This is a genomic window from Shimazuella sp. NTD247 (genome assembly GCF_059510415.1).
The window spans coordinates 519,045-633,489 of record NZ_JCAJZU010000001.1; the positions used below are offsets into that span (position 1 = coordinate 519,045).

Consider the following 114,445-nt stretch of genomic DNA (forward strand, 5'->3'; position numbering starts at 1 on the left):
ACCAGTCACAAAAACCACTTTGTTTTTCATCTCTATCGTTCCCTTTACTATTATAAGTTTTGAAGTTTTCGCTAAATTCGTCATAAATGGAGGCATTTCCGTAAATTGCTATGTTTTATGACAAATAAGCCGTGTCTGTTGGCGTTTTTTTATATTGCTTCTATTTTCAAACTGACGCAATGATTTGTTTTCAAATACATCCTAGAGCAATTTCTTTTTATTAAATAAAATCCATAACTTATTTCAAAATGTACAAATCGTCGACGTACATACCCTTATGCCTCTTCAGTCACAATCGTATATGCCAATTTTCGGAAATGAAATTTTTCTGCATTTCTTCTAAGTATTGAATGAGAACCGAAGAGTTTATAGAATAGTACACCCTCTTTCCTTTTCTATGTTCCTTAATTAAATTCACTTCGCGCAATTGTTTGAGATGGTAAGACAATTTTGATGGTGAAATATCCTTTAACTTTTTATGAATATCTAAGTAGGGGCAAATTGCTTGTGGATATTCTGGATGTGGTGGAGACTCACAAGTATCATCATGCCCTTTAGCAATTAAGTTTAGAACTTCCAAACGAATTGGATCACCTAGTGCCGCTGATTTTTTTGCAAATGCTAAAAAGTTATTTTCCATAAGAGAAGTATATCACAAACTGATTGACATTCCAAAAAAAATTGGTATATCATTTGATCATTCCAAAAAAAATCGAAATGAAAAGAAGGTACTCTTATGACAACAACTTCATTGTCAGATATACCTGCAGACGAGAATTTATCTATCAAGCCAATTTAGGGACAATTGTTTGCAATCGTAATCGGGATGTTCATGGTGTTTTTAGATGGTACAGCCATGAATGTTATGATCCCTAACCTGATCAAAGAATTAAGCAGTTCCTATACTACTGTTCAATGGACCATTACTGGATATATTTTAGCTCAAGCTGCTGTGATCCCTCTAGCAGGATGGTTATCTGATCGCTGGGGAGCCAAGCGAATATTTCTTATATCCATTATCCTGTTTTCCATTGGTTCTCTTTTATGTAGCTTTGCACAAAGTATTGATCAATTAATTACTTTTCGTATTTTACAAGGTTTAGGTGGTGGGATGGTTATACCAATTGGTTTCGCAATGATCTACCAACTAAGCCCATCTGGTAGAGTCGGAACAGTAATGGCGTTTGTTAGCATCCCAAATATGTTGGCACCTGCGCTAGGGCCTGTACTCTCTGGTATTTTAGTAGAATCAGCTTCTTGGCACTGGGTATTTCTTATTAATGTACCCATAGGAGTTATTGGTCTATTGATAGGTATGCAAAAACTTCCTAAATTCCAAAGAAAAACAGCAGCAAAATTGCATATAATCGGTTTATTCCTTGCTCCAATAGCATTCACTGGAATATCATATGGAATTAACTTCGGAGCAACAAACTGGGAATCAATCTATACTATCGGGGGACTAGCAGTAGGAATCATTGCGTTGATCTCATTTGCTGTAACCCAATTACGAACGGAGCATCCCATATTAGAATTGCGTGTTTTACAGTCAGCTAATTTCACAAAAAACATTTTTGTACTGTGGTTCGTAATTATTTTACATGTCGGAACACAATTTCTAGTGCCCCAACTATTGCAAGTAGTTAAAGGTTTAAATCCATTTGAAACCGGATTGATTATGTTGCCTTATGCTGTTATTTTAGAGGTATTCATGCAGTTTAGTGGACGTCTTTATGATCGATTTGGAGTTCGTGGTTTAGCTATCATTGGTTTAGTAATTTTAGCGGTAGCAGACTATTTATTTTCTCAAGTCTCATCCCAAACAACTTTAAGTTTCATTTTACTTCCTTTTATTTTCCAAGCAATTGGTATGTCATTCTGTATGATGCCGCTAAGTACAAATTTATTGAAAGTTGCTCCACAACATTTAGTGAGTCGAGTAAGTTCTTTATCCAGTTCGATGCAACAAGTTATGTCTTCCTTTGCCATTGCAGGGTTAACAACGATTTTAACCAGAACTTATCGAAGCATAGGAAATGGCACCCATCTGACAGCTTGGACACATGCTTTTCATTTTACTTTTTCTGTTCTAATTGTTCTTTCTCTGTTAGGCGTGATTTTGGCTACCACAATAAAAAATAAATGAATGTTTAATTGAGTTCTGGTGCAAAAAATCAAAAGAAAGAGCATACTGGAAACATTTTTTAAAGGACGTGTGGATGGTATGAAATCTCAGAATGTGGGATCGTTGTGAAGTAAGGAGCCAAGCGTCAAAGACGACCCCCAAGTAGAAGTAACAACCACATATAGAAAGCTATCGGAAGGGAACAAATAATCACTCCGTACTCCATTAAAGAGCCAGAGTGTTGAACATCACGTCTAAAGGAAATTGGAATGAATGAAGAAATTGTGAAAAATTTCACTAAAGTAACGGGGCAGGTTAATAAGAAACAATTTGAATAGTCAACAAAAAAACAACCCAATAACCATAAATTGGGTTGTTTTTTTGTTGACATAAAATATATCCTAATGTTAGGATAAAAAAGCACTAAGTTTAGGATAAATAACTTTAGGATAAAAGGAGAGAAAAATAAATGCCTCTTTTATCAATTATTCTTCAAGTCATATTAGGATTAGGATTCCTAATGTTTGGGTTTATGAAGTTTGGTTCAAAGCAAATGGTGGATGAATTTGGGCGTTATGGGTATCCAGGAAGTTTTAGGATATTTACAGGTCTGGTTGAAGTTATTGCAGCATTATTAGTTATCTCAGGTATTTGGAATGATAAGTTAGCTGCGTGGGGTGGTTTATTTATTGTTGGGACAATGCTTGGGGCAATTTTCACACACATCAAAATTAAAGATCCTGTAAGCAAAATGATGATGCCGATTGTTTTATTCATTCTTGGATTAATTGTATTACTTACAACTTTTGGATCATTGCTTTAAGCCATTAACATAAAGGAGAAATTATTATGGATATTAAAATTATTAAACCACAGGACCAAGCAAACTATACAAAAAACCAAGATAACCTAAATTAAATTTTTAAAATTATCGTAATAGGAGGTGCGATGAATGTATCAAGGAGATGAACAAAGTCAGTTGGATTTGAGGTTGTTTCGTGTTTGGATGAAAACTTCCCAAGCTATAACTGAAAATATGCTGAGAGATATTGAAAGTCATAATATTAGTCGGGAAAATTTTATGATCCTTGAATTGCTTTACAGTAAAGGTCCACATCCTGTCCAAAAGATCAGTGAGACGTTCTCTATTCCTAGTGGAAGTATCACTTATGTAGTAGATAAGTTAGAAAAGAAAGGGTTAGTAGAAAGACTACCAAATCCTAATGATCGAAGGGCTTCTAATGTGGTCATAACAGAAGAAGGAAGAGCATTATTTGACGAGATTTTCCCGAAACACGTTGCAACCATTTCAGAAAATTTATCTTTTGTAACTAAAGAAGAGAAAGAGCAGTTAATTTATCTATTAAAGAAAATAGGAATGGGTGCACAAAGTTTACAAAAAATAACAAATAAAACATGGAGGAGAAAGAAATGAAATGGGTTATTCGTATTATTCAAGGATTACTTGTGGTTGGTTTTGCAGCTTTTGGTGTAATGAAGCTAACAGGAAATGCCATGCAAGTTCAAACATTTGAAGGTTTTGGTTATCCGTTAGGATTCATGTATTTTGTAGGTTTCTGTGAAGTATTAGGGGCAATTGGACTTTTGGTTGGATTTTGGAAAGAAAGAATTGCTATTCTAGCTTCGTATGGACTCGTATTACTGATGGCTGGTGCTGTGTTTTCACATTTTAAGGCTGGACAAAGTATAGGATTAATTATGCCTGCCTTGGTCTTTTTTTTCTTAAGTCTGGTTGTTTTACTTGGAAAAAGAACAGGAACTTTAAGTAAAAACCTGTGAAAAAGAACTTTGGTTTTTATTGTACAAGGTTCATACTTGTTATCAAAAGTTCTTTATAAAATAGATTTTAAAAAAATAATAGGTAGTTATTAATATGGGGTTTCTATCCAAATTATTTGGAAATTCAACTATAAAGGAGAAAGAAAAAATGTCAAATAACAAATTAAATATCGGGATTATTTTAGGTAGCACACGTCAAGGTCGTTTAAGTCCTCAAGTCGGAAAATGGGTAAAAGAAATTGCTGATAAACGTGATGAAGCAAATTTTGAAATTGTAGATATTGCTGATTTCCAATTACCTTTTTTAGGAACAACCGATGGAACCGAACAAGGAATTGCAGCTTGGAATGAAAAACTTGCCAGCTTGGATGGATTCGTATTTATCGTTCAAGAATACAACCACAGCATTACAGGAGCATTAAAAAATGCAATTGATTTTGCTCGTGAATCCTGGAATAATAAGGCAGCAGGTATCGTGAGTTATGGTTCAACTGGTGGAGCTCGTGCTGCTGAGCATTTACGTGGAATCATGGGTGAATTAATGATTGCTGATGTTCGAGTACATCCTACATTGTCCTTATTTACTGACTTTGAAAACTATACTACATTTAAACCAGCTGACTTGCACCTTAATAATGTAAATGAAATGCTTGATCAAGTTGTTGCTTGGAGTGGTGCATTAAAAGCTTTAAGAAAATAATCAAATATATATTGAACTGGAATTCGAATATCATATACTACCTAAAAGTAGTGTTTGATATTCGTTTTTTATTTACAGTGTCAGTTTACTTGATAATAACATTGTGAATAATTGCACTTAAACTAATGGGGTCTTTACTTCAATAACGATATTCAACAATCGGGCGCTTTAATGGAGTAACTTAAAATTTTCTAAAAAAATGCTGAGAAATTAGGCTTTTTAATATGAGAATTTCCTTAACGTTGTAAATCCGCATTTTCCTGACGCTACCCCCAATAGGAGAAAAAGATCCAAAAAAAAGGGGCTAAGGATGAAAAAAAGGGACATAGAATTCAATGAGTTTCAAATCTACCTTTTCGAAAATCGAAAGCATTCTCCACAACAGTCAAACGGTTGTTGGACTTTCTGTGGCCTCTCTTCTAAACTTCTACAATTTATTGCACAATTAACGGATCAAGGACAAGTCAAAGCTGTCATTGCTAAAACATACTCTTTACAGGAAGTTCAACAAGCTCATGAACTGAGCCAGCTTGGGCATAGGTGGGGAAGAATTGTACTTCATATTGGTGATTAATCAAATCGTATTCTAGTCTTAGTAAAACGTCACCGTCTTCTCAAGCTTCTTCCCATAAATAGAAGAAGGAGCTAACTTTTCAATTTAAATGAAATCTACGACCTATATTTATGATGGTCGATTTCATAGCTCCATCGATTCGCAATCCACTGATTAAAGTAGTTCATTTTATGAAGCAAGCTTTTAAGAAAAATAAGCCATTATGGTTTTGTATGGCTTGTAATCGTCTGCAAATTTACACGTAGCAGACTTCATTTTCAAGGAAATTATGGTGTTCTCTTATCCTCGGTGACTTCCTTCTAATCATAAACATAATATTTTTATCCTATATACCATTCATATAAAGAACAAAATAATAGTTTACAATTAAAGATAATGGGAAATATTTCAAGTGTATGGCATTTACCTCAAAGGAGGTCTTACCATGTCTCATCGGAAGCTGCTTTGGCTGGCTGGATTTGGTTTTTTGTTTGATTCTATGGATGTAGGAATACTTTCTTTTATCATTGCAGCAGTTAAATTAGAGTGGAATCTTAATCCAGAGGAAATCGGTTGGATCGGGAGTATCAATTCCATTGGTATGGCAGTGGGAGCATTTGTATTTGGATTGTTGGCAGATCGAATTGGCAGGAAACCTGTATTCATGATCACATTATTATTGTTTTCAATCGCCAGTGGGTTAACCGCTTTTACAACTGCACTTTGGCTTTTTATGGTCTTTCGATTTGTGATTGGACTGGGTTTGGGAGGGGAACTTCCTGTGGCTACTACGCTTGTTTCTGAATCTGTCCCAGATTACAAACGAGGAAGAACGGTCGTGTTATTGGAAAGTTTTTGGGCAGTCGGATGGCTAGTGGCGGCTATTATTTCCTACTTTATTATCCCGAAGTATGGATGGCAGACAGCCATGATATTAACAGCTTTACCGGCGTTTTATGTCCTTTATCTCCGCAGTAAACTACCCGATGATCCAATAGTAGAGGCTAGATCAAAGCAAGTGGGTATTTGGAATCAGATCCAAAAAGTATGGGAAAAGCCTTATCGACGGCAAACCATTGTATTATGGGTGTTATGGTTTTGTGTCGTATTTTCTTATTATGGTCTATTTCTATGGCTTCCGAGTGTCATGGTATTAAAAGGGTTTACTTTGATTAAGAGCTTTCAATATGTATTGATTATGACCATCGCACAATTACCTGGTTATTTTACGGTAGCTTGGTTGATTGAGAAAATAGGGAGAAAACCAATTTTGGTGATCTTTTTATTAGGTACAGCAATTAGTGCTTATTTTTTCGGAAATGCAGATACACAAATGGCATTACTTATTTCTGGAATTTTCTTATCCTATTTTCATCTGGGTGTTTGGGGAGCAACATATGCCTATACTCCAGAACAGTATCCTGATGAAATACGAGCAACTGGAGCAGGAATGGCTGCTTCTTTTGGAAGAATTGGCGGAATTATCGGGCCGCTTCTAATCGGTTATCTTGTCGCTTCTCATACAAGTGTGTCTACTATTTTTCTCTTGTTTGGGATTGCAACTTTTCTTGCTTTGGTAGTAGTCGGCTTGTGGGGAAAAGAGAGCAAACCAGAACCAGAAAGTGGAAAATGAGATTCATTGACGTAAAACCAATTGGTTTTATATAATTCATTATGCAACCAGTTGGTTTTATATTTAAGGAGGTATTTTTGTGTCAGAGGCATTTCTATCCGCAATAACGAAAACCGTAATATACGATGCATCAATCAAAAAAGTATGGTCGAAAGTATCAACAGCAGAAGGAATTTCCTCATGGTTTATGCCGAATGATTTTCAACCAATCATAGGCCATACGTTTCATATTCAATCTCCATTCGGTCCATCTCCGTGTAAAGTGTTAGCTTATGATCCACCGAACCAGCTTTCTTTTTCCTGGGACGAAGATGGGTGGATAGTTACTTTCACTTTAAAGGAAGTAGATGGTAAAACGGAATTCACTCTTATACATGATGGATGGAAAGGTCCAAACGATATTGTTCCAAAAGCAAAACAAAAACAAGAAGTAATTCGTAAAACGATGAGTGATGGCTGGAGCGTTTTACTGAATTCTAGTCTACACAAGGTAGTGGAAGAATAGTGTCTAAAGCTGAAAAAGCGGACATTTTTCAAGCTATCGCTGATCCTACTAGAAGAAAATTATTATTTTTGCTCTCCAAAAAAGAGATGCCTATTTCTGAAATTAGTAGTCATTTTGCCATAAGTAGAACGGCAGTCTCGAAACATTTAATCATTTTATATGATGCTAATCTAGTTCATAGTAGAAAATCAGGTAGGGAAAAGCGATACAAACTTCAAGCTGAGAATCTAAAAGAATTAAAAGATTGGCTTGCTTATTTTGAACAGTTTTGGGATAACAAACTTGCTAAGTTACAATACTTGCTTGAAAAAGATGGGGAATGAGCACTTTTTGAAAAACTTCCATAAAATATGGAGGTTTTTTCTTATTTCTTTTTCCTCTTGGTGGAGCGATTCATGTAGGGGTATGGCAGCCAAAAGCGAAATACGGGGCCATTTGCAAATATATTCCAATTGAAAAGAATATTAATAGCTTATTGCATCTTAATATCCTTTGCGTTAATTAGCAACTTGATAAATTGGCATGTCAAATTGTAAATCAGGTGGTTGTCGATCAGGATCAAGTCCATACTTGCCAAAACGATTCACATTAGCTGTAATGTATGGACTTATCTCACTTAATAGTTCCTCATCCAATTCGTTACCTTCTTGGTGATATTCATGTAAAATTCGTGTTAATGCAAACACGTTGTAAAAGATGAGACAATTAGCTACTAAGTGATTATCGTTTAATTGACTTGACAAAATTTTTTATTCACTGTAAACTTACATTGTAAATTTACAATGTAAGTTTACGGGTGAAACACCACCAAAGGAGAAGAATCTATGGAAAAAATAGATCGTAAACGATCACTAACTCGGCAAAAGGTACTAGAAGCTGCTTTACAATTGATAGATCAAGAAGGATTAGAAAGTTTAAGTATGCGAAAACTGGGAGCAGCATTAGGTGTGGAAGCGATGTCCCTTTATAATCACATCGCAAATAAAGAAGAGTTGTTTGATGGAGTTATTGAAATTCTTTTATTACAAGTACCATTCTCAGAAATATCAGATTCATCGCCACATGATGAATTATGGGTTTTTGCACATAACTTTCGTAAAGTTCTACGTGAACATCCACGTGTAATGCCTTTATTTGCATCACGTCCATTACGAACTCCTGCATCCCTGTCCATTTTGGAACGCCTCATGGATACACTCCATCGTGGAAATATACGTGGAACTCAAGCGATCTATGTACTAAATAGTATGGTTGGTTTTATTATTGGTCACGAGCTACTTGATGTGGGCACAGTTCTATTTTCTAGCGTAAAGAAAGAGTCTCATTCAGAATTGTGGCAGAATCTCCCCGAAAATAAGTACCCCATTCTCCATGATTCGATAGCAGATATTGAACAGTGGAATCCAGATCAACAATTTTGCTTTGGCATACAAGCACTTTTGAAAAGTGTTACATGATTACTTCTAACCGATTGGTTTATAAAATATGAACGTCAACAAGAAGGAGAAAAACAACATGACTGATTTCGATCTTGCTCATTGGCAAAATCGTCTCGATAAGTTACGTGCTAATAATTATGTCCCTGGTGCATCATTGGCGGTACTTGTGGACGATGAAATACACGAATTAGCTAGTGGTGTACTACACCGTGGAACTGGTGTAAGTGTAACGACAGACTCTGTATTTCAGGTGGGTTCGATAACCAAAATTCATACAGCAACACTAGTAATGCAATTGGTTGAATCAGGTGAATTAGACTTAGATGAACCCGTTATAAATGTGTTACCAGGGTTTGAAACCGCGGATAAGATTGCTACTAAAAACATCACTATTCGACAACTACTCAGCCATACGAGCGGTTTAACCTGTGATTTTACCCATGATACAGGTCGAGGAGACGACTGTTTAGCACGTTATATAGAGGCTAGCAAAAACATAGCTTTGGATTGTCCACCAGGCATGGCGATTTCCTACAGCAGTGTTGGATACAACGTGTTGGGACGTATTATTGAGGTTGTAACAGGACAAACTTGGGACGATGCACTTAAGGATAGATTGTGTACTCCACTTGGACTAGATCATACCGTTACATTACCAGAAGATGTCCTGCGATTTCGATCAGCAATGGGTCACTTAGGATTACCAGGGCAAGATCCAGAACCATGTTTAACTTGGAATCCATTACCTCGTTCATCTGGCCCTTATGGTGGTGTTCTCTGTGCTACTGCTGCAGATATTGTTCGATTAGCAAAAATGCATTTAGATGGAGGAATTGCTTCTGATGGAACTCAACTTTTGGCATCAGAGATGGTGTCTGCAATGCAAACACGTGAAGTCAATTGCGTGGATAAATGGACGTTTAGCTCTGATGGTTGGGGATTAGGATGGGCATTGTATGATTGGGATGGTGTTTTTGGATTCGGCCATGATGGTGCTACAATCGGACAGTATGGTTTTTTACGTGTAGCACCAGAAGCAGGAGTTGCAATCGTTTTGTTGACGAATGGTGGAGGTGCGCAACAGCTTTATACTTCCTTATTTCAAGAACTTCTAGATGAGCTTGTAGGTGTGAGAATACCAGATTCCTTCTCACCACCAAAAAAACCTATCTCTGTAGATTTCAAACGGTTTATCGGTACTTACAAGCGAGAAGGCATTGTTATCTCCATCACAGAACAAGACAACAAAGCACATTTTGTGGGGAAATTCGTTGATGGTATGAAAGGTTTTGCACCTCCGCTAGAGACGAACCTCACACCAATATCCGATACGGTATTCGCTGCATCCTTTGGTGAGAATTGGCTACCTGTGGTGTTCTCTACTCTTCCAGATGGAACTGAATACGTCTTACTTGGTATGCGAGTCGCTCAAAAGATTAAGTAATTTAGCATCTATAGGAAGAACAACTGAGATAGTGCAAATCAGAACACGAGATAAAAAAGTTAAATAAATCCACTTGTCCTTTTAAAGAGATCATTAGGAATTAGGAAAATGCTAAATCACTATATGCTAATGATAAGTAACAAATAACTGTGTATTTTCACTAAGCTGTAATGTATTTTAAAGATAATCTCTGATTCATATTTAATTGAAACGTTCCATAGGGATTTACATGACCATAGATCAATGGAGTCAACGCCCGATAGTCTTCTGGCTCTAATTTCCTGTAGTAGTTGTTTATTATTTTCCAATAGTACTTCTTGTATCATAAGAGTATTAATCAAAACTAAACAATTTTGATTGACTATTATTGCCAAGCGATTTTCTCAACCTCTTTTTGCAGGTCGGCGCGTGTGGCTTGGACATAAATCATGGTTGTATCTAAGCTATCATGGCCCATGATTTGTGCCAAACGGTGTAACGGAGTACGTTCTGCCATGACATAACCGAAACGATGACGGAGATCATGGGCACTGAATCCCTCTAATTTAGCCAACCGCATATACTTTTGTAGCAAATAGCGAAGCGCACGCTCTCCCAGGCGTTGGCCTGTTTTTTCCGAGGGAAATAGATATGTATTTTCCTCTGTTAGAGTGGGCAAATATTCTTCCAATGCCGTTCGGATCGTCGCGTTCAAAGGAACTTCCCGATTCTTATTTCTTTTACCGGAACGAACCATCAGAATACCACTTCTTTTTCCTAACTGAACATCTTGCCGAGTCAAGTTGCAAACCTCCATCGAGCGCAATCCAGTATGCAGCATCAGCAAAATCAAAACATGGTTTCGAAGTGTCCCTTGCTTTTGAACGGCTGCTACTAGGGCTGCTTCTTCTTGATCAGTCATTTGCCTTGGACTGGTCTTCTCTTCAGGAACTAATTTTACCGGACGAGAGATATTCATCGAGATCCATCCATTTTCTACTGCCCAATGAAAGAAACGCTTGAACGTATTTAAGCGCCTGTTGATGGTAGCTGGCTTTAACATACGAACGGTTTGCATATATTCTCGATACCGGATGATAGTCGGCGTAGTGATTTTGGCAGGATCAAATGATAATTCATCTTCTTGTCCTGTGTTCCAAGATCCCTCCACCCATTCCGTAAAATGACGGAAATCACTGGCGTAATGGGAAAGCGTTTTTTCATTCAAATCCTCTCGTGTTCGGAGATCATCAATGAATCGCTGAATCCAGTCTTCGGCTTGGGAAGAAATCGAAAAAGATGAGCGCATGATTCCACCTCTTTATGTTGAATTACCTTACCGGACATGTTATTCTCATCTTATCTAAAACCTTATCGGACATCAAGAACCTGAATTTATCATAATTATATCCGTTAATTAACATTAGCGGATATGAAAACGCACCACATCGCCTGCTAGGAATGGCTAAAATACCGAAGATCACTTGTATACTGGGAAAGCGTTTTTTCATTCAGATCTTCATTTGTACGAAGATCAAAAATAAATCGTTGAATCCAACCTTCTGCTTGAGTAGAAATATGAAAAGATAAAGACATGGTTTCACCCCCCAAAATAGATTGACTTACCTTAGCGGACATGATAATTTTAGCTTATCGGAAACCTTAGCGGATATGTAAAAGACAACACTAAAACTAGCTTTTGGTTCAAGTGTTCCTAGGGCCCTACTATCCAGCTAAATGATCATTGTGAGGGTTCATACGGTAGAGGATATCGAACTTGTATGACTATATATACAAGAATCGGAAGGTGATTCACGAATGGCTAATCTTATAAACAACCAATACAATATCCCTGCAGAAGTAACACTTGATATTATAGGTGGAAAATGGAAAACCATCACATTGTGCCACTTAACACATGGACCAAAAAGATCAGGTGAATTAATGAGATTAATGCCTGTCATTACCCGGAAAATGCTTACACAATCCCTTCGCGAGCTCGAAGCAGATGGTCTTATCACAAGAACTGTTTTCGATGAAACACAGTTAAAAGTCGTCTACGAGTTAACAAATCTGGGTCTTACACTACAGCCTGTCCTACAAGCTCTTTGTGATTGGGGCGAACGATTGATAGAAAAGCAAACAATAGAAAAAGAAAACCTAACATCAGAAAAAGAAAACCTAACATCGATCGTTAAGAGATCAACGACTTGATGTTAGGTTTTCTTATGATGATATCTTGTTGACTCGAATAAAATTCCAGGTGATAATGATAGCCAACAAAAGAATCAAGGATAGCAAATGACATAACAATGAAAAAGAAGAAATATACACAGCTAGTAGAGAGCCAAAGCTAGCACCAACAAAAGCAAAAAAAGCATTGAATGCTACTGCACTCCCACGTGCCTCTCCCCCTAATTCACTTACAATTACAATCACACTTGGATTGGAAATAGAAATTCCCATCACAAAAACCATACTGGCAATAACCAATATCGGAATCGACTCTGTTAGTGCTTCTATGGTTAACCCTACCCCTGAACTAAATAAACCTGCAATTAAAACTTGTTTCGCTCCAAAGCGTTTTATAAATGAACTTGCTAAAAGGGATAGTAAAATGCTTGGTATACCTGCTATTCTAATCCACATTAAACCTTGATTTCCAATCTCAAACTTTTCCTGTACAAATAACCCCAAGCCTGAATACATCGTAACGAAACTAGAAAAAATGATTGCCGTAATGAAAAAAGAGAGCATAAGGGAGGGATTTTTAAAAACCTGTACCATTTGTTTCATCACTTTTAGAAAAGAGTGATCTCTAGTGGGCATTACTCCCTTTGGGAGAAAGAAAAAAGAAAATACGATTAGCAAGTAACCAATGGCTAGAAAGATAAAAACTTCTCTCCAACCAAGCCAAGTTCCCATAGCTTGTCCATATAGTTGTCCTAAAATCCCAGCTAACAAAAAACTACTACTCAGAATCGAAATGGCTAAAGGTCGATAACATATAGAAAGAATATCACTGATGTAAGCAATGGAAACGATAGGGACGGAAGCAGCAATTACTCCTTGTAGAATCCTAAGAGCAATGAGCTGTTCCAGCGATTGGCTGAAGCTAACCGCAAAAGTAGTGGCTGCTAACGCAAGCAAACCAATGATTAAGATTGATTTGCGATGAAAACGATCAGAGAAGATACCAAATACCAAACAACCAGTTGCATAAGCAATTCCATAAATACTATTTACCCAAACGGTTTGATTTGGCGTAGCATGAAATTCACTCCCTAGAATAAGTAATAAAGGAATGGCTACATACATCAAAGAAACTACTAAGATGGAGCCCATACTTAATGTCACTACACTCAGTATAAAAGTATTTCTATCACTCTTGCTGTTCATAAGATCACTCCGTTGTTTTGGTTAGTTACAGTCATTATCAAACAGAGATTTGAAAAGAAAAAGAAGGCACTTTTTTGTTCCTAGGAACGGAAAAGTGCCTTCTTTTCTTTGTTAACAATTGAATTCATACTGCAAGTAAGTTGATCAAAATCAATAGAAAAGAGGATATCAAAATGAGAAACTACGCAAAAGTTCATGTATTACACACTGGAGAGCTTATTTATGATCAGTCTCTGGCTTTTAAGGAGTTGGACGTGATTCCAGCCGTTCATCTTAGAGGAAAAGAGTTCCAGCAGAAAGTACCTGTTTCTAGCTACCTCATCGAACATCCACAAGGAAATATTGTAGTCGATACAGGATGGCACGAAGAGATTCGCTCCAATCCCAAAAAACACCTTGGGGAAGATCTTTATCAATTCATCGAGTATAAATTACCTGAACTGAAGATATCCATACAGTGGTGATTACTCATTTGGATGTCGACCATATCAGCGGATTAAAACTGTTGAACAAAGCAGGACGCTTTCTAGTAAGCGAACCGGAATGGGAAAATAATCGCGATGAATCGAAAGAGAAATGGTACAAAGGAATTAACTTTGATCTTGTCAAATTAGAAAAAATTCCTTTTGGGCCACATCAGCTAGGAAAGGATTTATTTGGAGATGGTCTTGTCTATCTCGTATTTACTCCAGGTCATACAGCTGGTCATATCTCGGTTCTGATTCGTGTGGAAGCGGGTTGGGTATTACTTGTGTCGGACGTTGGGTATGCGGAGAAATCATGGAAAGAGCAAATCTTACCTGGCTTTACAGTAGACGACGAGCTAGCATATCAATCTTTGCGATGGGTGAAAGATTTTTCTGAGCGAGAAGATTGTGTCGCGGCGATTGCCAATCATGACCCAAATATTCCACCAACAGTGTATGGAACATAAGAGAAAGTCATGTCCCAAATCAAAGTTAGGAAGAATGGGTATCTAATGATTATAGTGAAGGTAGAGCATTCGAATCCAGAACGTGCTAGACATATTGGCACTACAAGAGACCTGAAGAACCAACTCGCTGCTTCTATTAATTTTTGAATTTGGTATTTTGACCCTTTTGATTAGTTAACTAATATGTCCCTGATAATTAAAATCACAGCTTCGGGCATGTGGAGAACGAATTTTCTCTTCATGCCCATTCTTTATATGTAAATATTTGCAAATGGTACGATATTTCGCTTTTGGCTGCCATGCCCAGCTGCACAAGTGAGATCCGCATATAGTATGAGTTGGTGTCCTGAACCTCGAAAACACATCCGGAAGGAACCCTTGACTTAAAGTCGACTCTAAGGTGTATGTTAGTTAACAAGCAAACGAGGAGTTGATAAATATGAATATCAAAGAAGTCGTAGAAATTACAGGTCTTTCCCCCCACACCATCCGCTATTATGAAAAAAATGGATTGTTCCCTAAAATTAACCGATCGGATACCGGTGTACGTCAATTCACAAAGTCCGACGTAAATTTTATACAGTTTGTTTCATCTTTACGCAAGACCGGTTTGTCCCTTCAAGACATTGCTCAGTACGCTAAAGACGGATGTGTTTTGGAACAACTTAAAGGGAAAAGTTTTTCACCAGAGTTAATTCAACGACGAGTATCGATTCTTGAAAGCCATCAAAAAAAATTATTAGAACAACAACGTGAACTTGAAATGCTTATTGATGCAGTAAATCAGAAGCTGCAGTTTTACCGCGACTACTCGATTCATCCAAAACAGCAATAAAGGAGAAATGCTATATGAGCAATACAACATCGTTAAACATGAAGTTTGGAAACAGGACTTCAGCACATAAAAAAGAAATAAATTTGCTTTCGTTAATCGTCGCAGTGATCGCATCGTTCGTGATATTCCTTGACGCCACGATCGTAAACCTTGCTTTACCTTCTCTATCTCGAGAATTCAACGCATATCACAGTAGCATTGTATGGGTTATGGATGCATATACGCTTGCATTTGCGGCAATTATGCTCAGTGCTGGAGTCATGTCTGACATTTATGGTGCCCGACGTTTATTCATTCCAGGTGTAATCTTCTTCGCAATAGCTTCCATTGGCTGTGCTATTACAGAAAGTATATCCATGTTGAATATCATTCGCCTGTTTCAAGGGGCGGGAGCAGCCTTATTACTTCCAAGTTCTTTATCAATGGCCACTCAGAATGTGAAAGATTTGCATTTGAAGCGGGTTGTGGTCTCTACTTGGGCTGCCGCAGGCGGTTTAGGGATGGCAATGGGTCCCCTTGTTGGTGGTATTGTTGTAACGTATCTTGGATGGCGCTGGATTTTTTGGATCACGGCTTTTGTTAGCTTGATCGCTTTAGCTCTTACCTTTTGGATTAAACAATCAATATCAACACCATTAGGTACAAGATTACGTCTGGACATAATGGGTCAAATTACCGCAACTATAGCTATTGGAAGCATTATCTTCATTCTTATAGAGGGACCACGTCTGGGATGGGCTACACCACTTTTATTCGTTGTATATGCTGTATTTATTATTGCAACTATCAGTTTTGTCATCGTCGAACGCACGATTACTACTCCCTTAATTCCGCCACGATTGGCAGCCAAAGCTGGGTTTATTGGGCCTGCATTACTAGGTGCATTATTCAATCTTGCCTTCTATGGAATATTATTTGTTCTTAGTCTAGTATTACAAGATGTGAAAGGAGAATCGGCACTCAAAGCAGGTTTAAGCTTTCTCCCTTTGACTGGACTAATTTTTGTGGGTAGCCTGCTTGCACCGCGAATTGCTCGCCATACTGGAACAAACAATGTTCTTTACCTAGGACAAGTTTTCATAGGAATAGGTTTGATCGCAACTATTTTTACTATACGATATTCACAACCTTGGCCACTTGTTTTTAGTTTGCTTCCAGTGGGATTTGGCTCCGGACTACTTGTACCTACCATGACAGCTCGAATGCTGGAATCCCTTCCTCAAGACTTATCAGGTGCGGCATCTGCATCCTTTAATACATGTCGACAGCTTGGAGGAGCAATCGGAGTAGCGTTGTTCGGCATCTTGTTCGAAAGCAGTACTCACCCTATGATTGGTTTTACTGCTTGTCTTTTGGTTTCATTCCTTTGCGTATTAGCTAGCACAGGAGTTACATTTTTCCTGTTAGGAAAATCGCGTAATACGAAATTAGATTCTAATACAACAAGGTAAGTAAATCACTCCAAGTTCTCGTGCAAGAAATCAGAGAAACAAAGCAAGCTCATTTTTCTTGTGTGGAAAGAGAACTAAGCTACCAATGTTGGATATGCGGAGAAATCATGGAAAGAACAAATCTTTCCTGATTTTGCGGTAGACGACTAGCTAACATATCAACTTTGCAATGGGTGAGAGAGTTTTCTGAGCGAGGAGATTGTGTCGCGGCGATTGCCAATCATGACCCAAATATTCCACCAACAGTGTATCGAACATAAGAGAAAGTCATGTCCCAAATTAAAGTTAGAGAGATGCGTATCCAGATATAGGGGTTCCGACATAAAAACGCGGATTTACCACGTTAAGAATAGAAATTAATAAAAAATAACTGTTGTAGATGGTTACAGATCAATTGTTATTACTATTAGCAAAAAACTATCTATTATGAATCTAATAGAGGAGTGTGATACCCAAGCTCCTTATAGCCTCAGAAGAGTGATTTTTAGTCAAATTCACTCATTCATACAAAAGACATCTGGTTTTCTTTTTTTGATGGTCCTTACTTACGGTTAGCTCGGGAACCAAGTTCTGCTCGATTAATATTCCCTCTTTAGCCCGACAGTCACCTTGATGAATGCAACCTGAATCGCCAGAGTCATCACTAGTCGTCAGCATACCGATGTCGAACTATTTCTATAAAGAAAGAATTATTTCTTTTCATATAATGCAAGCGTTTCATAAGTTCTATTGATTAATATTTCTTTCAGTTCAGGAGGTTCCATTATTACCACTTCTGTACCAAAAGATAATATCATAGACGCGATATAAGAAAATTCACGTTGGGAAATAGATTGACGAAGAATGCCCATATTATCATCTTTCCAGATAATTTTAGAAAAATCAAAGTAGGTGCTGGAGATACTACGTGCTGCATTTTTACTTATTCGCATCACAAGTTCACAAGAATCATCAACCAACTTTGAGGTTTCCATCTCTAACCATTGGTTCAGACTAGGAAGTTTCAAATTCGTTAAATGTTCTTCTTTCAATTTCAGAACCCTGTCTGCTCTAAAGAGATTGATACGTTTGTTTTTGAGATCATAAGCAGGGAAATACCAATATCCGTTGGCAGCATAGATACCAATGGGAACAGCCCTTTTTTCCTTACAACCTTCGACAGAATCGTAGTTAAAAAGCAAAACTTGTTTTACTATTGATGCGTGGAAAATCGTTTTGAGATAAGGAGCCTTTTCGGTTCGCAGCGGAATCTTCATAGAGATGTGTCCACGGATACTTAAAAGCCTGTTTCGCAAGGGTTCCGATACATGAGCCAGTAGTTTGTCCAGTACAGAGTCAATTTCTGCTTCATAAGGAATATCCTGATACTGTTTAAGTGATTCATAAGTGAAAATGACGGATGCTGTTTCTTCTTCTGAAAACGAAACTGGTGGTAGCAACTCCCCATGGAGCATGGAATAGCCGCCATTTCTTCCCACTTCGGAATAAAACGGCACTCCCATGTCAGATAAATCCAGTAAATCTCGTTGAATTGTACGAACACTGACACCAAATTCATCGGCCAATTCTTTGGCGGTAAAATTTTTTCTTTTATTGGCAAATAACCAGATTTCGAACAATCGTTTTATTTTAGACATAAAATCCCTTTCAATACTATGACAATAACTGTCGTAGTTTGATGGTAGAATGGAGTGGATAAGGTACAGAAATTTCCGTACATTATTTAATGTTGAAATAAAAAAACGACAAGGAGAGGAATACAATGTCCTCAAATTATGCTGAACTAAAATATAACACTGTGTCTCCATGGATCACAACAAAAAGTACAGACAAATTAATAGCTTTTTTGAAAAATGCTTTCCAAGCACAGGAGACTGGTCGGATTTATAACGCGGATGGCTCTATTGGTCACGCTGAAGTACAAATTGGAGATACCACCATATTAATGTTTGATTCAAGACCTGAATGGCCTTCGTTCCCCAGTTTACTTCGTTTGTATATAGAAAACGGAGATGAAGTTTATGAACAAGCGCTAAAAGCTGGTGCTACTTCAATGACCAAGATGACGACTCAATTTTGGGGAGATAGGGGTGGCCGTGTGGTGGATCCATTCGGCAATATATGGTGGATTCAGACCCATGTTGAGGATTTGACTCCAGAAGAAATAGAAAAGCGCTCCAAGCAAAAAGAGTTTATAGAAGCAATGGACTACACGCAAAGAAGCTATAATCCGTTCCTATCTACTTATTAGATTACGATTTTTGCATGACGTATCAAGATGAAGAGTATAAAAGTAAAAAGGTTGGCTTCTTTCGGAGAAGTCAGCCTTTTTTGCTTCAAATGTGTATAATGTTAATCTTTCACTTGATTGTTCTTTTTCCCTACCAATACCTATTCCTTGATAATCATTAGGAATATAAAGCTGGCTTATCTTCCTATCATTATAAGCAATCATTCCAACTACATTTTCATCATTAAAAGCTAAATCTAGTTGGAACACTTCAGGTAATATATGATTTGAAAAATAAACTTGATTTTCTAAGTTATGAATTTCTTTCTGACCAATAGCCTGTCTCTTGCTATCCCTCCACATCTCCACTGTCTGTCTAGTATACTTGGGGTTATGCGGAGTTATTATGAGTTTGTCTTGGTTCACTACAACATCCCCTTGAGTTTTGTTTATTGCAACTAAGACAGGGGTTCTGCTCTAGTTCGTTAAATAGATTCCATAACTAAGGAACAACGATCTGAAGGGGGATTGAATAACAACTTAAAATAGGAAGACTGGATGAGAATATCACAGGGGAATTTTGTATTATTTCTGGTTATCGAAAAAATTTTTTCATAGCAGCGGCCACAGATACAATAGGTTGCAATGTATCCGTGGCCAATGGCAGGGGAGAATCCCTCTCACTACAAGCGCTTGTCGAGACCGGTCGAGCCCTTGTAGATGTTGCGCGGTTTGTTCGAGAACTTCCTCTGAGGCCGCTTCACCCAGAGGATGACGGCCAGGATCAGCAGAAGTACGAACAGCCAGAAGAAGACGCCGACCGTGTTCATCTCGCCATGGTGCCAGATATAGAAGTGATGGACGTGAACAGTGCCACCGCTCCAACGGCTCCTACCGGTTCGGAACTTGGTGCGACCACCCACACGGGCGAGGACATCCGTAGCAGCGAGTGCAAGACTCATGATTCCCTCTGTCAAAAAATAGGTTGATGTACCTTAACAATAATTATAGTAAATGGAAAAGCATAAAGAAACAAAAAAAGAGAGTATATACTCTCTTTTTTTACCATCCAACTTGTTGTGCGCTCCATTGCCAGAATCGACGAGCTAAATCAGCATCCATTGCCGTTTCATTTAATTTTTTGATTTTTTTCTTATAGAAGTATTCACCAGACGTCTCTGTTACTTCCGAGCTAGTCGCTAAATAAATCGCCGTCTGTGCTCCTTCTAGCGGGCTGAGAAAGAACGGACGAAGGAGAAAGTGTATTCCTTTTCCAAAACCAGTGTCACGGTCTACCCCCATACTTGTTGAAACAGCTCCAGGATGAAGGCAGTTGACTGTAATATTTGTATCTTTTAAACGATTGCTCAGCTCTTTTGTAAATAATATATTTGCTAGTTTCGATCTGCCATAACCTTTAAAAATGGAAAATTTCTTTTCCATATGCATATCGTTAAAGTCTATACTTCCTTGTTTGTATGCCTCAGAAGAAACTACCACGATTCTTCCTTGCTCTGAACGTTTCAATGCTTCTAATAAGAGATTGGTAAGCAGAAAATGTCCTAAATGATTGACACCTAGCATCGATTCAAATCCATCTTCGGTAATTTTCCGTTTAGTCGTTATAACTCCTGCGTTGTTGATTAGTATATCCAAAGCGTTGTGTTTCACTAAGAAATGTTTGGAAAATTCACGTATACTTGTTAACGATCCTAAATCAAGAGACATAATCTCTACTTTATCTGAACCGCTTTGTTGGCGTACTTCTTCTAAAGCACGGTCTCCTCGCTCTTTGTTTCGACATGCCATTATGATCTGATATCCTTCTTTTGCTAAAGCAATGGATGTTGCTAGTCCCATACCTGTGTTTGCACCAGTAATGAGTACACGTTTTGAGGTATTCATATAAACACTCCTTTGCTTGTGTAGCATTACAACTACTAGTTTAGCAAAGGATGAGAGATATACAAATACAATATAAATATTCTTCTAATTTTGATACAAGTGACTGTGAGGTTATTTTTTCGTATGAAACCCTAAAGAAATTTTTCAATCCAAAAAAAGGGAAGTAGAAAGAAGTCTAAAGATGCAAAAGTAGCCCAATGAATTATTCTTTTTGAATTGTGGGTACGATCACGATTAACTTGATGATTTAAGGACGCAAAAAAAGAATGTAACTCTTTTGTTGACAATTAAGATCATTTTGTCTATTATACCGATACACTAAATTACTAGTACTAATAGATTAGGGACGAAAAATGAGATGAAAATGCATGAATAGCAAACCATTACTGTTGATCATTGGATCAGGGCCAGGTATAAGCATTTCAGGTTATTCTCGTTTTCCGAACTCAAGAATCTCTGAAACGTTACACGAAAGAACTACAGGAACGAAATATTGAAGCTTATGGTGTTATCGCAAATGCATCTGACTCAGGGTCGCTGAAAAAAACTTTTAAACATATCAATTTGAATCACGGAGCACCTGATGTTCTTGTATATAATGTAGCGAATATTGTTCCAGGAGATGCCCTTTCATTAACAGAACAACAATTAATAGATGACTTGAAAGTGAATATAGCAGGTGCATTAACGAGTGCTCAGCAAGTTATTCCTGAAATGATCAAACGCAAACAGGGAACTCTTTTCTTTACAGGAGGAACCATTGCTCTTGAGCCGAATCCGGAATATGCCTCGTTATCGATAGGTAAATCTGGAATTCGATCACTCGCTCTTTCTTTGGCAGATACATTATCTCCATATGGAATTTATGTAGGACAGGTTTTGATTGCTGATCATGTACAGCAAGGAACTTTTTACGATCCAGATCATATTGCGGACGTTTTTTGGGATGCACATATAAAAAAGAATCAGAAAGAAATTATTTTCAAAGAAAAATAATCAATATTACCTTGATAAGCCTTCTTTGAAAATGAAGCTGCATCTGAAATTGATCTCATCTCTTTTAATACTTTTACAAATCAATTGAATACAATATGTTACCTGAAAAACAACCTTTGTTATTCAAGCAAAAGTTGTTTTTTTTACTAATGGTTGGGATCTAGATCTTGATCTTTCAGGGTGTACGATGCATCATTTGATGCTAGTTGTAAATGGTTTGGATATTCAAGAGGTTACCGTTTGGGATTTTAGCAAAATATGTCATCGATCGATTTACCAAAAAGCGAGAGATAAGGGAACACAGAGGGGAAATTAGAAAAATTTAATACATTGAAATGTGGTCTGATTGCTGAAGTAATAATTTTAACTTTCTGCGATATGGATAAGATTCTGATGTTAATTAGAAAAGCCAAAGGACTTTTATGACTCAAGAAAGTTTCTTTGGCTTTTCGTAATAACGGATAAGGAATTCTCGGAACTGTGTACTTGATTTGGAAAGATATTTATCTTTCAACCAAACAAGTTGAAAGGTTCGATTGAAATCAGGGTGTTTAATAGGGATAAGTTTAATATCTGATCGAGTAGCATCTTCGGTTAAAAATGCAATCCCAATTTCTTTTTGGACAAAACTGCTAATGGCAGATAATTCTTCTACCTCACATATCGTCTGAATCTGCAGACCAGCATTTCGGCATAATTTATCCGTAATTTGACGGAAATGATTTCGATTTGGCAAGCTGATAAAGTTTTCTTGCGACAACTCTCGAAGGTTTATGCTTGTCCGATTTGCTAATGGATGAGATTTAGAAACTGCTAAATAGATTTGTTCGGTTACAAATGGGTAACTTTCTAAATTTTTATGTTTTATAGGCAAAGAAGTGATATAAAAATCAATTTCTCTGTTTTGTAATAATGTTTGATTTTGTTCTTCTGAATGAGTCTGTTTGATAAATAGGTTATTGTTTGGAAAAAGAGTTAAGAAGGAGCTGACTAATTCAGCATCACATTGATGATCGGTTGACGATAAAGTAACTCTTCCTTTTTCTAATTCAGCTTGATCTGCTATTTGTTTTTTTCCTTCTTCTAAAGCATTTAAAGCGATTTCGACTTGTTGTAGAAATATTTGGCCATATTCATTTAATTGAATTTGGCGCTTTTTTCGGTCGAATAAAGGCGCTCCTAGATCGCGTTCTAATCTAGCAATTGTTTTACTCAAAGCTGGTTGTGCTATGTGCAGTTCTTCAGCAGCTCTTGTCAGATGACCAATCCTTGCGACTTTCCGAAAGTACTCCAGTTGTAGCAACTCCATTTTATCACTCCATTCATATATCTAAAGGTATGAATACATATAAAAATATATATTTTTATTTATCATACAATCGAATTAATATAAAAGCAACAACGTTGTTGCTTTTCGAGTTGAAGATATAAAAAAGGGGATAACAGCATGAAAAATATAGGAATTTATTTATTAGCAATTGGAACTTTCCTGACCGGGACATCAGAAATGGTTGTAGCAGGAATTGTAAATATGATCGCAAAAGATCTACACGTTTCGATTGCTTTAGCAGGGCAATTGGTTACTGCATTCTCTCTGTCGTTTGCAATAGGCACTCCGATCATTGTAGTATCGACATCATCATGGGACAGAAGAAAAGTATTGCTGGGCGCACTTAGCGTGTTTCTTGTAGGAAATCTGATATCTATCATATCACTTCCATTTTCTTTCCTTCTGATTAGCAGAATCATATTGGGCGCAAGTGCTGGAGTATTTATTGTTGTAGCGATGAGTGTAGCTGCCAAATTAGTGGATTCAGATAGAATTGGAAATGCAGTTAGTACTGTATCGCTAGGTTTCGGTGCTGCACTTGTTGCAGGTGTACCATTAGGAGTTGTGTTCAGTAGTTGGTTTGGTTGGAGGTCGATCTTCGTTCTGCTCGCTTTACTTAGTTTTTTCATTATGATTCTGTTAAGTCGTTTTATTCCTGCTTTGCAAGGAGAAAAAGCAATTCCTATTACACAACAATTTTCTATTCTAAAAGATAGGAAAATCTCTGGAGGTTTACTAATATTCTTTTTCTTAATCACCGGTTATGGACTAAGCTATACATTTTTAACTCCATTTCTGCAAGAGATCGTACATCTATCTATGCCAGCAATAAGTTTGAGTATGCTTTTATTTGGGATATTTTCTATAGTCGGTACTCGATTTGGCGGGTATGGTGCGGATAAATGGGGAACTTCCAAAACCGTTACATTAAGTATACTAATACATGTAATGTTTTTAATTTTATTACCATTAGTAACGAATTCTACATTACTGACTTTATTCATAACTGCATTATGGGTGGGAGTTGCAAATGTTACTATTCCTGCTTTGCAAACTTACTTTATTCAACAAGCGCCACAGTCTTCTGATCTTGCTTTGAGTGCAAGTACCTCTATTGCGCAATTCGGACTAGCTACAGGATCAGGTATTGGGGGTTTCCTTATCAGTTTATCGGATACCACTTATTATAATCCATGGATTAGTGCAATTATCGTGATCATTGCATTTGTTACATCCTGTGTATTATTTTCCCAATCAAAAAAAATGCTTGCAGAATGAGGTTTTAAAAGGTGCGTACCCGAGGATAAAACCAAAAGAACTGACTAATGTCAGTTCTTTTGTGCTATGTTTTCTATTTGTAAAAATTCGTAAATATATGCCCCTGATTTTGAAGTCTTTGACACTTTTAACATAGCTTTTGCAACTGTATTTACATGATTTGGCTTATATTGTTTAAGGGGACCTCGAAGAAGAAGTTTACTTATTGGTGTTATAAGCGATTCCCCAACTCGAGATTCTCTTCTGTCTCCTAAAAGGAGGGATGGACGATAAATATGAAGAGAAGGGATATCCAATTTTTTCAGAGATTGTTCCATCTGACCTTTGACTCTATTGTAATAAAATATAGAATCCGGGTTGGCACCCATGGAACTGACTACATGAAAGGTGGATTGGTGCTCAGCAGTTAATTTTCCAGCTTCATAAACGTAATCATGATCCACTTTATAAAAAGCATCTCTAGTTTTCGCTTTTTTGATGGTAGTACCAATACAACAAAAAATATGATCTGTTTGAAATATATGTTTATAACGAGCAAGATTATCAAAATCAATAAGATGCTCCGTTAATTTTACATGTTTCCAGTTTGATGTGTTTCTTACTAGGATATGTACTTGATCAAATGTTATGTCGTCCAAGAGCAAGTGCAACAACGTAGAGCCTACTAATCCACTCGCTCCTAAAATAAGTGCTTTTGCAACCATAACTAAACAATCTCACGTATTAAGCTAACCACTTTTCCCAGAATAGTCACTTGTGGTAATCGCAGAGGTTCCAGCCGGTCATTTTCTGGTTGGAGACGGACATGATCACCTTCTTTAAAAAACCGCTTGACTGTAGCTTCTCCTTCACCAGTCATTGCTACCACAATTTCACCATTATCCGCGGTATGCTGTTGACGGACAACAACATAGTCTCCATCCATAATACCTGCATTTATCATACTATCCCCTTGGACTGACAGTAGGAAAGTAGTTTGGTCATCACCAGCAATACGAGTAGGGAGAGGGAAGTAATCTTCAATATTCTCTACTGCTGTAATTGGTTCTCCAGCAGTAACTTTCCCTACCAGCGGAACCATTACCGTATCTTTTTTATGCATGTTAGAATTCTGATCTAGTATTTCTATTGCTCTTGGTTTGGTGGGATCACGACGAATGTAACCTTTTTTTTCTAATCGATTCAGATGACCATGAACAGTAGAGCTAGAAGCTAATCCAACAGCTTCACCAATTTCTCTGACAGAAGGGGGATAACCTTTGTCATATACTTCCTTTTGGATGTAGCTTAAGATAGCCTGTTGTCTCTCTGAAAGTTTATTGTTTTTCACACTCTCATCTCCTTTTCTCCCGAAAAATTCCGAACTTTTAAGACTCGGTCTGTATCATTATAACGAAACAAAATGGAAAAATCAAACGGTTGTTCTACAGAATATCTGCTTGTATATTTACGAGCTTATCGAGAGCATCATCTTTTTCAGTGTTAATCACATGGGTGTATATTTGTGTTGTTTGAATGCTTGAATGGCCTAGTATTTCTTGTACGACCCGTAAATTTTCTCCATTAGACAAGAGCATCGTCGCAAGTGTATGTCGCAATTTATGCGGAGATATATTGGCAGCTTTCGGTGGTAAATTTGCTTCTTTTACATATTTGGATATCAGTTCCGAAATGCCCTTTCGACTCAATCGACTGAGATTTTTATTTAAAAACAAAGCAGAATCAGAAGTTTCCGGACGATTTTGTAAATATAAGTTCATTGCTCGAACAACGACTGAATTTAATTTTAACATCCGTTCTTTTCCACCCTTACCCATAATAATTATTCGCAATGAATCTCCAGCTTTTTGTAAACTATTTATATTAAGATTAACTAACTCAGAAACTCGCATTCCTGTATTTAAAAGTAAAAGAAGAATTGAAAAATCCCTTTGCTTTAACCAAGAAATCGATGTTTTTTTGTTATGATATGTCTGTACAGCTTGAAGTAATCTTGTTACTTCTTCCATTGTTAAAAAAACGGGAACTTTGTGTTTGGATCTCGTTTTCAAGCTAGCATCTTCGTATGCTTGCATAGGATCTTTTTCAATGACTTGCGCAGTAACCATATATCGAAAAAGCGATCGGAGGGATGCGCGTTTCCTTTGTTTTCCGCTTCTTGTGTTTTCGCGGAAGTGTTTTCTCGTAATCCATTGGCCATTCGAGTTTTGCAAATAGATCGTACGTTCGTATCCGTTTTCTATGTATCGGAAAAAGCGTTTGATAGTTTTAGCGTCAAGGTCATCAATCGTTTTTTCATTCTCCTGAAGGTATCGAAAAAACAAGGAAAAATCATATGCATAATTTGCAATGGTCAAGGGAGATCTTTCCGCACTAATCATCTCTAAGAAAAAATCCTGAACATCTTCCGGAAAATCACCAATAAGTCGATTGATATTGGCTGGCAGTTTCCTAGAATAAAACAATGTATTTCCTCCTTTCTAATAGATAACGTATATTCATATAGTTTATCGGATAGACGGAGATATCTGCAAATGATAATAGAAAATGAAATGCAGGATACAGTTCTTCATTTTATATATTCTTATAAGCTCAATAGGAGTAGTTTTATCTATTTCGGAAATAACACGAAAGGGTACATCGTTACGATTGATTGACTCACGTTAAGACGATTACATAAGCGATATAATCGGGAAACTCCAATTTTTGTTTCTTTGATCTTGTACTAAAAATTAAACAGCCAGCTTTACGACTGGCTGTTTTTAACATTTTATATGTCTGACCACGTTCGTCGGTGGGGCTCTTGGGCATGAATTACTCCTGATCCTAGGAATCTCTATTAATAATACTATTTTCAATATACTTTTGTGTGAATTGAAAGGCAAATAGAGATGTTTAAATTACAATACCTTATTTAGATGACCATCGATGTTTGTTTAAAAACTTATCTAGACATCAACAATTAATCACAAATATGCTTGAACAACATCCGTGTTTTGGGGGAATTCACAGAAATCGCTAAACAACGGGAGTGAAAAAAGAGAGATGGAATAGCAACAACCAACAAAGATGCTGCTATTCCATCTCTCTATACGTTTATATGTCTGAAATGGATTGCTAACTTTTGTAAAGATTGTAGCCTTCTGCAATTTCTATCAGTCGTTTATTTATACCATCTGAGCTTATTTTTCCACCATGATAACAAATCACAGACCGAACATCATAACAAATAATATTTTCTATCGATTTTATTGCTTGTTCCGTATCAAAGGTAACCAGTGGGGGAGAGAGGTAGAGATTATTATCATCGATTATTAAGGCATCCCCTGCAATGAGTGTTTTACTTTCCTTATGATAAAGACTAATATGCCCAATGGTATGACCAGGTGTATTAATCACAACGATACCGCCTAAATAAGGAAGAATCTCACTGGCTTCTACGATAGCATCCACTTTAGCCTTAGGTGGATTTTTCAGCCTATGTTCGAATGATTTTTTCCACTGCTCTGGAACATCCGGCGGTACTGATTGTAATGCTGCTTTGATAGCTTCGTCAGTTAATTTTTGGAGACGCTTCTCTCCTTGGATGTATGGCTTTTCCAAAGGGGATGAAAGTACCTTTATAGATGGGAAGTGTTGTAGTAATTCTGGTAGATTTCCAATATGGTCAATGTCTTGATGGGTGAGTATAATTTGATCAATTTCTGTAAATGAGGTATCTGTCTTTTCTAAAGCTTGCATTAGCAAAGTCAATTGCCCTGGATATCCAGTGTCTATCAAAATATTTTTATCATGATCTTTTAAAAGAGTAGGGTAAATCGTATCTGTTTTTCCCATCATTGTAGACGTTAATTCTAAAACATGAATGCCTAACGGTTTCATAGTAAATCCCCCATGTAAATAATGAATGATAGAACCTATTTTACATGGATGGTTATATATTGTCAATAAATTAATATTTTATCACATTATTTATGTTTTGTCAAGGATTACTTTTAAATAAATAAGCACCCTTTGAAAGGATGCTTATTTTGCCTTATCATTAGAAACGATTTTTTCACATTCTTCGGAGCAAAAATGCTGGTACTCCGCTTGGCAAGTAGGGCAGACGATATGTTGTCGGTGACAAAAATCATTCGCGCAATTGATATAGGTTTCAGCAGGTTGGTTGCAATGGTAGCATTTCCCTATTATGGTTGGATCTACTTGATTGATCGGAATAGAGATGCGCTCATCAAAGACATAACATTTCCCATCAAATAACTCGCCTTTGACTTCTGGATCTTTTCCATAAGTCACAATTCCACCATCTAGTTGGGAAACATCTTCAAATCCTTCCGAAATGAGATAGCTAGTCAATTTTTCGCAACGAATTCCACCTGTACAGTAAGTAATAATTTTTTTATCTTTGTGTTCACTCAGGTTATTCCGAACCCATTCTGGAAACTCGCGAGTTGTATTAACTTTTGGTCGGATCGCTCCGCGGAAGTGACCTAAATCATATTCAAATTCATTTCGTCCATCGATTACAATGACGTCTTCCTGATTTAAATGATCACGAAATTCTTTTGGAGAGAGGTGAGTCCCTGTTATTGCACTAGGATCGACTTCTTGTTCCAATCTCCATGTAACCACTTCTTTTCGAGGTCTAACAGACAATTTTTTGAAAGCATGTCCATCATGAGGATCGATTTTAAATATCATATCTTGGAACAGGGGGAGACTGTGCATATATTCCATGTATTTTTCTGTATCTTCCACAGAACCTGAAACTGTTCCGTTAATCCCTTCGTATGCAATCAGTACTCTTCCTTTGAGGTTCAGTTCTTTACAAAAAGCTAGATGCTCTTTTGCAAACACTTCATAATCCTCGATATGGACATATTTATAATATAATAGCACTTGGTAATGAGGAGTATTAATCGTAGTGCTCATAATTTTCTTCCTTTCCGAACAGATAAACACCAAATATTTTACCATAAACCCAAAGAGAAATCATCTTATATTCTTATTACTAATTTTTGTATTTTTTACGTGCATTAATAGAATGAATTTTTGTATAATAAAACAGATGATATATGATCATCTGTTAAGTTTAAATCCGACTTAGGGAGGTGGATGATATGATTCGTTCCAAATGTCCCAAAACCGGAAAAGACGAATGCAATTGTGACTAGTAAACACAACAATATACGATGCAAATCAACAACCTTAGCGTAGACTAAGGTTGTTTTTATTTTAAATATTTTTGAATTGGATTTTTTTAAAAAACAAACCAAATACAGGAAGGTTTGTCGGCGGTGTTTCCATGGTCAATTTGGTTATTTTCTCTACAACGTTACAAAATGTTAATTTTGTAACGTTGTTTGGAGTTATACAAAGGTCATATTTTAGCTGCCTATAGAGATGATCTTACCATTTCATCTCTATAGAAAAAGTTAACTATAGTATTGAGAAATAAAAAGAAATTCTATACAATTCATTCGAACACCGAAACACCTTTAAACGTATTTTTCTCTACAATCGGTGAACGGGAGTTATATTTTTTCAAAAAAACCAAAAAAATCCATCTTCTATTTTCCGTTTTAAGGGCGTTTAATTCAACAAAGCAATAGGATGATATCCAAAAATGAAAAATCCCCTTATTCCCTTCTAAAATCTATTTTAAGCACCTATCTGCAATTCCAGAACATATATCCGTATAAAATGAGAATATCATCTAATTGATAGATGAAAACCTAGACATTTTGTCTAGGTTAATTGGTTAAGTATTTTTTATAGCGTTTAGCTGATGCTTTTATTCTTTCTTTTGCATTCTCCCATATGAATCTTTCTCTAAATGCTCCATGTATACGATCAAATTCATATGATTCGATTGTAGTGACAATTCTTTTAATTGTATTATATGATAACGGTATATTGTTTGGATAACTATACATGAAACTGAGGAAATGTCTATCTGGGTTAACTTGGATAATATCTCCGGTTAACAAGCTGCCCCTGCCTTCAGCTCCTTGTTTCCATAATAATACAGTACCACCCTCAAAATGTCCGCCCAAGTGAATAAGTTCGACTTCAGGAGTCAATTGCATCATATTTCCTTCCCACAAAACAATGGAATCATCAGGTCTCATGATCCATTGTTCATCTGAAGCATGAATATAAATAGGTACTTGAAAAGCATTCGCCCATTCCACCATGGTAGAATAATAATGAGGATGCGATATTGCTATGGCTTCTAGACCACCTAATTCATTTACTTTTTCTAAAATATCATCATCAATAAATGGTATACAATCCCAAAGAATATTCCCTTTTTCTCCTGGAACTAATAGAGCTCGCTGTCCAATCGCAAATGGCTGGTTTAGCCCTAATCCCCATAAACCGGACTCTTCTTCAAACGGTTCTACTTTAAACCCATTTTCTTTCATATGTGAAAGTGTGGTCCAACTTTGACCATCCCATCTGACATATTGCCGCTCATCTTCACAAATGAGGCATTTTTGTGGTTCTGCGGCCGTTTCAGCATACTGGGTTCCACATTGTTCGCAAAGAAATTTCGGCATGGAGATCACCCTTTGGTAATTGTTTTTATATGTTAACTGTATTGTAACATTTAGATCTTGCTCTGTAATCTACAATCATTTTCCAATCATTGTTTAGTTAATAGGTAAATTTTATTTCTTGTCGAATCTTATTTAAGAAAAAACTCGAGGAGGATGATCATGACTATATGGATAATCACTTTTTTTATAATACTCATAGCTGTTTTTATCGGCTATATAACCTATCGAAATAAAAATGATTTAACATCGATGAACGGAATGATGATTGCTATGGCCCTAGCAATGATGACATCACTGACCATTGGGATGGTTTTGTCTACTGAGTTCTTATCGGATCCAACCTTACTAACTATTTATGCAATAATAGTTGGAGTAGTATTTGGTTATATTACTGGTTATCCATTTGGCGTATTAGCTCAATTAGATGGTGTTTTAGCCGGAATTATGGGCGGGTTAATGGGACCCATGACTGGGCTGATGATTTCCAATCGTAATCCAAGCGTATTTATTGGCTTTTTCACTATTTTATACGTCATTGTTATCATACTTGTATATCAACTTATACAAAAAACTGCTAAAACAATGACCCACAAACAATCAAAGACACCATTTTTTCTATTTGTAACTTTGTGTATTGTTCTAATCATATTTTCTCTTTTGGAAACGAATTCGCCTCATCCTTCTCAAGCAGATTCACAAAAACAACTCGTTCAAAAAAAACAAAGTCAAGAAATAACCATTGCAGTAACAGAAAATGGCTATTCCCCTGATCAAATCACTCTAAAAAAAGATGTACCTGCAAAGATCCATTTTCAAAAAAAAATATCCTCTGGATGTCTAACCTATTTAGTTGTTCCCGATTTGAAAATTCGACGAAAATTAGAACTAGGAGATAACCTTATATACTTTACACCAAAAAAATCAGGAACCATTCATTATACTTGTGGTATGGGTATGTATCATGGCTCCCTACTCATACAATAAAAAATGGCTATGAATAAATCGAAATATTAAAAAATAGAATTTTATAAAAAGTTTGTTAATAACATACACTATATGGTAAAATCTAACTACGCTTGGTGATCTTATCTATTATTTGAGTGAGGTGTGTTTGATAATGGTACAAGTGTTCTTGCGTGTGTTTGGAGTGGTCTTTTTATTGTTAGGAATAGGAGGATTTTTCTTGCCAGCTTCTGGTCCTGTTCATGAATTTTTACATTTGACCCCACCACACAACATTGTTCATTTAGTTTCCGGAGTTTTATTTTTAGCAGTTAGCGGAAGTTTCCAATGGAGCAAAGTAGTTTCTATCGTTTTTGGTGTTGTGTATGGTGCAGTAGCAATCTATGGACTTTTTACATCTGACATTTTCGGACTAATTGCTGTTACCCCTACTATTGAAATTGTACATTTTGTTGTAGCTGCGCTTGCATTATTTGTAGGTTTAAAATCCGCACAACCAGTTGCAAGTTCACAATCAGAATCAGCGTAAACAAAAAAATATTGAAAAAAATGCCAGTGATAAAACTGGCATTTTTTTATGTGTAAATCTTTTGTTATTCCCAAAATTGACAAAGAAATGATTTACAATCATTTTCAGAATCGTATATACTTTGTTTGTAAATAATTACAACATTAGGAGTTGAATGGATGAAAATTAATTGGCTTTCTGCTGGAATTACTACTTGTTTAGCTGTTACGATGGCACTTTCCTCTGTATCAGGTTCTGCAATTGCGAAAGAAAAACTGGAGGTTCGCTATCATCCAATTTATAAAACTGCTTCATTTATTGAAGATAATTGGACTCCTTCCAATAAACAAATTGCATCTGAAGAAATGATTTGGAACTATCTATATGCTCGTAGAAATTTCCTTCAATTTCAAGATCAGCCCCAAAATCACTTCCGATTAAAAGATAAAACAACAGATTCACTCGGTATGACACATTATCGTTTGCAAGAAATTTATCAAGGTGTCCCTGTATACGGCTCAGAACAAACTGTCCATTCCAATCAAAAAGGAATCTTTACTGCCTTTATGGGACAGGTAATTCCCAATATTAAATTACCAGTTTTTCATAAAAATAATTATCTTTCACAGCAAAAAGCCATATCCATTGTAAAACAACAAACTAAAAACCCATCTACCTATCTTTACCAACCGAAAGCAGAATTGGTCGTACTCCCCTATCATAAAAAATATGTATACGCATATGTGGTGAAAATTGCTTATCTATCCCCTCAGCCCACTATTTGGCAATATTATATTGATGCCAAAAATGGGAAAGTACTTGATAAACTGAACATTCTCCAAGAGTTAACAGGCCATGGAAAAGGAGTAAAAGGGGATGAGAAAAAGTTTGAAATAAGCAAAAACGGAAACTTATATTATCTTAATGGGCCAACGCGTAAAATATCAACCTATGATTCAGAGCATCAAAGTGAAAACTCCCCAGTTATTACTGGGAAATTAGTCTCTAGTAAAACTACTGCATTTTCTGATCCTTCTTCTGTAGATGCGCATGCATATGCAGAAACCACATATGATTTTTATAAAAAAGCATTCAATCGTAACAGCTTCGATGGAAAAGGAAGCCCAATTAAATCCTATGTACATGTAGGTGAAAAATGGAACAATGCTGCATGGGATGGAGAAAAAATGATTTATGGTGACGGAGACGGGAAAACCTTTATTTCTCTCGCAGGAGGTTTGGATGTTATTGCACATGAACTTACTCATGCCGTTACACAATACACCGCAAATCTCGAATACCGAGACGAACCTGGTGCTTTAAACGAATCTTTATCAGATATTATGGGTGTTATGGTCGATGATGATGACTGGTTATTAGGAGAAGATGTTTATACCCCAAATAAACCTGGTGATGCACTTCGATCCATGTCCGATCCCACCAAATACAACCAACCAGATAATTATAATGATCGTTACATTGGATGGCAAGATAATGGTGGAGTTCATATTAACAGTGGAATTAACAACAAAGCTGCTTACTTAATAGCTGCGGGTGGAAAGCAAGATGGAGTAACTGTTGATGGAATCGGAAGAGTAAAAACAAGAGAAATTTATTACCGTGCACTCACCAAATACTTAACTGCTAATTCTCAATTCATCGATATGCGGGAAGCTGCTGTTCAATCTGCAAAAGATCTATATGGAGCAAATTCAAAAGAAGTTACCACTGTAAAACATGCATACAAGGCTGTTGGAGTCATTGGTATTGAATAATAAAAAACAAGAGACTTGTTCTCTTGTTTTTTATTATTCTCTATCTAGGGATGTAGGTCAATTTTTTGGAATTCAACCTGGGATTAAAAATGACTTCTAGTCACATATGAACAACTTCAAATTTGATTTATAGAAAATAACCACCCATAAATAAAATCTCACTTCAATAGGTGACTCATGTCCTCTCTTCATTTATCCATTATTGAAAGAAGGTGAAAGTTTGACTATCCCCATGAGTGCTTCTTGTTGTTAGTGTTAGACTTGATGATTGGTTCTTTGGTGCAAGCTTATCCATTTAGCTTGTTGAGTATATGTCAAAACTCATCATTCATTGGGTTAAGTCTCTCGCTTTTCTTTTTTATTTCACTCTTCCTCAGCTAACGCGATGGCATCAATCTCAATCATGGCATCAGGTGAATAAAGTGAAGAGACTTCGACAATTGTATCTGCAGGATAAGGTTGTGACCACCATTTGCGTCGAAGTTCTACGATTTTTTCAAAATGAGACATCGAAGTAAGATAGATCGTTACTTTAATAACACGAGCAAGGCTTGATCCAGCAGCTTTTAATACACGATCCAAGTTGCGAAATGTTTGTTCTGCTTGTTTATCAAAATCACCAATACCAACAAGATTGCCATCATCTCCAATAGCAGCTTGACCGGATACAAAAATGAAGTCATTGGCTTTGATCCCCTGTGAGATAAGAAATGGAGCATAAGGATCTGGTTGTGTGTGTACTTGTTTGAGAGACATAAAAGTCATCCTTTCGAGATTTAAAATGTCGTTTTGCTCTTTAAAGCATTACTATCATATGAAAATGGGATTTTCTCTTATAATAATTCGAAATTTTTGATTTTCGCATCTGGGGTAAATGTCTTTTCAGGATCAAACTCTGCTAGTAATTCCCCATTTTTTACTTTATTCACCCAATCACTATTCGCAAGGGCCCCTCGACCAAGTGTAATAATATCTGCTCCCCCTTTTTTAATCATGCTTTCTGCTTTTTTTGGATCATGAAGACTGCCGTTCGAAATAACAGGTAATTGACTATATTTCTTCGCTAATGCAGCCAAAGTAGGTCCATTTTCAATAGTTGAATCTGTTTCATTTGTTCCCTCTCCTCTAGAAAAGGCAGGTTGCCATGCTTCAAACTCTGTTACATGAATATAATCTAATCCTGCTTGTGATAAATGGCTAAAAATGATTTCTGCATCTTCTTCTTTATCAGCCCACTTATGGAAGTAGTCATTTACTTTTCCTTGTGAAATTCGAATTCCTACTGTAAATAATTGCCCTACTGCTTCGCCGAACAGCCTTAGATACTTCAACTAATAAACGGACTCTATTTTCTGTAGAACCTCCATACTCATCAGTTCTTTCATTGGTATAATCTGTTAAAAATTGATCAAGGATATAACCATTAGCTCCATGAATTTCAACACCATCAAACCCTGCTTCTTTGGCACGTTGGGCAGATTTTGCAAATCCTTTTATGATTTCAGCTATATCTTCTTTTGATGCCTCTAGCGGTACCGAAAAAGGACCATCACCCCCATAAAATTTCATTTGGTTTCCTTTCGGTTGTACTACTGATGGTCCAATTGTTTTTTTCATAAAACGATTACCTTGTGAAATGGCACCTGCATGCATTAATTGAATAAAGATTTTTTTCCTCTCTTGATGCAAAGAATCAGTTATTTTTTTCCATGCTTGTGCTTGCTCATTATTGATTATTCCTGGCTGATTAAAATATCCTTGACTGTATTTATCATCACAATATACACCTTCTGTAATAATGAGTTCAAAGCCACCGCGGGCAAATTTTGTGTAGTAGGATAACATGTCATCAGTGGCTAAACCATCTGGCGTTGCGCTCGTGCGCGTCATTGGAGCAACACCTACCCGATTGCCTAAAGTAATTCTACCTAGTTTTACTGTTTCAAATAGATTTATGTTATTCATAATATACATTTCATCTTTTCCTTTTCGTTAACAAAATTTTATTTGCAACCTTCATTGGCGAAACAATAGGAGCCTCTATATACTTTCAAATATTTGGATAAATTGATTATTTCCAAATGCTCTTTTTGAATAATCACTCCTTCAGACTTCAAATGTTTCATTAGCATTCATTCAACTTCTATATCTTTGTCTTCTATGACCTACTTCCTGTTTGCATTAGCTGGTATTTTACTTGTTTTTAGTCGGAAATGAGCTCAAATGTTAAGTCATATGATTTCCTCCAGATGTGGTATATAAGAAGAAACAGATGAATGTATGCTGCTTCTAAAAGGATTGTATTCCAATTGAGATATACTATAAAATGATTAATAATGATTAACGTATCAAAAAAAACGATATCTAAAAAAGTAGGGATTTCTTTGGAGTTAATGGATCTAAAAGTAATCAAGACAATTGTAGAAGAAGGTAGCATCTCAAGGGCTGCGAGTAAACTGGATTATGTACAATCAAATATCACTGCACGTGTTCAAAAACTCGAATCGGAACTAGGGGTTCAATTATTTAATAGACATCCAAAAGGGGTTACACCAACTGAAAAAGGCCATCTATTAAGTGAGTATGCACGCAATATTCTCCAGATGACGCAAGAAGCTGTTATGATCGTGAAAGAACCAAATTACCCAAGTGGTGAGTTGAAAGTGGGTGTAGTTGAAACTGTTACTTCTTCTCAACTATTCATTCAGGGACTTACTAATTTTCAACGACAGTATCCTGAGGTTACTATTTCTTTGGTAGCTGGAACTTCTTTAAAAAATTATGAGCGATTAATAAATCGTGAGTTAGATGGAGCATTTTGTACTGGAGACCTGGGTTTCTCTAAGTTGGAAGTTGAACTGTTAATCGAAGATACTGTAGTACTCCTCACAGGAAATAAGGAAGCCAAAACGTTTAAGTTCAAAAATGCTCCATCTGCAACTTGGATTGTATTTCCGAAAGGGTGTCCTTTTAGAACTGTTATAGAAGAATGGGTTCATCAAGACAGAGAGGAAAAAATAAATATAATTGAAGTCAGCACTACTGAAACCATGCTAAATTGTGTTAGATCAGGTTTGGGATATGCACTATTGCCTAATTCGACTCTTATCGAAGATGATACAATATGTATACATGACATCCCGAAACAGTACCGATATGCAACTACTAGATTAATTCGCCGTTCAGAGAAATTTCCCAGTAAAGCACTTATAGCATTTACCCAATGTTTGAAAGAAGTGGGTTTTTCCTGAGAAGTTCTTTCTGGAGAAAAATAGAAAAAATGCAAACATCAAAAAAGCGTTTCATATCGATGATGAACGCTTTTTTTGATGTTTGTTTTCATGGTTATTGCTTTTCTAAAAATCAAGAAAAATCGCCTTTGTTTAAGTGATTATATTTGTTAGAGCATTATTGGTTAGTCCTCAAAAGGTGAAAGATCATCCACCAGATCTGATTAAAAACGCTATGCGTTGCCGATTTTTCATGTTTTAAACAAGCTAGCAGGTCAAATTCCGGCATCAAGATTTATCTCAACTGGAGATACGTTTGTCGAGTCTGTTGGGCAACGGCTGCCGCGATAGCCACTGGCAATAATCCCTTTCTACTGCATCGTACTTCACGTTATAGATTCTCGCCTCTACCATTAGATTTACTGGATAAATAGGATCGAAGATATCAGCATTATTAAAGCTAGTAGATAATAATATTGGTATAAATTTGTCTTACTAAATTTATAAAATCGCCCATTAGCCACAAAAAAAGATAAGAGTCTATGAACAGAAGAATCAATAATACATTAAAAATGGAAACTTTGACTCTTCACAAATAATATAAATATGAGTATAATAATTATTGTCATAATAATTGCTATGACAATAATCTAAAATAGAGAGATGATTACTATGCAATTGCATGATCCACTTGAATTTCTTTTAAACTCTACCAGTCGAAATTTCATTTATTTAAAGGAACACGTTCTAAAACCATACAAAATCACACACGAGCAATGGGCTCTCCTTTACCAATTGTATGGACAAAATGGAATGACTCAGAAAGATTTAGCAAAACGAGCAAAAAAAGATCAACCAAATGTAACTCGAATCTTAGATCATTTGGAAAAAAAGAAATGGATTCGACGCGAAAAAAAGGAGAATGATCGAAGATCCTATCTCATTTTTCTGACAGAAGAAGGTCACTTATTATACGAAAAAATTCAACCCATCAATGAAAAAGTAACCCATTTAGCCTTTCAACAATTCTCCTTGGAAGAAGAACAGTTATTTAAAGTGTTATTAAAAAAAATTAACAGCAATATAGAAAACTATTTTTTAAATAAGTCTAAAACAGATTCGAGTAGGTATCATCATGAATAAAAAAATCATCTATCTAGTTTCATTTGTTGCTTTTTTGGGACCTTTAACTCAATCGATTTACGCCCCATTACTATCAGATATTCAAAATCACTATCATACGAACGAATATATGATTAATGCAACCATCTCCATTTTCACACTATTTCTAGCTATCATGCAGGTGATTTATGGTCCACTAATCGATTTGCGTGGTAGGCGAATCATTCTCATACCTGGTATCACCATTTATATTTTAGCCAGTATTGGTACAGCTTTAGCTTCTTCCATTTACTTGCTGTTATTTTTTCGAGCTTTGCAGGCGATAGGGATTGCAGCTGGTTCCGTCGTGGCTACCACTGTGATTGGTGATCTGTATAAAGGAAAAGTACGTGGTAAAGCAATGGGGATTTTTCAAATGCTTGTTGCGTTGGGTTCAGCGATAGGTCCTGCTATCGGAGGATTTGTAGGACAATATTTTGGGTTTGAGTGGGTGTTTTGGATACTCGCAGTAGCAGGTTGTATATTAGGAATAGCGAATTTTGCTTTTTTACCTGAAACAAAGGAAGAGACAGGAATTAGAGAACGTTTTCAACTTCGTAATTTATCGCAAATTTTGATAAATCGGACAGGATCTGTTGTGATTATCCTTGGTTTTGTTCAATACTTTTCATTTTATCAATTTTTGATATTTCTACCTAAGATTCTTTCGACTACCTATCATCTATCCACGACACAAAGTGGTTTTGTGTTCCTCTCGCTCTCCCTATTTGTGGTAGTCGGAAGCTTGATTGGAGGACGAATTCAAGTATATTTTGAATATCATAAGATTTTACTTTGCTCCACTTTACTAAATATGATCTCCATTTTTCTATTTGTTGCGATTTTTGACCTATCCATCTCATTCTTGATAATTAGTATTGCTTTATTTGGTTTTTGTCTGGGAATCTCTTTACCCATTCAAACAACCATTTTAGCGGATGAGTTTGAGCGGAATCGAGGTACTGCGGTGGGAATTTATAACTTAGTCCGGTATTTGGGGATGGCTTCTGGACCAATTGCAGGCGCATATCTTACACACAAGGGAAACAACATGGAATTTATTGTTTCGGGAACAATCTTTATGCTGGTTTTTCTATATGGTGCATTGCAATTTAATCACGTACTTAGAGAAAACATTCATAAACGATAGACGATTTCCATCATATGGTTTCGTTGCCCCCAGTCGCCAGATGCTGGTTCTACCCAATGAGATTATCTCCATACATTATAAAGGACTTATGTTCTTGAAAACTTAATCTATATACGCCAGAAGAGAGGAATTATCGAGTAATTCAATCGTAATATGCAAAATATTTTTATATCACATATACCCAGTGAATTCAAAATGCTCTACCATGCTCGCTAGGAAAAATAAAGGAGATATTTTTATGAGAAACGAATCACTGATCGTACAAACCACTCTTGGTATGCTACAAGGTATTTGGGTCTTTTAGGGGTACGGAACCGATTCGGGAAATGAGGGGCCACTCTGGGAATTAATTACATAATTTATAGAGTGGTGTTTTTTTCTATTTTGTTAAATAGCGATAAACGGTGGTACGGAAGATCTCCATCATTTCAGCAATATCTTTAATGGGTGTTTTATTTGCAGTTAGAAAGATTAACGATAATCTCAAAAGAGGATTATCCACCTCAGTATTATGATTGGTTGGAAAAACAAAAAGCTCTTCAGGAAATAGGTAGTACAAAAGGGGAAATATCATCAACTAAAGTTGGATAAAGAAAAGCTCAACTTCTCCCAAAGTATAAAGAGGTTGAGCTTCTTTAACTTCTTGCGTTTCGCTATAAATATTTTAATGCTAATACAAGTAAGATAAAATATATCCCAGCTAGAATGTAAAATAATCTCGTGATAATAGAAGGTGTTTTTGCAGTTAGAAGAGTAACTAGTAATGCTACTGGATTTAATATATTTTTTTGACATAAATAATCCCATACCAATAAGTACTACCCCCACTAAGATGAAAAAAATTTCTCCGATACCATTTAAATGTCGTCTCCTAATTTGCTGTTTAGAGAACAAAAAATGCCAGGTAAACAGCGACAATAGCAATTACAAAAAAGCCTATTTTAGCTACATAATAAGGAATGAAAGCAAGGAGATTTCGAGATTCTATATCTAAGAATACATCGATTAATGACTTTGGTTTCTCTCGTCTATGATGGTTTTTGTTATAGAAAATACCAACTAATAATGAACTAATACCAATCATTAAACCTAAGACTTCAACAGCTCTCATATTTTCCCCAGTTCTTTTCTGTTTACAAGTCATTCTAAATAACTGTTCATTCCTACTCTTATTTTAGACAACTTTTTATTGCAGGGACCATTCAACCATATAAGTAATTTCAGATACGTTTATGAAACAAGCACTCTCATTAATATAAGAATGCTTGTCCCATAATCTTGAAGTTATATTATCTAAAAAACCGAACATAGATCGCATAAAGATAGATGCCTATATAAACAAGGCTTATTATTTTTGCCTAGAAAAGTGAAAAATCCTTTCTCTCGAAACATGATTACAAAATAACCAATACAAAGAATCACCATTATGATAAATCTTGGAGCGAAAACAAGCTGTGACAATAAAGAAGACAAATCTGTGTTTTCTAATCCCGCTGTTGGATTCATGATGAACTCCTTACCTAAAATATCAAAATTTAAGTGGCGTTAGTGTTAGGTGTAAAATGCAGAATAAATAAAACAATACCAATAGCAACGAATAGAACTTTATATACATATCATGCAATATATTTAAAATCAAAGTAACAATAAAATCACCTTGAATATAGCCCGACGAAGATTTTTTAGCTCTTAAATAAGAGTCCTATGATTATAAAAATAACACTAAAAATAATTAACATTATTTTAGTTCCCATAGATCTAGCCACCTACAATTCTGCTATATGGCTCTCTGTTCTAGGTAACGTATTACCATATTGAATTAAGTGTAACGAATTTATTACAAACCTATGGATTTAAATTCTTTATATTATTGCGGTCACTTCTCTGATTTTAATTAGCATAAACATATTATCTTTGAGTTTAATACCTTATGTGTAAAACATAGTTAAGAATAATACAGCAGTTGAAAGAATAACATAAAGGAGTATTTCAGAAGATTTCCCAGCTCTCTCAAGCTGAATCCATGAAAGAAGGCAAAAAGCTGCTGTCAAACCAAAACTTAAAAAGAACCAGAAACTAGTTCCTCTGTTTCTATATATTAAATTAATAATTCCAATCGGCACGAACATAATCCTTAGAAGGTAAACCATTTTTATTCCTCACATTTATAAAAAGATCAGTAGTAGTGCTCCCAAAACACTTCTTACGATGCAGCCATGAGTAATAAATGTTAGTCCTGTCGGGTAGGTCAGGCTCTTAGCAGAGCATGGTGTATATCCAAAAAAGAATTTATTACTCTTTCATTTTTCTTTATTCAAGATGCCAATTGGTTTGAGAATAGTAAAGGGAATGTTAGTGTACTTATAGTTGTATTGTTCTGGATCTTCTATTTCAGTGAAAAAGAGATTTAAGGTAACGAAGACCAGCTCAAACCCCTCTTTTTCCCCATAAAAAATTCTTTTTTATTTCTTTGTAAGATAAAAAGTAATCAATACCACAAACAATACTGAGGTTAATGCTACTATATACATTGCTTCTCTAGAAAAATTCTTTTTCCATCTATTCACAAATTGTTTCGAAAGTCCTTTTCCTCCTGCTGATTCTTCATACAAATCTTTTTTAAATTTATTACGTTGTAAATGAAGCAATATCCAAGTAAGGATAACCAATCCCACGCATATATATCCAATTAGATTCCAATTCATTGCATTACCACTCATTTCGAATTTAATTTTAGATTGCTTCTTTAGGTATGCTCTATAGCAATAACTAACATTTATACAAAAAACCCCCTAAATGAATTAGATCTTACTCTTGTTAGGATCAAATTCATTTAGGAGAAAGATAGCATTATTTCATTAAAGTCTTACAATATGTTTATAAGCACTCATCCAAAACAATAACCATTACTCCTTTTGTATCCCAATCGAGGATCAACATACCTATCAATTACTTTTGCTATTATTTGACCAACACTATTCCCCGAAATTTGTAGGGCTATATTAAGAGCAGACCCCATAAATTTTTTTAAGGCAGAGGTTTGTTTACGTACAAATCTTGCCCTGACAAGTCTGGTAAGACCTTGCCAATGTCTTTTTAAAAACATATTTAACGCTTTTCTCGATGCATACCATTCCCATCCCCCCATAAAACTATTGCTAGATCGATAGTTGTTGCTACATAGGAATTTTTTATAGCAAATCTTCCATCTGGATCTATATAATTTATGGGATTGTTTTTCGTGTATGAATATTTATTCATGCTTAGTGGATTATTTTCAAACCCTTCAAATGTGTCCTGTGTTAAAAATCTCCCCGTTTTTGAATCATAATACCTTGACTGTAAATAAGAAAGACCCGTCTCCTTATCATATCGATATCCCGCATAGAGATAAGGATTCACAACTGTACCTGTTTGTTTCACAATATTCCCAAATGCATCATAGTCATAAGTGTTTACTATCCCACCTGTAGAATTCGTTAAAGCTACTACATCTCCATGACCATTAAGCTGGTAATAATACGTTTGACCCCCACGCGTCATACTTACAGGTTGATTCTCATTCCATGTATAACTTGCGACTACATTGTTACTACTATCTGTCTCATAAGCTACGTTGTTATTCTCATCGTAGTGGAACGTAATTGTTCCAGAGGCAGTCGTCATCGTTTTGCGCATACCCTTGGAATCATAGGTAAACGATGCAAGCGTATTTCCACTGTTATCTTTTACAGCTGTAAGCCTGTCTCCGTTGTCATAAACGTACGTTTTATTTCCATCACCAGTTAGATTCCCATTGTTATCATAGGTATAACTTGTCCCATTAACATCAGAAATTTGATTTGCATTATCATAGTGATAAGTTGTTGTAGTTGCACTTCCTCCACTTGGAGTGACTGTCATCGTTAGTCGATTCCCTACTTCGTCGTACGTATAATCATAGGTAGTTCCATCTGGACGCTTTTCTTGCTTCAATTGATCTAACTCGTCATATATAACTGGTAGTACCAGCGTTAGAGATAACGGAAGTAATTCTTCCTTTATTATCATAGATATAGCGGAAGTTATCTAATATTGTTCCGTTTGTATTGTAATTGGTTTGTTGAGTTAAATTTCCTACTCCATCATATTTGTATAAAGAAACAGTACCATCGGCATTTTTCTTACTAGCCACACGATTGGCTTCATCATACGTAAAAGCAGCACGTGTACTACTGTTTTCTTGAATTTTAGTTAACTGATCCAGTACATCAAATGTATTATCTTGGGTGAGCGTTGTACCCCCAGCTACATATTTTCGTTGTTGGACATTTCCATTCTTATCATACGTATAGGTGACAGTGTTGCTATTTCCCTCATCCTTGGTTTTTAGTTTGTTGTCAGAGTCATAGGTGAAGGTAGTGACTTGATTATTCGATTTATCTGTTTCCTTTGTTATATTCCCATTGGGATCATACTCAAAGGTGTAGCGAGAAACTCCATCATAAGAAATAGAATCCTGACGATCCACTGAATTATAACCAAACTCAATGGTATGATTATCTGGCTTGGTGACTTTGGTTACATTTCCATTCAAATCGTAGTCATATTGGGTAACTCTATTTAATGCATCCGTAACCTTTTTCACCAAATTTAACTCATTATAATCATAGGTAGTCTCGTGATTCTTTGCGTCTATTACTTTTGTTTTGTTTCCATTGTTATCATATTGGTACTTGGTGATGTTGTTTTTTGCATCGGTAACTTGGGTTAATTGATCCAATCCATTATACGAATACTGGGAAGTATCACTACCTGTTTTCTCCGTCTTTACATTTCCAACTGCATCATAGGTTTTATCTATGGTGTTACCTATTGCATCAGTTGTTTTGGTTTCGTAGTTTCCATTCGCATCATAGGTATGCTGGGTACGAATCGAACCGACGGTGATTTTGGCTGCATCAAACCAAGCTGTTCCGGTTTGTAAGCTATATTCATAGTAGACTCGTATATGATCAAATGCTTTTGTTGTTTTAATCGTAGCAGCTAAGTTTTGCCAATCGTGAGATTTGGAGCTGTCAAAGTTATAGGTAAACTTCTCTTGTAACGTATTGGCTGCATCATAGGTATTGATGATATACCCATACACTTTACCAGCTGTAGGTCCTGTTACTTTGGAAACCCCAGCTACAGTAAACGTTGCCCCTACCCCACCACTGACTTGAATATCTTGGTACACTGACTTATAACTAGAAGGATCCCCGACTAATTTGACCGTGTTGTTTCCATCATATTTTTCTACGGTATTGATTCCATCCCCAGAAGAAACATTTCCCACTAAAGTCCAGCGGTCTGGAATACTGTCGGTAGGATCGGTATCTCGTTCAAAACTACTATTTTCTAATGTGTTATAGGCTCCATAGTACCCTTCTTCCACTTGAAACCATCGAACCAATAGGTTCCGGAACCCGAAGTAGAATATCCCCGAATCTCCAATTGGTTGGTACCTGCAGGTAAATCCCCCGGATTGATTACTACATGCAATCGAGTGGTGTCTTGTGTACCAGTAATATAGCTACTAGGAATAGCTACATAAGTTCCATTGGTCGTATTAAAGCCAAATGCATAAATCATGGCTCGACCTGTTGCTCCTGATGTCTTAGCATAACCACTAAATACATACGTTTTGGTAGCATCATAGGGAATTCGGTCGCTATCTACTGCTGTCGTGCTGGTTGGGTTCGTGATTTTCAAGCTCTTTTTCCCAAGAGTAATCCCATCCGTCATTCTGTTTTCTCCCATTACCAATACTATTTTTTTGAAATTAGTAAGTTTCTCCAATTCTATTTTTATTTCGTCTAATCCAACTTCCATTGGATCAGCAATATGTAGCTCTAAAACTTCTCCTAATAAAAATTCTACTGCAAAAGGGCTAACCATTGAGTGGAGTAATATCCGTGCGTTATAAGTAAAGTCTAAATCCATTGATTTCTGATCATCTACATAGGATGAATTCAAAAGATGTAATTCTTTTATCACTCCATCATGAATGCTTACTTTTTCTTTGAATTCCTCTAGATCAATTTTAGTTTTTAGTTCATAGAAATCATTTAAATCTCCGACTTCAATAAAGTTCTTGCCCATTTCCTCATTCTCCTAATTTTTTTGAAAACCTCACAAGAAGGATCCTTGTGAGGTTTTATTATTAACAATCATCTAGATATTCTTATATTACTTTTGTCTGATGTCTGAAAGAAATCAAGAAATGTACGTTTTGATTGTCTAATATTAAACTTTTTGATTATTTCTTCTCTTCTATCCAAATAAGCAGTTCCTCGATTTTCTCCTCTAATGATTCTTCTATTTCCTTTACGGTAAGGTGAGTAAGATAACCAGCTTTTGTACCACAATGCCATATGTTTTCAATAGCTTGATCAGCTTCTTTTCCATTCACTAGTAGTTTTTCATCTACATAATATCTTACTGTTACTGTAGAATCATACATCTCTTCGAAACAATCTTGTGATGTAAGATAATCAAACTCATCACCATCCAATCCTCTACTAATTAGTACTTTAAAATCAATTAGACCTTTTGCTATGAATTGACCTTTGTATTTTTCCTGTAATTTCATTGCTAGTTGTTCACAATCGGACTCAAACTTTGCAATATTTTCTTTTAATTTCTGATCCCATTGATCCTTACTATATTTGATAGATTTACTAGAATCATCAAATATTTTAGATAACCATTTAGAAATCAATTTAGACACTTCCTTTGTTTCGTAAGAAAAAGGCTTTTCCCTTTACGAATTTACGAAAAGAAAATGACCGAGATCCTTTTGGATTGGTTCATTTTCTATTATGATGTTCTAAAATCCCTCAGTAGAGTTTGCTGGGACTAATAGCTTTTTAATCAACTAATTAAATATCCTATCGACAACTTTTTCATCTTCTTGATTGGTTCATGCTACTTCGTTTATACCAATCTAACAAGAGCAACCTCGCATCATCGTAGCTTTTAAATTCTTCTAATAGATCTTTGTGAGATTTTATTTCTTCTTCAATGATTTTATACTGAGGATACTGATCAAAGAAATTTTCCTTTATCAAATGCAATTGTTTTTCATTTATTCTAACGCTGTCTGAAATTACATTAGTAAGTAAAGCTGCAATTTCTGTACAATAATAATCAAAATCAAAAATAAAGTCATTTTCCTCTAATTCTTCTAATTTAGAAAAAACAGCATGAATATCATCTCTGGGAAATTTAGCTCTTAGTTTTTTTCTTTGTTCTTTTAACTGAACAATGTAATCCGTTATTTTACACCTCTTGAGGAGCTTCACAGTAAAATGTGAAGCTCTAAATATTTTCTATAAAGTCTTAATCTCAAACAGTAATGATTCTACTAACTGATGAAATTTCCATTGGAATCATATTTAGATCCTTATAATAACTAGACATGAATGAAATCTACTAATTTATTTTTCTTCCATTGCACATGGGACATTTTTGCACTATTCGATTTTTGGCATCCCATACTTCTCCACAATTCGTACACAATACCAATTCATCATCTAATTTTGTTACTGGAAGCAATGGATCAAGGATAATTTCCTCTCCAAATCGGCTGAAATTCCCAATCCAATTTGGCACCTCACGATATAATAGACGTCGAGTTACCATTCTGTTTTCTCCCATTACCAATACTATTTTTTTGAAATTAGTAAGTTTTTCCCATTCCATTTCTATTTCGTCTAATCCAACTTCCGTTGGGTCAGCAATATGTAGTTCTAAAACTCCTCCTAATAAAAATTCTACTGCAAAAGGGTTATCCATTGAGTGGAGTAATATCCGTGCATTATACGTAAAGTCTAAATCCATTGATTTTTGAGTATCTACATAGGATGAATTCAAAAGGTGTAATTCTTTTATCAATCCATCATGAATGCTTATTTTTTCTTTAAGTTTTTGTAGATCAATTTTAGTTTTCAATTCAAAAAACTCATTTAAATCCCCTACTTCAATAAAATTCTTGCCCATTTTTCATTCTCCTTATTTTTCGAAGACCCACAAGAAAGATCTTTGCGGGATTTAATTACCTGAAATTATACTTCCTTCACCAGTGTGAGAAGTTGTATTATGTTGGCATCTCGTGACTATGAAAATCTACTTTATTTCTTTTGACAAAATTACATGTGTGAATGCAGAGGAAGAGAAACTTACACATTTTATTTTGAGAAAGACAGTTAAAAAAATAACCAACACCCATCCAAGAGCTTAAACATTCGTTACTTAGTGAGGATCATTTTTTGCACTTTAATGAATATGGATATCTTCCAGATCAAGAATATAGTTTGTTCTGAGCCGTATACAGGGACACCCTCCATTTGATCACACCCCTAGTCGTATCATTTTGAGAAAATTGTACGTTTAGACATTTCTTAGACACAATATATCAGATTACCTGTACGTTAAGGATCATGGTAAACTCTTCTTATGACTTGAGAGGAGCTACAACATGATCTTTTTATCGGAGGCAAAGAATGATTATTAGAGAAATGATTGCAAACGATATACCTGAACTTGCACAGTTATACAGACAATTTTGGAATGAAGACTCTCGTGTCGAAACCATGCACATGCAGTTTAATAAATTCAAAAAAAACAATTCACACATATTAGTCAGTGCGATTGAAAATAACAAGTTGATTGGCTCGATTATGGGGGTAATATGCGATGAATTATATGGTGATTGTAAGCCTTTTTTAGTTCTTGAAAACATGATAGTTGATAAAAATTATAGAAACAAAGGAGTGGGTAAAGCATTATTATCCGAGCTTGAGAAAATAGCTGTCAAGAGGAATTGTACCCAGGTGATACTTGTAACAGAAAGTAACAGGATTGATGCATGTGAGTTCTATGAGTCAGCAGGGTATAACTCTCGAACTCATAAAGGGTTTAAAAAGAAACTCACCTAGGGGACACACTGGAAAATATATGTATCTATCGTGCCGCTTTTGGAGTCACCTTGGTAAAAAATAGATGGTATTCGCTTATTGTTGTCCACTGTAGGTGAAGAAATAAACCTTTACACACGACATAACACAAGATATAACACACAATTTCCTGAAATATTCAGAATCTCTTCGCTACTATTTCAGCTTTTTCAAATCCTTCTTGACAGTGGAACGATGTAGATTTGACTCATTTAACAATTTTCCAAGATTCTGGCCCTAAATGGGCTACTTCTTTTTCTGACCACTCAGAAATTACGAGTTAATATGGGGGGTGGTGTAACAGAGGTGTGTTACACCACCCCCCTATTACACGAGAGCGTGTCTTTTTCCTTTTTTCTTCCCTTTTTCCCTAAACTTTGGCTATTCAACAGACCTGAAAATGATTTATATTTTAAATATCGATAAAAATAAGGATGTATTCAACATGCAATTTCAATTAAGTAAAAAATTTCAATTAAGTAAAAAATATTTATACGCGTTTATCCTTGTCTTCATAATAGAAATCATTATAGCCACTTTCATTGACAATAGTTTTATCAGGTCATACGTTGGTGATGTTTTGGTTGTAGTGCTGATTTACTGTTTCATTAAAGCATTTATAGCAACCAAATTTAAACAGTTTCCGTTGTGTATATTCATTTTTGCCCTTTTAGTAGAAATTGGACAGTATTTCAATCTAGTAAGGTTACTTAATCTTGACGACTATGAGATTGCGCGGATAATTATTGGGACTACATTAGATTTAAAGGATATTGCCTGTTACTTGGTGGGCTGTGTTGGGTTGTTCCTGTTTGAAAAGTTAAAACAGCGCACAGTTGATAAAAGAAATAAGGGAAAGATGACTTGAGAACCCTATTACTCAAGTCATTTATTTATGTATTAGGCCACATGTTAGGCTCCAGCACAAATCGATACCAGAGTAGAGATATCTAACTTGTTAATATCTACATTCTTCAGATCATTTACCACGCTACTATCACTCCTTTTGGATAGATCATACTTTATCCCCTCTACATTGCAATAATAGTTCCGTATCTTCTATTGTGCTTGTTCGAAATCCAAAATATTTTCTAATCTGAACACGATGCGACTTCGCAGATCTTCCACTCAAATTAAAATGTTGGAGATCATCCAGAGCTACACTGGCTTGTTTCGCAATATATTGGCCCAGTGACAGGGTTGCTGCTCTAATTCGTCAGATAAATTTCACTTCCTATAATCAACCGTTACTTTGGGTACATGAACGATTCTCACATTGAGAAGCCACACCACAATTAAAAACTACCAACTAAGAAAGGGAGGGTGAATATTCACCCTCCCTTTCTTAGTTTTTGATTACTTCTTCTTCTTGTCCTGGTTGTTCTGCTGAATCTTCTTCGCAGTCTCCTTGGTGATCTTGATCTTCATGTTGCTACCGATGTCCGTGGACTTGGCCTTGCCGTCATTCTTACCCATTGTGTTCCTTTCGAGCTGTGTCTTCGGGGCTGTTCCTCTGCTGACATGAACAACTCTAGCAGACGACCGGAACATCCACCACTCGAGACGATGTGATGTACCTCACACTCAGGCGCATCGGGACAAATCGGGCTGATCGCCGAGCCAATAACTTCTAAATGTCAGATAAGTTATACTAGCCCTTGTCTAAAGATGGTTTAACTTATCTGACATTACTTTTCGACTCCCCGTACCCCAATTAGAGCCCATCATGAATAGAGAAAATTCACCAACTACTTGTGCGTTAAGCAGTTGGTGAATTTGTGTCTAAAATATGCCCAAGCGTACAATTTTCTTTTTTGGGAACGGAGACCCCTATCCCTGAATTGGAGCCTCACTCACTTCAACTATCTGTCAACGCCTACCGCTGAACCGTTTGATCGCTTCCTCCGTCACCGGCTCGAAGAGGTTAACGAGGTTGCCGTCGGGATCGCGGAACAGCATGGAACGGTTCCCCCACGGCATCATAGTTGGTTCCTTTACCCAAACGTCGACAAATGGCTTCAAGCGCGCGTATTCGGCTTCGACATCGTCGACGTGGAACTCGATGATAACAGTGTGATTGTTGGCAGCCACTACGGAATCAGCGCCGAATAGTTGCGCCGTCTGGGAGTGGCCGATTGCCAGGGTGCATGATTGCACAACAAGTTCGGCAAAAACGGGCGCGGGGCGCTCCGCCGAAACACCCATGACTTTCTCATAGAAAGCGACGAGACGATCCACGTCGTCGGTAATGATGCGTACAGAAGCTAAATTCACAAGATATCATCCTTCCTTTAAGGTCCAGTGACAGGTGAAGCTGCTCTAGTCCATAGAATAATTTCTATAAAATATTATTACTAATAAAGATCTGATCAATGAATTTTATAAATTCATCCCAAGTACAATTGTGAACCAGCTGAGCAAGGGTATTTTGTTCTGAGATCCACCATTTTATACTATAGATCTTCCTTAGGGCCCAGTGACAAAGGTTCCTCCGATAGACCGCACACTAAGGGGCCACACTGGGAGACGCTTTTGGACTTATCCCAGACACAAATTCACGTTGTATCGCATAGTTATCTGAATTAAAATTAAATACAGATAACTATAAGCAAGGGATACTTTTGAAAAAACTATTAGCTACAGGATTGGATTTAGGGCTTATTGCCTCTCTAACTGCAACCACTTCCATTGTTGATGCAAAAACTACAGCAAAGCATTTCAAGAACTGCACAGAGATGCATAAGACATATAAAGGTGGCGTTGCTCGCTACTCTACAACCAAGAATAAAGGCGGCAAAACGTACTACAAACCCTATGTTTCCAAAGTTATATATGATGCAAACACCAAGCTTGATCGAGACAAAGATCAAATCGCTTGCGAAAGATAAATTCTATGCCACTTCTCATGAGGTGGTATTTTTTATGTCCAAATTTAGGAGGGATATCATGAGAAAGTATCTACTAGGGGTCCCCGTACTACGACCCCTATAGGGGAAAGCGTATATTATACGAGACTTCAAATACAAATGGCTGATAGAATGAAGTCAAAGAATCATAAAAAAGCGGTTGATGTTTAAAATGCACTATGACCTGACGGTTCGCGTTCTGGTCCGTCACATCGATTCCATTGCCTGTAATCAATTGTTACTTTACGCTCTATGGAGGGGTTGCGGGGAGATACGTGTAATTTTAGGACATAAGCTGTTTAATATTTCCAGTCGTGAGTTCTATGTCACTTTTTTAGTTAGTTAGGCAGCCAATTCATAAGGTATGGAGCACTTGGATAGCTCCATAAGTGTCACAGAATACAACTTCTACGTCAGATTTTTTGGAAGTATCTTTCAAAGGTAATATCAGCACGCCAATGTGTTATAGTGAAGATACCAGCAGTAGGCAAAAGTCTACTGCATGAGCGGAGGAGCAATTGTGACTGGAATCGTGAACGGTGGAGTAACCATCGACAATTTCTATGTCTTTCCTGACGAGAAAGCAGACGTGCGTGGAAGCCTCGCAATCAGTCTGAAAGATGGGTACACTCGTAAGGAATTGATCTCTTCTCTGAAGGAACAGGTTCGTCGGATCGAATCCGCAATTACGAATAAGTTCCAGAAGATCGACGTAGAGTTCTACCTTCCAGATAGCGACACTCTTTTCTTCACGTTCCAAATCGGAGAAGAACTCGACGCAGCAAGCTACGAGTTGAGGTGCGAAGACATTTCCTCCCCGGAAACCATGAAGGTGATCGGGTTCGCTAAGGAGATTCATCGCACATTCTTCTCCCAGAACTGAACAGGTATCCGCTCGCTGGTGGGGTGTCATTCGACACCCCGCCAGACTGCTTTTATAGGGGTAAGAACATCACCGTTTTAAAAGTAATTGGTAAATATTCCTTGCTTATGTCCTATTTTTACACTTATCTCCCCTGAACCCCTATGGAAAGAACCTTGTTACTGAGCCTTTAAATGCAAACTAAGAAAGGGAGGGTGGATTAATCACCCTCCCTTTCTTAGTTTTTGGTTACTTCTTCTTCTTGTCCTGGTTGTTCTGGTTGTCCTGGATCTTCTGTGCAGTCTTCTTCGAGATCGTAAGCCTCATGTTACTACCGACGTCGGTAGCCTTCTTGTTCTTGCCGTCATTCTTACCCATTGTGCTTCCTTTCGGTCTGCGTCTCCGGGGCTGTTCCCCTGCTGACATGAACAACTCTACACAACCGGAACAGCTAGCACCAGTCGAGGCGGTGTGATGTATCTCACACTCGGACGGCTCAGTGATCACCGCGCCAATAGCTTCTAAATGTCAGTGAAAGGCGAAGTAGGGAGCCGAGCACCAGAGACACATCAACTTCCTTCTTGGTTACAGATTTTTTAACAAGTGGAGTTCATATTGGAAAGTATACTTGATATACTTTTGGGTCTAAACTTCTGAGTTATACGACGATTTTATATTCAAGTAAAAGTGTGTTCTGGGAAATATTCAGGAGGCAAATGCGTGAGATATTTCCCAGAATATTGATTCTAGGAAATAAAAAATAAGAGCAGCTTTCGCTACTCTTATTTAAAAATTGAGATAACAAGTGTGGCAATCAATATGGGTAATCCAGCAACCCCCACAAGCATGGTTATAAAAGCGATTAATTCGTTCCATGTTACATTTTTGTTATCCATTTTTCCCCTCCATCCCTGTTGTTTTTGATAAAGGGATTAACAACTATTTAGGAAGGAGACTTATGTCTATAAGATCCGATAGAGGGTGAAAATCATTATAGCAAATATAAAGAGTAATTTGTCTTACTTATTAAAATTTTTGTTTCAATAGACTAAGGGCATTACATTTAGGACGAAACTCGTGGTGACAGGGTTCCTACCATTAACCGCAAAGTATCATTGGGAGGATAAATACCTGAAAATATTGAAAATACTTAAACAATACAGCAAAACCTAGACGATTTCCTTCTGTTTTATTTCCCATCGCTAAATGGAGCTCATTTGGTAATAAAGTAAAATGCTCGATAAGTTCTTCTTCGTTCCAATTTCTCTTCACTGATGTTACCTCGTATCTCTAAGGTGTTTATTTTTCAATAGTATAATTCCTCACCTAGAGAACCAGCAAGATAAGCAAAAAAATCCAACATATTTACTACGATTTACTTTTATTGGAATCTATCTGATGGACTAGAGCACGAACCGTCTCATAGAGTGCTTACAGGAAAATTAGAAAAGAGGTGGTTCCGTCAAGCAATAGACTTGACGGAACATGACACCTTCAAAAGGGGGTTAAACGGTTCGTCTTAGCGGCGACCGCGTTCCACTCTCTCCGTACCGTCGAAGTAGGTGAGAGTGGTAACGAAATTTCCGTCAGCTTGAATCTCGGTAACCGACTTCTTCAACGTACCACTGGTGTAAGTGATGGTCTGAGTAGACCCGCCCTTCGGGTACTTCTTGATCACACGAGTCCAGTTAGAACTGGAAGCAGTCAGAACCTCAGTGCCATCATCGAGAACAATCTTGGCGTCAGCCATGAACACTCCTTTAAAAGGATCGATTTGACTCTAGTTCATACTAGATTTCAATACTAATTATGCATGATAGGCAAAAGAAAATAAATCCCGCATTTTTGCCCATCCCCTCGGAAAGGTGGAATAAGCATTACAATTGGGATGCTTGGTCTATATTGTAATACATACACAGACCAAGCACATTTTCTCTCTCAGCCCTTTGTTTAAGAACCAGAAAGATCAGCGTTCTTGATCACCTTCTGGAGAGTTGATCCGATCCTTGCCATGGTAGGAGCGAGGGCAGCAGCAACAATTGCTGCACTCTGCTTTGCTTCAGGATCGTTGGGGTTTTCGCGAAAAGCAGTAAAAATCTCCACTCCCCACTCCGTAACAAGACCAGACTGGAGTGTGATCTCTCCGTTGGTGTACTTTTGGATTTTCTGAGCCTTCTCGAGAAGACTGTCAGCCATTAACAACTCACTTTCGATGAGATGGGATCAAATAAACATCTAAAGAATAACACAAAATGAAAATTTAAACCCAGACTGAATTAAACCCAGCATCCGTGCAACCAAGTGTAATTTGCTACAAGGGATTATGTGTACATAAATGATATCGTGAAATGTAATCTCTTAGCTTTAACAAAAGGTGAGAATGAGGTAATGAACATTGGTTCTGGAATTGAAATGCATATGAAAGAGATTTACGAGGTTATGAAAAAAGTATATAAACATGATCTTCCATTGCTAAGAAAGGGTGAGCGGAAAGGAGATGTTCAAAGAAGTTGCCTGAATAGCAAAAAAGCAAAGGAAATATTGGGATGGGAACCTACTGTTTCTTTAGATGAGGGGTTACAAAAGCTTCTGAAATATCATCAAGAAATAAGTGGTTCATTTCTGATTGGTTCAAATTGATTGTAAAACAAAAGTGGATTTTTGTATGTCCATCTTTGTTTTTTGGTTTAATTAGGTTTTTATTGCATCAACGATAAGGGAAGAAAATTTAATCTCTCCTCCTTGATTACGTTGATCAAAGCGAAGAGAACGATATATTTTTCCGTTACTCGGATTCCAAGGATGGTAATGAAAATTCCCACTTTGATCGAAATACTCTAATTTTTGTATTTTAAAACCTACCTCTTCAAACATAGTTGTTAATGTATGGTGATTGTATACAATTTTGTGGCTAGAAGCAGGATGATCTATCAGTCCTGGTCCACCTATTTGTACGAAGCGTTGATACTCATCATCTGGAAAGTATCCATCTGGAACAGCACAGCGAATATAACCATCTTGTTTTAAGAACTCGTAGCAATTGCGTGCCGCAATGATTCCTTCTTGATCAGTAAGATGTTCCCAAACATGTTCTGCTAGGATAGCAGTGATAGTCCCTTGTTTAAAATGCTTTATCCAATCTTTTTGGTTTACAAGGTTAAGTTCCTCTTCTTGTAGGTGAATCCAACCTGGATTATTAATAAAGTTGCCAGCACCAACTACAATACGTATTTCTTCTACATGCATAACAATTACTCCTAATCATTGTTGAAATGTCTTAAAAATAAGCACTTCATTTTATGTACTTTTTTTATGTGTTTTAGCCCAAACGACATCCTAAAGAGTTCCGCCAAGTAGATTTCCTCAGGCACACGCAGGAAATATCTTTTCCCCTATTAAAAATTTTATGATAATTACATTTTATCGTAGTACAGGCTGATATTAAATAAATTAGTTTTAATTGTAATGTAATGGGGGTAGTGAGGGTTGCTGCTCTAGTTCGTCACATAGATTCCATTTTCTATAATCAACCGTTACTTTTGGTACATGAGCAATTCTCACATTGAGGGGCCATACCTCAATTAAAAACCCTCTCCTTCATATAAATCAGCCATCCAACCAGTGATAACGGTATGCCATGGCAATTACAAAAATCTGTAATCATGGAACGAAATTTCTTGAAACAGGATATGTCTTGTTAAACTACCGACATTTGCGATTAGAAAACTCAGTTAATGATTTGAACACCGTAGTCAACGAACTAGGCTTTTTTTATGTATGTAACACATAAACTTGATAAAACATAACAAATATGTTATGTTTTAAATATGAGCAAAGTGAATTGGATACCCTACACAACAAGCACTGGCAAATGTCCCATTCAGGATTTCCTGAATAGTCTAAACGCAAAAGACCATGCCAGAGCCATTCGAACACTGGAATTTGTACAACAGCATGGTATAAACGTTGGCAAACCATACGTCGAATTCTTCAAACGACAAAAAATTGGAGAAGTTCGATTTAAGGGCAAAGATAACCTCCATCGAGTTATGTTTTTCCATTGGGAAGGGAATAACTTTGTCCTTACTCATGATTTTGTAAAAAAAGACCAAAAAACACCAAACATAGAAATACAAAGAGCTGTCCGATATCGGGAGGACTATTTTAAATCGAAAGGAGTTTAAAACACAAATGAGCTGGCTTGAAGAACACAAACAAAAAGCAATGAAAGATCCTGAGTTCAAAACCGAATATGAGAATTTGGAATTTGAATTTCTAGTTCGAAGCATTTTAGTCGAAAGTCGCAAAGAAGCCGGAAAAACACAAAGAGAAGTTGGAGCGTTAATGGAAACAAAACAAAGTGCCATTTCTCGATGGGAAAAGCATCCCGAACAAATGACATTGAAAAATCTTAAAGAATACGCTGATGCCATAGGCGCAAAAATACACATTACATTAGAAAAAAATGAATCTCCCAATAAAGTGTAATCTCCATAATTTGAAGGTTTTTTATTTTCATCCTGGGGTAGTGACAGGGTAGTTGCTCTAATTCGTCAGATAAATTCCATTTCCTATAATCAACCGTTACTTTGGGTACATGAACGATTCTCACATTGAGAAGCCACACCTCAATTAAAAACTACCAACTAAGAAAGGGAGGGTGAATATTCACCCTCCCTTTCTTAGTTTTTGCTTACTTCTTCTTCTTGTCCTGGTTGTCCTGCTGAATCTTCTTCGCGGTCTCCTTGGTGATCTTGATCTTCATGTTGCTACCGATGTCCGTGGACTTGGCCTTGCCGTCATTCTTACCCATTGTGTTCCTTTCGAGCTGTTTCTTCGGGGCTGTTCCCCTGCTGACATGAACAACTCTACACGACCGGAACAGCTAGCACTAGTCGAAGCCGTGTGATGTATCTCACACTCAAGGTGCAGGATGGCTCAGTGATCGATCGCCAAGCCAATAACTTTCTAAATGTCAATGTAAGGTGAAGTAGGGAGCCAAGCGCCAGTGGCACATCAACTCCCCCCTATCATTTAAAACTACCTATTTGGGAACGTGAAGCTTGTACTCTGTTTATTTTTCTTCGTAGAATGTACATTCTACGAAGAAAAATAAACTCTAAATAAAAGCTGAAAATAATCAAGATGAATAAGCACAAACTCCTTGATATAAAAGAGTCTGTGCTCATTACTTGTTTTGTTTCATATTTGTGGTCTGTCAGTCATAAGGACGGAATTTTTTCCTGTTGGATTTTAATTCATCCTCTTTCTCTTGGATTTCTTTTTTTAAAAACAATGAAGGGTTTCCACTAAAAATGGGAATGATTCTCCCCTTGTCGATCAAGTATTTGATGGATTGGCGGGTAACTCCAAGGTATTCGGCGACTTGGTTCGTCGTCATTACCTCGGTGTTAAGAAATCGAGATAACTCTTCTCTATCTTTGAAATGGTATATGATTCTTCCTCCTAATGCTAACGGCGTACAGTACGGTAAATTATCATAGTTAAAATTAGAATCAAAAATACAACGTCCAAAATTGTAATAGTAAACGTTTTTGGTACTATTAGGCGATAACTCCAATAAGCGATAACCGCCAACCAGAATGCTAAGTCCTTCATATTTTTACACAACCGAGTTTTACAGATATAATGTAGTTAGGAAAGGGAGCCGTTAACTCCCTTCCTGTTTTACTCTTTTGGTGACTTGTCACTTTTGACATGGATGTGGATTTCAACATCTGCATCCGTGTTGATGGTGACTTGTATTTTGTTTGCTGACTCTTTTTCTTCTTTCTCCTTCTGTTCCTGCTTTTCTTTCTTTTCTCTGTTATCCGCTACAAACTGCCAGCAACAACAACCTTAATTGAATCCTTGTAGGAATTGAAAGACGGAAGAATATAGGAAGGCATCTACTTCGACACTGAGTTTAAGGCGATGGAGGCTGTTAGATTTGATTAATTTGATCACTAATAACAAAATAATATTCGCCACATGAAATAGTGAAGGATAAAGTGCATCTGTCAGTTATTGGTTTTTCCATTCTCGCCTAAGTTTTATTAATTTTTCTTTTGTATCGGTTTTTTCATCAGGTGTGTATACATTTAAAAGGATATTTTGATGCTCTGCCAATAAAAATGTATTGTACTCTAGACTCAATAATCCTGCTCTAGGATGTAAGACACCTTTTTTTCCTTCAGGTATACCAATTACTTCGTGTTCTTCCCACCAATGCTTAAATTCCAAACTAGTAGCCTTTAAGTTTTCAATGATTTCCATATACCATGGATCGTCAATATTTTTCGCATAATAAGTCCGAAATTGAGCCAATAATCGTTTCGCCATAGATTCCCAATCGATAAATAAATTACGATAGGTTTGATCCGTAAACATTCTCCAAATTAAATTTCTTCCTAACTGATTCATTTTAGAAAAATCACCAAAAACTGCACAAGCCATCCTATTCCAAGCGATTACTTCCCAATGATTTCCTACTATGTATGCTGGACAAATTTGTAGGTCATCCAGCATCATCTGCAGAGATGAGGAAATTCCTTGTTCCTTTGATAAGCTTTCCTCTTTGGTTAACCAAGAGGCAGCCAAGGTAAACAAGTAGTTCTTCTCATCATTATCTAACTGCAATGTTCTGGCGATACTTTCTAAAACTTGTTCCGAAACCTTTATTTGTCTGCCTTGCTCCAAATACGTATACCAAGTGACAGAAACGCCAGCTAAAGCAGCAACTTCTTCTCTTCTAAGCCCTTTTATTCGTCTTCTCGTAGATTGTTGGGCTAACCCCGCTGCCTGTGGTGTTAAACGCAATCGCCGTGTTTTTAAAAAATTCGCTAGCTCTTTATTTCTTAGTGATGGATTCACAAGGAGGACTCCTTTTTAAACTGGTAGTTTTACTACTATCATTAGCAATACAAGCAGAAACTCTCTCCTTCTTATTATACCTAATGTCCATTAGCATAAGCTTATACCAATAAGGAAGGAAGATTTCTCATGCAAGCAGCTATTTTACATCAAGTAGGTACTCCATTAGAAGTGAAGGAACTCTCCACACCTGTCCTACATGATTCTAGTGTTCGGGTACGTGTATCAGCAACACATATTCTCTCTTTTACTAACCAAGTGGTGGGGGGTCAATTTCCATTTCCTTTACCAACCCCATATACACCAGGCTTATGTGCAATTGGAATAGTCGAAGAGGTAGCGGAAGATGTGACGGAAATCAAGATCGGACAAAAAGTATTTTGTAGTCCACTCATTTCTTCACGAAATAACACTACAAACCCAGAGCGTATTTTAAAAGGCTGGATTGGTTTGACTGCTAATTGTGAGAACTTATTAAACCAGTGGAAAGAAGGTACATTTGCCCAGCAGGCTGTTTATCCGGTTGAATGTGTTACACCGATTGACCATATCAGTCATTATGATGATGCTCATCTGGCTTGTATGTACTATTTAAGTATTGCATATGGCGCTTTCCTTCGAAGCAATTTTGCTCCCGGACAATCTGTCGTAATCAATGGTGCAACAGGTAATTTAGGAACTGCTTCTGTAATCGTTGCTTTAGCATTAGGAGCATCTAAAGTTTATGCTGTTGGTAGAAACGTAGATATTCTTCAATCCATTTCCAAGTTAAATCCAAAACGCATCCAAAGTATTCCTCTACCTGATCAGGAAACGGATTATGAGACTACATTTACTTCCAATATTGGAGAAGCAGACGTACTCATCGATGTTGTCGGGTTAATGAATCATCCATCACTTATAAATGCAGGATTATCTATATTAAAACAAAAAGGAACAGCTGTATTTGCTGGAGGTGTTTTAGTAGATATTCCTCTGTCTTATCTTACTGTTCTCACAAAAGAACTTACGATTACGGGGTCCTCCATGTACCCCAATGATGCACCTGCGGAAATTGCCAACCTGATTCAAGCGGGATTATTGGATATTACTGCATTTCAACCAAAAACGTATCCATTACATGATATTAATCAAGCTATTGCAGAAGCTGCTACTGCTCGTGGACTTCATTACAGCATCCTAAAACCATAAGAAAAACTAGGAGGTGCATGAGATGAGTGACAAAGTTATCCTAGTAACTGGTTCAACAGATGGAATAGGCAAACAAACTGCTATGGAACTAGCAGATAGAGGTTTTACGGTTCTTCTTCATGGTAGAAACACAGAACGTGGTGCTGCCGTATTGGAAGAAATCCAAAAACGTACTGGAAATAAAAAATGTAAATATTACCTTGCTGATTTTTCGTCTCTCAATGAAGTATACCAAGTTGCAGATCAAATAACTAAAGATTACCCTTCCATTGATATATTGATTAACAATGCTGGCATCGGGAGTGGCAATTTAAACGATCATCAAAGAAAATTTAGCCAAGATGGTTATGAATTGCGCCTTGCTGTCAATTATTTAGCACCATTTTTATTAACCAATCTTTTGCTTTCAAACCTTAAACAATCATTGTCAGCAAGAATTATAAATGTTTCTTCAGTTGGACAAGATCCCATTGATTTATCCAATATTATGTTAGAACAAAACTATTCTCCTTTTCATGCTTATAAACGCAGTAAACTGGCACTTACGGCATTTACATTTTTATTAGCAAAAAAATGTGCTGACTATCCCATGACAGTAAACTGTCTCCATCCTGGTTCCTTACTCAATACAAAAATGGTACGAGAGAGTAAAATCTTGCCATTGGGTCGTGTTAAAACTGGTGCTGATGCCATTTTACATCTTGCCCTTTCCCCAAAACTAGAAAAGGTAACGGGTGAATACTTTGATAAGAAAACAAAAGCAACAGCAAATTATCAAGCTTATGATGAAAAATTCCAGCTCGATCTATGGGGATTAAGTGAAAAACTAACAAAATTACATGAGATATAATTCCAAAACAAGGAAGTTTCTTATATATTAACGAATAACAACCTTTGTCATTGACTTGGCTACAAAGGTTGTTATTCGTATAATTGTTAAAGATTTGATTCGTATTCTTTTACTCTTCTGTAAAAAGTATTACTTTTCATCCCTACTATTTTCATTGCTTCCACAGCTGTTATTCTTTTTTGTTTCCAATCCACATAGGCGGATTTAATGTTTCATCAATCTCGATTTTCTTTCCACCAAATTTCGTTCCATTCTGAAGTGCTACCCGAATTCCTTCTTCTTGCCTTTCTCGTATTCTTTTCCGTTCATCTTCTGCCATGTAACTTAGTAGTTGCAAGATCAAATCGGAAATTAGCGATTCAATTCCGTTCAAATCCTTATATTTCATAAATGAGTGTGTCTCATACTATAGGTCTGGACGACATCCAGTTGTCCAGACACACGAATATAAAGAAGTCATATAGATGAGAGTCGTCCGATGACGGCTCTTTTAATTTGCAAACATGGAGTTGATCGAATGATCCCAAAACTCAGAGAAGGTGATGAAAGCAGACTAAAGGATGGTAGAAAAGGGGTAGTTTACTACATCAATCGTAGAATTAAGCACTACCAGGTAATATGCATGGATGATTATCATGAGCTTGTGAGGTTTGAGGATGTGAAAACAGGTGGACCAGCTACGAAATTCGCAACTGGTCAATAAACCTTAGTTAGAGAGGAAGAGACTACCCCTTCTGGACATCGGTATGATCGGTTTGCAGGTCAGTGATGTGCGTATCCTTGCGGACCTTCACGCGCATGAACCGACGACCGTCCTTGTGCTCATGGAAAATCGTGGTTCCATTGAACCAGACCTTGACCCCATCAGAAGAGACGCTGTCAGGCTCACGAGTAGGGGTTCGGGGAAGATACATGTAATTTCAGGACAAAAGCTGTTTAATATTTTCATTTATGAGTTCTATGTCATTTAGGTAACCAATTTATAAGGCATGGAGATAACCAAGTGCTCCATAAGTGTCACAGAATACTAATTCTGCGCTATTTATATTGACCATTAATCTTCTCTACTCTAACATATTAAATATAAGTGTGTCCTCCCTCCACTTTTGGAAGCTGAAAATGGATCATGGAAAATCAGTAGAAGCTGCACTTCAGTTCGTACTTGATGAGATTTTTGATGGTTACAGTGTTGGAGGAGTTAAAAGAAAATGACTAAAATCATTGAGAGCTTCGTTCCCTACCAAGGTGAACATTGCGAAACGACCGCTATGGGAAATTTGCTTCAATTTGCAGGATTCCAACTGACAGAGCCGATGCTGTTTGGTCTTGGACAAGGACTCGGATTTATTTATTGGGATTCGAAGAAAATGAATTTCCCGTTCATCGGAGGAAGGATAAAACCGGATATATTGACGGCCAACCTTGCCAACAAGCTAGGTCTGATCGTCAATATTCAAGAAACATCTTCCGTCAACAAAGCATGGAAAAATGTACAGAGCTGCATCGATCGCGGAAATCTGGTCGGGTTGAAATTGGATTCTTATTATCTGGACTATTTCACAAATAAAGTGCACTTTGCAGGCCACTCTGCGGTCCTATATGGCGCGGATGACGAATTTGCCTACATGGCAGATACTGCACAACAGGGCGGATTGGTGAAAACACGTTTGACAAGCTTGGCAGCAGCCAGAAATGCAAAAGGGTCCATGAGTTCCCGAAATCGTTCCTTTACGCTTGAGCTGAATGACGCTTTGCCACCCCTCGTTCCCGCTATACGTGCATCTTTGACCAAGAATGCGTATGACTATTTGAACCCCCCTATTCGCAATATTGGGAATAAAGGTATAGTTAAAATGAGCAATGAAATTCTGAAGTGGCCTTCTCGAAGCAACAACATCGAGCATGATTTGTGTTTGACCGCAATGCTGATGGAACGTGCGGGAACCGGCGGCGCTTTGTTCCGGAATCTGTATCGAGATTTCCTGAAAGAATGTGTTGATCTATTAGAAAACCCGAAAATCGAACAAGCACACCGTTTGTTTACGGAGATCGCTCCCATGTGGGTCAGTACTTCGAATTTAATCGATAGTGCGGGAAAAACAGGAAACCTCCAGATTTTACAGCAAGTATCCAGACTTTTACTCGAGATTGCGGATAAAGAACAAGTAGCAATGAAGTTATTGTTATGAAGAAATGATTCGTCATCGATTGTTCATTTCTATTATAGAAAATAACAAATTGATATTTTTTTCACTTATACACGGAAAACAGCGATTGCTAGTTAACATCCTCCAAACTTCGCCATAAATAAAAAACAGCATATGCTTCCCAGTTTTTCCAAGGCTCAAATATAGCTTTGATCTCTTCTAACTTGGGTTTATGTTCTCGCTTTAAAACATATTTTAATGCATTGTGCAAACCAACATCTCCAATTGGGAAAGACGCTGGATTACGAAAGCACCGCATCATTGCATAGTGAGCAGTCCAAGGCCCTACTCCTCTTATGGAAAGTAGTTTTTGCTCCGCATTTTGGAAGTCCTTTATCAATTCTGTTTTGGAGAGATTCCCTTTTTGAAACTCCTTCGCTATACCAACGATATATTCTGCTTTTTTGCTAGTGAATTGTAGTTCCCGCAATATTGTTATGGAATGATCATTAAAAGCAAATGGAGTTGGAAATAACCAATATTTTCGCCCTTTCCATTCATATGACCGGCCAAATTGCTTGACAAACCTCCTTTTTAAGGTGTAAGCAAATGACAAATTGATCTGCTGACCAATCACAGCCCAGCACAGAGCTTCAAACAAATCCGGAATTCCAACGATCCGCAGTCCATAAAACCGCTTGATAAGATCCGATAAAACTGGATCTTTTTCCGCTGATTCATAGAAGACTTCAAGCTTTGTATCCAAATCAAGCCATTCGCGAATATGATTCGTAATTTGTTGCAATGCTTGATTGGTTTGAGGAATCCTATCAATGAAGTTAATTTGTAATATGTTTTTATTCGGATTGCTTACTTCGATTAGAATGAACTGATTTTCTACTTCCAACAATTTGTATATTTTTCTATCCTCGATATAGTGCAATACTTCAATAGAAGAGCGGGATAAATACACGAGAACTTCATCAAAATTGAAAGTTTCTGGTAAATATAATATAAGGGGATTGCTAGAATGCATAACGGGCATGTCCTTTATCGATATAGTCATGATATCCCTCCAGCTGAAGCAGTTTCTTTTTATTGTTTAGTCCTCCGCCAAATCCAGTAAGTGTTTTGTTTTTGCCAATCACACGATGACATGGAACAATCATTGGAATCGGATTTGCTCCATTTGCTGTTCCTACTGCGCGTACCGCTTTGGAATTTCCAATCGCTTCAGCAATCTCTGCATAACTCCTTATTTCTCCATAAGGAATACGTTGCAGGGCTCTCCAAACTTCTACACGAAATTTCGTACCTCGCATATCTAGAGGAAGATCAAAGGTCTCCCTTTTTCCTATGAAATATTCTAACAATTGCTCTTTGTAAACTTGCAGCTTATCAGGATCCTTTTTTATTTTTGCATTTGAAATATATTTCGTTATCCATCCCTCAAGCATTTCTCGTGATTCGTTAGGCCATAAAATACGACAAAGCCCTATATCTGTTGCGGCTAAATAAAAACTTTTATTTTGGAAAAACGGAGTTACCATTTCATCCCAATAAACTAACGTTTCTTTTTCATTCGATTTCATCTATGTATCCCCTCGTTTTCTTTTTATATATCGATACTCATTTGGCTGGAGTTTTATATATTTTTTAAATACCATGGAAAAATGAGAAGGGCTGCGAAACCCAACCTCTTTTGAGATTTGTGTAATGTTTTTTTCAGTAGACCGGAGGTCATTTTTTGCTCTTTCCAATCTTTCATTAAGCAAAAACTGTGCTGGAGTTATCCCCACTTCTCTTTTAAAAACCCTTTGTAAATGATAGGGACTGACCAAAAAGTGAGCTGACAAATCGTGTAAAGTAATAGTATGACACATATTATTCTGCAAGAAAACTTTTAACTTTTCCACCATCCGTCTATCTGGATTGAGTTTTCCTATCTCTTCTGGTTTACATCTCTTACAAGGTCGAAACCCAGCAATAATCGCTTGCTCCACTGTTTGAAAGATAAGGACGTTTTCTCTTTTTGGCGTTCTAGATTTACAGGACGGTCTACAGACAATTCCAGTTGTTTTGATTCCAGTATAATAAATACCATCATATTTGTTTTCCCGTTGGATAACGGTTTGGTATACCTGTTCAAAAAGAGATCGATTCATGTCTCTTCCCCCTATGAACACATTATACCGATTGTAAGTTCGTTTTGTAAGAATCACCCAATAGGATAGCAAGATTTCGATAGTCAATGGAAACAATAAAAACATTCCAATTCAACTTCTGTCGAAGAGTATTTGAGATCATGGTACAAATGCTATAATTCAAATATAATGAGTCAAGGAGATGTATTTATGATTGTGGAAGGTATAAATAATAATTTCATTATCCCGTGATAAATCGAACTATGTATTCGATGTGAAAGGAAAAAAGAGATAAATATGAAATTAGAAACAGATCGACTCCTATTAAAAACAATCGATCTTCCCTTACTGGAAGCAGCAGCAAAACAAGATACACAAGCAATCGAAGCATTGGGATATAAAACAAATAATGAATGGCCTGAACCCGATTTTCTGGAAGCAATACCATTTTTCCGAGAAGTTCTTATCAAACACAATGGAACAAAAGGTTTTGATTCTTGGATTATGATTAAAAAGGATACAAATGAGATCGTTGGAGGGATTGGGTTTTTAGGTGACCCTGATCCTAACGGTATCATTGAAATTGGATTTGGTACCAATCAAAGTCATCGGCGTAAAGGTTATTGTTTTGAAGCTGCTGAAAAACTATTAAGTTGGGCATCTGCCCATGATGATGTCGTAAGCATTATCGCAAAATGCGATGTTGATAATACTGCTTCGAAAAATGTATTAACGAAATTAGGATTTTCATTGGATCGCGAAGATACAGATTCACTCTATTGGAAATATCGAAGCGGTATAAACTTAAAATAAAAAATTGTTTATTATTGGGAAAGGTCTGAACCTTAGAAGTTCCTTGGAGAAGACAATCGACCCGAATTATTCTCGAACGTCATTTGGAATGTGTAATCCCTATAGATGTAACAGAATACAGGCGATTCTCTTAAAATAATCACCATCAACAAAATCTTTGTTACTTTGAAATCCTTTATTATATACAATATTAAAAAGGAACAACCACTGAATGCAGTTTGTTGTTCCTTTTAATTCTTTAATATAATTATCTAGTTTTCAAATATATAATTTTCAGCACATTTGGGATTTTAGTAAAGTTCAGAGAAATCTCTTTCCCCTTGTATCATATCTGTAAGAGCGACATAGATATTCGGTGCATATCCGGCTATCCTATGACATAAGTACAAATACCACTCAACTCCGTAATTTAGATAAACTCGAACTGACAGGCCCATCACTTTTAAGCTGTCTGCAAAGTTCAGGTCGGATTCGATATAGTAATTCTGCTTCCACATGGGGATTTTGTAAATAGCCACGCTCCATTATCTGTTTATAATATCGTTTTTTCATCATGAGAAGCAATGGAGACATGACGATCAGCCATAACACATAAATCCTACTAATTTCAAGAAAACGTTGGTCCAACTCGTCTGAACGTGGAATGCAAATATCAGAAGGTTTTTGGTATGCGCCTTTTACCATACGAATTTACCCAGAATAATTCATCGTAACAGATTCTAATGCAATCTGTAAATTGTTTCTCCATTGATGAACAATCATCTGGCACCCTTTTCTTTTCGAATTTTCAGCTTGCCCTATAATATTTACCAAACATTACGAATTCACAACCGAAGATGGTATTTATTTATCGGGATTACAAGCGTTCTTTTCTTTATCCGAAATGGTGATCTTAAAATAACGAAAGAGATGCATCTAAATAACCCCACTATTCTCCTAATTGCATATTTTTTTGTTTTTGTTTGGTTTTCTGCACATCTGTTGTAAAAAAGGACCAGCACCTTTACATACAATCACACTAACATCCTACTTGGTTTAATAACTGGATTTTGTCTTTCCAAACATAAATAAGTACAATAGCGAGTGGTCCAGCAAGTATTATCGCTCCAATCTTTACTGCTAGTGGGATTATTGTTACTCTACTTTCAATTTTGGATTTACAAGGAACAACTCCCCATTTTTCGGAATATTTCACTCTTAATTTTCTTTATCTCAATTATCCTTTTATTATATGACTTTAAATTGAGTTGATTTTGACTTATATAAAAGGTAATTAACTCGTGATATCGTGTTTTACATTTTTTCAATCTATCATGCCGCTTTTGGACTTATCTCGGACGTCCCCCGATATACGATGTATTCAGGAGATTGATTCCAATAAAAATACCACCTCATAAGAAGTGGTTTACTTTGTAATCTACTATAGCAGCCCTATAATAGAAGCCACCCGAAAATGGAAGATAGTTTTATATCACCATATAGCGATAAAAAATATTGGCGCGTGGATGAAAAGACCATCCACGCTTGAACAGGAAGAGTGGACTCGAACCACTGACCCGCATCGCTGTTGCTCTACCACTGAGCTACATTCCTGTCCATTAATTATTCTACTGTATTATTAATCTTCTCACAAGAAGCTAATCCATTTAACATACAGGAATTAGATATACTGTGTCTAAGAAATGTCTAGATGTGTATTTTTCCCAAAATGATATGATTAAAGACCGAACAAATGGAAGCGCTACAAGGGAATGATATCTGGTATGGCAAAGAGGCTACAGCATATGCTGGTGTTACCGCTCAGATCGAAGCCATCACAACTCGCAATGTGCAATTAAACTTTGATCATACTGGGAACGTCGATGGCTTTTTGCACGGCGGAACAGTTATGACACATAAGCAGTTTCGGTTACATTTTGATCCTGGTCAGCAGTTGAGTTTGTGGTGACAGGGTTAATGTTGTTATACATCTCGCTGAAATTCTTTAAAGCGTTCACCTTGGTAAATAAGGGTACCTGTATCTCCTTCTACTAATTTCCCATACTTCAGACCGTCTACTTTGAACTCCATTCGATCATGTTCATCTGTTTCAAACGTAATGAAATATTGGGTAAATGTCATACCCTGACCTCCAGAAACACTCATACGTTTAGCCACTAATTTTGCTTTTACAGATAAAATGGGTAGTTTATCATTTACCATTCTTTGTTTTCTTTTTTCAGAAATAGTATTTGATTTTCTATAAGTCAATAGAATATACGTTATTGCAGTAATAGAAGCAAAAAAGAATATCCAAAAATTATATTCTAACTCCAAAATACTCCACCTCTCTAATATGGGGTAGTGACATGGTTCCTGCTGTAGTCCGTCAGATAGATTCCATTTGTTGGTCAAATTAGGGTTCGTCGTTCGGATGCTGATCTTCACTGTGATATATCACTTTTTCTTTTTGGCAATCTCTACAAACAAATATTTCTTTCATTTCTCTAGCATCTAATATTGTCGAAATATCAATCCAAACATGTTCACAATCCACCAGAATCCCCTCCTTATTCCACCTTTTCGAGGGGATGGGCAAAAATGCTGGATTTAACCAGATTCCATTATATGGTTACGTTACCCCTCAGTCGCCGGATGCTGGTTCTTCATCTTCGAACCAATTGATATAATACGTTTCTACCTTTGCATGATTAGCATCCTCGAATTCACTCATATATTCGCCTATTTCTTCTTTTGTTGGGTAATGTTTGAATATCCGCCCACCTAATAGTTTTTTTGAATCCATTGTAAACTTCAAGGGAGGTAAGTTTCCTCTATTTTTTTTATGTTAAACACCTCGCTATGTTAGATTCCAGTTATTGGTCAAATTGCACTTGCTTGCACGGATGCTGGTTCTGATTCTACACCTGAATACTGATTATTTTCCTAAAGAAAACGCCAAACCGTTTTATACCAAAGGTTTAGCGTGAAATTTCATTTAAATCATTTCAGATTTGAATTTTGATTCTGTATATTCTTCGACAGATGAGATATGACTTGGAACGATCAATATTTTACCAAATTGAACAAGGCCATTATAAAGTACGCCCGATTCATCAGAAACTTGATCCTGAAATCAAATAATATTTTCTACTTCTAAAATGTGTTGTTTCCCGTTATTCATTGTAACTTTTAATTTCATTCAACTTAACAACTCCTGTTATCAGATTTTTCTATTATATCATTTTGTCCATTCTGAAATGAAATAATTTTCCTGATAATCAAAGTTATGATGAACATCGTCCAACCGATTCGAGACAAGAAAAAAATCACTCTCATGAAAAATATCCTTCTCCAAAATCCTCGCGATCATCTTTTATTTGTTTTTGGCATCCATTGTGGTCTTCGAATATCCGACATCCTCAATTTAAGATGAGCGACATTTTAGACCGAAACAATAAGCCTAAACAATTCTTAGAGCTTTACGAACAAAAAACAGGTAAATGGAAACGTTTCGCTATCAACAAGAATGCAAAGAAAGCAGTGGAGCTATATCTCAAAGATCGCGGACAGTGGGAACCAGATGAGCCTGTTTTCTTATCTCGAAAGTTATCCAAGAAAGGTGAAAAGATACTCACCAGACAACGAGCCTATCAAATCATCAATGATGCAGCACAACAAGCAGGGATAACTGATCCGATCGGCACACACACACTAAGAAAGACATTTGGTTATCATGCTTACCGTCAAGGTGCTGACATCGCTTTATTACAAAATATCTTCAATCACTCCGCCCCCTCTGTCACTATGAGATATATTGGCATCACACAAGATGAAATTGACAATGTAATTATCAATCTTGATTTGTAAAGGGGAATATCTTTTGGATAAGCGGTTCCATTTGCGATAAAGGTGTCTAGTGTAGTTTGTGTTCCTTGAACCACAAGCGTAGGATCTACCACGATGGGATATTGCCGTTTTTCATCCTGTAACCACTTCTCATCTACCTTTACATCCAAGTAGGTTTTTCCTTGATCCTCTCTTAGCTGATAAGCAATATCGCCTGTTGTTGCATCTGCTGCATCATAAATGGACGGCTTTGGTATGTTAAAAACTTCTGCTCCTTTATCGTTTAAAAAGAGACTGATCCATCTTTATTTGCTTGTGCTTTCACATTGGTCGTATTTAATGCAACGGAAAAAGTAGAGCGATTGACCGGCTTTTTGAGAAGCCATTCTTCTTTTATTTCGGTACTGGTAACCGTGTAAATGAGGTCTACTCCATCGTAGATATTTGGATAAGTGATGGTATCTCCATCTACTATTCCTGTTACATTTGAGGAATCTTCTGGCGAAAATTCGACTGTTCCTCCTCCAGCCTGAAACTTAACAAGATTCTCCGTTGTGGTACTTTTGGCAAAACCTACTTTAAACTGATCCATAGTGTTGCTATACACGTGATCGGTATCCAAAGCCTTGGATTGAATCGTGTTATCGATCGGAACCCATTCTCCACCTTTTTTATAGTGAATCGGGTCTAAATAAGCCTCTGTCACATAGGTTTTTCCGTCTGGTTTGACAAAAGTTTTGGAATTTTTCGTCCTTAGATCTTTTACTTCTACGGTTGTTTTCTTTGGAGTGGTGTCTGCAGCATTCGCTGATTTCCAGTTCCAAGAAGGGCCATACGTGAAAAAAATAGATAAAACAAGTAATGAAAAAAATAAGCGCCGATGCCAAATATATTTCTTGGCAAATAAAAAAGATACCATAAATTCTTCCCTCTCCTAATATAGTAAAAAAATAGGTTACTAGATTAGTATAGGGAGCGCATTATCAAAGTATAATAAATTTATTTCATTTAAAAATAAATTTATATATTGACAACCAGTTATTCCTTGATTCCTCCGCTGATAAAGTAACTATTTTAAATTGCTTTTATCTAAAAATGGAATATTTAATTTGTTTATAAAAAAAGATCAAAAATCTATACATTACAAGGGGTAGAACCAGCATCCGAACGACGAACCCTAATTCGACCAATAAATGGAAAACAGACCGATATCTATTTCAAATCGGTCTGTTTTTTACACAGGAAAGGAAGAATCACACGGTTATATTCTTCTTGAACTTCTGTACTAGCATTTGAAGATTCGATATATAAATTCTACAATTTCAAAACAAACGAATTATCCAATCTGCTAGAATAAAAATGGAATACTTACCTATTACTAGAGGAGACATTCAACAATGTTTAATCGGATGAGTATGACGATAAAAAAGTAAGAACCTATACTTAAAAAAATTCATGTCTGGTAAGGTCTATTCCAGTTTTCTGCTCTTTTGCTCCCTAAAACCCATATTCCTGAAGAATAATTAAAGTATCTCTCACTGTTAGGTGGGAACACGTGAATCTCACAGGTGATTATATTTGGAATCTAAAGCAACGAATTCCTTTAGATGATCTTCGTCCTTTGAGAGAGAAAAGATTTCAATAATAGAAAATAAGTGATTACAAACAACCGACTATTTCCCTTAACGTGTAGGTAGTCGGTTGAATCGTGTCCGAAATATGTTTATACGTGTGTATTTCTCGAAATGGTACGGGAATCCCGAATCCATTGAAAACATAAGGATTTAGCTTCATCATTTGTTAACCTTTCAATAATGGTTAAATTATGTTCGATGATTTCAAGCTCCATCGGCGCATCATAATGAAGGAAATGAAATAACATCCAATGAGGATAAAAAGCTGTATCTCCAAAGCCATAACTGGGTATACGTATTCGTTGCATTGCTATTTCTTTTAAGTCATTGCTCGACCAAAATTTCCCGTTTCCGTTTTTATCAGAGTAATTGTACCCCCATCGGTAGATAAGTCTTTCTAATAGTTTTAATTTACCACGACATTGTACATATAATAATTTAGCTTCATCATTTGTTAACCTTTCGATAATGATTAAATTATGTTTTATAATGTCAAGCTCCATCAGCACATCATAATGAAGGAAACGAAATAACATCCAATGCATATATTTGTCTGGATTAAACGGGTAGTTTGGTATGGGAATTCGAGATTTTGCTATCTCTTCTAATGCTTCTTGGGACCATAATTCTCCTTTTCCACTGTAATAATCGTATTCTGGTTGATAGATATTCTTTGTAGCTTCTAACACTTTATGCCCATCAACATCAGGTTTGGATTTATATTTATAAATACTAATAATTATGGCAAGAATCATAAAGAAAAAAAGAAAAGGGGTTGGAATAATATTTTCTATTTCGTCCATTATTATTAGTTGACCTCCTTATAAGATATCACCAATGCTTATTTTATTTTCAACATAAAAGGGGTGGGTGTGCAAAAAGAACTAAAACCCAGAGTGAACTAACAGATTGATTTATATGAGCTAAGATGTACCAAGAATCTAGCTGCAAATCATTCAATGAGAGGATGATTTCAATTATATCAAAATGTGTTTGGTTGAGTCACAACCTAGCAAGTTCTTCTCTCGTTCAATTATGCAGTTAAGACATAAAACGTTTAAAAACAAGGCTTACTAAAGATGGTTGCGAGTAACCTTATCCAAAATAATCGACCTTTCTTTTTTTTATCCCTTTACATACCGGTCGGACAACTGAATGTTCAGTTGTCCGCTTTGGAACTAGGATTTAGCTTTGTTTAATGGTTTGAAGCATGTATGCCTTGCTAGGGAAGATTGTTTGAAAAACCATTACCAAAAACAGACTCACCAGAGGGAATCGGTGTGATATAGGTACGAACTGGGTGCTGACGCCACCGCTCGTCATAATCTTCAAACTGGTCTAGAACTTCGAAAGTATCCTTATTGTTGACCTTCACCCCATGCAGACGAAGCGAATCTGGTCTGACAAACAAGAGACAATGATAGATACGTCGAACTTTCCGTCTCGGTCACAGTCGACGGAAAATGAATTAAAACGATACTATGAAAAAGTGTGGAACTCAAAGAACTTTCAAGATATGTTAATCATTAAAACGTTTCTGTATACAGGGCTACGTGTGAGTGAGCTGATTAACATCAAATGAACCGATGTAGACTTTCAGCAATGTCAAATTCGAGTGAACCAAGGAAAAGGCAAGAAAGATCGTATCGTTCCTTTCCCCGTCTCCTTTAAAGAAACACTAGCCATGCATACTGAAAGCATGAAGAAAAAGAATGCTACCTATCTATTTGAATCAAACTGGAAAAAGAAATACACGGATCGCGGGATACGGAAGATACTCAAAAAGTATTCAGATCAGGCTGGACTACCATCTATCTCTCCTCATGAGCTAAGACATTTGTTAGGATGGGAACACGTGAACCTTACAGGTGATTATGTATGGAATCTAAAGCAGCGAATTTCTCTTGATAATCTTCGACCCTTGCGAAAAGAAAGAATTAAAGTCCATCATGAATAGAAAAAATAAACCAGCTGCTTAACGTACAAGTAGTTGGTTTATTTGTGTCGGAAATATGTCTAAACGTACAATTTTCTTTTTTGGGTACCGTGACCCCAATTGGAACCATTCGATCAACTCCCTATGTAAAATAAAAAGCCACCCATTGGATGGCTCTCATCTATATGACTTCCTTATATTCGTGTGTCTGGACAACTGGCTTGCTGTCCAGACATTTTCTGCTAATCAGATCAAATAGGGCTTACACCACTATTGACGAAAGTTACACCATGAATCGGTTTCGAAGTCTTACCAGGTCCAACAATCTGATAGAAGGACCAAACTTCAGACTCTTCCCCTGCCTCATCAGTCTCTTTTTTCTTGAGGTGGATTTCGATTCCCTTTCCATACATCTCATAGTCAGCCCAATAATACTTAATCTCGATTCTATCTGTACCTGTAATGATATTATCCTGAACCGTTGTCGTGAAGTCCTTGTCCTCGATCTCAACACGAGTACTGGTTACCTGCATGATCCGAGTCCTCTCAAAAGCCACAGACTGTATCTCAGCCTTGGATCCAGTATATAATAAACATTCCTAATGTTCACCAATATTATATCTGCACATACAATTCTTACTCATTCGTATAATCAGATGGTTCGAACGCAAATCATATTAAAAAAAAGCCTCTAAATTGACGCTGAATGGATTTAAATTCTAATAATGATGAAATATTACCTTGATATATTTTTCGAATTTGACCACGTAGAGCTCGAATTATGCGATATAAATAAAAAGGCGATCATATGACCGCTAATAAAGCATTCGATAAGTAATAGGCCCAGTGACAGGGTTCCTCCGATAGACCGCAAAGTAGAATTATGATTTTTCTGAACTAATACTTTCTACTGCTCTTCTCAAATCTGTTTCATTTGGAGTAACATATCTTCGTGTAGTTTCTAAACTTTCATGGCCTGCTAGCTGAGCTACGACTTGTAAAGGTTGATTCGCATCAATCAGGTTCCGACAAAAGGAATGACGAAGGGAATGAGAAGAGTAATCTACAAATCCGATTAAATCTAGGTATTTCTTAATTAGATAATGTAGTCCTTGACGAGTCATCCGACTATGGCCACGTTCAGATAGAAATAGTGCTTTTTCATCCATTTTTCCTCTTGCTTCGATCCACGCTTCCATCGCTTTCATTAAGTCCGGATTCAACAGAGCGATCCGATTCTTCCCACCTTTACCCGCAACCACAGTCATCGTCTTTCTTCTCAAGTCTATATCTTGAATGTCTAGGGACACCACCTCTGAAATTCGTAAGCCCGCTTGTAACATTGCCTGAACAATTGCTAGATTTCGAGATTTCTTCCATGGATTCTTTTCTTTCTCCATTCGATGTAAGAATTTATCTTGCTCGGTACGACTGAGCCATCTAGGGGCTTGTTCCAAGGGAGAAATGCGTTTCATTCTTACTTTCTTCGAGGGATCAAGTGTAGAGTAATCCTGTTGAACGAGATAAGACCAGTATACCTTTATGGCAGCTACTCGTTTATTGATCGTAGCAGGAGCCAAACGTTCTACTGTTTGCATATAAGAGATCCAATCATGTAAATCTCTAGCTGTAAGGAGATCAGGATGAAATGCATGTCCAGTTCGATGAATGTACCATCTTTCAAGTACCAAAACTGCCGCGACATACTCTGCAATCGTCCGAAGTCCTTTTCCGTGCTCATGGAGATGGGATTGAAATAGCTCTATGTAGTTCATGTGATTCCTCCTTCCAAGATAGTGTGTTCGGTAAAGTACATTTTCTATCATAATCATATGTATTCGGTAAAGAAAAAGCAATGGTTTTGACTCAATAACTTTACCGAATGTTAATTCTGTAGAGTATAGATTAACTCGTTACAAAATGATCTATTATTTTCTTCATCTTTACAAGAGTTGAGCAACAGAAGAAGTACTTTCCTTTTCTCTAAGTACTTGATCGAAATAAATATGTTGTTTTAAAGTGAAACATGATCAACTATTTTGGATTTTACTTCTATCATTTAGCGAAATGCTTGATAAGCAAGTCACGAAACGTACCTGCTGCCAAGGATAAATAACGTTTTTCGGACCATGCTAACTGATAGGTACGCTGACAAATGGGCTCTATAATATCCAAATGGTGAAAGGAGTTTTCTTTTTCTAATAGCGTTTCTAACCAGAAAGCAATTCCCATCCCCGACTTAACCAATTCTATTATTGTCTTAGAGTCATCTGTTTCACAGACAATATTTGGTATAAAACCTGCCTTCTGGCATAATTCATCGGTATCCTCTCGGAAAGAATGTCCCTTTTTAAAGTGAATAAAAGGTTCATTCGCGACTTCACTTAATTTAATACTTTGCCGATTGGCAAATCGATGTGTGAAAGGGATTGCTAGTACAATTTTTTCCGTTAATATAGGTAAATTGCGGATTCCATTCCGTTTAATTGGCTTACAAGAAATGCAAAAGTCTAATTCTCCATTTTCCAGTAACTGCTCTTGCCTCTCTTTTGTAGAAACTTGTGAAATACGAAAACGCACTTCAGGATAGGAGGAGCGAAAAATATTTATTATGTCAGAAAATTGAGGTAAAAAAGTGGTGTCTATCGAAACTGTTCCTCGCTCTAATCCCGCCATATCAACAATTTCTCGTTGCCCTTCTTCAAGTAGTTTCAGTGCTGCTTCAACCTTTTCCAGAAAAACTTCTCCATATTTATTGAGGCGAATCTGTCTGGATTGACGATCGAATAAAGGAACTCCTAAATCTTTCTCTAACTTCGCAATGGTTTGACTTAGAGAAGGCTGCGTGATGTGTAGCTCTTGTGCAGCTTTTGTCAAATGATTCAATCGTGCAATCTTCTGAAAATACTTTAGTTGAAGGAAATCCATTTCAATCGACTCCTATCATAAGTTTGTAATTATGGTTATATAAACAAATATACATTTTTAATTATGATAGATCAACCTTACACTAGAGTTATCCAAAAGTAGTGAAGGAGGATTAGGCAAAATGAATGTATCCGTCGCAGAAGAAACGAGAATCGTTCGCTTACTGTGTTTCATTGTTCCGTTTGCCATTATCAATAGTTATATGTTAAATGTTGCACTTCCCGATATAGCAAGAGAATTTGAAATCAGTCCCTCTACTACCAGCTGGGTGGTTACCATATCAGGAATCATATCAGCCCTTGGAGCTCTGTTTTACGGAAAGTTAGCCGATTATTATGGTGTAAGGAACCTGGCTACTTTTGGCGTACTGCTGTTTTCTATCGGTTCTCTTTTGTGTTTCTTTTCTCCGAATTATTCGTTGCTAATCGTCGGTCGCATCATTCAAGGAATTGGTGTCTCTTCCATTCCTTCTTTAGCCATGACCATTCCTGCTCGTTATATTCCACAGGAAAGACGTGGAAAAGCGCTGGGGATAATCGCATCTGTGATGGCATTTTCGGGTGTCATCGGTCCTGTTTTAGGTGGAATACTTACAGGATTTCACTGGAGATATTTATTTCTCTGTTCTTTGTGTATCATCATCGCACTTCCCTTTATTCGCAAGTGGTTACCCAATGAAATTCCAAAACAAAAAGAGAAAATAAATATTTTCAGCGCAGGACTGTTAGTAGCCTTTATTGTGTCTTTGATGGAGTCGATCACCTTATTGAATCTATGGTTACTCTTTTTAAGTCTAGGATTGTTTGTTCTCTTTCTTATCCAACAAAAAAAATCTCCCTTTCCATTTATTCCTTTTCACTTATTTCGTCATGCTTCTTATCGTCAAGGAATGGTTATGGGTGCTTTAAACATTGCTACCAATTTTGGTGTTTTCCTTGTTACACCATTATTTCTTAGTCAGGTTTATGACTTAAAAGGATATTGGATTGGATTAATAATGGCTCCAGCAGCTGCTGTTTCTGCTCTTTTGGGGAAATACGGGGGATCATTGACTGATCGTAAAGGGAATCGCTATGTATTAACGATTTCCATCATTCTACTCAGCATCGGTTTTCTTTTACTTTCTACTTTCGCAGGGTATACATCTTGGACCATTTCTATTTTCCTGATTTTTACCGAGGTTGGCTATATTTTTATACAGCCATCCATCAGCAATTTGATTTCTTCTCATCTACCAAAAGAACATTCAGGTATTGGTATGGGAGTGTATGGTCTATCCAATTTTTTAACAATTGCGGTTTCAGGTGCGATCATAACCAAAGCTATGGAATATGCCAAGGTTTCACCACTCAATCCTCTTGCCATACTAGGGAAATCTGGAGTTTACAGTAATGTATACTTGTTTTTCTTCCTACTATCTTTATTGAATTTGCTTTTTTTATACAAAATTATGTACAAATCTAATAGGAAATAATTCACATCTAAAATAGAAAGGAATTTTATTATGAGTATTCCTATGATAAAAGCTGTACGTGTTCATCAATACGGAGGACCAGAACAACTAAAATTAGAACACATTCCACAATCCAATCCATTAGCTGGAGAAGTATTGATTCGCATTTATGCTGCAGGTGTTCTTCCTTATGATTGGAAATATCGCCAAGGACAATTCAAAAAGTTTCGTCCGGCAAAGTTCCCCTATATTCCTGGTTCTTCCTTTGCGGGAATCATAGAAGAGGTTGGCGCAGATGTAACGGATTTTCATAAAGGACAAGCGGTTTTTGGTCGTAGCGAGAAAGGTACCTATTCTGAATATACAACAACTCCCATCAAAGAGCTTTCTCTAAAACCAGAAAAATTAACTTTCGATGAGGCAGTTACGATACCAGGAAGCGCCTTGCCCGCTTGGTTAACTCTATTTCATAATGGTGGATTGATGTCCGGTCAAAAAGTGTTAATTCATGCAGCAGCTGGAGGATTTGGAATGTTAGCAGTTCAATTTGCGAAATGGAAGGGAGCCCATGTGATCGGCACTTGTTCAACAAATAATGTTGACTTTGTGTACGCTTTGGGAGCAGACACTGTGATCGACTATACTTCTGAGCAGTTTGAACAAAAAGCTTCAGATGTAGATCTTGTAATTGATACGGTAGGTGGGCAAACATTAGAACGGTCATGGTCTGTTGTAAAGCAGGGAGGAAGGCTTCTATCTATTGTGGAGGAGCTATCCCAAGAAAAAGCAAAAGAATATGAAATCCATGTAATAAAACCGAGTTTAGATTCTATGCCTTCACCTGAAAAACTAAAGGAAATTTCTCAGCAAATTGCTCAAATGCTAGCGGAGGGACAAATAAAGTCCGTTATAAACAAAAAATTCCCCTTACATGAAGTTCAACAGGCTCATCAGCTTAGCCAAACTGGTCATGGACGAGGACGAATTGTTCTCCACCTTGCGGATTAGAAAATGAATCAAAAGGAAAAAACGACTAGAGGAGAGAAAAATGGTGAAACAAAAAATCACTTTGATTGTACGTATTGTGTTTGGAATATTGTTGTTAGTATTAGGTTTAAATAATTTATTAAATCCGTCGGATTCTCTGGAGTTTTCTGAGCCCGCGAACAAATTCATGCTAGCTTTAGTAGAAACCGGATATATGATGGAAATGGTCTATTGCCTAATGGTTCTTGTAGGTTTGTCCCTTTTGATTAATCGTTTTGTCCCATTAGCACTCGTTGTGCTCATGCCTATTTCCGTAAATATGGTGCTATTTCATGTATTTCTGGATATAAAATCCATCCTCCCTTCCTTGGTAATTGGTTTTCTAAATATATATCTTCTTTTGGCTCATATCACGAGTTATCAGCTCCTTTTGAAAGCGAAAAACTACAAAGAAGCTGAGTAGTACAGATAAGTTTCACATTCATGCTCTACAAAACGAATACCTTTTGACTTCTTTCTCGCAACATCAGATAGTTTCTTCATAGGAAACTATCTGATGTTGTTATTGAATTTTCCTATATCAAATGTTGTAGCGTGTGTATCTGCACCCCTATTATGACACTTTCAATTTAATTGGTATCCGCTTTTCCATATTCAGTTTGAAAATACCATATGGGTTCACATGATGATAAAACAACGGAGACAATCCCCTAAAATCTTCTGGTGTCATCTTCTTCAGCCAGTATTGGTCATTTTCATAGAGAACTTCTTGCATCATTAATGTGTTCATATAGACCAAACAGTTTTGGAGCAACTGAAGGGATAACGCAGAAATCTCTTGATCTTCTATGGAATTGAAACGTATTTCACTGTTCTTACCATAGAAGATAAAACCAATAGCTGAATTCCAGTTTTCTACCGTATTCAGCCCTTCATGGATTTCTCTACGAACCTCCTCCAAATGTAGATACTCACATAAGAAAATCGTTTTAATCGCTTTCCCTAATTCGCACAAAGCCCGATAAGTCGGATGTTGAGTATCCCGAGTAAATCGTTTTAAAATCGCTTCTGCTGATGCAGTTCCCAATCGGAGAGCTGTCGCATATTTGACGATTTGCTCATACTGCTGACGAATAAGTTCCCAGTTGATCGGTCTGCTTAACACGGGTTGTAAGTGCGGATACTCCTCATTCATACCAGCTTCTGGGCGATATAATTTCTGAGCATAGATGTTTTTAAAACGTGGCATCAGTTTAAAACCAAGCAAATGAGAGAAAGCAAAAGCAACTACACTCTGTCCATGTGTATCTACATAATTCCGATCTACTTCCATGTCGGTACAGTGGCGAAGAACCCCTTCCATCATGGCAGCGACTTCCGAAGAAAGACAAGACTTTAACTGTGAGTAGATACAAACGGACTTTCGGTCGACGTGCCAATATATCATGACTCCACGCTCTGGTAACGCGGATGCCATTCGGTAAGGAAATTTTGATCCCAAGCAGCAACTAGTTTTGAATCTGAAGCGCACGCAGTGGTAGCCTCACCCCATACTTCCTTCAATCGATAAGCGATCACGCGGTTTACAACTTCTGCGTTAGCCTTGCGTAAATGATCTTGATGGATAAATTTATAACGAATGTAGATTGTTCATATAATTCAGAAATCCACTTTGCGGTCTATCGGAGGAACCCTGTCACTGGGCCTAATATGTAGGATTCCGAGATGAGTTGGTGATCTTCATCTACTTATCGAATGCTGTGACTACAAACAGTTATCAGAAGTCACATAAGAAAAGTTATTTGTAAAGAAGAAACTACTTTACACTCTCATATTAGCACGGATTATTCTCTTAAAAGTCCAAGGATTGTCTAGAGTTTTTCCACGATTATTCTACAAAATTTCTCGTCAAGTGGGAAAGTAAATTTATGAGATGGAAATATAAAAGACTGGGATAATCCCAGTCTTTGAATCATGTTTTTTCCATATAAACTTTTTCGTTTTTACCTTCACGTTTGTTTTTCGCGCTGCAATTCGGACACTCGGGGTTAGATCTTTCGCTCTCGAAACTGGTTTTTTTGCATATCCCCCGAAAATGTCCATTAAGGAGCACCACCTAAAATCGGAATGATTTAGGAGGTGCTAGTTACTGTTTCTAAAGAACCTGACGCTCACCAGTATCGGCGGCTTTTTGAATGAGATCAAGGAGAACATGAAGTTTTACCGCATCATCGAAATTAGGAACGTAATTGGTTCCCTCTAAAATATCTTTGCCAAATTTTTCGAGGGCTTGTGCAACATTGAGGACGGGTCCACTAGGGATTGTATCCGAAACCCAACGATATTGCTCAGGAATGGATAATACATCGAGTGAAGACGAGTTCTCATCATTTGACAAGTTCATTCCCTCAACTTTCAAGTCTCCCCATTGAAACTGACCATGTGCACTCTCATTTGACAGAACTATTACGCCCTCCGTGCCATAAATTTCAAACGAGACCCCTGTTCGAAAAGTAACACCCCCTTGTACATGTATGGAGGCTGTCGCACCATTTTTCAATGTTCCGTTTATTAGGATTTGATCGGCAGTTGTTTTTTCAATCATTTCACCGGTTTCCGACACTTTCGCTTGTTTGATTTGATTTGCTATTGTAGCCGATAATTCTTTAAAATCTCCAAGCATGTAACACATCGCATCTATAGCATGTCCTGCATTAATGGTTAATAGGTTTGCACCATTGGACTGTTGCAATAAATATTTAGACACTTCATTCGTTGTACCGCCTTTTGCGGTTGTAAAGACTTTCAAATGACAAGAAAGAATTTTGCCGATATATCCCTTAGCAACCAAGTCTTTTACAAAGTTAACTTCAGGAGATTGTCTGGCTTGCAAACCAACCGCGGTGTGAATCTTTTTTTCCAAAGCTAAACGATTCATCTCAATGGCTTGAGTAGTGTTTAAACCTAAAGGCCATTCACAATATACATTTTTTCCGGCATTAAGGGCGGCTATAACCGCATCGTAATGACCGGGGACCTTCACACTTACAATAACCATATCTACATCAGGATGTTGCGACAACTCGTTTGAATCCGCAAAAGCATGAGAAGCCCCATATAGAGAGGCACTTTTTTCTGCACTTTCCATTCGAGTCGTACCGATTGCCATAATCTTAAATTTTTGAAGCTGTTGCAATGCAGGAATGTGAGTTGAACTTGCCCATTGGTTGTTGGCTGATCCCCCGATGACACCGACATGTATTGTTCTATCCATTAACTGCATCCCCATTTCCGTTTTCTTTCAATAAATTATAGTAAAAATTTCTTTTATCCTGTGCCAAAGCCTTAACAGATTCCAATTGTTTCAGTTGGTGTTCTAACTTCTTGATGTGTTTATCCAACATTTTAACCCTTTTGAGGAAAATGGACTCGACTTCCATATCTAGTTTGTTGGTCGAAACAAAACACCCTTCTTCCACAAATGATGCGATATCTCTTAATTTCATTCCCGTTTGCTTCAATCCATGAACAAACTGGATAAATTGAAGATCCTGATGATCGTATCGCCTAATCCCTTCTTTCTTTCCGTCCAAACGTTTAGGTTTAGGAATCACACCTATTTTTTCGTAATATCGGAGAGTATATGCAGAAATACCGGTTAAATTGGACACTTCGCTGATGGAATATATACTGAAAACCACCTTTAATTCGACTATTAAAGAATTATATGTGTTAGAGTAAACTCGAAGTCAAGAAATTTATACTCATGGTGAGAAAAAAAGTATCCAACAATATTGCCGCTAACAACAGATACAACGCAAAGGAGAGACTACCGAATCAAGCTTCTTTAAAACGTTCTTGATCTGCCATATTCTTGCCATTCTTCTGGATTTGGGATAGGTAAGCGTACGGTTTGAGCAATATGCTCGATAATTTTCTTTGGAATATCCGCTAAAGAAGGAAAAAAACCTAATTTTTGAGTTGCCTTTAATAAAATCACTAAAGCCAACTGTTGAACATTTCCTCTGATTTTCCTTTCCGCCCACTCCATTTCCTTTCTTTTGGGAGTGTATGCTTCTTCTAAATCTTTGTCTGTTAAACTGCTTTTCATTCGGGGATAGATGGTATCTTGAATACTAGGCAATTCTGTTTCCTTCCTTGATAGCTCTTTATTTCTGATTTTTGCAATCTTTTTGATCAAAAAGAAAAACCTATCTTTTTCCTGATAGATCCATCCCTGAATTGGAAAAATTTTCAGATGTGGCCCCTCATTTCCCGAATCGTTCACATACCCAAGTTGAGCCACTCCGTTATTCCATCAATATACCTCCACTTACAGGGGTGTAAGAGGCTGTAATATGACGGCTGGCATCGCTAGCAAAGAATGTGATCACATCTGCGATATCTTCTGGTTGAGCGATTCGTTTGAGTGGTGTGTTGTTAACTATTGCGTTTTTAATATGCTCTACCCCCGGAGTATGGGCAGTTGCATCGGTATCAGTAAATCCGGGCGAAACTACGTTGGCCGTGATGCCATGAGCGCCGAACTCTTCTGCAATGTATCTTGCAAATGAATCTAACCCAGATTTAGCGGTACCGTGCGAAATAAAATTTCGGGTGGGATATTTGCCTAAGATTGCAGACGTATAAATAATCCGTCCATATTCCTGTTCTTTCATTGTCGAAATTACAGCTTTTGTTGTTAGAAAAGCGGCTTTTAATTCATTATTTAATTTTTGTGAGAATTCCCCCCAAGACATTTCGGCGAACGGCTTGGCTACAAAATTTATATTGGCGTTACTTACCAATATATCGATGCGGCCTCCGAAGGTCTGCTTCGTTTCCTGCACCAATTTAAATATTTCATCAGAATCGAGAACATTCGCCTTAATTGCGATCGCTTCTCCACCTGCAGTTTTGATAGAAGCTACAACTTCTTCGGCAGCAACATGATCGTTGACATAATTGACAACAACTTTAGCGCCTTGATTTGCCAGTGATATGGATACAGCCCTTCCTATTCCTCTTGATCCACCTGTAACGATTGCTACCCTTCCCTGAAGAGTCATCATCGAATCATCTCCAATTCCTGTTCTTTTATCGATTTTAGTGTGTTAACTTACCCTGTTTATAATGGTACTGTGTTATGATATTTTTGAAAAGTAGTTACAAATAAGTGCAATAGTTTCATAAAATGAACTAAGGAGTGAAACGTAGATGATAGATCGTTTTTGTCCTGGTGTAATCGAACCCGTTTTGGAAATCTTGGAAGGTAAGTGGAATCTTTTAATATTGCGTAACCTGTTCAACGGCGTCAAACGCTTTGGTGAATTACGACGCTCTTTACACCCCATTAGCCCGAAGACACTGACAGACCGTTTGCGTTTGCTAGAGAAAAAAGGAATCGTGACGCGCACTATTTACCCTGGAGTGCCTTTGCATGTTGAATATGATCTTACTGAACGTGGGAAGCGACTACATCCTATATTCGCTGCCATGAGGAAATGGGTTGAGTCGGAAGGAACATATCCGGACGAATAACTTTTGCAAAAGCAATAAGATTTTCATTAATTTTCAGATCGCTATGGGAAATGGTTTGACTAAAAAAATAGGCACATCAAATGAGCTTACCTAGATCTAGATTTAAAAATTGTGAGATAAGGGGACGGTTCTCCTTGTCTCGTTTACAAGCACTTGAAGAAGAAACTGAAATTCACTTCTGGAAAATTCCTATACGCTCTTTTTGGGGAAAAAGGGATCAAGAAAGGAGCCACACGGAAAATATCTGAAAATTCGATAATGCATCCTTTCGAGGAAATGTGCAAAAATGCGGGATTTACCCAGATTCCATTATATGGTTCCGTTACTCCTCAGGCATCGGATGCTGGTTTAATACAATCCCTTAGTAGCACTGTTCTTTTCTACATCGATCATTTCTATATACCCTTTGACTGTCTCGAAACGCTTATGCCCTGTGTGTTGCATGATAGTCACTATATCCAAACCATTCTCACGAGCATGTGTAATAAACCCACGGCGCATCGAGTGCCCAGAGAACTGTTCACAATCCAGCCCAGCTAATTCAGATCGATCTTTAATAATGCAAGCAATGGAAACTGGATTAATTCGTGATCCTAAATTCTCCCCTTTACCTATGCTGCAAAATATAGCACCCTCTTTGATTCCCGATGATTTCAACCACTGTTGAACCAATTAAACAGGACAAGTATTTTTCTGTTTGCCATATGCGATATGCTTCCAAGCTCCCTCGCCTTTTTGGTCTGTCTCTTCCTCTCTAACTAAGGTTCATGGACCAGTTGAGAATTTCGTAGCTGGTCCACCTGTTTCACATCCTCAAACCTCACAAGCTCATGATAATCATCCCTGCATATTACCTGGTAGTGCTTAATTCTACGATTGATGTAGTAAACTACCTCTTTTCTACCATCTTTTAGTCTAATTTCATCACCTTATCTGAGTTTTGGGATCATTCGATCAACTCCAGTGTGCAAAATAAAAAGCCGTCCTATGAACGACTCTCATCTATATACTTCTCTTTGTATTCAGGTGCCTGGATAACTGGATGTCGTCCAGGCCTATAGTATGAGACACACTCATTTAATGTAATCTCATAACATACTATTAGCTCAATCGTACGATCTCCAAAACATCGAGTTGCTTAGTCTTATCAGTGAATTTCTTTGATTCTCCAATTTGAAGCTCTGAATTTACACGGATGTCAATGGAGCTAGGAAATTCGAGACCTCCTCCATCTGCACTTACATAAGTCAGGGAAATGATAATCGTATATCCACCTTTGGACGAACCATCAGCCAAATCAATATAAACTGTAGTACCTTTTCCTCGACGAAAATAATCAAAGTGTGTAATGGGAAGATCAGTTTTTGCACTCCAAATTCTTTTTAGAGCAGGAGACTTCAGATCGATTTCCTTCATAATGAAAACCTTTCACTAGAAAACAGACTGTATTTCAGCCTAGATTTATTATAAAAGCTGGATACCTCTTTGTCCATCAATATTATTATCTTCACATACAATTCTTACTGTTCTACATAATCGGATGATTGCAACGTTATTCATATGAAAAATATCTAATATACGCTGTTCTGAGCGTCGTTTTTATATGTGGTAATATGGGATTATTTAAATTATTTCCGAAAAGGCTGGACGACCACAATTGAGGAGCTAGCTGAGTATTTAAGGTGTAACTACAACTATATTGTTCAAAACGTTTCGAAAGAAATACCTCACATATACATTAATCGAGCTGCAAATAAAGCACTTTACCGTTATTTCAAATATCAGCAAGAAAGCAGCCTATATGAAGGATTTATTCGATTAATTACAAAAAAATATTTATTCCACCCTTGAAGAGGTAGAAAAATACTTTGTAAAAAATATGATACTAGCCAAAGAGGAATTAATACAGAACAAGAAAACAGGAGAAAAAGTCAAGAAAGCCACCAAATTACCTTTACAAGAATATCCCAAAAAGCTAGTAAGTACAAAAGACTTAATTCAGAACGGTATATTTGATTATGATACTACATTACGTAGGTATACTCTTAAACACAAAATACCCAAAATTCTATACAAAAATCTAGTCAGATATCGCTGGTTAGACTTTCAGGAAAAACCTGATATGGGAGAATATCACGATCCTATTACTTTTTAAAAAGAATCCTGATTTTCCCCTTTTTTTACAAATCCCATAATATAATGACTATCTTTTTATTTTTTATTAGCTAGACATAGTTATTCTCTTCCTGTTATGCTTTTTGCTGCAAAGTAATTATATTTCCAACATCTGAAATGTTCAAATGACACATTTTCATAATTGGTTATTATTTATTTCTTATATACGAGTTTTATTGAACCACGTTTTATCAAAACTTCATTCAAATCTTTATATCCATGGAAAAGAGAATGATCTAAAGGAATAACTTCTTTTCCATACCGAACCGCTTCTTCTGTTAGTTTTTCTATAGCAATTTCTCCAGCTTTATCATTATCAAAAGCGAATACAATCTTATTTGCTTGTATCCAGTCCCATCGAATACCACCTAGACCGAATATCGCACAGCTATTTACATACCCACTACTAATTAGAGAAAGGCAATCAAATACACCTTCTGTAATATAAACGAGTTCTTCCTTTAATATCCTAGCATTAAATATTCCTTTTGATCCTTTATGATGCATATGTTTATATTGTGCAAACACTTCCCTTTCTGCTTTCGAGTGAATTTTATTGCTCTCTCCAATGGATCGTCCGTATAAGTTTACAATTTCACCTTGAGGAGTAGTATGTGGAAAGGTGATACGCCCCCACTTCCATCCTCTCCAATCTTTCTCATTCGCAAATCCAACTCCCAGTTTCTGAGCAATAGATAACGAAATTCCTCTAGAAGCTAAATATTTTCTAGCAATGATACTTGATCTTAACTGATTTTGATATTTCAAGGATTCCGCTGTTCTATCCTGAAAGACACTTGTTTTTCTTCTTCTACGAAAAGATGGTACTGCTTGTTTTGGATAGGCTGCCTGCGGAATGTTCCCATCCATTTGTGGAGATACATCATGATTGGTTAAATTCAGTGCTTCTAAAATTTTCGATCGAGAACAGCCCACAAAACATTTTAATATGATGTATCCTTGTTTATTTTCCCATACGGATAGTGAAGGATGTTCATCATCATGAGAGGGACAACAAGCAATATAACCTCTATTACTTCGTTTGACACCTTCTAGACGATCTAAGATGACTTCTATCCGACCATGCATGAAATAACCCCTCTCTTTTAAGAATAAAGGAAAATATATGGACCATTCAAATAAAGTGATAAGTAAGTCTTGTTTGGATTACAGACTAGTTTAGCAATTTTTCATCCCTTTTCTTCGATGTTTTGAAGATACAGTGAATGTTTATATAAGGTATCAAAATCTTTATAAGGGATTTTTGTCGGAGGAAACCCATCACACTCGATTTGTATCTCTTCCACATCCGGATAAATATCCCACAACCACTTTACATCATCAATCAAAATAGTTTTACTAGATTTAAACCGCATGCCACAAAATTCCACAAAAACCGATTGCTTATTTGCTTCATAATAATATTTTAAGCCTTGTTTCTCTAACTTTGTCAGATGTAGATAATAGGAAATTGCCTTTGGTGGAAAACCAAGGGCGGTACCCAAAGCTCTTTCAAAGTCGTCACAGTGCGGAGTAGTTATTCCATCCATTTGAGAAAGAAATTGTGTTTTTAATTTCTCATTCTGAAAGAAAAGATACATGAAGGGCTTTTTTTCCTTACGTTTATTAGAGAACGCTATTGGATAATCTTTGCTTGAAAGATAGGGATAGTGCCTAACAAAATAAGAAAATGCTTCGCCAAATTCATTCATATATAAAGCAGGTTTATATCCTAACTTAAAACCTTCTGTTTCAGAAAGCACGAAGACCCACCCCCTCGAATGAAATATCGTCAACTTTGAAATGATTAGCTGCCACAAAATATTTATCTGATGAAAAAGCAATGGATATTATCGGATAGTAATCAATCATCAATTCCGAATTGCTTCTTGACCTCTTCCAATCGCTCGATGGTTTCTATTGCTTCTGGCACTCCAGCTCTTGATGCTTCAAATATCCAAAAGATCCCTTCTTCTGCCGTTTCACGATTTTCTAACAAATAATAACCCAGTGCATACATAGCTAGTGGTGAATTTGGAGCAGCCTTCCGCAACCATTCCAGACCTTCACCAAAAGTGGATTGGGGGAACTCTCCTTCTAACATCCCTTTACCTAAAATATACATACTTCCCGGATTACCTGTTTCCGCCGATTTCCGCAACCAAAATAGTCCTTCTTCCAGATTCCTTTCTACTTCTACTCCATCAATGAAGAATCTACCTAGAACTTGCATTGCAATCGGATGTTCAAATTGAGCTGCATTCGTTAAGTGTTTCAATGCTTCTTTATTAGCTTCTGGAGTACGAACTTCACTCATGAGATATTCTGCTACATCAAACATTGCTTCTAAATTTCCACTTGCTGCAGATTGCTTTAACCAAACTAGTCCAAATGGAGGATTCCTATTTATTTTTTCTCCACTCAACATTTGATTCCCTAATATTCTCATTGCTTCGGGATGGTTCTTATCTGCTGCTTCTCGTAACAACTGTTTTGCTTCTTCATAAGTACCAGAAAGGATATCTTTCATGATAAATTGCCCCAAATAGAACTGCCCATAAATGTCATCCAATTCAACAGCTTTACGCAGATACTTTTCTCCTAACTCATAATCATCTTTGTATTCAATTAATCGCCAACCAAGTTCAGTCAATGCGAATGTACTCCCTAATTCAATGGCCTCTTGTAAATATTTTTTGCCTTGTTCCCATTCCTTCTCTACTTCAATAAGAATGACTCCAAAACTAGCCAGAGCTCTTGGATTACGTAATTGGATTGCTTGTTTATATAATTGATAAGATTCCTCTTTATTTTGTTTTACCCCAGCTCCATGAAAAAGGCGTCCCGCTAATTCATTCATAGCACGATCGTCACCCATTTGTATTGCCTTACGAATCCATTTTTCGCCTTCCTTTGATTGTATGACAATACCTTCACCAGTAAAATATTTGGATCCAAGATGATAGATTGCATCTTTATGCCCTTTTTCGGCAGCTTGTCTTAGCCAATGTTCGCCCTCTTCGGAAAGAAATCGTGGATTTTCTGTCAACTTCATCCCAAGTTCAAACATACTATCGATATCGCCATCTTGTGCATGGATTCTTAATTGTTGAATATCCATCTTCTCACCTTTTTTCTAGTTGATGAAAATCTTTCCTCGGATTTAAAAAAGAGTTAATATTTCTATACTATAGTAATTCGACAAAAATTGGCTGAAACCTATTTCCTGAAACATAATTCCTTATAAATTTGATACATAAAAAAATCAATTATTGGAGGTAGAAGGGTATGAATTTAGATTTAAAGGGTTCAGAGATTGTTCGAGCGATTTCAGAGATTATTTGTGAGTGTGGATACAAGGTGGGAGAGCCTTTCAATTTCAGGTATTAACAAAATACCATTTTACGACTCAGGAAATAAAAGTAATCCAAATGGTTTTGGTGAATCTCGATTTAGCCAAAGAAACGCCAAATAAGGGGTTTTTTAAATTAACTGATAGAGCAGAGAACAGGTAAAAAGGGTGTCCAGTATCCTGTTAAATGTCAATTCTTTAACGGATGATACACCACAGAAGTTATAGATGAGAAAAAGAAGTCAATCGAACAATTCAATATAGATAAATTACAATATTTTGCGAATAATACAAAAGGGTAAATTCCCAAATATTGTAATTGGAGATGTTTGAATGAAGAAGAGTATTTCCATTGTTTCCTCTACTGTATTGCTAGCTTGTTCTTTGATTCCAGCTGCTGCATTTGCTCATAACAACCATAAGAAACATCACTCCTGTGTAACATTGTATGAGCATGTTAACTTCAAAGGTCGTTCTATCAAATTTTGCTCCAATGACGGTATTCTGGTGAATACTCAGATGATTACAACGTTGTACATTTACAAAATTTCTAATATACGCCGTTTTGAACGACTTCATGAACCGCGATAATGTCAAATTAGGTATCTAATATTTAAAAATCGCTGTTATTTACTTCTATACACCCATAAAAACGATAAATACAAAAAAAGCTGCAAGTTTTAACCATGCAACTTTTATTTGTTTTATATAAGCATCATTAGATGAATATTAACGTCAGGGCGGGGATCAACACACAATGTATTGCCCCCGTCCCGTTTTTAGCTGAACTGAATCATCTGAAGCTTCAGGAAAACCCTCGAACGATTGAGATCGATCTGATGATTCGCGAGGCTCAGGTGACTGGCAGATCCAGCGAATCATACCAAGGCGAAACTTAACTCGATCGTCCCCATACAGCTTCTGACGTGTCATTTTGGCGAGCGATCCAGCTACTTCCTCAGGAACGATACCTGCTGATGTCAGCTGATTTACGACAGACTCTCTTGTCACGTTGTCATCAGCTTCCAGATTCTCGATCTTACCGAGAACTTCTTGAACGAGCTGATTCAGAGAACTCATCTTTCTTTCCTCTCAACGAGTGAAAAACACAGCTTAACTATAATTATAAAGCAAATCAATTGTATTAAAAATTATTTATTTACCAAACAAAAAAAGCGATCAAATGACCGCTATTGAAAGCATCCGATAAGTGAAATGTAGTGTATGTGTGTATGGTAGGCTAATCTTCTCACCAGGTACTGGTTCTTTAGGTACTGGTTCGTTAGAAACTAATTTACATTTGTACTTAGTAACATGATATCATGAATGATTCTTCTCAAAGTCTAAGATTATTCCGGATTTTTTCTACGAATTTTCCAAACCTCCTTCAAACTGAGGAAATATAGATTTTTTCTAATTGATAAATTAAAATTAATTTCAAAGCCGAAGAATGACATGTCGAAGGAATTATCATGGCCCCCTCACCATCCGTCACCATCAACTGCAATTATATGCTTACCAATAGTTTCAACAAAGGAGATAGCGGAAAAGGCCAAACTTTGATCAAAGGCAACTGGTCCAAAGGACTTTTCTCCATGAATGAAACTTTTGGTGTACAAATCACTGGTACTATTATGGGTTCTGCACAGTTGCAGATCCAGATAGAAAACATGCCCCTTAACTGTGACTCTACTATTTCATCTAACATTGATGGAGTGCTTTGTACCGTCTTCGTGCTCAGCAAACGTAGAGGACTTCATGTTGAAGTCCATGTTACTTGCCTTCGGAGTTAACGGATTTAGACTTCGTTTAAATCCTGCCCGATCCAGTATATGGATCGGGCACACCCTTATGCAAAATTAAAACAATAACTATTTTCTCTAGAGCAGCATTTCTCTTATTGTAGTAGTTTGCTCTTCCCCATCCGATGGCTCCTTACGCAAACGCCACAGAATCAAAATAAGTTAACTCTATAACTCTCTTTTCTTCCTCTGTTAAAAGCTTCATTGAAGCTTCTACTTGCTCTACCAATTGACTATATTCAGCGCGAATGATGCGAATTTCTCAGTGGAAGGAGCAAATTCCTTTTCTCCTCCATCCACTCGTTTCTGTTTCATAATCCATTGTGACAGAAGGATATAAGCGAAATTTTAAAGCTTGTTTATATAATGGATACTTACGTAAAATGTCCTAATAAGCCTCTGTCACATAGGTTTTTCCATCTGATTTGACGAAAGTTTTTGAATTTTTAGTTCTTAAATCTTTTACTTCTACGATTGTTTTCTTTGGAGTGGTGTCCGCAGCATTAGCTGATTTCCAATTCCAAGAGCAAGCGAACAGAAAACCGAAATAAGCGTTACTGGCAATAAAAAAGGAACAGATTGTTTGGTTATAAATAGATGAGTTATAATATTCACAGGTACTTGACTAGGAGTCACGATATGGCAGTCATTTCGGGCATGACCACCATCAATTGTACAAAAGCCACTCTGGTTCTCCAGTTTAGTGAGGCAGTAATCCTGTACGATAGGAATGGTCATCTCCGTACTTCAAGCGTCCCTACAGACAACGCCGACTGGATGATCTTGATCGTAGAAGGCAGTATTAACGATCATCCAGTCCGAAATGTGACAGTAAAGGTTGGTGGGGGATCGTATGAGATCGATCAGCTGCCCACCTAGTCGGTTAACGATACCGGGCTGAAAGAATTTGATCGTAGAAGGCCAGTATTATATGGTCTCCGATCGAGTTCAGTGAGTCGGGAATAAGTCTGGGTGAGTATCTCATCCAGACACCGAAAATTACACTTGGAATTCTTCGCGTGTTTCTATATCTTATTGGTTCAGTTAATTAAAAACCTTCTCTATCAAAGCCAGTAAATGTACTTACTGGCTTTGAATATAGTACTTGTCCTGCCAGTAACGAGGGATAATCGTAGTAATATCTCCGTCATTTTATTGCCAGTAATACTTATTCCGGTTTTCTGTTCCACTGCTCCCTAAACACAAAAGAGAGTATATACTCTCTTTTTTTGTTTCTTTATGCTTTTCCATTTACTATAATTATTATTAAGGTACATCAACCTATTTTTTGACAGAGGGAATCATGAGTCTTGCACTCGCTGCTACGGATGTCCTCGCCCGTGTGGGTGGTCGCACCAAGTTCCGAACCGGTAGGAGCCGTTGGAGCGGTGGCACGGTTCACGTCCATCACTTCTATATCTGGCACCACGGCGAGATGAACACGGTCGGTGTCTTCTTCTGGTTGTTCGTACTTCTGCTGATCCTGGCCGTCATCTTCTGGGTGAAGCGGCCTCAGAGGAGGTTCTCGAACAAACCGCGCAATATCTACAAGGGCTCGACCGGTCTCAACAAGCGCTTGTAGTAAGAGGGGTTCTCCCCTGCCATTGGCCACAGATACATTGCAACATATTGTATCTGTGGCAGCTGCTATGAAAAATTTTTTCGATAACCAGAAATAAAACAAATTCCCCTACAATATTCTCACTCGGTCTTCCGATTTTAAGTAGTTATCCAATCCCCTTCTTTATAACACTTCAACTATTCTTGTGTTCTCGATTTTCCTCTTAGCTGATTGCAGATTAAAGAGAATTACTCTCCTAAAGTTGGAAACTATCCGATTATATTGATATTCTCCTCGTTTTGTAATCGATTACAAGAAGATAGAGAAACTTATCGTCAAAAATAACCAATTAGTTTTGGTTTTATAACTTATTGTATTAACATGTAGAATTTGAATGCTTGTTTTTAGACTCTCTCAGGAGGAATATGTATGTTAAACAGAAAAAGCTTACTTGTAGGAAGTCTGCCTTTTGAAAATGAAAGAGAAGCGATGTCCCTAGCAATTCAATCTTTAGGTGATACACTCATCGGTTTGCCAGATGGAGAAATTGGAGAAAAGAGTGAACAATATCCTGAAGGAAGTCGAACTGCTTGGGCGATGAATGTGATAGATCTTTGCATTGCGGATACAGAAAATTGGGAAATAGTGCAGGAGGGTAAGTTGCTGCCAAATGGATTTCCTATTGATTATGACACATTGTACAAATTACGACCAAAACATACTCCAAAGGAGATGAGCAAACATCTTCATTTTGGCTATTTTGACACATACATGAAAAGCTATCATTTGTATCAAGAAATGAAGAAAAAACATTCATTAGAAAATACTCCTTTTCAAGTAGGAATTCCAACTGGTATGGCTATGTCGTTGCATATGTTAGAACCAGAAAACATCTTCCGTTACTATGATGTTTTTAATGAGCGTCTAGCTTATGAAGTAAATCAAATTATCGACGCTACAAATGGAGATATCCGCATTCAGATAGAATGTCCTGCGGAGATTGGCCTAGTATATTCGAATCCTCCTCAAGTTGACTTTGCAATAAATAGTATTTTAGGTTTGGTAAACCGTTTACAAGATAGAGTAGAAATAGGAATCCACTTCTGTTATGGTGATCTTAATAATAAATCATTGGTTCGTCCGGAATCCTTAAAAAAGATGGCTGACTTTGCCAATAAACTGATATCTCAATGGCCAAAAAACCACGAACTAAGTTATATTCATTTCCCTTTAGCAGAGGGAGACCAAGGTCCGAAGTTGGAAAGTGCCTTTTATGAGCCTCTAGGGAATGTACATTTGCCAGAAGGGACACGGTTTATTGCAGGATTTGTACATGAAAGTTGTAACATTGATGACTTAAAACTAATTCTTCAAAATATAGAAACGATACGTGGTCATGAAGTTGATATTGCTTGTTCTTGTGGGATGGGACGTAGAACCTCAGGTGTTGGTCGAAAACTTTTGAATTTAATGAAACAGTTAACAGAAAAATAGTTATCAATCTCCTCCGCTCCCTGCACAATGTGCACATTCGATCAAGTTTTTTATCACTTCATGACAGCTGGCATGATATTGCTGCGGTAGCGGCTGGCGATTGGCATACTATTGGTCTTAAATTGGATGGCTCAGTAATTGCTGTAGGTAATAATAGGTATCGTCAATGCAATGTAAGCAGCTGGCATGATATTGTAGCGGTAGCGGCGGGTTATCTTCATACTGTTGGGCTTAAATCAGATGGCACAGTGGTTGCTGTAGGTGATAATCAATATGGTCAATGTGAAGTAAGCGGCTGGCGTAGCATCCAACTTCCCAGCAATTAGTTTTTAGATATCCTTAAAAATGTATTGAAAAGGGATCATAGAGATTCTCTTAATACACTTGATTAGGATTGAAATGTCTATACCGAGAATGACAGTTTCTTGTTGTAAATGGGTGTGCAGGCTCATCTTTCAGCTTTTACGATTCTTTTTACCCTTTATTTCAAGTGCAATCAGAGCAGACGATATAAACACCAAACCTATGATTATGCATAAGGCTTGGTGTTTATTTTTAAACAATGTATAAGTCTGGACTGAATCATAAAAAAAAGCAGCATCTAACATGAAATGAAGTACTAGATTGTAGTTTCCTCATTCTCACACCCGCTTCTTATACACTCTCTTCGTTAGTCTTCAATTGCTTGATAGACCATGGTCCAAAAGTCTAGCATAAGATGCACCGGATCCGGAACGGATGCCCCAACTTGGGTGAGCAGGATTCCAATAAGCTGGTTTTTCGGATCGGCATATGTTGAAGTACCGCTTCCGCCGTCCCAGCCGAACTGACCGATGGGCGCGTAGTCGCTGCGGTAGGTTCGCACCGCCATCCCGAAGCCCCAGCCGCCGTGCTGCCCTTGTCCATATGACACATGGACGTTGTTTCTTGCCATGTTGTCTCGAGCGGTTTGTTGCTCGGGCGTTAGGCGGTTGGTGGTCATCAGCTCAACAGCTTGTCGGGACAAAATCCTTTTATTCCCATGCATTCCGTGATTTAGCAGCATCTGGAAGTAGGCATGATAGTCGTCGGCGGTGGATACCAGCCCGCCTCCGCCTCCCTCGAACACCGGAGGCTGACTGTGGCGTCCTCCCTTAGACTCATCCCATACGATGAATTCTCCAGTCTGTGGGTCAGGGGCGTAGAGAGGTGGAAGACGGTCGATCTTGCCCTCAGGAACGTAAAAATCGGTATCCTTCATACCCAATGGATCGAAGATACGTTCGTGCAGGAACACCCCATATGATTGGCCCGTAACCCTGGAGACGAGTACACCGAGTAGATCGTTGCTGATCTGGTACTGCCAGTGTTCTCCGGGATGGTGCATCAGAGGAAGCTCGCCAAGACGGTGCATCCACTCATCCGGATCGGGCATCGGCACCGGGAGATTGGGTGTGAGCCCTTTCTCAAAAATTGCGTTCATGATCGGAGTGCCCAGTGACGTCATATCCATGCCGAGTCCGAAGGTGGAAGTTAGCACATCCCGTACGGTGATCGGTCGCCGAGCCGGCACGGTATCGTCCAACGGACCGTCGACCCGTTTCAGCACCCGTCGGTTGGCGAGTTCCGGCAGCCATGTTTCTACCAGATCATCCAGGTGTATCCTGCACTCGTCGAGCAGGACCATCGCTGCCGCAATCGCAAGGGGCTTGGACGTCGAGGCCATCCGGAAAATCGTGTCCCGGCGCATCGGCGCACCACCATCATGGCGCATCGTGCCGAGCGTTTCGACGTGTGTCTCACCGTTCCGGCTGACCAAAGCAACAAGCCCAGGAATCTTCCCGGAATCAACATGCCGTGCCAGTATATTACGCATTTTACTTAGTCCTGTTTCGGAGAAGCCTTTGCTACTATATCCCATCATGCATTTCTCCTTTTTTGTTTTCCCACAAATAGTAATATTCTGTTGTAATCTTTTCCATTTTGCTTTTCTCTCAACTTTTTACAAGTCCAATGAATATTTGTCCTAATCTTAGCATAGAGCTGTATGTTGATCATACGTTGATATGTGGTCGACTACCATAGATTGATCAGCTAAGCGGATTGATTCTTACATTTTCCTTCTCTTCTTACGAGCATCATAATCGTTAAACTTTCGCTCCTCCAGCTTATACCACGTAGTCAATAACTTTATGGGTGTTGTTTTGCTTTTTTATAGGATTTTTTAGATCACAAATCGAAATAGCAGTATGGTTTGTGCTGTCGTTATTCTTCTTTACCGAGCTTTTTACGAATGCTCTCGCTCATTTGTTCTTTTCTCTTTCCGATCCAAGTTTGCCCTTGCAGCTCATGTAACAGGTCATCGCAAAAACTACCAACATCCTGACCCACTACATCCAGCACATTCATCCCCTTTTGTGCGTTTGATTCAAAAAATTCTAGTACATCTTGCAGCATTTTAAACATAATCATGGAAGACTCATGGTCAGACGCAGAATTCCATAAGAAATTCTCAATCTCATTCATCACAATCTGATAATCCTTTGGCAGATTGTCAATTCGTTTTTTGTAACTTTTATATTCCGCTTTTTCTTTTTTCCATCTTTTTAAAATCGAAACAATATTATACTCCATCCTGATTCTCCTTTATTTCTTTCATTTTTGATGTGATAGAATCTCATTTACGCTAAAAGGTTTAGAGTTGATTTCGATCGTCCAGTCCAGTGAGTGAGTAGAATATTTATGAATCACTCGTCATCCAGATCAAATTTCCTAATGAGATTACCTTTTCTACTCTGTACAACTCAGTACTACTATATAGTAATACAATGTAGATGTCATGTCAATAGTCTGATGTTTATTTCTCTTTTATAGTGCATTTTGAAACATTAAAATATAAGCAATCTGCTGATCAAGACAGAGGATGTGAGTTTTGTATCACGAAATAAACAAAGCCACTTGAACTGAAACTCAGAGTGGCTTTGTTTATTGACATTTTCAATAATCTTATCGACTAAATCATATGGCTTATCCTATCAGTACTCATGAAATAGTCGCAATCGAAGTCTTTCTCGATTTTCTTATTTTACTCATTTTCACTTATTTAAATCGAAACAATACTATACTTCATTCTGATTCTTCTTTAATTCATTCAATTTTGAGGATATAAAATCCCATTTACGCCAAAAGGTTTGGAGTTGATTTCGACCGTTCATGTTCAATGAGTAGAATTTTCGTGGCGGTCCGATCTCCGAAGGCTTCTTCTGAATGTCAACTAGCTTGTTCTTTTCTAACCGCAGTAAAATGGTATATACTGTTCCTTCAACAACATCTTCAAAGCCAAGAGAATTCAGTTTTCTCACGATTTCATAGCCATATGTTTCTTTGCGGCTTATGATCTCCAGGACACAACCCTCCAGAACCCCCTTTAGCATTTCGGTCAGATTTTCCAAAACGAGCATCCTTTCTACTATGTATAACTCAGTACTCCTGCATAATAATATTAAGTAGGTGTTAGTGTCAATAGTCCGATTTATTTTATTTAAGAAGGAATCGTTTGATTCTCCCGTTTCATTTATGGTGTACAGAAACATAGGACTTTTTGGACATTATAATTTCTGTATTAAAACAAAGTATGTCCTGAAGATTAAGTTTTTTTATAGAAGATGTGAACAAACTAGATAGATTTTCATTCCTTTTTAAAAAGATGACATACAACAATATGACATCTCTGAGTTTATATAGAAAGATATTATTTTTTTGTTTGGGTATACAGAGGCACTCTGTATACCCAGCTAAAACACACTAAGTGTATTTGGTCAATATCTCGGAAAGCATTCGCTTCATACATTCCACTAGTTCTGGTGGATCTTGCACTGTTGCTTCCTTTCCTAAGCTAATGAAATACTCTGCGATAAACGGAATATCACTCTCTGGAAGTTTCCCATCTAGCCAAGCCGTACCATCTTTGCGAAAATGTAGTCTCGAGGTTAGCCATAATTCAGCTTCGCACTTTTGAGCACCCTCTTTACTCAATTCCACATGAAGACGAATATACTTCTGCTCAGTCTGATTCCTTATCTCCCTATTCTCAAGCTGAACATGCCGAAGATCAATAGATTTTGTGGTGGATCTTGAAGGAACCACTGAATGAATTCGATCACATCGAAACACACGAAAATCGCTACGAAGAAAACAATAGGCAGGACAAAACCAAAAACCATCTTTAGCATAAATTCCAATTGGTTGTATTTCTCGACTTGACTTTGTTCCTTGAGATTCGTAATCGATAAGGAGTACTTTTTGATGAATGGAACCATCGAGCAAAGTTGCTAAATAAGGTGATAATGCTTTTCTTGTCGGTGATACAAAATCAACACGGTTTTTCATTTGTTCAATCCGATCTCGAACGTCCTCAGGCATATAAAAATAAAACTTGTTCAATGCAGATGAAATTTCTGTTTCAAATGGAAGTGATGAAAAGTGTCGTAAGGCATGAGTCGCAAAAAATATAGCGACGGCTTCCTCTTCTGTGAAAGCAATGGGAGGTAGAACTCTTTCTTTCAAAATACGGTATCCACCGTGAGGGCCTACCTCCGAGTACAAAGGAACCCCTAATTCACTTAATTCCAATAAGTCACGAGATATCGTTCTTGCAGAAACCTGAAACTCTTCAGCAAGTTCTTTAATAGTAAACCTTTTTTTTCGATTGACGGCCATCATCAATTCTATGATTCGTTTTGCTTTATGCAATTTATATAACTCCATTTTTAATAATGACATTAGATGTCATTATTATACGTTATAATCCAATAACAAGCACAACTAAACTTGGCTTGGTTTTTTATGAGGTTTGACTCAAAGATAGCAAAGGAGAACGGAACAATGACTACACATTATTCAGTTGGCGTTAGAAAATATTTCGAATCGGGTGATTTGAAGCTTTCCTATGTTGATTTTGGGGGAGAAAGTCAAAAGATATTGTTGATGTTACATGGGCATATGGGGAATGCTAGAGAATTTTCTAAACTAGCATCCAAATTCAAAGACTGGCGAGTGATCGCTTTGGATCAGCGTGGTCATGGTTGGAGTGAACATCCACCTGAAAAAGATTACGCAACAGAAAGTTATGTAGCAGATGTTTTAAATTTGATTCGTCAAGAATTGGGTGGAACCCCTGTAACCATACTAGGTCACTCGTTAGGTGGAGTAAACGCTTATCAGTTTGCTGCTAGATATCCTGAACTTGTTCAAGCAGTCATTGTGGAGGATATCGGGGTAGAATTGAACCATGATATATCTTTCGTAGTAAAGCTACCAGAACGTTCAGCTTCGTTGCAACAGCTAAGAGAGGCACTTGATCGTGTAGGATTTAAGGCAGTTGATTACTTTTCAGAAAGTGCGTTTGAGGATGAAAAAGGTTGGGGTTACCGCTTTGATATAGAAGGGATGGCAATCTCAACACAAAGCATGAATGGAATTCGGTGGGATGATTGGTTAGCATCTACTTGTCCTATTTTGCTCATCCATGGTACAAAAAGCTGGGCTTTGAAACTAGAAGAAGCAGAACGTATGAAAACGCGAAGACCTAATACAAAACTTGAAGTGTTTGAAGAATGCGGTCACGGTGTTCATTCCGATGATGTAGACGGCTTTTATCAGGCGGTAAAGAATTTTTTAGATGAGCTAAATTTCAATTAAATTATAGATATCTCCATGCTACAAAATACAACTACGAATTCAGTCAAACAAGCATGGAGATTTAGAGAGAGAAGTAGTTGTTGAGGTTTGCTAAAGGAGAACAGAATGAAACAGATAAAAATATACTTGATGTTACTTGGTTTCTCTATCTTCACAGGTGCCTCTTTTAATCTTGCAAAATATACAGTTGTCTATTTTTCTCCATTTGCCGCAGCAGCATTGCGTTTTGGGTTTGCTGCTGTGATTCTGCTAACTATTCTAATCTTTACAGAAGGTATAAATAAGGCGCAAGTAAAAAAGAATGCCATCTGGTATATCGTGCTTGGGATGGTAGGAATCTTTGGATTTAGTACATTATTCTTTGTAGGTCTTAAATATACATCATCTGTAAATGGTGCGTTGATCATGGCACTGAATCCTTTACTGACAACTATTTTTGCTCGATTTTTATTAAGAGATAGGATTACCAAAGAACAAATAACGGGTATATTCTTCGCATTTATTGGTGTATTGCTAGTAATTACACACGGTTCTATTGATATATTAAAGATGTTATCGTTTTCTGTTGGAGATGTAATCATCTTTGGTGGAAATGTGTGTTGGGCACTTTATGGGGTATTAGGACGTCGATTTATTCAGGATGGAACCCCTTTATCGACAACTACGTATACGATGATTATTGGTGCCATTGGCTTAATTGTAGTTTCTTTCTTCACGACTAATCCTGCTACTCTTCCAAACATTCCGATTGGGGTTTGGGAAGCAATCGGATTTATGGCCTTTTTCACTAGTGTATTGGGCTATCTATGGTGGAACAAAGGTATAAAAGAAATTGGAGCAAGTAAAACATCCCTATTTTTCAATCTTGTCCCTGTTGTAACCATGATTATTTCGTTTGCTATTGGAATACCTGTATCACTTATTCAGCTATGGGGAGCTATTTCAGTTATACTGGGAGTGCTGTTGGCTTCAGGTTTTTTTCATTTATCTTTTCAACGAGGAAAAAGGCATATTAACTCGTAATTTCTGAGTGGTCAGAAAAAGAAGTAGCCCATTTAGGGCCAGAGTCTTTTGGAAAATTACTTCCTCAAAAACAATTAAATTTAATGTTTACTGTTCCAAATGTGAAGGATTGAAAGGGAAACCAGCTGCATACAGCATCGGTCTTACCAAAACAGAAATTAATGGTAGAGTCTTATGGAGGAAATCTGGAGCTAGACCTGGTTATTTAAATGGGTTTGTTGTCACAGAAGATTTTAAAAGACTCACCATTTGGTCCCTTAATAACATTCATGCGAAGGATGACCAACAACCGAAACTTTTCGGTAGACTCCTTCCTTTCCTTTATTAGCATGCTAGAACCTCTCATTAAGTATGAAAGAATAGAAAAGACACAAAATAACTGACTTTTAAACAGCCAAGTTATTTTGTGTCTTTATGTGTCTATGAAGTTACTGTAAAAAACTCCAAAGTTATATCCTATTTTTTACACATCTACCCAGAACCCCTTTGAGGAAAAACAAGTCCTCAATGTTTTTCTTTTTGAAACACCTGAAAGAAGTCGCATTTTCCATTTATTGGTCAAATTGCACTTCGTCGTTCAGTTGCTGGTTCTGCCTCTTATAATAAGCTTGTTTTACCGCCAAATTTCAACTCACTCCACTATTCTTTGATCAGTTTATAACCCCCATCCATTGTTAATAGATCTGTCCCGTTATTGAAGGGTTATATTCCCCAAATTTGTAAGCCCATTTTAGAGAATGGATGTTGATCTCTGAATAGTCCTCACCTTATTATTTCTATAAGTTTTGACAACTCCATACGGCTAAAGGCGTTGGCTTCTTGGGATGATAGCCTCAAGACTATTTCATTACCAAGCTAACCCCGTGCGCCCCACGGTTTATGTTTGTTGATTTCTTCTTTGCCGCGAGCAAACTTGGTTTTCGTCTGTCACGACTATACATATATTATCATGGGAATGTTTGTTTGTAAGTTTGCTTTTTTCCAAAGGTTGAACTAGTGAAAGAAAATTCCTTACCCTCGTTCAACGCTCGCTTTCATCCCACGATTTAAACCGTGGGTTTTCTCGTTCGCAATGTTATAATAAATGTTATTCATTTACTAGCAACTGTACAAGGAGAAGAGATTATGAAAATTACTATGGTTGTATTATTAGAATTTTACCCCAAATGGCTCGCGCTGCCTCGTGAGGAAAGAAGAACCTATGCAAAAGATTTATACGATATTATTGATGAATATAAAAACACGGTCTCAGTTCGTTTTTTTGATGCAGAAGCATTACCAGGATCGAATTACAGCGACTTTTGCATTTGTGAAACCGATAATTTAAAAGATTATCATTACATGTGGGAACAAATCCGAGATACATCTGCATATTCACAAAGTTATTTCAAAATTAAAGATGTTATCATGGGATTGGAAAATGCTTACCAGCAGTTTGAGCAAGAGAAAAAGAATATGCCAAAAGAATAATAAAAACCCGCATCCTTCGTTTTGAAAAACGATATAAATATTTGTTCTTTTCTTTTAGAGTACAATGCCATTTTAATAGTGAAGTCTGTCTTAAGGACCTCAAAAATAGAAATATATAAACAATTCCGGTTACTTTTTGATCTGGCCAGTAGCTGAATTTGCGACAGGAATACTGCTCTAATCCGTCAGATAAATTCCATTTCTAATAATCCTAATTCACTTTTTTCGGGTCTGAATCTTCAAGTTAACCCGAAAAAAATAACGATAAAACCTTTGGTAATTAGATTTCATTGCCATTACACAGATGACTCAGCCATAATAAGAGAAAAGGTCTACAAAGATATTCTCTCTTTGTAGACCTTTTTTTACTTTTTAGACATCCCCATGGAAACTGGAGGATCGGATAATAAACTGGAATCTATAATCTCATACCATTTTTCTTGTTCCGTCCGCCTTGCTTCCCATGTTGGATCCTGGCTTTGAGTTCTTATTTTTTTTCGATACTCTCCCCAAGCAGCTTCGTTTTCAAATGTGACGATATGTTCTACACTGTGGACATCATATCCAATCGTTCGAACGTACCATTCTGTTTCAAGGATCATATCAAGGCCTTTGTAAAACCAATCTTCTCGAGATTTCATCCATTGCCAAAATTCTTTTTGATTTGCTCTCGCATATGCTGTTGGTCGAAAGCGATAAAACAAATATAACATCAAATCATCCTCTCTATTTTATCCAAACCAGGAAGAATCAAAAGCATTTAGTCGCGATGGAAATCGCGTCTGCCAAGATGCAACAAAGGCTTGATTGTGTTTCATTACTTTGGATTTTTTTATGAATTCTGATCGATCATCAGTCGGAATAACCACTAGAGCCAAAGGATATAAGTTAGCTCCTCTTCTCACTTTCGCCTCCCAAGCAGATATAGAAAGATGTATGTACTCATATCTGTGTTTGGCGGCCCATTCAACAGCTGCATAATTAGTAAGATTATAGTAAGAAAAAGGAGGTGCATCTTTTTCAGCTCCAAAATACCTTCCATAAAGCCAGTTTCGATGTTTATAGAAAATAGCAATTGCTTTTATAGCATCATGTACTTGCACGATGGATACAATAGCTTTGTCTTTCACTCCACTTCTTTCTTGAGCAGAAAAAACTCGATTCATCCAGTCTTTTCCTTCGCTAGAACCGTATTTTGCTCTCGTTTTGGTAATCAAATCGGCAGCGATCTCTACTAAATCTCTATCCAGGCCGACCCATTTTACTTTTGCATGATGCTGCAAAAAAGATCTGATTTCTTGCTTCCACTTTCTGAAGTCGTTGCGATTCACGTGATTTCCTAATTCATCTAGACCTCCGACAGGGACATGTACCCGAGCGTCAGCAGAATGTAATATAACCTGAGCAGCAGGATAACATGCTTGAATTTCGTTTGCTTCTTTCAAAGATAGGTATGGCCAAACAATGCCCGATAACTTTTGTTCCGAAGCATGAATACGACAAATATCTAATAAACTTTGAATAATGGTCTCTCGATCTTCTCCGTTTTTACAGATAATCGCATTTGATGTAACACGATGCCCGCCTAACCACAAAAAAGACTCATCCCATTTCCCAGGCAGATTTCCCATTAGCTCAGGAAGAGAGAATAGGCTGCTGCTAACATCCCCTTCCCAAGTCGGGATAACACCTACCAATTCGTCACCTTTTTTCGCTATAAAAATGGGATTTTCCCCATGTGCAATTTCACAAGATTGGATCCATTCGAAGCTGGAGTAGAATCCACCCGTTTTTACCAAAGCATTCCAATCATCTTGCATTAATTGCGACGATGTATGAACTATTCTCGTTGAAATAATACTTTTTTCATTTGAACAGCATATATTCTCAATGACAAATGCCTCCTATCGGTAGACAAGCATTTCTATTTGTTTTATAAATATAAAACCTTTATAAATAAAAGTAAAGCATTTGAATTTTGATAACTTTTGTAAAAAAAAGCCATCCTACCTACGGATGGCTTTTTTTATCTATTTTTTGATTTCAATTATACTCTGGTCCCGAGTAAGTAAGTTTCACCTACTCGGGCCTGTCAGGATAACTAGCAGTTATCCCAACAGTTGGGTTCAGCTAGAGAGACGCTGGACAGCGGCCTCGTACGCCTGCTTGGGAGTGGGCTTCTTCCCCTCATATTCCAGCGTAATGGCCTTCTTCGTCATTTCATGGAGCGCAGCGCCAGATGCAGCACGCTCGTTCTGCTTGAGCTTTTCGAGGTCATTTCCACCGACCTCAAGAACAGCTTCGACACCGGCTTCGAATATCTGATCGAAAAGAGACAACTTACTCTCCCTCTAGATGGGTTGAGTTAAACATATCACATTATTTCGACGAATAGATGTGGTAAATCACACCATCTCCGCTACATCTTCTGTAATTTGCGTTTTTCTTGAAGCAGCATTTGAAATTCCTTTTCTAATTCTTTCGAAGGTTCCATACTTAGCCTGCTTAAAACTTCCGTGATTCTTGTCTCAATAAGAAGCTTCTGATCTTCCTTCTCACTTTGTGTGAATGGCTGTGATTGTCCACTAAATTGTTGATAACTACCTTCAAATACAGTGATTTCCCGATTATGAATCGCTAAAATTCTAGTTGCAAGATTTTCGATAAAACGACGGTCGTGGGAAACAAAGATCACGCTTCCTTTATATTCTTTCAGTAATGTTTCGAGTGCACTTGCCGCTTCGATGTCCAAAAAATTGGTAGGTTCATCTAAAATTAGCGTATTAATGTTACTTAGAAACAGTTTTGCTAAAGCTACTTTAACACGCTCCCCTCCACTCAAAACTTCTACCTTCTTATGAACATCTTCCCGATAAAAATGTAGCCTTGCAAGCACCGTACGGATAAAGGACTTATCATGCTGTGAAGTGATGCTTACATTTTCTAATATTGTTTGGCTTGGGTTTACAATATTTAAATTTTGACTAAAATACCCGATTTTAACAGATGGAGATAAAAAAATACCTTCCGCTTGCTGAATAATTTTTTTGATTAAGGTTGTTTTTCCTGTTCCATTTGCACCGATGATTGCGAGTTTTTCTCCGCCGCGTATGTGAAAATTTGCTTTTTCCCATAGAAGGCGATCAAAAATGCGACCATCCACATCTTCTGCACGGATAATGACACGATCTCGAAAAACATCCTCGTTTGGTATATTCATTTTTAAAGGAGCGACTTCTTTTATTTTTTCTACCTTCTCCAATTTTTCTAAACGAGTTTCAATAGAACTCGCTGCCTTTTGCAATTTCTTTTGTTTTTTTGCAAAATAAGGTTTTGATTTTTTAGCCTCTATGGAACTCACTTTTTTCGGAGTCTTGGTTGCTCTTTCAGCTTTTCTTTCTTTTAGCTTCAATGCTTCCTCTAGTTGTTTTTTCTTTGTTTCGTATTTTTCATAAGCCGATTGTTTTTGTTGAATTTCCAGTTTCTTTTGTTCTTCGTAATAACGGTAGTTGCCCTTATATACTTTTACTTGCTTATCGTGCACTTCCCAAATCATCGTACAAACATTGTCTAAAAATGCCCTATCATGTGAAACAACCACAAATGCACCTTTCCATTGCATTAACTTTTTCTCTAACCATTCGATGTGTTCTGTATCTAAATTGGTAGTCGGTTCATCTGCCAATAAGATTTCTGGCGATTTTATCATTGCTTCATTGATATATTCTTGAGTTACTTCTCCTCCACTTTTTGTTGTTACGTCATTTTTGATTTGCGGAAGTAATTGGCACGAGGTATATGCAATTACTTTCCCTTCTTCGGGAGAAATTTTTTCTGCCAGTATATTTAGTAATGTGGTCTTCCCGCTCCCATTTGTACCAACTAAGCCAATTCGATCATTCGTACGAATTTGTAATTGATCTATTTCAAATAATAAACGATCTTGTATATAGTGTTTTAACTGAATTGCTTCCATTAATAACATCAAATCATCTCCCTTACTCCATACAAAAGGGACAAAAAAGCCCCCTATTCTTTATCAGAATAGGGGGCTTAATATAGAAAAACACCAAAAAAAATCACTTTGGGTTCAACTATAGATAACCAATCCTATTCTGAAAACATAATTGAAGATATACGTACAGAAAATGTCGTATAAACCTTCAATAAGTTGCTTTCGAAAATAGGATTAGTTAATCATCTAGTTGGGTCACCCTTCCGTTCAAAATAGTATAACCACTGTATATCATTTGAAAATTTTTGTCAAATCCATTCTTATAACGTTTTTACAAATAGGACTCTAGCTTCTTCTGCATCATAGTTACTATGTATTGAGATATCATTCATTTGTTTATCACCGTCTTCCAATAAAAATCCCATTTTTTTATGGTAAGCAATAGAGAGATTATTAGCAGGAGACGTGATACAGCGAACAAATTGAATATTTTTCTTTTTCACTTCATCAAAAAACGCTTGATACAGTCGTCTGCCATAACCTTTTTTTCGGTAGCTTGGTTCGACACCAACAAAATGAATATAAGCTTCTGTTTGTTTGCTTTGTGAAAAGAATCCAATTAAAAAGCCTATCATTTGTCCCCTTTCTTCGATTACAAAACTCGTATTTTGAAAATGATCGAAAAATAATCTGGGTAAAAGCCCTCTCATTTCTCGACCGCCCCACCAATCATTAACAACAGAAATAATAGCAGAATAATCGTTAGAAGTGAGATTTCTTATAATCATATGTGCTCCTTTTCGACCAGAAATAATGAACTTCTTTTCTTCTTCTAAATGTTTTTTCATGTGAGTTTCTTTTTGCTTGATCCAAAAATGAAATGATTGATAGAAGATCTATGCGAGACGATAATAAACATAATAATCATCCCATACAATCAATTTGTTCATTATCTGCACCTCTCATTACTGTTCAAGTTAGAACATAACGAGTTTTTAGGTTGTTAACATTCGGTGTTACATGTAATTATAACAAACAAACTCGTCTATGCTAGAGAACACGACGAGTTTTAGTTTTTTATCAAAGTATATTCAGCAGTTAGAACGATCAATGGTTTTTAGTTACACTAAAGTTGTCTAGTGATTAGATTAAAAACTGACACTAGGACTCATCGACATCCACGAAAAGTTCGACGCAAGTCCTCAACCCACCTATCTGGAATTTCCCAAGGGATGAAGTGTCCGCCTTGTTCATGAGCTGTAATGTTGACATGGTTATACCAGTGAGCACGATCACTGTCGAGGAAATCCTGTACGCGATCTTCAGTCGTGATACCAGGCGGATTTTCATAGCCCACGAAAGTTATACCAGTGGGTGCCTCAATAACAGGCCAGCGATTATGAGTGGGTGTCCATGGATAACGATTATTATTCGCATATACTCGTATGGATGTTTCAATGGTATTGTTTACCCAAAAGATGGTTGCATGGGTAAGTATGTCGTCCTTCGAAAAAACATTCTCAACATTTCCGTTATTATCACTCCATTTGATCCATCTTTCCAAAATCCATGCAAGCATTCCAACTGGGGAGTCACTCAATCCATAGGCAAGTGTACTAGGATCAAGAACATGTACGGCTAGATGGGAAGCAAATCGACGATCAAACTCCAAAATCTCTTCTTTCATTTTTGGAGAAATGTTGTCAGGAAGGATACGGCCTCTAGCCAAATTCCATGCATCATCCCCATTAAAAAAATTCAATTTCAGGGCAGATCCGATGTGTATTGCATAAAGATTGTCACTATATTTGTGTCCCAATTGACCAGTTACAAGCGCTCCTACATCACATCCTCCTGCTGCATATTTCTCATAGCCAAGAATATCAGTCATAAGGGTATGCCAGAGATCGGCGATTTTCCAAAAATTCATGTCCGGGTTACTAGGAAGTGGCGACGAAAATCCGTAACCAGGAAGTGAGGGAACGATCACGTCAAATGCTTCAGCTGGATCACTCCCAAATGCAACAGGGTTCGCAAGTGGATCAATGACTTTGGACCAATGCCAAAAAGTCCACGGCCAACCGTGGGATAGAATCAATGGTATGGGATTGGGACCCGTGCCTTGTTTCCGCATAAAGTGCACAGGAACTTCGTTCACATTTACTTTATAGTGTTCATAGGCATTGATCGCATTTTCGGCTTTTCGCCAATCAAACTGGTTCTTCCAATAGTCTACTAATTCCTCTAGATAATTCCTACTAACGCCATAAAACCAGTCGTCATTACCAGTATCAAGCGGCCACCTGGTATACTTTAAGCGGTTTTGAAGATCAGATAGTAACTCATCCGATACATAGATTGGACTAGGTTCAAGAGCAAAAGAAGCTGTTGCCACTAAAATTCCTCCTTAGACAATTAAATTTGTTAATAGGAATGTTTGTCTGTTATCTCAAATGAACAATAAAATGTAATCAGACTTAATTACGAATCTGCTCCCAGTTCGACCAAACGTTTCAATGCTGGCAATGCAGATGTAATTGCGTGTTTTTCCTCCGAAGTAAGCCCATCAATGAATTTCGAGAGCCGATCTATACGATCCAATCGACGCGATTCAATAACATCAGTGCCATGCGTGGTAATGTGTACCTGAACTACCCGGCCATCATTTGGATCTGGTAGACGCTTGACAAGTCCGTCTCGTTCAAGTCTGGTAACCAACTGTGTGATTGCTGATTGCGTAACTTGCTCAGTAGCTGTCAAATCCGTAAGTCGCATGGGGCTTTTGCGAGACAATGTGTGCAGAACGGAAAGTGTGGTAAAACTTAGTTTTTCAATCGATGGTAATCGAATAAGTATCCTCGTCAGATTTTCGATCACCATAGTAAAATCAGCGACATTGAAATCATAAGATTTAGGTTTCATAGCAAAATTATATCACTATCTTATATAAATCACTAATATAATTTAATTAGGGGTAAGGGAGCGAAGACCGATTTCGGAGCCATCTCCATTTAATGAAAAATGGAGATGAACACCGTTTAAATGGAAAATGCACCAAATCAAAAAGGATTCGGTACATGTGGTTTGAATGTATTTGCTAGATAGTAAGCCTCTTATCTAATTCAATTGGGAATTCACAGTATGGATTAATATGATTGTAAATAAGGTAATAGTTGTATGCATTTATTATGTAGATAAATGTCTCCGATATTAGCCTAGAGAAAGACCAATGGCAGCATTTTCGTTGAGTGTTCCAAAATAGCCGTAATTTCGGGCTACTTCAACAAAATGTTGCAAAGCTTCTGGATCAGGAGGTCCAGATGGTACAGTATCGGCTGGTCGCCCAATCTCATTGAAAAATCTCCCCATTTTCACTGTAGATGCGATCAAAAATGTTACATTTTCATTAGAGGAGTTTCTCCAAGTGTGCTTCTGGTTCCTTGAACATCAAAGGTATCGCCAGTTGAAAATACTGACCGAGATCCTCCCGACCAAGTATTGATTGGTTGCATACCTGAGTGGTGAAATTATTCTCTAGGAATATGCTTCTGTCTTTAAATATTTACTCTGTTGGACTCATTTATGCAAAGTATAAAGATAGAGTAATTAATGGCAAAATTTAATCTTCATACTAATTCAAAAAACTGATCTTCTGCAATAATCTCAAAAGTGTTGTCAGTAGCGATCCAAAATACAACCATTTAAATGAATATAAAAAAATCAAAAGGAAAAAATAACGCAATGATTTTTAATGGGGGATATGCAAATTGATACGTAGTCGGTTAAAAGGAACACACAAGAAACAAATACCACTAATTCACGACTTGACCGAATCATCGTCCTCAGATGATCTTCTTTCCGATAATTTAAAACAGAATGAAGTAGTTCTCAAAAAAGCATTTCAGAACTGTTCAGATGTTGTCTTTCGTACGATACCAGTAACAGATGAACATTTTATGCTTTTGGTATATATAGATGGATTAATTGATGCAAGATCATTAGAGCAAAATTTTTTAGAGCCACTCTTGATGGTAAGACAGAATAAAGAAAACTTTCGGATGACCGATTTAGAAAGTTATCCATTTAGTAAAATTCAAAAAGTGAATAAACAAAATGAGTTAGTTAAAAAAGTGCTAAAAGCAAACATTGCAATTCTAGTTGATCATGATTCTACTGCGCTTGTTACAAGTTTAGAAGATATAGAAAAACGACAAATACAAGAACCACGTAATGAAGCAGCAATTAGAGGACCTAGAGATGGATTTACAGAAAATTTGCGGGTTAACACAACATTATTACGAAAACGAATCGTAACAACTGATTTTAAAATGGAGCCCTTTTATATTGGGGACGTAACTCAGACAGAAACGGTAATTGCTTATATAGAAGGGAGAGTGGATACATCTGTATTAGAGGCGGTGAAACAACGTATTCAAAAAATAAGCAAGGTGGATATTATTGATTCTGGGCAAATAGAAAATTTTATTCAGGATGATCCTTTTTCCCCATTTCTTCAGATCTTAAATACGGAACGACCAGACGTTGCTACTGCGTCTCTACTTGAAGGAAAAGTAATTATCATTTCTGACGGAAGTCCATCTGTACTCATTCTTCCCATTACATTCTGGTCTGGATTGCAGGCAGCGGAGGATTATTATGATCGTTATATCTTTTCTATTGCCCGAAGATGGGTACGCTATATTATGATGACGATTTCCCTTATGTTGCCTTCTATCTACGTCGCTTTAACTGCTTATAATCCGGATATGCTACCAGAAACATTAATGACAAGTATAGCTACCGCAAGAGAACGAACTCCTTTTCCTACTTTAATTGAAACATCACTGATGGAGTTTATTTTTGAAGGTTTACAGGAGGCTGGAGTACGATTACCTGGACAATTAGGTCCTCTTGTCGCGATTGTTGGTGCTTTGGTTGTAGGAGAAGCGGCAGTACGTGCTGGAATTATTTCTGCTCCTGTAGTGATTGTAGTGGCCATAACTGGGATTGCTTCCTATACCTTTCCAAGATATAGTTTTAGTCTTCCTTTTCGTTTACTTCGGTTTTTCTTATTATTTATGGCGGGAATAGTAGGCATTTATGGTGTAGCGGCAGGTTTAAGTATTATCCTCGTTCATATGCTAATGCTGGAATCATTTGGGACCCCTTATTTTTTTCCTATAGCACCATTTGACTTTAAACAAATCAAAGATGTAGTACTTCGAAAACTTAGTTGGAAGAAATAAAATTATCCATTTCATTTTTAGAGGGGACAGCGAGGTGAAACGAACAAACTTAATCCTTATCATGATACTTTTTTGGGGATGTTGTCTACCACTAACCGGTTGTTGGGATATGGTGGAACCCAACCAGCGTGCCTTATGGTTAGGTTCAGCTATAGACGAAACAGAAAATGGACAAATTGAGGTAAGTGCACAATTTGTTGTTCCAGCTGGAGTTGGTGGTCAAACAGAAGGTGGAGCAAAGAAACAAAAAAGCTCGTTTGTCCTTTCTGCCACTGGTGGTACTATTTTTGAAGCATCAGAACGAATTCAAGCAAAACTACCTCGGAAATTGTTTGCAGGTTATCGGAAAGTTATTTTTCATGGTGAACGCTTCTGTAGACATAATTTTAGAAAATGGTTAGACTATTCTGCTCGGATTCCGACACATAATAATCGAGTAGAAGTATTCTTGGTCAAAGGATCTGATGGAAAAAGCCTGCTTAAACAAGAAACCTTATTGGAACAGTCCTCTACTGAAACAGTCACAAAGAGTATGAAGTTCAAATATATCAAAAACCGATCCACTGATTTTCGTACGTTCTTAGCAGATTTAATGAGTGAAGGGACCTGTCCTACGATGCAAGCGATCCAAATCAATCAAGATAGTGTAAACACAGATAAGGAAAAATCCATCCAAGTAGATGATATTGGATTATTTAACAAAGAACCTAGACTAGTTGGATATTTAAAAGGAACCGATGCTACAGAAGCTCTGTGGATAGCTGGAAAGTTATCTTCTCTTCCTCTAACTCTGACTCTTCCTAAAGACAAAAGTAAAATATCGCTAAACGTTACAAAATTGCAAAAACAATTAAAGTCAAATGTAAAGGGAAGTAAAATTCTAATAGACGTAACTCTTTCAGGGGAGGCAAGTATCGTAGAAAGTCACTCATCTCTTAATCTTGCCGACATTCAGACACTACGTGAAGTAGAACACATGGTTAATACGAGTATCCAGCAAGATACACAACAATTGATTAAAACGGTACAAAATCGTTACCAAACGGACATTTTTGGTTTTGGAGAAGATATACATCATAAACATCCTGATTCATGGAAAAATCTAAAAACCAAGTGGCAAACCGTATTTCCCGACATAGATGTTCGGACAAAAGTTAATGTAACAATAAAAAATAGTGGATTTAAAGGGAATAATATACCTTTCCAAGGAGGTCTAAATATATTTTGAAGATCACTGGATGGCAAATGTTTTGGCTTGTATTTTTTTCAGGATATACATATTATGCCGTAATTCCAGCCCTGTTGTACGCCAAACAAGATGCATGGATATCCTTAATTATTGCCACGTTTTTCATTGTCCTCTTCAGTTACTTCTTAGCGAAGCTAAGTCTGTTATATCCAGATAGGACCATTTTTGAATTTAGTCAAATCATTTTAGGTAAATGGCTAGGGACTGTTATGGTGGTACCCTATTTTTTCACATTGTATATACTCATTCTTTCATCTATGCGTGAAATTACTGGCTTTGTAAACCTCGGAGTATTACCAAATACTCCAATATGGTTTTTGTATTTAATCATGATTTTAATCATGGCCTATACCCTTTTAAAGGGAGGTCTAACAGCAGTTTCTCGTCTTAGTGAATTTACAGGTATCTTATTTTTTATTGTTACTTTTGGAGTGTTAATACTCAATCTACAGGGATTTGTATGGGATCGTATTCTCCCT

Annotated in this window: 125 protein-coding genes, 1 tRNA gene and 7 pseudogenes (2 of these 133 only partly in view); 56 read left to right on the forward strand and 77 right to left on the reverse strand. The window is 37.1% G+C overall.

All coding sequences use genetic code 11. The features are described 5' to 3' along the window. On the reverse strand, positions 1–30 hold the beginning of the coding sequence (locus AC5WOC_RS02500; RefSeq protein WP_496053806.1) for an SDR family NAD(P)-dependent oxidoreductase. The gene continues 708 nt to the left of window position 1, outside the view; only the first 30 of its 738 coding nucleotides appear in the window; it begins with the start codon at positions 28–30; the stop codon falls past the left edge of the window. Between the two features lie 259 nt (positions 31–289). After that, a complete protein-coding gene (locus tag AC5WOC_RS02505; protein WP_496053807.1) occupies positions 290–640 on the reverse strand; it encodes an ArsR/SmtB family transcription factor in 351 nt (116 codons plus the stop codon). 165 nt (positions 641–805) lie between these two features. Here AC5WOC_RS02505 and AC5WOC_RS02510 point away from each other — a divergent pair, with 165 nt between their 5' ends. The 9 genes from AC5WOC_RS02510 to AC5WOC_RS02550 all read left to right on the forward strand — a co-directional run bounded on the left by AC5WOC_RS02510 (position 806) and on the right by AC5WOC_RS02550 (position 7,639). Beyond that, positions 806–2,146 (forward strand): DHA2 family efflux MFS transporter permease subunit, encoded by a 1,341-nt coding sequence (locus AC5WOC_RS02510; RefSeq protein ID WP_496053808.1) that lies wholly within the window; start codon positions 806–808, stop codon positions 2,144–2,146. 448 nt (positions 2,147–2,594) lie between these two features. Next, on the forward strand, positions 2,595–2,948 hold the full coding sequence (locus tag AC5WOC_RS02515) for a DoxX family protein (RefSeq protein WP_496053809.1): 354 nt from the start codon (positions 2,595–2,597) through the stop codon (positions 2,946–2,948). A 129-nt stretch (positions 2,949–3,077) separates the two neighbouring features. Continuing rightward, positions 3,078–3,560: a MarR family winged helix-turn-helix transcriptional regulator gene (locus AC5WOC_RS02520; protein WP_496053810.1), complete on the forward strand. Its 483-nt coding sequence runs from the start codon at positions 3,078–3,080 to the stop codon at positions 3,558–3,560. Continuing rightward, positions 3,557–3,925 carry a DoxX family protein gene (locus AC5WOC_RS02525; protein ID WP_496053811.1) on the forward strand — a complete coding sequence of 123 codons (369 nt, stop codon included), beginning with the start codon at positions 3,557–3,559 and terminating at the stop codon, positions 3,923–3,925. The genes AC5WOC_RS02520 and AC5WOC_RS02525 overlap by 4 nt, the downstream gene beginning before the upstream one ends. 94 nt (positions 3,926–4,019) lie before the next feature. Then, positions 4,020–4,625 carry an NADPH-dependent FMN reductase gene (locus AC5WOC_RS02530; RefSeq protein ID WP_496053812.1) on the forward strand — a complete coding sequence of 202 codons (606 nt, stop codon included), beginning with the start codon at positions 4,020–4,022 and terminating at the stop codon, positions 4,623–4,625. Positions 4,626–4,935: 310 nt separating this feature from the next. After that, positions 4,936–5,199 carry a zinc-binding dehydrogenase gene (locus AC5WOC_RS02535; protein WP_496053813.1) on the forward strand — a complete coding sequence of 88 codons (264 nt, stop codon included), beginning with the start codon at positions 4,936–4,938 and terminating at the stop codon, positions 5,197–5,199. 424 nt (positions 5,200–5,623) lie between these two features. Then, on the forward strand, positions 5,624–6,811 hold the full coding sequence (locus AC5WOC_RS02540; protein ID WP_496053814.1) for an MFS transporter: 1,188 nt from the start codon (positions 5,624–5,626) through the stop codon (positions 6,809–6,811). A 79-nt stretch (positions 6,812–6,890) separates the two neighbouring features. Beyond that, on the forward strand, positions 6,891–7,316 hold the full coding sequence (locus tag AC5WOC_RS02545) for an SRPBCC family protein (protein ID WP_496053815.1): 426 nt from the start codon (positions 6,891–6,893) through the stop codon (positions 7,314–7,316). After that, positions 7,313–7,639 (forward strand): ArsR/SmtB family transcription factor, encoded by a 327-nt coding sequence (locus AC5WOC_RS02550; protein ID WP_496054157.1) that lies wholly within the window; start codon positions 7,313–7,315, stop codon positions 7,637–7,639. The genes AC5WOC_RS02545 and AC5WOC_RS02550 overlap by 4 nt, the downstream gene beginning before the upstream one ends. A gap of 174 nt (positions 7,640–7,813) precedes the next feature. Here AC5WOC_RS02550 and AC5WOC_RS02555 read toward each other — a convergent pair. Beyond that, positions 7,814–8,038, reverse strand: a pseudogene (locus AC5WOC_RS02555) (Tn3 family transposase); the annotation flags it as partial. 102 nt (positions 8,039–8,140) lie between these two features. Here AC5WOC_RS02555 and AC5WOC_RS02560 point away from each other — a divergent pair. Further along, the gene (locus AC5WOC_RS02560) at positions 8,141–8,773 is read left to right on the forward strand and encodes a TetR/AcrR family transcriptional regulator (protein ID WP_496053816.1); all 633 of its coding nucleotides are present in this window, start codon (positions 8,141–8,143) and stop codon (positions 8,771–8,773) included. A 58-nt stretch (positions 8,774–8,831) separates the two neighbouring features. Then, positions 8,832–10,199, forward strand: a complete 1,368-nt coding sequence (locus AC5WOC_RS02565; protein ID WP_496053817.1) for a serine hydrolase domain-containing protein — start codon at positions 8,832–8,834, stop codon at positions 10,197–10,199. A 160-nt stretch (positions 10,200–10,359) separates the two neighbouring features. On the opposite strand, the pseudogene AC5WOC_RS02570 reads toward AC5WOC_RS02565, so the two are convergent. The 3 genes and pseudogenes from AC5WOC_RS02570 to AC5WOC_RS02580 all read right to left on the reverse strand — a co-directional run. Continuing rightward, positions 10,360–10,573: pseudogene (locus AC5WOC_RS02570) on the reverse strand (Tn3 family transposase); the annotation flags it as partial. Continuing rightward, on the reverse strand, positions 10,564–11,487 hold the full coding sequence (locus AC5WOC_RS02575; protein WP_496053818.1) for a tyrosine-type recombinase/integrase: 924 nt from the start codon (positions 11,485–11,487) through the stop codon (positions 10,564–10,566). The gene AC5WOC_RS02575 and the pseudogene AC5WOC_RS02570, both read right to left, overlap by 10 nt. Positions 11,488–11,633: 146 nt before the next feature. After that, a complete protein-coding gene (locus AC5WOC_RS02580; RefSeq protein WP_496053819.1) occupies positions 11,634–11,774 on the reverse strand; it encodes a hypothetical protein in 141 nt (46 codons plus the stop codon). A gap of 222 nt (positions 11,775–11,996) precedes the next feature. Here AC5WOC_RS02580 and AC5WOC_RS02585 point away from each other — a divergent pair, with 222 nt between their 5' ends. Further along, a complete protein-coding gene (locus AC5WOC_RS02585) occupies positions 11,997–12,392 on the forward strand; it encodes a winged helix-turn-helix transcriptional regulator (protein WP_496053820.1) in 396 nt (131 codons plus the stop codon). Positions 12,393–12,404: 12 nt separating this feature from the next. Here AC5WOC_RS02585 and AC5WOC_RS02590 read toward each other — a convergent pair whose 3' ends face one another. After that, positions 12,405–13,577: an MFS transporter gene (locus tag AC5WOC_RS02590; protein WP_496053821.1), complete on the reverse strand. Its 1,173-nt coding sequence runs from the start codon at positions 13,575–13,577 to the stop codon at positions 12,405–12,407. Positions 13,578–13,750: 173 nt separating this feature from the next. Here AC5WOC_RS02590 and AC5WOC_RS02595 point away from each other — a divergent pair, with 173 nt between their 5' ends. The 5 genes from AC5WOC_RS02595 (at position 13,751) to AC5WOC_RS02615 (ending at position 16,797) form a co-directional block, all read left to right on the forward strand. Further along, positions 13,751–14,041 (forward strand): hypothetical protein, encoded by a 291-nt coding sequence (locus AC5WOC_RS02595; RefSeq protein ID WP_496053822.1) that lies wholly within the window; start codon positions 13,751–13,753, stop codon positions 14,039–14,041. A gap of 8 nt (positions 14,042–14,049) precedes the next feature. Next, positions 14,050–14,511, forward strand: coding sequence for an MBL fold metallo-hydrolase (locus tag AC5WOC_RS02600; protein WP_496053823.1), 462 nt, complete (start codon positions 14,050–14,052; stop codon positions 14,509–14,511). 9 nt (positions 14,512–14,520) lie between these two features. Continuing rightward, positions 14,521–14,658 (forward strand): hypothetical protein, encoded by a 138-nt coding sequence (locus tag AC5WOC_RS02605; protein ID WP_496053824.1) that lies wholly within the window; start codon positions 14,521–14,523, stop codon positions 14,656–14,658. 292 nt (positions 14,659–14,950) lie between these two features. Then, positions 14,951–15,346 (forward strand): MerR family transcriptional regulator, encoded by a 396-nt coding sequence (locus AC5WOC_RS02610; RefSeq protein WP_496053825.1) that lies wholly within the window; start codon positions 14,951–14,953, stop codon positions 15,344–15,346. A gap of 14 nt (positions 15,347–15,360) precedes the next feature. Then, complete coding sequence (locus AC5WOC_RS02615) at positions 15,361–16,797, forward strand: MFS transporter (protein WP_496053826.1); 1,437 nt, start codon at positions 15,361–15,363, stop codon at positions 16,795–16,797. A 689-nt stretch (positions 16,798–17,486) separates the two neighbouring features. Here AC5WOC_RS02615 and AC5WOC_RS02620 read toward each other — a convergent pair. Then, positions 17,487–18,434 carry a helix-turn-helix transcriptional regulator gene (locus tag AC5WOC_RS02620; RefSeq protein WP_496053827.1) on the reverse strand — a complete coding sequence of 316 codons (948 nt, stop codon included), beginning with the start codon at positions 18,432–18,434 and terminating at the stop codon, positions 17,487–17,489. 125 nt (positions 18,435–18,559) lie between these two features. Here AC5WOC_RS02620 and AC5WOC_RS02625 point away from each other — a divergent pair, with 125 nt between their 5' ends. Then, positions 18,560–19,048, forward strand: a complete 489-nt coding sequence (locus AC5WOC_RS02625; protein WP_496053828.1) for a VOC family protein — start codon at positions 18,560–18,562, stop codon at positions 19,046–19,048. On the opposite strand, the gene AC5WOC_RS02630 is transcribed toward AC5WOC_RS02625, so the two are convergent. From AC5WOC_RS02630 to AC5WOC_RS02640, 3 genes are all read right to left on the reverse strand, one after another. Further along, positions 19,034–19,453 (reverse strand): GNAT family N-acetyltransferase, encoded by a 420-nt coding sequence (locus AC5WOC_RS02630; RefSeq protein ID WP_496053829.1) that lies wholly within the window; start codon positions 19,451–19,453, stop codon positions 19,034–19,036. The genes AC5WOC_RS02625 and AC5WOC_RS02630 overlap by 15 nt on opposite strands. A 257-nt stretch (positions 19,454–19,710) precedes the next feature. Next, complete coding sequence (locus tag AC5WOC_RS02635; RefSeq protein WP_496053830.1) at positions 19,711–19,989, reverse strand: hypothetical protein; 279 nt, start codon at positions 19,987–19,989, stop codon at positions 19,711–19,713. Between the two features lie 100 nt (positions 19,990–20,089). Next, on the reverse strand, positions 20,090–20,932 hold the full coding sequence (locus AC5WOC_RS02640) for an SDR family oxidoreductase (protein WP_496053831.1): 843 nt from the start codon (positions 20,930–20,932) through the stop codon (positions 20,090–20,092). 456 nt (positions 20,933–21,388) lie between these two features. Here AC5WOC_RS02640 and AC5WOC_RS02645 point away from each other — a divergent pair, with 456 nt between their 5' ends. Beyond that, positions 21,389–21,928 (forward strand): SDR family NAD(P)-dependent oxidoreductase, encoded by a 540-nt coding sequence (locus AC5WOC_RS02645; RefSeq protein ID WP_496054158.1) that lies wholly within the window; start codon positions 21,389–21,391, stop codon positions 21,926–21,928. A 427-nt stretch (positions 21,929–22,355) separates the two neighbouring features. Here the strand turns inward: AC5WOC_RS02645 and AC5WOC_RS02650 are convergent, their stop codons facing one another. Beyond that, a complete protein-coding gene (locus tag AC5WOC_RS02650) occupies positions 22,356–23,237 on the reverse strand; it encodes a LysR family transcriptional regulator (protein WP_496053832.1) in 882 nt (293 codons plus the stop codon). A gap of 138 nt (positions 23,238–23,375) precedes the next feature. Here AC5WOC_RS02650 and AC5WOC_RS02655 point away from each other — a divergent pair, with 138 nt between their 5' ends. After that, positions 23,376–24,536 carry an MFS transporter gene (locus AC5WOC_RS02655; RefSeq protein WP_496053833.1) on the forward strand — a complete coding sequence of 387 codons (1,161 nt, stop codon included), beginning with the start codon at positions 23,376–23,378 and terminating at the stop codon, positions 24,534–24,536. 50 nt (positions 24,537–24,586) lie between these two features. On the opposite strand, the gene AC5WOC_RS02660 is transcribed toward AC5WOC_RS02655, so the two are convergent. The 7 genes from AC5WOC_RS02660 to AC5WOC_RS02690 all read right to left on the reverse strand — a co-directional run bounded on the left by AC5WOC_RS02660 (position 24,587) and on the right by AC5WOC_RS02690 (position 31,102). Continuing rightward, entirely contained in the window at positions 24,587–25,240 is a 654-nt protein-coding gene (locus AC5WOC_RS02660) for an NAD-dependent epimerase/dehydratase family protein (protein WP_496053834.1), read from the reverse strand. 2 nt (positions 25,241–25,242) lie between these two features. Further along, a complete protein-coding gene (lexA, locus tag AC5WOC_RS02665; RefSeq protein WP_496053835.1) occupies positions 25,243–25,866 on the reverse strand; it encodes a transcriptional repressor LexA in 624 nt (207 codons plus the stop codon). Between the two features lie 94 nt (positions 25,867–25,960). Further along, complete coding sequence (locus tag AC5WOC_RS02670; protein WP_496053836.1) at positions 25,961–27,001, reverse strand: tyrosine-type recombinase/integrase; 1,041 nt, start codon at positions 26,999–27,001, stop codon at positions 25,961–25,963. 193 nt (positions 27,002–27,194) lie between these two features. Next, the gene (locus AC5WOC_RS02675) at positions 27,195–27,347 is read right to left on the reverse strand and encodes a hypothetical protein (RefSeq protein WP_496053837.1); all 153 of its coding nucleotides are present in this window, start codon (positions 27,345–27,347) and stop codon (positions 27,195–27,197) included. 306 nt (positions 27,348–27,653) lie between these two features. Continuing rightward, positions 27,654–28,418 (reverse strand): MBL fold metallo-hydrolase, encoded by a 765-nt coding sequence (locus tag AC5WOC_RS02680; RefSeq protein WP_496053838.1) that lies wholly within the window; start codon positions 28,416–28,418, stop codon positions 27,654–27,656. 144 nt (positions 28,419–28,562) lie between these two features. Then, positions 28,563–29,471, reverse strand: a complete 909-nt coding sequence (gene trhO / locus AC5WOC_RS02685) for an oxygen-dependent tRNA uridine(34) hydroxylase TrhO (RefSeq protein WP_496053839.1) — start codon at positions 29,469–29,471, stop codon at positions 28,563–28,565. 821 nt (positions 29,472–30,292) lie between these two features. Beyond that, positions 30,293–31,102, reverse strand: coding sequence for an MBL fold metallo-hydrolase (locus AC5WOC_RS02690; protein ID WP_496053840.1), 810 nt, complete (start codon positions 31,100–31,102; stop codon positions 30,293–30,295). A gap of 159 nt (positions 31,103–31,261) precedes the next feature. Here AC5WOC_RS02690 and AC5WOC_RS02695 point away from each other — a divergent pair, with 159 nt between their 5' ends. From AC5WOC_RS02695 to AC5WOC_RS02705, 3 genes are all read left to right on the forward strand, one after another. Then, on the forward strand, positions 31,262–32,086 hold the full coding sequence (locus AC5WOC_RS02695) for a cupredoxin domain-containing protein (RefSeq protein ID WP_496053841.1): 825 nt from the start codon (positions 31,262–31,264) through the stop codon (positions 32,084–32,086). A gap of 133 nt (positions 32,087–32,219) precedes the next feature. Next, entirely contained in the window at positions 32,220–32,594 is a 375-nt protein-coding gene (locus AC5WOC_RS02700) for a DUF4383 domain-containing protein (RefSeq protein WP_496053842.1), read from the forward strand. A gap of 158 nt (positions 32,595–32,752) precedes the next feature. After that, entirely contained in the window at positions 32,753–34,348 is a 1,596-nt protein-coding gene (locus AC5WOC_RS02705; protein ID WP_496053843.1) for a M4 family metallopeptidase, read from the forward strand. Positions 34,349–34,711: 363 nt separating this feature from the next. Here AC5WOC_RS02705 and AC5WOC_RS02710 read toward each other — a convergent pair whose 3' ends face one another. Together AC5WOC_RS02710 and AC5WOC_RS02715 are read right to left on the reverse strand one after the other, a co-directional pair. Then, entirely contained in the window at positions 34,712–35,104 is a 393-nt protein-coding gene (locus AC5WOC_RS02710; RefSeq protein WP_496053844.1) for a RidA family protein, read from the reverse strand. Positions 35,105–35,181: 77 nt separating this feature from the next. Then, positions 35,182–36,313, reverse strand: a pseudogene (locus tag AC5WOC_RS02715) (NADH:flavin oxidoreductase). Between the two features lie 371 nt (positions 36,314–36,684). Between AC5WOC_RS02715 and AC5WOC_RS02720 the strand changes: the two are divergent. The 3 genes from AC5WOC_RS02720 (at position 36,685) to AC5WOC_RS02730 (ending at position 39,889) form a co-directional block, all read left to right on the forward strand. Further along, positions 36,685–37,599 (forward strand): LysR family transcriptional regulator, encoded by a 915-nt coding sequence (locus AC5WOC_RS02720; protein ID WP_496053845.1) that lies wholly within the window; start codon positions 36,685–36,687, stop codon positions 37,597–37,599. A gap of 651 nt (positions 37,600–38,250) precedes the next feature. After that, positions 38,251–38,721 carry a MarR family winged helix-turn-helix transcriptional regulator gene (locus tag AC5WOC_RS02725; RefSeq protein WP_496053846.1) on the forward strand — a complete coding sequence of 157 codons (471 nt, stop codon included), beginning with the start codon at positions 38,251–38,253 and terminating at the stop codon, positions 38,719–38,721. Then, positions 38,714–39,889 (forward strand): MFS transporter, encoded by a 1,176-nt coding sequence (locus AC5WOC_RS02730; RefSeq protein WP_496053847.1) that lies wholly within the window; start codon positions 38,714–38,716, stop codon positions 39,887–39,889. Before AC5WOC_RS02725 ends, AC5WOC_RS02730 begins: the two co-directional genes overlap by 8 nt. A 379-nt stretch (positions 39,890–40,268) precedes the next feature. On the opposite strand, the gene AC5WOC_RS02735 is transcribed toward AC5WOC_RS02730, so the two are convergent. The 9 genes from AC5WOC_RS02735 to AC5WOC_RS02775 all read right to left on the reverse strand — a co-directional run bounded on the left by AC5WOC_RS02735 (position 40,269) and on the right by AC5WOC_RS02775 (position 47,911). Then, positions 40,269–40,376 (reverse strand): helix-turn-helix domain-containing protein, encoded by a 108-nt coding sequence (locus tag AC5WOC_RS02735; protein WP_496053848.1) that lies wholly within the window; start codon positions 40,374–40,376, stop codon positions 40,269–40,271. A gap of 396 nt (positions 40,377–40,772) precedes the next feature. After that, a complete protein-coding gene (locus tag AC5WOC_RS02740; RefSeq protein WP_496053849.1) occupies positions 40,773–41,000 on the reverse strand; it encodes a hypothetical protein in 228 nt (75 codons plus the stop codon). A gap of 1,351 nt (positions 41,001–42,351) precedes the next feature. Next, the gene (locus tag AC5WOC_RS02745) at positions 42,352–42,594 is read right to left on the reverse strand and encodes a hypothetical protein (RefSeq protein ID WP_496053850.1); all 243 of its coding nucleotides are present in this window, start codon (positions 42,592–42,594) and stop codon (positions 42,352–42,354) included. Positions 42,595–42,997: 403 nt separating this feature from the next. After that, positions 42,998–43,864, reverse strand: a complete 867-nt coding sequence (locus AC5WOC_RS02750) for an RHS repeat-associated core domain-containing protein (RefSeq protein ID WP_496053851.1) — start codon at positions 43,862–43,864, stop codon at positions 42,998–43,000. Positions 43,865–43,877: 13 nt separating this feature from the next. Beyond that, positions 43,878–45,323 (reverse strand): hypothetical protein, encoded by a 1,446-nt coding sequence (locus AC5WOC_RS02755; RefSeq protein ID WP_496053852.1) that lies wholly within the window; start codon positions 45,321–45,323, stop codon positions 43,878–43,880. After that, a complete protein-coding gene (locus AC5WOC_RS02760) occupies positions 45,269–46,012 on the reverse strand; it encodes a hypothetical protein (protein ID WP_496053853.1) in 744 nt (247 codons plus the stop codon). The genes AC5WOC_RS02755 and AC5WOC_RS02760 overlap by 55 nt, the downstream gene beginning before the upstream one ends. A 157-nt stretch (positions 46,013–46,169) precedes the next feature. Beyond that, entirely contained in the window at positions 46,170–46,631 is a 462-nt protein-coding gene (locus AC5WOC_RS02765) for a hypothetical protein (RefSeq protein WP_496053854.1), read from the reverse strand. Positions 46,632–46,815: 184 nt separating this feature from the next. Continuing rightward, positions 46,816–47,214, reverse strand: a complete 399-nt coding sequence (locus AC5WOC_RS02770) for a YxiJ family protein (RefSeq protein ID WP_496053855.1) — start codon at positions 47,212–47,214, stop codon at positions 46,816–46,818. 130 nt (positions 47,215–47,344) lie between these two features. Further along, positions 47,345–47,911, reverse strand: coding sequence for a hypothetical protein (locus AC5WOC_RS02775; RefSeq protein ID WP_496053856.1), 567 nt, complete (start codon positions 47,909–47,911; stop codon positions 47,345–47,347). Positions 47,912–48,414: 503 nt separating this feature from the next. Between AC5WOC_RS02775 and AC5WOC_RS02780 the strand changes: the two genes are divergently transcribed. Together AC5WOC_RS02780 and AC5WOC_RS02785 are read left to right on the forward strand one after the other, a co-directional pair. Further along, complete coding sequence (locus AC5WOC_RS02780) at positions 48,415–48,849, forward strand: GNAT family N-acetyltransferase (RefSeq protein WP_496053857.1); 435 nt, start codon at positions 48,415–48,417, stop codon at positions 48,847–48,849. 463 nt (positions 48,850–49,312) lie between these two features. Then, positions 49,313–49,735, forward strand: coding sequence for a ribosomal maturation YjgA family protein (locus AC5WOC_RS02785; protein ID WP_496053858.1), 423 nt, complete (start codon positions 49,313–49,315; stop codon positions 49,733–49,735). 1,001 nt (positions 49,736–50,736) lie between these two features. Here the strand turns inward: AC5WOC_RS02785 and AC5WOC_RS02790 are convergent. Further along, positions 50,737–51,141, reverse strand: a complete 405-nt coding sequence (locus AC5WOC_RS02790; RefSeq protein WP_496053859.1) for a VOC family protein — start codon at positions 51,139–51,141, stop codon at positions 50,737–50,739. 347 nt (positions 51,142–51,488) lie between these two features. On the opposite strand from AC5WOC_RS02790, the gene AC5WOC_RS02795 reads away from it, so the two are divergent. Both AC5WOC_RS02795 and AC5WOC_RS02800 read left to right on the forward strand, forming a co-directional pair. Next, a complete protein-coding gene (locus tag AC5WOC_RS02795) occupies positions 51,489–51,755 on the forward strand; it encodes an excalibur calcium-binding domain-containing protein (RefSeq protein ID WP_496053860.1) in 267 nt (88 codons plus the stop codon). Positions 51,756–52,293: 538 nt separating this feature from the next. Further along, positions 52,294–52,656, forward strand: coding sequence for a hypothetical protein (locus AC5WOC_RS02800; protein ID WP_496053861.1), 363 nt, complete (start codon positions 52,294–52,296; stop codon positions 52,654–52,656). A 1,077-nt stretch (positions 52,657–53,733) separates the two neighbouring features. Here AC5WOC_RS02800 and AC5WOC_RS02805 read toward each other — a convergent pair. The 3 genes from AC5WOC_RS02805 to AC5WOC_RS02815 all read right to left on the reverse strand — a co-directional run bounded on the left by AC5WOC_RS02805 (position 53,734) and on the right by AC5WOC_RS02815 (position 54,831). Next, a complete protein-coding gene (locus AC5WOC_RS02805; RefSeq protein ID WP_496053862.1) occupies positions 53,734–53,907 on the reverse strand; it encodes a DUF4158 domain-containing protein in 174 nt (57 codons plus the stop codon). A 247-nt stretch (positions 53,908–54,154) separates the two neighbouring features. Further along, positions 54,155–54,385 carry a hypothetical protein gene (locus tag AC5WOC_RS02810; protein WP_496053863.1) on the reverse strand — a complete coding sequence of 77 codons (231 nt, stop codon included), beginning with the start codon at positions 54,383–54,385 and terminating at the stop codon, positions 54,155–54,157. 200 nt (positions 54,386–54,585) lie between these two features. Continuing rightward, positions 54,586–54,831: a hypothetical protein gene (locus AC5WOC_RS02815; protein WP_496053864.1), complete on the reverse strand. Its 246-nt coding sequence runs from the start codon at positions 54,829–54,831 to the stop codon at positions 54,586–54,588. A 126-nt stretch (positions 54,832–54,957) separates the two neighbouring features. Here AC5WOC_RS02815 and AC5WOC_RS02820 point away from each other — a divergent pair. Then, positions 54,958–55,275, forward strand: a pseudogene (locus AC5WOC_RS02820) (GDP-mannose 4,6-dehydratase); the annotation flags it as partial. A gap of 51 nt (positions 55,276–55,326) precedes the next feature. Here the strand turns inward: AC5WOC_RS02820 and AC5WOC_RS02825 are convergent. Next, positions 55,327–55,881 carry a class I SAM-dependent methyltransferase gene (locus AC5WOC_RS02825; RefSeq protein WP_496053865.1) on the reverse strand — a complete coding sequence of 185 codons (555 nt, stop codon included), beginning with the start codon at positions 55,879–55,881 and terminating at the stop codon, positions 55,327–55,329. A gap of 581 nt (positions 55,882–56,462) precedes the next feature. Here AC5WOC_RS02825 and AC5WOC_RS02830 point away from each other — a divergent pair. Together AC5WOC_RS02830 and AC5WOC_RS02835 are read left to right on the forward strand one after the other, a co-directional pair. Further along, positions 56,463–56,819 (forward strand): type II toxin-antitoxin system RelE/ParE family toxin, encoded by a 357-nt coding sequence (locus tag AC5WOC_RS02830; protein ID WP_496053866.1) that lies wholly within the window; start codon positions 56,463–56,465, stop codon positions 56,817–56,819. A 7-nt stretch (positions 56,820–56,826) separates the two neighbouring features. Next, the gene (locus AC5WOC_RS02835; RefSeq protein ID WP_496053867.1) at positions 56,827–57,123 is read left to right on the forward strand and encodes a helix-turn-helix domain-containing protein; all 297 of its coding nucleotides are present in this window, start codon (positions 56,827–56,829) and stop codon (positions 57,121–57,123) included. Positions 57,124–57,853: 730 nt separating this feature from the next. Here AC5WOC_RS02835 and AC5WOC_RS02840 read toward each other — a convergent pair. Beyond that, positions 57,854–58,216, reverse strand: coding sequence for a helix-turn-helix domain-containing protein (locus AC5WOC_RS02840; RefSeq protein ID WP_496053868.1), 363 nt, complete (start codon positions 58,214–58,216; stop codon positions 57,854–57,856). Between the two features lie 443 nt (positions 58,217–58,659). Further along, positions 58,660–59,508, reverse strand: coding sequence for a helix-turn-helix transcriptional regulator (locus tag AC5WOC_RS02845; RefSeq protein WP_496053869.1), 849 nt, complete (start codon positions 59,506–59,508; stop codon positions 58,660–58,662). Between the two features lie 129 nt (positions 59,509–59,637). Here AC5WOC_RS02845 and AC5WOC_RS02850 point away from each other — a divergent pair, with 129 nt between their 5' ends. Together AC5WOC_RS02850 and AC5WOC_RS02855 are read left to right on the forward strand one after the other, a co-directional pair. Then, positions 59,638–60,699 (forward strand): zinc-binding dehydrogenase, encoded by a 1,062-nt coding sequence (locus AC5WOC_RS02850; protein ID WP_496053870.1) that lies wholly within the window; start codon positions 59,638–59,640, stop codon positions 60,697–60,699. Positions 60,700–60,721: 22 nt separating this feature from the next. Continuing rightward, positions 60,722–61,549: an SDR family NAD(P)-dependent oxidoreductase gene (locus tag AC5WOC_RS02855; protein ID WP_496053871.1), complete on the forward strand. Its 828-nt coding sequence runs from the start codon at positions 60,722–60,724 to the stop codon at positions 61,547–61,549. Positions 61,550–61,718: 169 nt separating this feature from the next. Here AC5WOC_RS02855 and AC5WOC_RS02860 read toward each other — a convergent pair whose 3' ends face one another. Further along, positions 61,719–61,937: a hypothetical protein gene (locus AC5WOC_RS02860; protein ID WP_496053872.1), complete on the reverse strand. Its 219-nt coding sequence runs from the start codon at positions 61,935–61,937 to the stop codon at positions 61,719–61,721. A gap of 129 nt (positions 61,938–62,066) precedes the next feature. On the opposite strand from AC5WOC_RS02860, the gene AC5WOC_RS02865 reads away from it, so the two are divergent. Further along, positions 62,067–62,252: a hypothetical protein gene (locus AC5WOC_RS02865; RefSeq protein ID WP_496053873.1), complete on the forward strand. Its 186-nt coding sequence runs from the start codon at positions 62,067–62,069 to the stop codon at positions 62,250–62,252. Positions 62,253–62,757: 505 nt separating this feature from the next. Further along, positions 62,758–63,738 carry a BtrH N-terminal domain-containing protein gene (locus AC5WOC_RS02870; protein ID WP_496053874.1) on the forward strand — a complete coding sequence of 327 codons (981 nt, stop codon included), beginning with the start codon at positions 62,758–62,760 and terminating at the stop codon, positions 63,736–63,738. 88 nt (positions 63,739–63,826) lie between these two features. On the opposite strand, the gene AC5WOC_RS02875 is transcribed toward AC5WOC_RS02870, so the two are convergent. From AC5WOC_RS02875 to AC5WOC_RS02885, 3 genes are read right to left on the reverse strand one after another with little or no spacing between them, the layout of a single operon-like run. Continuing rightward, positions 63,827–64,762: a DNA-3-methyladenine glycosylase family protein gene (locus AC5WOC_RS02875; RefSeq protein ID WP_496053875.1), complete on the reverse strand. Its 936-nt coding sequence runs from the start codon at positions 64,760–64,762 to the stop codon at positions 63,827–63,829. Then, positions 64,722–65,288, reverse strand: a complete 567-nt coding sequence (locus tag AC5WOC_RS02880; RefSeq protein ID WP_496053876.1) for a methylated-DNA--[protein]-cysteine S-methyltransferase — start codon at positions 65,286–65,288, stop codon at positions 64,722–64,724. The genes AC5WOC_RS02875 and AC5WOC_RS02880 overlap by 41 nt, the downstream gene beginning before the upstream one ends. Further along, positions 65,289–65,861, reverse strand: coding sequence for a bifunctional transcriptional activator/DNA repair enzyme AdaA (locus AC5WOC_RS02885; RefSeq protein WP_496053877.1), 573 nt, complete (start codon positions 65,859–65,861; stop codon positions 65,289–65,291). Between the two features lie 276 nt (positions 65,862–66,137). On the opposite strand from AC5WOC_RS02885, the gene AC5WOC_RS02890 reads away from it, so the two are divergent. After that, on the forward strand, positions 66,138–66,653 hold the full coding sequence (locus AC5WOC_RS02890) for a GNAT family N-acetyltransferase (protein WP_496053878.1): 516 nt from the start codon (positions 66,138–66,140) through the stop codon (positions 66,651–66,653). Between the two features lie 396 nt (positions 66,654–67,049). On the opposite strand, the gene AC5WOC_RS02895 is transcribed toward AC5WOC_RS02890, so the two are convergent. From AC5WOC_RS02895 to AC5WOC_RS02905, 3 genes are all read right to left on the reverse strand, one after another. Next, on the reverse strand, positions 67,050–67,337 hold the full coding sequence (locus AC5WOC_RS02895; RefSeq protein WP_496053879.1) for a hypothetical protein: 288 nt from the start codon (positions 67,335–67,337) through the stop codon (positions 67,050–67,052). A gap of 334 nt (positions 67,338–67,671) precedes the next feature. Next, positions 67,672–67,848: a hypothetical protein gene (locus tag AC5WOC_RS02900; protein ID WP_496053880.1), complete on the reverse strand. Its 177-nt coding sequence runs from the start codon at positions 67,846–67,848 to the stop codon at positions 67,672–67,674. A 332-nt stretch (positions 67,849–68,180) separates the two neighbouring features. Further along, positions 68,181–68,248 (reverse strand) — tRNA-OTHER (locus AC5WOC_RS02905). Between the two features lie 137 nt (positions 68,249–68,385). Here AC5WOC_RS02905 and AC5WOC_RS02910 point away from each other — a divergent pair. Beyond that, complete coding sequence (locus AC5WOC_RS02910) at positions 68,386–68,601, forward strand: hypothetical protein (protein ID WP_496053881.1); 216 nt, start codon at positions 68,386–68,388, stop codon at positions 68,599–68,601. A gap of 14 nt (positions 68,602–68,615) precedes the next feature. On the opposite strand, the gene AC5WOC_RS02915 is transcribed toward AC5WOC_RS02910, so the two are convergent. The 3 genes from AC5WOC_RS02915 to AC5WOC_RS02925 form a co-directional block, all read right to left on the reverse strand. Further along, positions 68,616–68,969 (reverse strand): DUF2500 domain-containing protein, encoded by a 354-nt coding sequence (locus AC5WOC_RS02915; protein WP_496053882.1) that lies wholly within the window; start codon positions 68,967–68,969, stop codon positions 68,616–68,618. A 79-nt stretch (positions 68,970–69,048) separates the two neighbouring features. Further along, complete coding sequence (locus tag AC5WOC_RS02920) at positions 69,049–69,189, reverse strand: hypothetical protein (RefSeq protein ID WP_496053883.1); 141 nt, start codon at positions 69,187–69,189, stop codon at positions 69,049–69,051. Positions 69,190–69,276: 87 nt separating this feature from the next. Continuing rightward, complete coding sequence (locus tag AC5WOC_RS02925; protein WP_496053884.1) at positions 69,277–69,438, reverse strand: hypothetical protein; 162 nt, start codon at positions 69,436–69,438, stop codon at positions 69,277–69,279. A gap of 626 nt (positions 69,439–70,064) precedes the next feature. Between AC5WOC_RS02925 and AC5WOC_RS02930 the strand changes: the two genes are divergently transcribed. Continuing rightward, on the forward strand, positions 70,065–70,502 hold the full coding sequence (locus AC5WOC_RS02930; RefSeq protein ID WP_496053885.1) for a tyrosine-type recombinase/integrase: 438 nt from the start codon (positions 70,065–70,067) through the stop codon (positions 70,500–70,502). A 262-nt stretch (positions 70,503–70,764) separates the two neighbouring features. Here the strand turns inward: AC5WOC_RS02930 and AC5WOC_RS02935 are convergent, their stop codons facing one another. Together AC5WOC_RS02935 and AC5WOC_RS02940 are read right to left on the reverse strand one after the other, a co-directional pair. Further along, a complete protein-coding gene (locus AC5WOC_RS02935) occupies positions 70,765–71,400 on the reverse strand; it encodes a hypothetical protein (RefSeq protein ID WP_496053886.1) in 636 nt (211 codons plus the stop codon). 804 nt (positions 71,401–72,204) lie between these two features. Beyond that, positions 72,205–72,918, reverse strand: coding sequence for a hypothetical protein (locus AC5WOC_RS02940; protein WP_496053887.1), 714 nt, complete (start codon positions 72,916–72,918; stop codon positions 72,205–72,207). 794 nt (positions 72,919–73,712) lie between these two features. Here AC5WOC_RS02940 and AC5WOC_RS02945 point away from each other — a divergent pair. Further along, positions 73,713–73,949, forward strand: a pseudogene (locus tag AC5WOC_RS02945) (tyrosine-type recombinase/integrase); the annotation flags it as partial. A gap of 353 nt (positions 73,950–74,302) precedes the next feature. Here the strand turns inward: AC5WOC_RS02945 and AC5WOC_RS02950 are convergent. The 3 genes from AC5WOC_RS02950 to AC5WOC_RS02960 all read right to left on the reverse strand — a co-directional run bounded on the left by AC5WOC_RS02950 (position 74,303) and on the right by AC5WOC_RS02960 (position 76,979). Beyond that, the gene (locus tag AC5WOC_RS02950) at positions 74,303–74,584 is read right to left on the reverse strand and encodes a hypothetical protein (protein ID WP_496053888.1); all 282 of its coding nucleotides are present in this window, start codon (positions 74,582–74,584) and stop codon (positions 74,303–74,305) included. Positions 74,585–74,932: 348 nt separating this feature from the next. Continuing rightward, a complete protein-coding gene (locus AC5WOC_RS02955) occupies positions 74,933–75,826 on the reverse strand; it encodes a tyrosine-type recombinase/integrase (RefSeq protein ID WP_496053889.1) in 894 nt (297 codons plus the stop codon). A gap of 280 nt (positions 75,827–76,106) precedes the next feature. Beyond that, positions 76,107–76,979: a LysR family transcriptional regulator gene (locus AC5WOC_RS02960; protein WP_496053890.1), complete on the reverse strand. Its 873-nt coding sequence runs from the start codon at positions 76,977–76,979 to the stop codon at positions 76,107–76,109. A 121-nt stretch (positions 76,980–77,100) separates the two neighbouring features. On the opposite strand from AC5WOC_RS02960, the gene AC5WOC_RS02965 reads away from it, so the two are divergent. Genes AC5WOC_RS02965 through AC5WOC_RS02975 form a run of 3 tightly spaced genes read left to right on the forward strand, consistent with a single transcriptional unit; the run spans position 77,101 to position 79,882 of the window. After that, on the forward strand, positions 77,101–78,453 hold the full coding sequence (locus tag AC5WOC_RS02965; protein WP_496053891.1) for an MFS transporter: 1,353 nt from the start codon (positions 77,101–77,103) through the stop codon (positions 78,451–78,453). Positions 78,454–78,483: 30 nt separating this feature from the next. After that, the gene (locus AC5WOC_RS02970; RefSeq protein WP_496053892.1) at positions 78,484–79,440 is read left to right on the forward strand and encodes an NADP-dependent oxidoreductase; all 957 of its coding nucleotides are present in this window, start codon (positions 78,484–78,486) and stop codon (positions 79,438–79,440) included. Between the two features lie 40 nt (positions 79,441–79,480). Further along, positions 79,481–79,882, forward strand: coding sequence for a hypothetical protein (locus AC5WOC_RS02975; protein WP_496053893.1), 402 nt, complete (start codon positions 79,481–79,483; stop codon positions 79,880–79,882). A 150-nt stretch (positions 79,883–80,032) separates the two neighbouring features. On the opposite strand, the pseudogene AC5WOC_RS02980 reads toward AC5WOC_RS02975, so the two are convergent. The 6 genes and pseudogenes from AC5WOC_RS02980 to AC5WOC_RS03005 form a co-directional block, all read right to left on the reverse strand. After that, positions 80,033–81,066 (reverse strand): annotated as a pseudogene (locus AC5WOC_RS02980) (Tn3 family transposase); the annotation flags it as partial. Between the two features lie 279 nt (positions 81,067–81,345). After that, the gene (locus AC5WOC_RS02985) at positions 81,346–81,522 is read right to left on the reverse strand and encodes a hypothetical protein (RefSeq protein ID WP_496053894.1); all 177 of its coding nucleotides are present in this window, start codon (positions 81,520–81,522) and stop codon (positions 81,346–81,348) included. Between the two features lie 52 nt (positions 81,523–81,574). Continuing rightward, positions 81,575–82,693 carry a Gfo/Idh/MocA family protein gene (locus AC5WOC_RS02990; protein WP_496053895.1) on the reverse strand — a complete coding sequence of 373 codons (1,119 nt, stop codon included), beginning with the start codon at positions 82,691–82,693 and terminating at the stop codon, positions 81,575–81,577. Beyond that, positions 82,686–83,120: a MerR family transcriptional regulator gene (locus tag AC5WOC_RS02995; protein ID WP_496053896.1), complete on the reverse strand. Its 435-nt coding sequence runs from the start codon at positions 83,118–83,120 to the stop codon at positions 82,686–82,688. The genes AC5WOC_RS02990 and AC5WOC_RS02995 overlap by 8 nt, the downstream gene beginning before the upstream one ends. 146 nt (positions 83,121–83,266) lie before the next feature. Continuing rightward, a complete protein-coding gene (locus tag AC5WOC_RS03000; protein WP_496053897.1) occupies positions 83,267–83,563 on the reverse strand; it encodes a DUF4158 domain-containing protein in 297 nt (98 codons plus the stop codon). Positions 83,564–83,729: 166 nt separating this feature from the next. Next, entirely contained in the window at positions 83,730–84,491 is a 762-nt protein-coding gene (locus tag AC5WOC_RS03005) for an SDR family NAD(P)-dependent oxidoreductase (protein ID WP_496053898.1), read from the reverse strand. A 145-nt stretch (positions 84,492–84,636) separates the two neighbouring features. On the opposite strand from AC5WOC_RS03005, the gene AC5WOC_RS03010 reads away from it, so the two are divergent. After that, complete coding sequence (locus tag AC5WOC_RS03010; RefSeq protein ID WP_496053899.1) at positions 84,637–84,960, forward strand: winged helix-turn-helix transcriptional regulator; 324 nt, start codon at positions 84,637–84,639, stop codon at positions 84,958–84,960. A gap of 348 nt (positions 84,961–85,308) precedes the next feature. Here AC5WOC_RS03010 and AC5WOC_RS03015 read toward each other — a convergent pair whose 3' ends face one another. The 5 genes from AC5WOC_RS03015 to AC5WOC_RS03035 all read right to left on the reverse strand — a co-directional run bounded on the left by AC5WOC_RS03015 (position 85,309) and on the right by AC5WOC_RS03035 (position 90,256). Continuing rightward, positions 85,309–85,617, reverse strand: a complete 309-nt coding sequence (locus AC5WOC_RS03015; RefSeq protein WP_496053900.1) for a tyrosine-type recombinase/integrase — start codon at positions 85,615–85,617, stop codon at positions 85,309–85,311. Positions 85,618–86,061: 444 nt separating this feature from the next. After that, positions 86,062–86,376, reverse strand: a complete 315-nt coding sequence (locus tag AC5WOC_RS03020) for a hypothetical protein (protein WP_496053901.1) — start codon at positions 86,374–86,376, stop codon at positions 86,062–86,064. 912 nt (positions 86,377–87,288) lie between these two features. Continuing rightward, positions 87,289–88,224, reverse strand: a complete 936-nt coding sequence (locus AC5WOC_RS03025) for a toprim domain-containing protein (RefSeq protein WP_496053902.1) — start codon at positions 88,222–88,224, stop codon at positions 87,289–87,291. A 101-nt stretch (positions 88,225–88,325) separates the two neighbouring features. After that, positions 88,326–88,898, reverse strand: coding sequence for a hypothetical protein (locus tag AC5WOC_RS03030; protein ID WP_496053903.1), 573 nt, complete (start codon positions 88,896–88,898; stop codon positions 88,326–88,328). Between the two features lie 101 nt (positions 88,899–88,999). After that, on the reverse strand, positions 89,000–90,256 hold the full coding sequence (locus AC5WOC_RS03035; protein ID WP_496053904.1) for a tetratricopeptide repeat protein: 1,257 nt from the start codon (positions 90,254–90,256) through the stop codon (positions 89,000–89,002). Between the two features lie 564 nt (positions 90,257–90,820). Here AC5WOC_RS03035 and AC5WOC_RS03040 point away from each other — a divergent pair. Further along, positions 90,821–91,078, forward strand: coding sequence for a hypothetical protein (locus AC5WOC_RS03040; protein ID WP_496053905.1), 258 nt, complete (start codon positions 90,821–90,823; stop codon positions 91,076–91,078). A 156-nt stretch (positions 91,079–91,234) separates the two neighbouring features. Here the strand turns inward: AC5WOC_RS03040 and AC5WOC_RS03045 are convergent, their stop codons facing one another. Beyond that, complete coding sequence (locus AC5WOC_RS03045; protein ID WP_496053906.1) at positions 91,235–91,567, reverse strand: hypothetical protein; 333 nt, start codon at positions 91,565–91,567, stop codon at positions 91,235–91,237. Between the two features lie 392 nt (positions 91,568–91,959). On the opposite strand from AC5WOC_RS03045, the gene AC5WOC_RS03050 reads away from it, so the two are divergent. Further along, positions 91,960–92,280, forward strand: a complete 321-nt coding sequence (locus AC5WOC_RS03050; RefSeq protein ID WP_496053907.1) for a hypothetical protein — start codon at positions 91,960–91,962, stop codon at positions 92,278–92,280. Positions 92,281–92,757: 477 nt separating this feature from the next. Here the strand turns inward: AC5WOC_RS03050 and AC5WOC_RS03055 are convergent, their stop codons facing one another. Continuing rightward, a complete protein-coding gene (locus AC5WOC_RS03055) occupies positions 92,758–93,027 on the reverse strand; it encodes a hypothetical protein (protein WP_496053908.1) in 270 nt (89 codons plus the stop codon). 565 nt (positions 93,028–93,592) lie between these two features. Between AC5WOC_RS03055 and AC5WOC_RS03060 the strand changes: the two genes are divergently transcribed. The 3 genes and pseudogenes from AC5WOC_RS03060 to AC5WOC_RS03070 form a co-directional block, all read left to right on the forward strand. Continuing rightward, positions 93,593–93,871 carry a hypothetical protein gene (locus tag AC5WOC_RS03060; protein WP_496053909.1) on the forward strand — a complete coding sequence of 93 codons (279 nt, stop codon included), beginning with the start codon at positions 93,593–93,595 and terminating at the stop codon, positions 93,869–93,871. Positions 93,872–94,279: 408 nt separating this feature from the next. Further along, entirely contained in the window at positions 94,280–95,344 is a 1,065-nt protein-coding gene (locus AC5WOC_RS03065) for a hypothetical protein (protein ID WP_496053910.1), read from the forward strand. A 68-nt stretch (positions 95,345–95,412) separates the two neighbouring features. Beyond that, a pseudogene (locus tag AC5WOC_RS03070) lies at positions 95,413–95,670 on the forward strand (chromosome condensation regulator); the annotation flags it as partial. A gap of 344 nt (positions 95,671–96,014) precedes the next feature. Here AC5WOC_RS03070 and AC5WOC_RS03075 read toward each other — a convergent pair. The 4 genes from AC5WOC_RS03075 to AC5WOC_RS03090 form a co-directional block, all read right to left on the reverse strand. Next, the gene (locus tag AC5WOC_RS03075) at positions 96,015–97,244 is read right to left on the reverse strand and encodes a serine hydrolase domain-containing protein (RefSeq protein WP_496054159.1); all 1,230 of its coding nucleotides are present in this window, start codon (positions 97,242–97,244) and stop codon (positions 96,015–96,017) included. Between the two features lie 344 nt (positions 97,245–97,588). Continuing rightward, on the reverse strand, positions 97,589–97,957 hold the full coding sequence (locus AC5WOC_RS03080) for a DUF1048 domain-containing protein (protein WP_496053911.1): 369 nt from the start codon (positions 97,955–97,957) through the stop codon (positions 97,589–97,591). Between the two features lie 485 nt (positions 97,958–98,442). Continuing rightward, the gene (locus AC5WOC_RS03085) at positions 98,443–98,775 is read right to left on the reverse strand and encodes a PadR family transcriptional regulator (RefSeq protein WP_496053912.1); all 333 of its coding nucleotides are present in this window, start codon (positions 98,773–98,775) and stop codon (positions 98,443–98,445) included. A 352-nt stretch (positions 98,776–99,127) separates the two neighbouring features. Next, a complete protein-coding gene (locus AC5WOC_RS03090; protein ID WP_496053913.1) occupies positions 99,128–100,075 on the reverse strand; it encodes a helix-turn-helix transcriptional regulator in 948 nt (315 codons plus the stop codon). A gap of 132 nt (positions 100,076–100,207) precedes the next feature. On the opposite strand from AC5WOC_RS03090, the gene AC5WOC_RS03095 reads away from it, so the two are divergent. From AC5WOC_RS03095 to AC5WOC_RS03105, 3 genes are all read left to right on the forward strand, one after another. Continuing rightward, on the forward strand, positions 100,208–101,023 hold the full coding sequence (locus AC5WOC_RS03095) for an alpha/beta fold hydrolase (protein ID WP_496053914.1): 816 nt from the start codon (positions 100,208–100,210) through the stop codon (positions 101,021–101,023). A gap of 105 nt (positions 101,024–101,128) precedes the next feature. After that, a complete protein-coding gene (locus AC5WOC_RS03100) occupies positions 101,129–102,046 on the forward strand; it encodes a DMT family transporter (protein ID WP_496053915.1) in 918 nt (305 codons plus the stop codon). A gap of 1,125 nt (positions 102,047–103,171) precedes the next feature. Further along, complete coding sequence (locus AC5WOC_RS03105) at positions 103,172–103,516, forward strand: darcynin family protein (RefSeq protein ID WP_496053916.1); 345 nt, start codon at positions 103,172–103,174, stop codon at positions 103,514–103,516. Positions 103,517–103,881: 365 nt separating this feature from the next. Here AC5WOC_RS03105 and AC5WOC_RS03110 read toward each other — a convergent pair whose 3' ends face one another. The 8 genes from AC5WOC_RS03110 to AC5WOC_RS03145 all read right to left on the reverse strand — a co-directional run bounded on the left by AC5WOC_RS03110 (position 103,882) and on the right by AC5WOC_RS03145 (position 110,861). Next, the gene (locus AC5WOC_RS03110; protein WP_496053917.1) at positions 103,882–104,229 is read right to left on the reverse strand and encodes a hypothetical protein; all 348 of its coding nucleotides are present in this window, start codon (positions 104,227–104,229) and stop codon (positions 103,882–103,884) included. Positions 104,230–104,247: 18 nt separating this feature from the next. Next, positions 104,248–105,336 carry a peptidogalycan biosysnthesis protein gene (locus tag AC5WOC_RS03115; protein WP_496053918.1) on the reverse strand — a complete coding sequence of 363 codons (1,089 nt, stop codon included), beginning with the start codon at positions 105,334–105,336 and terminating at the stop codon, positions 104,248–104,250. Positions 105,337–105,642: 306 nt separating this feature from the next. After that, entirely contained in the window at positions 105,643–105,855 is a 213-nt protein-coding gene (locus AC5WOC_RS03120) for a hypothetical protein (protein ID WP_496053919.1), read from the reverse strand. Between the two features lie 80 nt (positions 105,856–105,935). Next, complete coding sequence (locus AC5WOC_RS03125; protein ID WP_496053920.1) at positions 105,936–107,501, reverse strand: Vga family ABC-F type ribosomal protection protein; 1,566 nt, start codon at positions 107,499–107,501, stop codon at positions 105,936–105,938. A 290-nt stretch (positions 107,502–107,791) separates the two neighbouring features. Then, a complete protein-coding gene (locus tag AC5WOC_RS03130; RefSeq protein ID WP_496054160.1) occupies positions 107,792–108,259 on the reverse strand; it encodes a GNAT family N-acetyltransferase in 468 nt (155 codons plus the stop codon). A gap of 380 nt (positions 108,260–108,639) precedes the next feature. Next, entirely contained in the window at positions 108,640–109,866 is a 1,227-nt protein-coding gene (locus AC5WOC_RS03135; RefSeq protein ID WP_496053921.1) for an epoxide hydrolase family protein, read from the reverse strand. 86 nt (positions 109,867–109,952) lie between these two features. Further along, positions 109,953–110,393 carry a MarR family winged helix-turn-helix transcriptional regulator gene (locus AC5WOC_RS03140; protein ID WP_496053922.1) on the reverse strand — a complete coding sequence of 147 codons (441 nt, stop codon included), beginning with the start codon at positions 110,391–110,393 and terminating at the stop codon, positions 109,953–109,955. A 288-nt stretch (positions 110,394–110,681) separates the two neighbouring features. Then, entirely contained in the window at positions 110,682–110,861 is a 180-nt protein-coding gene (locus AC5WOC_RS03145; protein ID WP_496053923.1) for a hypothetical protein, read from the reverse strand. Between the two features lie 377 nt (positions 110,862–111,238). On the opposite strand from AC5WOC_RS03145, the gene AC5WOC_RS03150 reads away from it, so the two are divergent. The 3 genes in view from AC5WOC_RS03150 to AC5WOC_RS03160 are tightly spaced (at most 34 nt apart) and all read left to right on the forward strand, a layout consistent with a single transcriptional unit that may run on beyond the window. Next, positions 111,239–112,717, forward strand: a complete 1,479-nt coding sequence (locus AC5WOC_RS03150; RefSeq protein WP_496053924.1) for a spore germination protein — start codon at positions 111,239–111,241, stop codon at positions 112,715–112,717. Between the two features lie 34 nt (positions 112,718–112,751). After that, positions 112,752–113,945: a Ger(x)C family spore germination protein gene (locus AC5WOC_RS03155; RefSeq protein ID WP_496053925.1), complete on the forward strand. Its 1,194-nt coding sequence runs from the start codon at positions 112,752–112,754 to the stop codon at positions 113,943–113,945. Further along, positions 113,942–114,445: the start of a GerAB/ArcD/ProY family transporter gene (locus AC5WOC_RS03160; protein ID WP_496053926.1), read on the forward strand. Its footprint extends 585 nt past the window's final position; only the first 504 of its 1,089 coding nucleotides appear in the window; the start codon lies at positions 113,942–113,944; the stop codon falls past the right edge of the window. Before AC5WOC_RS03155 ends, AC5WOC_RS03160 begins: the two co-directional genes overlap by 4 nt.

What these genes read in the sequence shown, in the direction of transcription:
- AC5WOC_RS02530 (WP_496053812.1), top strand. Translation starts at nt 4,020, where the DNA reads ATGGGGTTTCTATCCAAATTATTTGGAAATTCAACTATAAAGGAGAAA.
- AC5WOC_RS02525 (WP_496053811.1), top strand. Translation starts at nt 3,557, where the DNA reads ATGAAATGGGTTATTCGTATTATTCAAGGATTACTTGTGGTTGGTTTT.
- AC5WOC_RS02850 (WP_496053870.1), top strand. Translation starts at nt 59,638, where the DNA reads ATGCAAGCAGCTATTTTACATCAAGTAGGTACTCCATTAGAAGTGAAG.
- AC5WOC_RS02825 (WP_496053865.1), bottom strand. Translation starts at nt 55,881, where the DNA reads ATGCATGTAGAAGAAATACGTATTGTAGTTGGTGCTGGCAACTTTATT.
- AC5WOC_RS02990 (WP_496053895.1), bottom strand. Translation starts at nt 82,693, where the DNA reads ATGGATAGAACAATACATGTCGGTGTCATCGGGGGATCAGCCAACAAC.
- AC5WOC_RS03115 (WP_496053918.1), bottom strand. Translation starts at nt 105,336, where the DNA reads ATGCAAGATGATTGGAATGCTTTGGTAAAAACGGGTGGATTCTACTCC.
- AC5WOC_RS02720 (WP_496053845.1), top strand. Translation starts at nt 36,685, where the DNA reads ATGATTAACGTATCAAAAAAAACGATATCTAAAAAAGTAGGGATTTCT.
- AC5WOC_RS03045 (WP_496053906.1), bottom strand. Translation starts at nt 91,567, where the DNA reads ATGAGTTCTCTGAATCAGCTCGTTCAAGAAGTTCTCGGTAAGATCGAG.
- AC5WOC_RS02935 (WP_496053886.1), bottom strand. Translation starts at nt 71,400, where the DNA reads ATGGTATCTTTTTTATTTGCCAAGAAATATATTTGGCATCGGCGCTTA.
- AC5WOC_RS03025 (WP_496053902.1), bottom strand. Translation starts at nt 88,224, where the DNA reads ATGCATGGTCGGATAGAAGTCATCTTAGATCGTCTAGAAGGTGTCAAA.
- AC5WOC_RS02965 (WP_496053891.1), top strand. Translation starts at nt 77,101, where the DNA reads ATGAATGTATCCGTCGCAGAAGAAACGAGAATCGTTCGCTTACTGTGT.
- AC5WOC_RS02890 (WP_496053878.1), top strand. Translation starts at nt 66,138, where the DNA reads ATGAAATTAGAAACAGATCGACTCCTATTAAAAACAATCGATCTTCCC.
- AC5WOC_RS02710 (WP_496053844.1), bottom strand. Translation starts at nt 35,104, where the DNA reads ATGTCTCTCAAACAAGTACACACACAACCAGATCCTTATGCTCCATTT.
- AC5WOC_RS02650 (WP_496053832.1), bottom strand. Translation starts at nt 23,237, where the DNA reads ATGGAGTTGCTACAACTGGAGTACTTTCGGAAAGTCGCAAGGATTGGT.
- AC5WOC_RS02625 (WP_496053828.1), top strand. Translation starts at nt 18,560, where the DNA reads ATGTCCTCAAATTATGCTGAACTAAAATATAACACTGTGTCTCCATGG.
- AC5WOC_RS02700 (WP_496053842.1), top strand. Translation starts at nt 32,220, where the DNA reads ATGGTACAAGTGTTCTTGCGTGTGTTTGGAGTGGTCTTTTTATTGTTA.
- AC5WOC_RS02740 (WP_496053849.1), bottom strand. Translation starts at nt 41,000, where the DNA reads ATGAGAGCTGTTGAAGTCTTAGGTTTAATGATTGGTATTAGTTCATTA.
- AC5WOC_RS02780 (WP_496053857.1), top strand. Translation starts at nt 48,415, where the DNA reads ATGATTATTAGAGAAATGATTGCAAACGATATACCTGAACTTGCACAG.
- AC5WOC_RS03055 (WP_496053908.1), bottom strand. Translation starts at nt 93,027, where the DNA reads ATGACCATTCCTATCGTACAGGATTACTGCCTCACTAAACTGGAGAAC.
- AC5WOC_RS02985 (WP_496053894.1), bottom strand. Translation starts at nt 81,522, where the DNA reads ATGGACATTTTCGGGGGATATGCAAAAAAACCAGTTTCGAGAGCGAAA.
- AC5WOC_RS03035 (WP_496053904.1), bottom strand. Translation starts at nt 90,256, where the DNA reads ATGGATATTCAACAATTAAGAATCCATGCACAAGATGGCGATATCGAT.
- AC5WOC_RS03005 (WP_496053898.1), bottom strand. Translation starts at nt 84,491, where the DNA reads ATGATGACTCTTCAGGGAAGGGTAGCAATCGTTACAGGTGGATCAAGA.
- AC5WOC_RS02775 (WP_496053856.1), bottom strand. Translation starts at nt 47,911, where the DNA reads ATGGGCAAGAATTTTATTGAAGTAGGGGATTTAAATGAGTTTTTTGAA.
- AC5WOC_RS03125 (WP_496053920.1), bottom strand. Translation starts at nt 107,501, where the DNA reads ATGTTATTAATGGAAGCAATTCAGTTAAAACACTATATACAAGATCGT.
- AC5WOC_RS02695 (WP_496053841.1), top strand. Translation starts at nt 31,262, where the DNA reads ATGACTATATGGATAATCACTTTTTTTATAATACTCATAGCTGTTTTT.
- AC5WOC_RS02640 (WP_496053831.1), bottom strand. Translation starts at nt 20,932, where the DNA reads ATGAATACCTCAAAACGTGTACTCATTACTGGTGCAAACACAGGTATG.
- AC5WOC_RS02835 (WP_496053867.1), top strand. Translation starts at nt 56,827, where the DNA reads ATGAGCTGGCTTGAAGAACACAAACAAAAAGCAATGAAAGATCCTGAG.
- AC5WOC_RS02925 (WP_496053884.1), bottom strand. Translation starts at nt 69,438, where the DNA reads ATGGATTCAAAAAAACTATTAGGTGGGCGGATATTCAAACATTACCCA.
- AC5WOC_RS02585 (WP_496053820.1), top strand. Translation starts at nt 11,997, where the DNA reads ATGGCTAATCTTATAAACAACCAATACAATATCCCTGCAGAAGTAACA.
- AC5WOC_RS02690 (WP_496053840.1), bottom strand. Translation starts at nt 31,102, where the DNA reads ATGCCGAAATTTCTTTGCGAACAATGTGGAACCCAGTATGCTGAAACG.
- AC5WOC_RS03065 (WP_496053910.1), top strand. Translation starts at nt 94,280, where the DNA reads ATGTTAAACAGAAAAAGCTTACTTGTAGGAAGTCTGCCTTTTGAAAAT.
- AC5WOC_RS03050 (WP_496053907.1), top strand. Translation starts at nt 91,960, where the DNA reads ATGGCCCCCTCACCATCCGTCACCATCAACTGCAATTATATGCTTACC.
- AC5WOC_RS02940 (WP_496053887.1), bottom strand. Translation starts at nt 72,918, where the DNA reads ATGGACGAAATAGAAAATATTATTCCAACCCCTTTTCTTTTTTTCTTT.
- AC5WOC_RS02680 (WP_496053838.1), bottom strand. Translation starts at nt 28,418, where the DNA reads ATGAAACCGTTAGGCATTCATGTTTTAGAATTAACGTCTACAATGATG.
- AC5WOC_RS03075 (WP_496054159.1), bottom strand. Translation starts at nt 97,244, where the DNA reads ATGGGATATAGTAGCAAAGGCTTCTCCGAAACAGGACTAAGTAAAATG.
- AC5WOC_RS03060 (WP_496053909.1), top strand. Translation starts at nt 93,593, where the DNA reads ATGAGTCTTGCACTCGCTGCTACGGATGTCCTCGCCCGTGTGGGTGGT.
- AC5WOC_RS02865 (WP_496053873.1), top strand. Translation starts at nt 62,067, where the DNA reads ATGATCCCAAAACTCAGAGAAGGTGATGAAAGCAGACTAAAGGATGGT.
- AC5WOC_RS02730 (WP_496053847.1), top strand. Translation starts at nt 38,714, where the DNA reads ATGAATAAAAAAATCATCTATCTAGTTTCATTTGTTGCTTTTTTGGGA.
- AC5WOC_RS03100 (WP_496053915.1), top strand. Translation starts at nt 101,129, where the DNA reads ATGAAACAGATAAAAATATACTTGATGTTACTTGGTTTCTCTATCTTC.
- AC5WOC_RS02705 (WP_496053843.1), top strand. Translation starts at nt 32,753, where the DNA reads ATGAAAATTAATTGGCTTTCTGCTGGAATTACTACTTGTTTAGCTGTT.
- trhO (WP_496053839.1), bottom strand. Translation starts at nt 29,471, where the DNA reads ATGAGCACTACGATTAATACTCCTCATTACCAAGTGCTATTATATTAT.
- AC5WOC_RS03110 (WP_496053917.1), bottom strand. Translation starts at nt 104,229, where the DNA reads ATGTTATATTTGTTTTATCGCTTTCGACCAACAGCATATGCGAGAGCA.
- AC5WOC_RS02875 (WP_496053875.1), bottom strand. Translation starts at nt 64,762, where the DNA reads ATGACTATATCGATAAAGGACATGCCCGTTATGCATTCTAGCAATCCC.
- AC5WOC_RS02580 (WP_496053819.1), bottom strand. Translation starts at nt 11,774, where the DNA reads ATGTCTTTATCTTTTCATATTTCTACTCAAGCAGAAGGTTGGATTCAA.
- AC5WOC_RS02785 (WP_496053858.1), top strand. Translation starts at nt 49,313, where the DNA reads ATGCAATTTCAATTAAGTAAAAAATTTCAATTAAGTAAAAAATATTTA.
- AC5WOC_RS02540 (WP_496053814.1), top strand. Translation starts at nt 5,624, where the DNA reads ATGTCTCATCGGAAGCTGCTTTGGCTGGCTGGATTTGGTTTTTTGTTT.
- AC5WOC_RS02610 (WP_496053825.1), top strand. Translation starts at nt 14,951, where the DNA reads ATGAATATCAAAGAAGTCGTAGAAATTACAGGTCTTTCCCCCCACACC.
- AC5WOC_RS02810 (WP_496053863.1), bottom strand. Translation starts at nt 54,385, where the DNA reads ATGGCTGACGCCAAGATTGTTCTCGATGATGGCACTGAGGTTCTGACT.
- AC5WOC_RS02885 (WP_496053877.1), bottom strand. Translation starts at nt 65,861, where the DNA reads ATGAATCGATCTCTTTTTGAACAGGTATACCAAACCGTTATCCAACGG.
- AC5WOC_RS02855 (WP_496053871.1), top strand. Translation starts at nt 60,722, where the DNA reads ATGAGTGACAAAGTTATCCTAGTAACTGGTTCAACAGATGGAATAGGC.
- AC5WOC_RS03140 (WP_496053922.1), bottom strand. Translation starts at nt 110,393, where the DNA reads ATGAAACCTAAATCTTATGATTTCAATGTCGCTGATTTTACTATGGTG.
- AC5WOC_RS02590 (WP_496053821.1), bottom strand. Translation starts at nt 13,577, where the DNA reads ATGAACAGCAAGAGTGATAGAAATACTTTTATACTGAGTGTAGTGACA.
- AC5WOC_RS02675 (WP_496053837.1), bottom strand. Translation starts at nt 27,347, where the DNA reads ATGCCCAAGAGCCCCACCGACGAACGTGGTCAGACATATAAAATGTTA.
- AC5WOC_RS02520 (WP_496053810.1), top strand. Translation starts at nt 3,078, where the DNA reads ATGTATCAAGGAGATGAACAAAGTCAGTTGGATTTGAGGTTGTTTCGT.
- AC5WOC_RS02535 (WP_496053813.1), top strand. Translation starts at nt 4,936, where the DNA reads ATGAAAAAAAGGGACATAGAATTCAATGAGTTTCAAATCTACCTTTTC.
- AC5WOC_RS02745 (WP_496053850.1), bottom strand. Translation starts at nt 42,594, where the DNA reads ATGAATTGGAATCTAATTGGATATATATGCGTGGGATTGGTTATCCTT.
- AC5WOC_RS02575 (WP_496053818.1), bottom strand. Translation starts at nt 11,487, where the DNA reads ATGCGCTCATCTTTTTCGATTTCTTCCCAAGCCGAAGACTGGATTCAG.
- AC5WOC_RS02615 (WP_496053826.1), top strand. Translation starts at nt 15,361, where the DNA reads ATGAGCAATACAACATCGTTAAACATGAAGTTTGGAAACAGGACTTCA.
- AC5WOC_RS02960 (WP_496053890.1), bottom strand. Translation starts at nt 76,979, where the DNA reads ATGGATTTCCTTCAACTAAAGTATTTTCAGAAGATTGCACGATTGAAT.
- AC5WOC_RS02815 (WP_496053864.1), bottom strand. Translation starts at nt 54,831, where the DNA reads ATGGCTGACAGTCTTCTCGAGAAGGCTCAGAAAATCCAAAAGTACACC.
- AC5WOC_RS02975 (WP_496053893.1), top strand. Translation starts at nt 79,481, where the DNA reads ATGGTGAAACAAAAAATCACTTTGATTGTACGTATTGTGTTTGGAATA.
- AC5WOC_RS03080 (WP_496053911.1), bottom strand. Translation starts at nt 97,957, where the DNA reads ATGGAGTATAATATTGTTTCGATTTTAAAAAGATGGAAAAAAGAAAAA.
- AC5WOC_RS02950 (WP_496053888.1), bottom strand. Translation starts at nt 74,584, where the DNA reads ATGCAGGTAACCAGTACTCGTGTTGAGATCGAGGACAAGGACTTCACG.
- AC5WOC_RS02565 (WP_496053817.1), top strand. Translation starts at nt 8,832, where the DNA reads ATGACTGATTTCGATCTTGCTCATTGGCAAAATCGTCTCGATAAGTTA.
- AC5WOC_RS02910 (WP_496053881.1), top strand. Translation starts at nt 68,386, where the DNA reads ATGGAAGCGCTACAAGGGAATGATATCTGGTATGGCAAAGAGGCTACA.
- AC5WOC_RS02870 (WP_496053874.1), top strand. Translation starts at nt 62,758, where the DNA reads ATGACTAAAATCATTGAGAGCTTCGTTCCCTACCAAGGTGAACATTGC.
- AC5WOC_RS02930 (WP_496053885.1), top strand. Translation starts at nt 70,065, where the DNA reads ATGAGCGACATTTTAGACCGAAACAATAAGCCTAAACAATTCTTAGAG.
- AC5WOC_RS02635 (WP_496053830.1), bottom strand. Translation starts at nt 19,989, where the DNA reads ATGAGTCTTGCACTCGCTGCTACGGATGTCCTCGCCCGTGTGGGTGGT.
- AC5WOC_RS02895 (WP_496053879.1), bottom strand. Translation starts at nt 67,337, where the DNA reads ATGGTAAAAGGCGCATACCAAAAACCTTCTGATATTTGCATTCCACGT.
- AC5WOC_RS02660 (WP_496053834.1), bottom strand. Translation starts at nt 25,240, where the DNA reads ATGGTTGCAAAAGCACTTATTTTAGGAGCGAGTGGATTAGTAGGCTCT.
- AC5WOC_RS02505 (WP_496053807.1), bottom strand. Translation starts at nt 640, where the DNA reads ATGGAAAATAACTTTTTAGCATTTGCAAAAAAATCAGCGGCACTAGGT.
- AC5WOC_RS03095 (WP_496053914.1), top strand. Translation starts at nt 100,208, where the DNA reads ATGACTACACATTATTCAGTTGGCGTTAGAAAATATTTCGAATCGGGT.
- AC5WOC_RS03130 (WP_496054160.1), bottom strand. Translation starts at nt 108,259, where the DNA reads ATGATTATAAGAAATCTCACTTCTAACGATTATTCTGCTATTATTTCT.
- AC5WOC_RS02725 (WP_496053846.1), top strand. Translation starts at nt 38,251, where the DNA reads ATGCAATTGCATGATCCACTTGAATTTCTTTTAAACTCTACCAGTCGA.
- AC5WOC_RS02880 (WP_496053876.1), bottom strand. Translation starts at nt 65,288, where the DNA reads ATGAAATCGAATGAAAAAGAAACGTTAGTTTATTGGGATGAAATGGTA.
- AC5WOC_RS03010 (WP_496053899.1), top strand. Translation starts at nt 84,637, where the DNA reads ATGATAGATCGTTTTTGTCCTGGTGTAATCGAACCCGTTTTGGAAATC.
- AC5WOC_RS02605 (WP_496053824.1), top strand. Translation starts at nt 14,521, where the DNA reads ATGTCCCAAATCAAAGTTAGGAAGAATGGGTATCTAATGATTATAGTG.
- AC5WOC_RS02860 (WP_496053872.1), bottom strand. Translation starts at nt 61,937, where the DNA reads ATGAAATATAAGGATTTGAACGGAATTGAATCGCTAATTTCCGATTTG.
- AC5WOC_RS02595 (WP_496053822.1), top strand. Translation starts at nt 13,751, where the DNA reads ATGAGAAACTACGCAAAAGTTCATGTATTACACACTGGAGAGCTTATT.
- AC5WOC_RS02655 (WP_496053833.1), top strand. Translation starts at nt 23,376, where the DNA reads ATGAAAAATATAGGAATTTATTTATTAGCAATTGGAACTTTCCTGACC.
- AC5WOC_RS02620 (WP_496053827.1), bottom strand. Translation starts at nt 18,434, where the DNA reads ATGTCTAAAATAAAACGATTGTTCGAAATCTGGTTATTTGCCAATAAA.
- AC5WOC_RS03040 (WP_496053905.1), top strand. Translation starts at nt 90,821, where the DNA reads ATGAAGAAGAGTATTTCCATTGTTTCCTCTACTGTATTGCTAGCTTGT.
- AC5WOC_RS02955 (WP_496053889.1), bottom strand. Translation starts at nt 75,826, where the DNA reads ATGAACTACATAGAGCTATTTCAATCCCATCTCCATGAGCACGGAAAA.
- AC5WOC_RS03105 (WP_496053916.1), top strand. Translation starts at nt 103,172, where the DNA reads ATGAAAATTACTATGGTTGTATTATTAGAATTTTACCCCAAATGGCTC.
- AC5WOC_RS02560 (WP_496053816.1), top strand. Translation starts at nt 8,141, where the DNA reads ATGGAAAAAATAGATCGTAAACGATCACTAACTCGGCAAAAGGTACTA.
- AC5WOC_RS02515 (WP_496053809.1), top strand. Translation starts at nt 2,595, where the DNA reads ATGCCTCTTTTATCAATTATTCTTCAAGTCATATTAGGATTAGGATTC.
- AC5WOC_RS02830 (WP_496053866.1), top strand. Translation starts at nt 56,463, where the DNA reads ATGAGCAAAGTGAATTGGATACCCTACACAACAAGCACTGGCAAATGT.
- AC5WOC_RS02760 (WP_496053853.1), bottom strand. Translation starts at nt 46,012, where the DNA reads ATGGGCAAGAACTTTATTGAAGTCGGAGATTTAAATGATTTCTATGAA.
- AC5WOC_RS02970 (WP_496053892.1), top strand. Translation starts at nt 78,484, where the DNA reads ATGAGTATTCCTATGATAAAAGCTGTACGTGTTCATCAATACGGAGGA.
- AC5WOC_RS03020 (WP_496053901.1), bottom strand. Translation starts at nt 86,376, where the DNA reads ATGAAGGAAATCGATCTGAAGTCTCCTGCTCTAAAAAGAATTTGGAGT.